Consider the following 112,043-nt stretch of genomic DNA (forward strand, 5'->3'; position numbering starts at 1 on the left):
TCTTCCAGTTCCTCGGCCTGCTCGTCGCTGACCGAGGCCATGATGATCAGGATGCAATCTGCGCCAAGCGCGCGCGCTTCGGCGACCTGGTAGGGATCATACATGAAATCCTTGCGCAGCACGGGCAGGTCGCAAGCCGCGCGGGCGGCAACCAAAAAATCCTTGGCCCCTTGAAAACTTGGCGTATCGGTCAAGACAGACAGGCAGGTGGCCCCGCCCTCGGCATAGGCTTGCGCCAGCGCCGCCGGGTCGAAATCCTCCCGGATCAACCCTTTGGATGGGCTGGCTTTTTTCACCTCGGCGATCAAACCGTACCCGTGGATCGTGGCATGGTGCAGCGCATCGGCAAAGGGGCGCACGGGGGGCGCTTCGCGTGCTTCGGCCTCCACCTCTGCAAGCGGTTTGGCGGCAATATCGGCGGCCACTTCTTCCAGCTTGTAGGCCTTGATCTTGTCGAGAATGGTTTCAGTCATGATGCCTCCGGCGGGTTGGCCCAATTTATGGCGCGGTCACCACGGGCCTGCAACCACGCATTGATACGGCTGAACGGGCGAGAGCCAAAAAAACCGCGTCGCGCGGAAAGGGGCGAAGGATGCGCGGTTTCGATCTTGAGATTGGCATCAGCATCAACCTGCATCGCCGCTTTATGCGCACCCGCCCCCCAAAGCAGATAGGCGCGGGGCTGGTCCGAGAGACGCTCAAGCACTTGCGCCGTCAGCGCCTGCCATCCCAGCTTGTCGTGGCCTTTGGCCTCCCCGGCGGGCACCGTGAGCACGGTGTTGAGCAGCAGGACGCCCTGATCAGCCCAGAACCCAAGGTCTGCAGTGGTCGGGTTTGCGCCGACATCCTCCTGCATCTCCTTGAAAATATTTCTTAATGAGCGGGGAAGTGGTCGTGTGCCCGCATCGGCGGAGAACGCCAGCCCATGGGCGTGTCCGGGCGTCGGATAGGGATCCTGTCCGAGGATGATGACCCGCGCGTCACCGGGTTGAACCTGCTCCAGGGCGCGGAACACCAGGGGCGCAGACGGCAGGATCTGGCGCGTGTCTGCGGCCAGCTGTTCCTGCAAGTACGGCCAGGCCTCCGTAAAAAAAGGCAGGCTACGCCATTGCCCCAACGCGCTGAGAGAGTAACCGCTCACGCGGCTTGCGTGATCTTCGCGACCGCGTCGATTTTGGCCCGTGCAGCACCGCTGTCGATGGACGCAGCGGCTTTCTCGACCCCTTCCTTGAGGTCGGCGACCGCATCGGCAACCAGCAGCGCCGCGGCGGCATTCAGCAAAACGGCATCGCGGTAGGCGGAGGTTTTTCCGCCCAGCAGCGCATTGAAATCGCTTGCATTTTCCTCTGGGGTCCCCCCGATGATCGCCTCGAACGGATGCACGGGCAGACCGGCATCTTCGGGGTGAACTTCCAGATCAGAGACCGTGCCGTCCGGCGCCAGCGCACTTATCCAGGATACCCCGGTGATGGTCAGCTCGTCCGTGCCGTCCGAGCCATGCACCAACCATGCCTTTTCTGACCCCAGCGTACCCAGGGTTTCGGCCATGGGGCGGATGAGGTCGCGGGAAAACGCGCCGGTCAGCTGACGTTTCACGCCCGCCGGGTTGGTCAGCGGGCCGAGAATATTGAAAATTGTGCGGGTCCCAAGCTCCGCCCGCGTAGGCATCACATGGGCAATGGCCGGGTGGTGCATCGGGGCCATCATGAAGCCGATCCCGGCCTCCTTCAGCGCCTTTTCGACCACATCCGGGCCTACCATCACGTTCAGACCCATTTGGGTCAACGCATCCGCCGCGCCGGATTTGGAACTGAGGTTGCGGTTGCCGTGTTTGGCGACAATGACACCGGCCCCGGCCACGACAAAGGCGGTTGCCGTGGAGATGTTCAGCGTCCCCTTGCCGTCCCCCCCGGTGCCGACAATGTCCATCGCCCCCTCGGGCGCGCGCACGGCGTTGCATTTGGCGCGCATCACGGCGGCGGCGGCGGCGTATTCATCCACGGTCTCGCCACGTGTGCGCAGCGCCATCAAAAGCCCACCGATCTGGCTGGGTGTGGCCTCGCCCTCAAACAGGATGGAAAACGCCGTCTCGGCCTGATCCTTGGTCAAGGGGCCGGTGGCTGCCGCGCCAATCAGCGGCTTGAGCGCGTCACTCATGCCGGCACCTTCATCTCGTCGATGAAATTCTGCAACAGCGCGTGACCATGCTCGGACCGGATTGATTCCGGATGGAACTGCACGCCATGGATCGGCAGATGCCGGTGTTGCAGCCCCATGATGGTGCCATCATCAAGCTCGGCCGTGATCTCCAGCGTGTCGGGCAGCGTCTCCCGATCCACGATCAGTGAATGATAGCGCGTGGCGGCAAAGGGGGAGGGCAGCCCGGCAAAAAGACCTTTGCCGGTGTGGGTGATCTGGCCAAGCTTGCCGTGCACGATGTCCCTGGCCTGGACAACCTTGCCTCCAAAAGCCTGCCCGATGGACTGGTGCCCGAGGCAAACGCCCATCAGGGGGATGCCGGTTTCTGCCGCTGCAAGGGTGAGGCTTAGGCAAATTCCTGCCTGATCCGGGTCACAGGGGCCGGGCGAGAGCAGAATGCCCTGCGGTTTCATGGCCATGGCCTGTTGCACGTCCAAAGCATCGTTGCGGTGGACCACAACATCCGCCCCAAGGCTGCCCAAATAATGCAAAAGGTTGTAGGTAAAACTGTCGTAGTTGTCGATCAGCAGCAGCATGTCCAAAACTTTGAATTCAGGGCTGGAGGCCGGGGGCTCTAGCGCGGTATATATCGCGCATACATGTTCAGGCTTGCAGCGCTGCGTCAAGGGGCGCAAAGGTGAGGAGCGGTCTGAACCGCACAGTGGGACCGGTCTTCGACGCAGCAGCGGAGCCGGGTGTGAGACGAAGAGGTGAGCGGAGCGTGGCACGAGGATTTCTGAGAGGCGCTTTATGGGGTGCGGCGGCCAGCCTGTGTGCGGCGGGCGTTGCATCTGTTGTTGTGGAAGGACCGACCGCGCCGGTGGTAAAGGCTTCTGCGCCCGTAACAGATGACGCGCCTCAACCGGCAACCACCGCTGCGAAGACGACCAGCGGCGATCGTGTGCCAGTGACTGGGCAGGAGGCCCCAAAAGCGCCGGCCCCCCAACCTGACACACTTGCCGCGGTGCGCGAGGACACGGTCCGATCCGCGGCTCAGCCGGAAACGGGGACAGCCGCGCTCTTGAGTGATCCGGGTGTGGACAGCAATCAAACCGGCATCAGTGCGGGCACGACGGAAACACCCGTTGTGCCCAATCCGCAAGCCCTGGGATTAAGAGCGCCGGTGGTTGATGCGGGGATCAATGTCTCCACGGACCCTGCACAGCCACCGGAGCCGGAAGTCACGCAGGAACTGGCTCTCAGCGAAGATCCGGCGCAGCCTGAGTCACCCTCTGTAAACGTGCAGCCTTCGGGTCTTGCGCCGGAGGGTGACGTGGCGCCCGAGGCAGATTTTGCAGACACGTCCATTTCGGTGGAACCTGTTCAACCGCCGCTCCCTGATGTTGCGTCCGAGACACAAGCATTCGAGCCTGAACCGGATGCGCCCACGCCAAGCGATACGCCTGCCACGGCAGAGGATGCGCCCGCGCCACAACCGGCGCAGACTGCGGTGACCGCGCCTTCACCTTCTGCCTCGGACGTGGAGGAGGATGTCGAGACTGCCGACATAGCACCTCAGCCGCTACCGCAGGATGCCGTCGACGCGCCGGAACTGGCTTCCGAAGATGTCTTGGCAGGCATCGGCACCCCGGTCGGGACTTTTGGCAATCTGGCACCGGACGTTCAGATCAACCGCCTGCCGACGCTGAACGATCCTGCGGCACAAGGCCCCGAAGAGATACTCTTACCGGAGGCGGAAGAGGAGGCGGCAACAGAGGTTACGATTTCTGACCGTCCCGTTGAGCGTTTCGCCGTGCCGCATGATAATCTGGATGGGAAGCCGGTAATGGCCATCGTGCTGATGGACGAAGGTGTCGATTTATCACGTGATACGATTGGGCTGCCCGCGTTGCGCAGCTTCCCCTATCCGATCAGCTTTGCAGTCGACAGCAGCCTGCCCGATGCGAAAGAACGGATGGCGGCCTATCGCGCCGAGGGGTTTGAAGTGCTGGCCACCGTGAACTTGCCGCAGGGCGCGAAGGCGGGTGATGCCGAGGTGTCGCTGGCTGTGGCCTTGGATGCGGTTCCCGAGGCTGTTGGTGTGTTGGAAGGTGTGGGCGAAGGGGTTCAGAGCTCCCGAGACGCCGCGCAGCAGGTAACCGAAATTCTGGCTGCAAGTGGCCATGGTTTTGTGACCCAAAACAAGGGCCTCAATACCGTACAGAAACTTGCTGCCAGGGCCGGAGTGCCATCCGCTGTGGTCTTCCGAGACTTTGACAGCAGCGATCAGACCCCAAGCGTGATCCGTCGTTTTCTGGATCAGGCAGCGTTTCGGGCAGGACGGGACGGCGCGGTGATCATGCTGGGACGTCTGCGGGAAGATACAATTTCGGCTCTGCTGCTGTGGGGGCTGCAGGATCGTGCAGAGCAGGTGGCGCTGGTGCCGGTTTCCGCAGCGCTGACCACGCAGCAATAGACTTCTTCAGGCGCGTTGAGCCGTTTTGTCGACGAAGTTTCGATACCAATCGGCAAAATCCTCTGCGGCCATGGGGTGCCCGATGGCGTAGCCCTGCACAACGTCGCATCCCAGCTCTTTGATCCGGGCGAAGAGCGCGTCGTTCTCAACACCCTCGGCCACCACGCGCATGTTGAGATTGCGGGACAGGGCCACAAGCGCGGAAATGATGCTTTCGGCGCGGACGTTCGGCACCGGTTCCACGATGGATCGATCAAGCTTGATCCCGTCAATGCGGAGCCGTGACAAGTTCGACATGGAAGCATAGCCGGTGCCAAAATCATCCAGAACCACGGAGAACCCCGCTTTTGTCAGGTTCTCGACGGTTTGGATGGCATCGTCATCGTCGCTTTCGATGAGCGTGTTTTCCAGGACTTCGATCGTTAGATCGCTAGGTGCCATGCCACGGGCGAGCACTTCCTGCAGCAGACGGTCTGGCAGGTTCGGGTCACGCAGAGTTGCGGGGGAGGCATTGATCGAGATGGTCGGCACGTCAATGCCGCGGGTGCGGAAATCTTCCAGAGCATCCAACCCTTTCTCCAGCATCATCAAATCGATTTGGCGGATCAGACCTGCTTCTTCCGCGGCGGCAATAAAGGTGGCTGGCGCGATCAGGCCGCGCTCTGGGTGCCGCCAGCGCGCAAGAACTTCACACCCGAACACCTGACCGCTGTCGGTACAGACCTGCGGCTGGAAATGCGGTTCGAAATGCTCCGCCTCAAGTGCATGTGTGATCTCTGCAAAGAGCGCCTGTCGATTGCTGATTTCTTCGCGCAGATCGCCGGAGAACGCACAAACCTGCCCCCTGCCGTCGCGTTTCGCCTTGTAAAGAGCGAGATCAGCCTCGATCAGCAATTGATCCGGCGTCGCCACCGATGAGGTTGCCAGCGTAAAGCCGATGCTGGCGCCGATTTCGCAGGGGGTGCCTTCAATTGACATGGGTTGGCTTATGGCCGTCACCAGACGGTCACCCAAGTGTTCGAGGTCATCCATCGACTTTGGTGCCTTGACGACAATAACGAATTCGTCACCGCCAATCCGGGCGACAAGATCGTCGGAGCGGGCATGCGCCAACAGTATTCGGGCTACTTCGATCAGAACGTCATCACCCGCCTTATGCCCCAGGCTGTCGTTGACGGCCTTGAAACGATCCAGGTCGATTTTCATGACGCTGACCGCAACGTCTCCGCTGGAACCTGTTTCGATCCCGGACAGATAGTCATAGAGCGCCCGGCGGTTCAGCAGGCCGGTGAGTGCATCGTGATTGGCCGCGTGGGTTAGGTTATTGCGTGCGGCGACCAGCTCCTTGTTGCGTTGACGGATGGATTCAAAAGAGGCGTTCAGCTGCTTTCCACGGCGTTCGAACCGCCGGATGGTGCGGCTCACGGAGACCTGTGCAGGCAGGAAAATGAATAACGCTTCCATCATGAGGATCACCAGCGCCGTTGCCAGTGCGATGGTTTCCAGCCGGTGCAGCCAGTGGGTCTGCGCTATGGATTGCGCTTCGTGCAGATTGGCCGCCCTGTTCAGGGCCGACAGCAGGTTTTGCTGACCCAGTGCCACCAACTGGTTCTGCATGTTCGTCTTTACCTCACCGCCGGCCTCAATGGTGTAGCGCGCGGTGGAGACAAATCGACGGGAAAAGTAGTCCAGAGGAAATTCAGGATCGTCAAAGTAGAGGCGCTGGAGTTCCGATGACAAATCCCTGCGCGTTGTGAGCCAGATGTTCGAATCCTCAAACAGCTTGATGGCGGACAGCAACCGCGCCTCCGTTTCCGCTGATGGGTTGCGTTCACTCTCGCGCATCAGGAAGAGGATGCGCTGGCTGAGCATGACCTGCCTTGTGCTGATCTGGCTTGCTTCGGCATCCGCTTCGGATTCGGAAATGGCGACGATGGAAGCGTAATGCGCGCCCGAGATCGTGATGCAGACGATGCACAGGCCCAAGGCGTATCGCTTCCACAAGGATTGTGGTCTCGTGATACAGACATGGCGGATAAATCCGCGTGTCAGCTTTTTGAGAATACCAGTCAACCCGGGCCCCAGACGTCGTTGCGCGATGCAAGGCGACCCCCCAACGGATCAAAAGCCCTGCCTGTCCTGACAAAGTGACCTGCGTGAGTTTCGATACTCTCAAGAAAACCGGGTTTGGGCGACGCGCGGCCCCGGTTTTTAGCCCGCAATTGAGACGGGTTTACTGAAAAATTGATGTAGTTTCCGGTGTCAGATGATCTCGTCTTCGTCGAAGAGCGGGTCTGTTTCGAGCTGGGAAGCAAGGTCTTCAACCGTGTCTTCCGCAACGCTGGGGCTGAGGGCGGCGAGGTGAAAGACCGCGTCTCCCTCATTCACCAGCGGCAGGATCGCGCGCCCGATCAGGATGCCGGGCGAGGGCGCGACCAGATCGGTTTCCAACCCGCCAAAGGGGTCCGAGATGGTCGCCAAAACGTCACCTGCGACAACGGTTTCACCCTCCGCGCGGAAGGTGCGCAAGAGGCCCCCGGCAGGGGCCCGTAACCACGTGGAGGATGTACAAACGTAGGGCTTTGCCTTTGCCTTTGCGATGCCCTTTGCTGCCAGCATCGACATGCTGCGCATCACACGCAGAATCCCGGCGACCCCGGCACGCACCGCCATTTCGTCAAAGCGCAGCCCTTCGCCGCCTTCATAGAGCAGAACCGGTGTGCCGCGCTCTGCCGCTTCCGCCCGCAACGACCCGTCGCGCAGGGGTGATGTGAGAACAACCGGTGCACCAAAGACCGTAGCCATGTCCCGCGTTCTTGCGTCGCCGGGTGACACACGGATTTGCGGCAGGTTCGTTCTGTGGATCGCGGCGGAGTGCAGATCGATCCCGACATCGCAGCGGGAAACGACCTCGTTCAGAAAGATATGTGCCAGACGGGAGCCGAGCGAGCCCGATGGGTGGCCGGGAAAGCAGCGGTTCAGATCACGCCGGTCGGGCAGGTAGCGGGAGCGGTTGAGAAAGCCAAAACTGTTGACCACGGGCACCACCAGCAGCGTTCCGCGCAGGGATTTGAGCTGCGGCGCGCGCAGCAGACGCCGCACGATCTCAACCCCGATCACCTCATCCCCATGCACAGCCGCCGAGATGAACATCACCGGTCCTGCGCGCTTGCCATGATGGACCTGCACGGAGAGGGTCACCGGCGTGTGATCGGGCAGGATGGAGACCGGCAGATGAACTGTTTCAATACTGCCGGGCCCTACGTGTTTGCCTGCAATTTCAAAGGGCTGGCGCGGCATGGATCAGCTGTTGCCCTGACCTGAAAAACGTGCGGCATCTGCGGCAGCGCGGCGGATGGCGTTGGATTTATGCACCGTTTCCTGGAACTCCGCCTCGGGGTCGCTGTCATAGACCACGCCGCCGCCGGCCTGGATGTAGAGCGTCTGATCCTGCACCACCGCCGTGCGCAGCGCGATGCACATGTCCATATCGCCGCCTGCGCTGAAATAGCCAACACCGCCGCCGTAGATCCCGCGTTTTTCCGGCTCCAGCTCGTCGATGATCTCCATCGCGCGGACCTTGGGCGCACCGGACACTGTGCCCGCAGGCATGCCCGCGAAAAACGCATCCAGCGCGTCCTTCTCGTCCTGCAGCTCGCCCACGACGTTGGAGACGATGTGCATCACGTGGCTGTAGCGTTCGACGATGAACTCTTCGGTCGGGCGCACGGTGCCGATCTTGGCCACGCGACCGACATCGTTGCGCCCCAGATCGAGCAGCATCAGATGCTCGGCCAGCTCCTTCTGATCGGCCAGCAGATCGGCCTCCAGCGCGTTGTCCTCTTCCGGCGTGGCACCGCGCGGGCGGGTGCCTGCGATCGGGCGGATCGTGACCTCATTGCCAAAGACGCGTACGAGGATTTCCGGGCTGGCCCCGATGACCTGAAAGCCGCCAAAGTTGAAATAGAACATGAAGGGCGAGGGGTTGGTGCGCCGCAACGAGCGATAGAGCGCAAAGGGGTCCTGCTTGAAATCCTGTGCCCAGCGTTGCGCTGGCACCACCTGAAAGATATCGCCTGCACGGATGTAATCCTTGGCGGTCTCGACGGCTTGCTTATAGCCCTCGTGGGTGAAGTTGCTGACCGGCGCGCCGGGGGCTTCCGCCTCACCCAGATCGCGGGTGGCCACGGGCATGGCGCGCTCCAGATCGCGCACCGCGTCCATCACCCGTTCAGCGGCCTGCGCATAGGCCGCGCGGGCGGATTGGCCCTCCGACACCCAGGCGGGGGAAACCACGGTAACCTCGCCTTTGACCCCGTCAAGCACGGCAACCACCGAAGGGCGCAGCATCACCGCATCGGGCAGGCCCAGCGGATCGGGATTGATATCCGGCAGATGCTCCACCAGCCGCACCATGTCATAGCCCAGATAGCCAAAGAGCCCGGCGGCAGCCTGTGGCAGGTCATCTGGCAGGTCGATGCGGCTTTCCGCGAGCAGGGCACGCAGGGTATCCATCGGGTTGCCGTCCTGCGGGGTGAAAGCCTCCGCGTCATAGCGCGCCGCACGGTTAATCTCGCTGGTCTCGCCCCGGCAGCGCCAGATCAGGTCAGGCTTCATGCCGATGATGGAATAGCGCCCGCGCACTTCGCCGCCGGTCACGGACTCCAGCACGAAAGCGTCCTTTTGTGCCCCCGTCAGCTTGAGCATCAGGGAGACGGGCGTATCGAGGTCTGCGGCCAGCCGCGTATAGACGATCTGATTACGGCCCTCCGCATAGGCCGCGTCGAAGGTTTCAAAGTCCGGGGTCAACGCCATGGGTCAGGGGAAATTCACGTGCACGGCCTGAAGCGCCTGCGGGTTGATCTGAGGATTTGCGCGCCGGGTCACGTCGGTGCCGAAAATCTCGAAGACATTCTGCGCCAGCGCCTGATCGGCCTGTTCGGCCAGCTGCGCGCGTATGGTTTCCGTGTCTTCGTCCTCTGAAGGCCCGGAAATCTCGTCGAGCCGGACCACGACAATTGCGCCATCATGCGGTTGCACGGAGATATCACCCACGGCCATATCGAAGACCTCTGACAGGAAACCGGGCGGGGTGCCGCCGACAAAATCGCTGCGCAGCAGGTTTTCTTCCCGCACCGCATCCAGACCAAGCTCCGCAAAGGGCGTGCCCTCGGTCAGTTGCGACATTTGCGCGTTGACCTGAGCCGCGAGGCGCGATTCCACCTCTGTAGCCTGCCAATGCGCCAGTACTTCCTCACGGACATCCTCAAAAGGGGCCGGACGCGGGGGCAATACCGCATCGAGCCGCAGGGCAAACAGCCCGCCGTCTTCCAGCTGGTCGATTTCCGGGAAATCCTCTTCGGTCACCGCCAGCGCCACGCGCCGGAACGCCTCATAGGCGGCGATATCCTCGGTGCTTTCGGTGCTCCAGTCGATCTTGTTCAGCACCATGTCCGTATCTGCGGCCAGTTCTTCTAACGTGAAACCGCCGGCCAGAAGGTCATCGAGGTTCTCCGTCTGCGCCTCCACCAAACGGCGGGCACGATCAGCGGCAACCTCGGGGCGCAAAACGGCCTGCGCGTCCTCGAACGAGGTGAACTGCGCCGGCAGCACCGCGTTCACCCGAAAAAGCGCCGGACCCAGCGAGCTGGGCAGGGGGCCGACCACGGCACCCACCTCGGCGGCAAACACGCCTTCACCCGCAGCGCCCAGATCCGCCAGGGTCACATCGCCCAGATCAATGTCGGCCAGCGCGAGCCCACGGTTGTCCACCAGCGTCTCAAAGTCGGTGCCGGTCTCCAGCGCTGCCGCCGCCGTGCTGGCGCTTTCGTCATCCAGATAGGCCAGACGTTCCACGAGACGGCGCTCAGGCTGATTGAATTCCTCGCTGCGCAGATCATAGGCCTCGCGCAGGTCGGCCTCTGCGATCTCCACCTCATCCACCATCGCATCCGGGCTCAGCAGCGCATAGGTGATCTGCTTGGTCTCCGGCAGGGTGAAATCAGCGATGTTCTCGTCGTAATGTGCTTGCAGGGTTGCATCCTCAGGGGTCTCGATCGGCGTTTCCAGATCAGCCTCAGAAAGCCGCGCCCAGGTAAAGCTGCGCTGCTCGCCCACGTAGTTGACCAGTGTATCGACAAAGGCATCCGGCATCACCACGCCGCTGAGGATCGCGCCCTGCATCAAGGTGCGCGCCACTTCTTCGCGCAGCTGGGTTTCGAACTGCGCCTCGGAAATGCCGCTCTGCTCCAGCGCAAACCGGTAGCCTTCACGGTCGAACTCGCCATCGATGCCGCGAAAGGCTCCGATCTCCAGAATGCGGTCGCGCAGGTTGCCATCCCCAATGGAAAGCCCGATCTGCGCGGCCTCATGATCCAGCGCGCGGGTGTCGATGATCCGCTGCAGCACCGCGCGGTCGAGCCCGATCTGTTGCGCCTGAGCAAAGAGCAGGACCTGTCCGGTCTGTTGCTGTACCGCCTGCATTTCCTGCTGCAGCTGGCGCGCGTAGTTGTCGACGGAGACGGGCATATCGCCCACGGTGCCGATCGTGCGGATGTTGCCGGTCAGGCTGGTGGCGCCAAAGCCGGCGAGCCCGAGGATGAGCAGACCCATCAGGATCCAGACGGCGGTTTTTGAAATGCTTGATGAGCCCTTGGCCATATCACCCCTTTGCGCTGGCGCGCCTGTCACGTTTTGCCGCTCTGTCTATGCGCAGCCGCCCCGGGGGGCAAGGGGCCTCACAGGCTCTTGTCCATCCCCGCCAGACGCGCAAAGAGTAGGCCGATCCCGTCCTCATCCAGATTGGCGAAAGCGATGCGCAATTGGCGTGCGCCGTCTGCGTCATCTTCGGGGTAAAACATCGTGCCGGGCAGGCACAGAATGCTCTGATCGCGCACCAGATGCCGTGCCAGATCGTCCGATTTCATTGCAAAGGGATGCTTCAGGTAGGCAAAATAAGCGCCCAGTCCGAGCAATTCCCACCCCTGTGCCGCGAGAACCGGGAAACCATCCGTGATCGCTGCCCGGCGCGCCAGGATTTCCGCGCGTTCACCAGCCAGCCATTGACCGAGGTTCTGCATGCCCCATAGGGCCGCGTGCTGCCCGATCTGCCCCGGGCAGATGGCCACGGTGTCGAGGAATTTCTCGACCTCGGCCAATCGGGCCTGCCCGGTTGCCATGGCACCCACGCGGTGGCCGGTCAGCCGGTAGGCCTTGGAAAAGGAATAGAGATGGATCAGTGTATCGGGCCACTCCGGATCTTCGAAGAGATCATGCGGCGCGCCCGATTGCGCATGAAAATCGCGGTAAGTCTCGTCGAGGATCAGCGCGATGCCGCGCCGCTGCGCGAGATCGTAAAAAGCGCGTATCAGCGCAGCAGGATACTCCACGCCACTGGGATTATTGGGCGACACCAGGGCAATTGCGCGGGTACGGGAGGTGATCAGCGCCTCTGCCCTCTCCGGATCGGGCAGCAGTGCTGCATCCGTCTTCAGCGGCACCGTCCGCACGCCGGACATGTCCAGCCACATCCTGTGATTGAAATACCACGGGGTCGGCAGAATAACCTCGTCGCCCTCGGCACAAAGCGTGGCGATGGCCGCGGCAAAAGCCTGGTTGCAGCCCGACGTGATGGCGATCTGATCCGTCGAGACCGCGCCCCCGTAAATCCGCCCCGTTTCCTGCGCCAGTGCGGCGCGCAGTTCCGGCAGTCCCAGCACCGGCCCATAGAGATGCGCATCGTCCCGCGTCAGCGCCACCTCCGCCATCACCTGCCGCAAGGCATCGGGCGGCGGATAGACAGGCGCGGCCTGACTGACATTGATCAACGGCCTGTCCGCAGGAAAGGCGACACCCTCCAGCCAGCGCCGGGCTTCCATCACAGGCGGGGCAAAAGTGGCGGCGGTACGTGTCGGGATCATGTGGCGGCTCCGGCTTCTTCTGGCTCAAAATATCCTCGCCGAAGGCAAGAAAACTCTTTTGGCGGGTTATTCCGTGCCGCGATAGGGTTCCACATATTGCAGTGCCATATCCCAAGGGAAGAAAATCCACGTATCCTGGCTCACCCCGGTGATGAAGGTATCGACCTGCGGCTCTCCCTTGGGCTTGGCATAGACGGTTGCAAAATGGGCCTGCGGATAGAGCGCACGCACCACTTCGAGCGTTTTGCCGCTGTCGACCAGATCGTCGAGGATCAGAATACCGGTGCCGTCGCCCATCAAGGCTTCATCCGGGGCCTTCAGCACCTCGGCCTCGGACTGCTGCTGGTGGTCGTAGGATTTGATCGAGATCGTGTCGACGGTGCGAATGTCCAGCTCGCGCGCCACGATCATGGCCGGTGCCATGCCGCCACGGGTGATCGCCACAATCGCGCGCCACGCACCATCATCGGGTCCGTGACCATCCAGCCGCCACGCCAAGGCACGGCTGTCACGGTGAATCTGGTCCCAGCTGATGTGAAAGCCCTTCTCATGGGGCAGGCGGCTTGGATCTTTGCTCATCTCAGTTCCTTTCAGTCAGCAGGCGCAGTCCCAGCGCGCCCAGCAATGTCGCGGCAATGCGGTCCAGAACGGGTTTCGCGCCGAGGTATCCCCGGCGCGCCGGGGCGCTGGAGAGTAGCAGGGCAACGATCCCGTAAAAGCAGACCTCCAGCACAAAGTGGTTCGCAACGATGATAGCGATCTCCGTCGCGGCCAGCCCCTGAGGAAAAACCACGACAATCACGGCGGCCGCAAACAGCATGGACTTGGGATTGCCCGCGTTGATCAGCAGGCCGGAGAGAAACGCGCGCCCGTGTGGACGGCTTGCTTCGCCAACGGGAGATTTCGCGTGCCGCCACGTCTGGACCGCGAGCCAGATCAGATAGAGCGCCCCGCCGACTTTCAGCACCGTGTAGGTCCAGGGGAAGAGGCGAAAGAGCCCTTCAAGCCCCAGAAGGGCGGCGAGCGTCCAGAGGGCTGCGGCAAATCCCAGGCCAATGCCGGTGGCAAACCCTGCGGCGCGCCCGGAGGCTACGCAGGTCTTTATGGCATAGAGCAGGGCGGCGCCCGGGCTGGCGAGCGCTGCGAGCAGCACGAGGTTGAAGGCGATCAGAGTTTCAAATGTCATGCGCTACCCCGCTGCGATACGTGCCCCGAAGAGGCCCAGCACGACGCCGAAACAGCGTTCAACACGCGCCTTGATCCGGGCATAGAGCTGTCGCGGTCCGCTGCGGGAAAAGACAAGGGCCAGACAGGCGTACCAGCCGGTTTCGACCACGAAGATCACCGCGAGGATCATGGCCCCCTCCAGCCACGTCATGCCCGGCGGGATGATACCGGTGAAGACGGCGGCGAAATAGGCGAGCGCTTTGGGATTTGCCAGATTGGTCCAGAGCCCCAGCGAAAAGGCCCTGACAGCGCTGCTTGGTGGGAGCTCACTTGCCTCGGGCATTGGCTCGGCGGCATGGCGCCAGAGTGAGATGCCAATCCAGATCAGGAACAATCCGCCTGCGATGCGCAGGCCCGTCTGCACCCAGGGCATCAGCTCAAACACCAGCGACAGCCCGGCGAGCGCCGCCACGGCCCACACAAGTACGGCACATGTCAGCCCGAGGTTCAGCAGCAAGGCGGGGCGCAGCCCCTCGCTTGCCGCCGTGCGGATCGTGAGCACCGCCGCGGGACCGGGGCTCACCGCGAGCATGAGTTGCAAGAGCGCCAGACCTGCGAGGGCGGTGAGGGTCATTCCTTGGCCATGTCCGGTGCATCCACCGCCTTCATGCCGACCACGTGATAGCCCGCATCCACATGCAGGTTCTCACCCGTCGTGCCGGAGCCGAGATCGGAGAGCAGGAAGAGCGCGGCCTTGCCGACATCCTCGGTGGTCACATTGCGACGCAGGGGCGAATTGTATTCGTTCCACTTCATAATGTAGCGGAAATCGCCGATGCCGCTGGCGGCCAGCGTCTTGATCGGCCCGGCAGAAATGGCGTTCACGCGGATACCGTCCTTGCCCAGATCCTCGGCCAGATATTGCACCGAGGCCTCGAGCGCGGCCTTGGCGACACCCATCACATTATAATGCGGCATGACTTTCTCTGCCCCGTAGTAGGTGAGCGTCAGGCAGGACCCGCCGTCGGTCATCATCTTCTCGGCGCGCTGCACCACGGCGGTGAAGGAATAGACCGAGATATCCATGGAGAGGGCGAAATTGCTGCGGCTGGTGTCGACATAGCGCCCGCGCAACTCGTTCTTGTCCGAAAATCCGATGGCATGCACGATGAAATCCAGTTTGCCCCACCGGTCCTTGAGCGCGTCAAAGAGCGCATCGATCGACGCCTCGTCGCCCACGTCGCAGGGCAGGACGATGTCGCTGCCCAATTGCGCGGCTAACGGATCGACGCGTTTCTTCAGCGCGTCCCCCTGGTAGGAGAATGCCAGCTCTGCGCCCGCATCGGCGCAGGCTTTCGCGATCCCCCAGGCGATGGATTTGTCATTGGCCAGGCCCATGATGAGCCCGCGCTTGCCCGCCAGAAGATCGTTTCCCATAAAGGTCCCTCGATTGTCATGTGGTGTTTTTGTCCTTTCCGTCCTTTAGGCGATTGCGGCAGGCCCATCAAGGTAGGTCGACGCACCCCCTTGACCTTTGCGCTGGTTCCGCCACTTGCTGCGGGAAAGATATGTGAGGATGCCATGGACAGCAGAAGCGGAAAATTCGCGGGCGACAACCCGTTTGATCTGGCCCAGAGCTGGCTGGACGAAGCCGGGAAAACCGAACCCAATGACCCCAACGCGATGGCGCTAAGTACGGTGGACAAAGACGGCCTGCCGAATGTGCGCATGGTCTTGCTGAAGGCGATCGAGCCAGACGCCTTTGTCTTTTACACCAACTACGAAAGTGCCAAGGCAGGCGAGCTTGACAGCGCGGGCAAGGCGGCTTTCGTGATGCACTGGAAAAGCCTGCGCCGCCAGCTGCGGGTGCGCGGGGCTGTCGAACGGGGCGACGCGGAAGAGGCGGATGCCTACTTCGCCACGCGGTCACTCAAGAGCAGGCTGGGGGCATGGGCCTCCAGACAATCCCGCCCGTTGTCCAGCCGTGCCGCGCTGATGGCCGAGGTGGCAAAAGTCACCGCGACCAAGGGCACAAACCCGCCACGCCCGCCGTTCTGGGGTGGGTTCCGGATCAAGCCGCTGGAGATCGAATTCTGGGCGGATGGAGAGTTTCGCCTGCACGACCGGTTCGTCTGGCGCCGTGCGTCTTTCGACGATAGCTGGTCGATCACGCGTCTCAATCCCTGACTGGTCGGAAAAAGCGCCAGTCTCAGTAATTCACTGTTTGTCAGCGCACATAATTGTGTGCATAGATCAGGGGTGTTTTGATTTTTCAGTCGTTTATGAGGCGGAATTCAACTGTGACTAGAATGACTTGGAAAATCACGGATGCGCGATGCTTGTGCGAAGGTCTTTTGCGATGTACGCGAAGAAATTCGTCTGAACTTTTTTGTTTCAACTTGAAAGAAGAAAGTTAATTCGCGCAAGACTATGTTAGAAGACCTTACGACGACTGAAAGAAGACGAGTGAGCGAGACCGAAGAAATATCTTCCCCGGTGACGGGGCTTGTTAAATGGTTTGATCCGGTAAAAGGGTTCGGCTTCGTTGTTTCTGACGCGGGTGGTCCGGATATTCTGTTGCACGTTAACGTTTTGCGGAACTTCGGGCAAAGCTCTGTTGCCGATGGCGCGCGGGTGGAGCTGGAAGTACAGCGCACGGAACGTGGTGTTCAGGCGACACAGGTCCTGGCTCTTTTACCACCGCAAGCAGGCGAGTCGGTGGGGCTCTCCGATATCGCGGCACTGGATCCGTCCATCGTGGCCGCTGCTCCCCTGGAGCCTGCGCGCGTCAAATGGTTCGACAAGGGCAAGGGATTTGGCTTTGCCAATGTCTTCGGACGTCGTGAGGATATTTTCCTGCATATGGAAGTGTTGCGACGGTCCGGTCTGTCCGATCTTGCCCCGGGCGAAGCGCTGGCGCTGCGCGTGATCGAGGGCAAGCGTGGCCACATGGCAGCCGAAGTCTTTGCCTGGGAAGCGGCGCTGGACACCTCCGAGGCATGATCATGCGCGCCGCGCTGCTGACGTGCGCCTTGGCGCAGGCGGGCGTGGCCGAGACATGCCGCACCGATACCGTTTATCTGAAGGGCGATTGGGGTGACGCGCGGTTTTCCGTAGAAGTCGCCGATGATGACCGGGAGCGGGCACAGGGGTTGATGCACCGGGAACATCTACCGGGATCGGCGGGCATGCTTTTTGTCTATGATCGTCCGCAGACCCTGTCGTTCTGGATGCGAAATACGCTCATTCCTTTGGATCTCATCTTCATCGACCAGACCGGGACGGTGCAAAACATTCATCATTCCGCGCAGCCTCTGGATGAGACTCCGATTCCCGGTGGCTCCGGCCTCACCCACGTGCTGGAGATAAACGGCGGGCTGGCGAAAGCGATGGGGATTACCGTCGGCACCGTGCTGCGGCACCCAACATTTTTGGCTACAGACGCCCGTTGGCCCTGTTAGGGGTTTTCAAACCCGCACGCCCCGTCTAAAGAGTGCTTCGTCGGAGCGTGGCGCAGCCTGGTAGCGCACCTGTTTTGGGTACAGGGGGTCGGAGGTTCGAATCCTCTCGCTCCGACCATTGAAACCTTTTTCTAAGATGCTGCGCGAACTGTGCAACGGGAAAGAAAAGGTACCTCTCCAAACACCTTATAGCTTCGACGCGGCGCAAGCATCGCCGGGTTCGCGCCTTGAAGCTCAATGTAGAGTGTATACCCGCAAGCTGCTTCCTCGCTCGGCCCCAGTTTCCACAATCCATTGTCCCGCACCGCGTCCAGGTGGAGAGGGTCTTCGCCCAGCGGTGAATCGCAGGGGTCGGGCAGGGGCCAGGGCGCACTCAACTGCAGCGCGGTGATGCGGGCCGACGGGCGTGGATCATCAGCGTTGAGCTCGATTGTTGCCGCAAAGCTCCGCCCGTCCGCACCTTCGGTGTGATGCTGACACGTGAGCGTCTGGGCGACACCGGCGGAGCCAAGCAGGCAGCCCATGATGATGGCAGACGGCAGGTATGTTCTGACAGCACGGATCATCGCGCATCCATCTCCTTTGGAAGAGTGCATTAGTCACCTATCAGGTGTCAGACCAGTGCGCCCAGTGCAAGATCGCCCGCGACGCCGCGATCAGACATTCAGCAGCGCCCTTGCTTTGCGCAGTCTCACGGCGACGGCACCTGTCGGGGCGGGGTCCGCTGCCGCGGCCAGCAGAGCCTGCGCGTCCGATTGGTACCGGGGATGCTGAACGGCAAGTTGTGCAGCGGCGTAGAGTGACCATGCGCGGATCAGTTTCTGTGTTGATGTGGCCTCGTGGGTGACAAAGCTCAGCACCGTATCGGCCACCGTTTGGGGGATCGGCAGGTGATCGACGCATTGAAGGATGTGCAACCGGGCAGCCCAATGGGTGAATTTTGGCAACATCGCGTAAACTGTGGCGCACATCTCGGGCAAGAACGCCGCTCCACCAATCTCGCATTGGTGTTTGATCAGCCATGTCGCGGCACTTTCAGTATCTGGTGCCTGGCAGGCTGCCACAAGCGCCGGGGTGAAGTCGGGTTCGGTGTGGTGCTGTTGATAAATCGCGCGGAGTGCTGTGGCGGATGCGCCATCCCAGTCACGCAGTGCGGCTGTGAGCATATCTTGGGGACACATCGACTATCCTCCTGAGCTGCGGATCATCTCTCGTCTTTACAGGGTCTGAAAATCAGAATCACGTCGAGATCGAACCGTCTGACCAGGATTGCCGTCAGAACAATGAGAGACCTTGCACGTACTACATATAGTTGATTTTTTCGATCACCTCTCCCGGCTTCGCTATATATGGGGAGGCTGGATTTGCAAAACGACCGCGCCGCGACACAAAAATGTAACACTTCGTGAGTAGGTAGAACGGCTGGTCAAACTTCTTGCGCTGGTCGCAGCAATTGAAACGTTAACGCGGGTCGTCTGTGGACAGTTTGAAGTCATGCATCAGTCTGGGCGACTAAGTCAGCCAATTTATTTGGAAAATAGAGTACAACAACAAGAAGCTCCAAAACCCTCCGGCTGGGGATATTAACCGGCTGTTAAGGTGTTGAATCGCGCAGGTGGCGGGGCAGACCAAAACATGGCTTCCGTCAAGTGAGGAAAGATCAAAAAAAACTAAAAATATCGTTGACCCGATAGGGCAAGATACGTCAGTTTGTGGAGGCCGACGATAACGCCACAACATGTAGTGGTTTAACGCTCAGGGGCGGATCGACGGGACAGGGGCTGACAGACGACACTTTTATCGATCTGATCCAAGGCCGGAGCGCTGAAACGGGCCGCTCCGGACAAGGAAAATGTGTCTTTGACCGATGGCACGGGGCTGGAGTAACGCGGCAATGACGGCGTTGGTCTGAAGATGGAATAGCTGGAAATGAGGCAGCGAAAAAATGAAAATCGAACGTAAATTCACCAAGGACGGACAAGACGCATACGCGGAGCTTGATTTCGTTACCACTGCATCCGAAATCCGCAATCCGGACGGCACAGTTGTTTTTCGTCTCGACGAGGTCGAGGTGCCCGGTTCGTGGAGCCAGGTGGCCAGCGACGTCATCGCGCAGAAGTATTTCCGCAAGGCGGGTGTCCCCTCGAAAACCCGTCGGGTGAAAGAAAAGGGCGTACCTGAATTCTTGTGGCGGTCGGTGCCCGCAGAGGGTGCGGAAATGGGCGGCGAGACCTCCTCCAAACAGGTGTTCGACCGTTTGGCAGGCGCCTGGGCCTACTGGGGTTGGAAAGGCGGCTACTTCTCCTCCGAGACCGACGCCAAAGCCTATTTTGACGAAATGCGCCACATGCTGGCCTCCCAGCGCGCCGCCCCCAACTCCCCGCAGTGGTTCAATACCGGCCTGCACTGGGCCTATGGCATCGACGGCCCGGCCCAGGGTCACCACTATGTCGATTACAAATCCGGCAAACTGACCAAATCCAAATCTTCCTACGAGCACCCACAGCCGCATGCCTGCTTCATCCAGTCTGTCTCGGACGACCTCGTAAACGACGGCGGCATCATGGACCTGTGGGTGCGGGAAGCGCGTCTGTTCAAATACGGCTCCGGTACGGGCACCAACTTCTCCAGCCTGCGGGCTGCGGGAGAGAGCCTGTCCGGCGGGGGCCGTTCATCCGGGCTGATGGGCTTCCTGAAAATCGGTGACCGTGCGGCGGGGGCCATCAAATCGGGTGGCACCACGCGCCGGGCCGCCAAGATGGTGATCGTTGATGCGGACCATCCCGATATCCAGGATTTCATCAACTGGAAGGTCATCGAAGAGCAGAAAGTGGCGAGCATCGTCGCGGGCTCCAAGATGCACGAGCAGAAGCTCAACGGTCTCTTTGAGGCGATCAAGACATGGGACGGTGCGGAAGCCGACGCCTATGATCCTGCCAAGAATGACGCGCTGAAAACAGCGATCCGCGCGGCGAAAAAGGTCTCCATCCCAGAGACTTACGTCAAGCGCGTGCTGGACTATGCCAAGCAGGGCCACACCTCGATTGAGTTCCCGACATACGATACCGACTGGGATAGCGAGGCGTACAATTCTGTCTCCGGCCAGAACTCCAACAACTCCATCCGCGTCACAAACGCCTTCCTGACCGCCGTTGAAAAGGACGCCGATTGGGAGCTGATCAACCGTGTGGACGGCAAGGTCACCGAGACTGTGAAAGCCCGCGAACTCTGGGAACAGATCGGCCACGCGGCCTGGGCTTGTGCTGATCCGGGCATCCAGTACCACGACACCGTGAACGACTGGCACACCTGCCCGGAAGATGGGGCGATCCGCGGATCGAACCCCTGCTCGGAATACATGTTCCTCGACGACACGGCCTGTAACCTTGCTTCGATGAACCTGCTGACCTTCCTCAAGGACGGCGAATTTCAGGTCGAAGACTATATGCACGCTACGCGGCTGTGGACCGTGACGCTCGAAATCTCTGTGATGATGGCGCAGTTCCCGTCGAAGGAGATCGCGCAGCGGTCTTACGACTTCCGCACACTGGGTCTGGGTTATGCGAACATCGGCGGTCTGCTGATGAACATGGGCTACTCCTATGACAGTGACGAGGGCCGCAGCCTTTGCGGGGCACTGACCGCGATCATGACCGGGGTGAGCTATGCCACCTCCGCCGAAATGGCGGGCGAGTTGGGCGCTTTCCCGGGCTATGCCAAGAACGCGCAGCACATGCTGCGGGTGATCCGTAACCACCGCAACGCGGCGAACGGCAAGGTCGGCGGCTACGAAGACCTCTCCGTCATGCCGGTGCCGCTCGACTACAAGAACTGCCCCGATGATCGGTTGATCGAGGTGGCGCGCGGCGCCTGGGATCAGGCGCTGGAGCTGGGCGAAAAGCACGGCTACCGCAACGCGCAGGTCTCCGTGATCGCACCCACCGGCACCATCGGGTTGGTCATGGACTGCGACACGACGGGGATCGAACCCGATTTCGCCCTGGTGAAATTCAAAAAGCTGGCCGGTGGTGGCTATTTCAAGATCATCAACCAGTCGGTGCCTGCTGCCCTTGAAAAGCTCGGGTATGGCTCCGCGCAGATCGAGGAGATCGTCTCCTACGCGGTCGGTCACGGCACCATCGGCAACGCGCCGGGCATCAATCACACGTCGCTTGCGGGCCACGGGTTTGGTGCCAATGAGTTGGCCAAGGTGGATGCGGCACTGGCCTCGGCCTTCGACATCCGGTTTGTCTTCAATCAGTGGACCCTCGGCGAAGAGTTCTGCACGCAAGTGCTTGGCATCCCTGCTGAAAAACTGAACGATCCGACCTTCGATCTGCTCAAGCACCTGGGCTTTAGCAAGAAGGATATCGAGGCGGCCAACGATCATGTCTGCGGGACCATGACGCTCGAAGGCGCGCCCTTCCTCAAGGATGAGCATCTGTCGATCTTCGATTGCGCCAACCCCTGCGGCAAGAAAGGCAAGCGGTTCCTCTCTGTGAACAGTCACATCACCATGATGGCGGCGGCACAGAGCTTCATCTCGGGCGCGATCTCCAAGACGATCAACATGCCGAATGACGCGACCATCGAGGACTGCCAGAAGGCCTATGAACTCAGCTGGTCACTGGGGGTGAAGGCCAACGCACTCTACCGCGATGGCTCGAAACTCTCGCAACCGCTGGCGGCAGCCTTGGTCGAGGATGACGACGACGCGCAGGAGGTGCTGGAAAGCGGCTCGCAGCAGGAAAAGGCGGTCGTGCTGGCCGAGAAGATCGTCGAAAAGGTCGTGGTCAAGGAGATCGTCAAATCCCACCGCGAGAAGATGCCGCAACGCCGCAAGGGCTATACCCAAAAGGCCATCGTTGGTGGGCACAAGGTCTATTTGCGCACCGGCGAGTACGAAGACGGCAACCTCGGCGAGATCTTCATTGACATGCACAAGGAAGGCGCGGGCTTCCGGGCGATGATGAACAACTTCGCCATCGCGGTCTCCGTGGGTCTGCAATACGGCGTGCCGCTGGAGGAGTTCGTGGACGCCTTCACCTTCACCAAATTCGAGCCCGCGGGCATGGTGCAGGGCAACGAGACCATCAAGAACGCGACCTCGATCCTCGACTACGTGTTCCGCGAACTGGCGGTCAGCTACCTCGACCGCACCGATCTGGCGCATGTTCAGCCGGAGGGGCACAGCTTCGACGATCTGGGCCGGGGTGAAGAAGAAGGGGTGAGCAATGTCTCGGAACTCTCTGAAACGGCGGCAACAAAGTCCCTTGAGGTGCTGAAGCAAATCAGCTCGACGGGCTATTTGCGCAAGCGTCTGCCGCAAGAATTGGTGGTTCTGCAGGGCGGTGCACAGGGCTTTGCCGACGAGGCGGTTGCTTTCGACGGGCTTGCCCCGGTCTCCGAGGGCAGCGTGGCGGTGGCCATGGCAACCACGGCGGTTAGCACCGGCACTGTCGAGATGGACGCACGCACCAAGGCCAAGATGCAGGGCTACGAAGGCGAAGCCTGCGGCGAATGCGGCAACTACACGCTGGTGCGCAACGGCACCTGCATGAAATGCAACACCTGCGGCGGCACGTCCGGGTGTAGCTGAGCCAAACGCGTCCCTGGGGGACGTGTAGGGGTGGCGGTTTTGCCCACGGGCAGGCCACACCCCGACGAGATTGAGGACGGGCAGGGTGGGACCTTGGCCTCTTCAATTGGGACAGAGTTGGACTCCGCAGGTTTCTGCGAAACCCGCTCTATCCAACCCGGCGGGTTTTCTATGAAAACCCGCGCGTACAAGGGGCGGGTGCGCTCGCCCCCGACGACGTTCAGGCCGCAGGCAGAAAAATACCGAGCGGTTAACATATTGAGCCTGAACGGCGAAACTCAACGGGGTGCTTCGGCGCCCCGTTTTTTCTTTTCGTCGACAGGTGTTCGATCTGATCGTTGCACGCCGCGGTGGCCCGGCGCACGCGTGCCAACCCGCGAGTTGGCTTTCCGTCATCTGCATCGGAATTTTCCCGCCGAGGTTGTGCGTCCACAACCGAACCAGAGAAATTATTTAAGAAAATCATTGCTCTCATGCTGTTTTCCAGCTGTTTTGCGACGCGCATAACTTGACAATCTGTCCACCAATGAGCAAGATTTCGCCATATTTAGGAAGGTGGGTTAAGATGACTTTTTTCAAGACGAGCGCCCTTTTGGTGGGCCTCATATTAAGCATGCCAATGGCGGCCTCCGCGGCAACCCTGATTGGCGATACTTTCAACTACCAGGTTGGCCTTGCATCAAATCCGAATCTCCAGAGCGGCTCGGCAGTTGCCGGGGCGGGTGTGGATTTTTCCGCTGATTTCGTCAGTGATCGTTTCATTGATGTGGATGTGTCTGAAGACACGATCACGTTCCAGTGGCGCGAGGCGGGCCTCATCGGCGCGAATTTCGAGGACTTCGAGGTGGCGGGCTGGTTCATCTCTTTGACGGGGCTGGACTTTGGCAACGGTATTGCCAGCGTTGGCGTCGTGGAAGAGGCTGGAACGTCCAGATTTCCGTTTGGCGGGAATGTCGTTGTAGCCCCGACACAAAGTTCGATCCTGCTCGGGCTCAACGGCGTCTGGGATGGCAACTCCTCTGTGACGGTATCTTTAACCGAGGTGGAGATCTCACCTGAGGTCGTTCCTCTGCCGGCGTCGGCACCGCTGTTGCTGGCGGGCTTCGGGGGTATCATGATGTTGCGGCGCAGGCGCAAAGCAGCAGCCTGACTTATCGCGACGACTGGATGTTTTGAGAAATCTAGGCGGGGCGTCCCTTTCTTGGGGCGCCCCGTTTTTTTGTGACTTAGTAAAGATCGGAAACCGGTGCTTTCTGAGTGATCCCCATTTCCGCGCGCAGCTTGGAACGGGCTCTGGCGAGACGCGACATCACGGTGCCAAGCGGCAAGCCCGTGCGTTCGGCCAGAATGGTGGGGCTGGTCTCCCCGGCAGCGATCATATGGATCAGCAAAGCCTGCGTTTCGGGCAGCTTCTCGACCGCCGCCGCGAGATCTGCGCAGGCCATGCGCGCGGGGGCCGTCGGGGGCACTGCGGCGCTTTCTTCCTCCAGCGGATCGGTTGGCTTGTCGGATCGCCAGCGTTGCCGGGCGAGATTGCGCAGGATGGTCATGGCGTAGCGGTCGAGATCGTCGACCTCTGCGCCCTTGCGCAGGGCTGCCCAGAGTTTCAGCGCGGTTTCCTGCGCCAGGTCGTCAGCGTCACTCTGGCTGTCGCTGAGGCGCCGGGCGCGCCCGGCAAGGCGGGGCAATAGGGCGTCCAGATCGGAAGGCATGTCGTGTGTCGGGTACATGTCGGGCTCCTTTTGATTGGGACCAACACCAGCATCGCAGGTCTGTTCCGGGGTGCCAGACGGGGGCTTTTTGCCGATCGCGGTTTTTGGGCCTTTTTCGGCGAGCCGCCGCCACCTGCCCATGCCTCAATCGGCGGGGAATGGCGCGATCCGCGAGTGCCGCACCGCAGCAGGGACGAAACAGCCGTTTTGCGCATCTACCCCACTGAGGCGCCGAGTTGTGCCTTGGACACTTATGTTCAAACCTTAATGGGAGTACCCAAATGAAACTGATCACCAAAACCACAGTTGCAACCATCGCTCTTCTGTCGGCCTCTGCGGCCTTCGCACAGCTGGCGGCGGATGCGAATGGCGATGGCGTTCTGACAATCGATGAGGTTCAGGCAGTATATCCTGACATCACCGCCGAGTCCTTCAGCACGATGGATCTCAATGCGGACGGCGCGCTGGACGAAGCCGAAGTGCAATCCGCGCAAGAAGCTGGCCTGATGCCAGCCTAACCAGCCAACAGGCCTGAGATGGACGCCTTTCGATTCTGATGGCAGGCGCTCAGGTCGAGATGCCCGGTTTCTCCCCCAAGAGCCGGGCATCTCCTTTTTCTATCCAGGCAGGTGGATGTTGAACCGCGCCCTTATCTGCGCATCCAAGGCGGGATCAAACCGTGCCGCGGCCCGTTGCCCCAATATGTCGTCTTTGCGTGCGGTGGCCTTTTCAATCAAATCGGGTTTTCCCAGTTCAACCCATTCCTTTGGCGACGTACGATCCCCGAAGGTCGGGTAGACGTGGTCCTGCTGCATGCGTCCCAGCGTTTGCTCCGTCCCGAGATAGTGGCCTGGCCCGCCCAGACAGACCTCCCGGATCTGATCGACAGCAAGGGTTTCGTCATTGACCTCTATCCCGCGCACGCAGCGCAACGCCTGACCGATCAGGTCATCGCCCAAAATCAGCGATTCATGGCAAAAGCCCAGCAATGAGGCATGCATGCCTGCCGCCTCATAGACCATGTTGAGCCCGGCAAGCCCGGCCATCACGTTCGAGCACATCTGCTCCCATCCGGCCTGCATATCGGGCAGCTTTGCATCGGCAATCCCTGCGGCAGCCCCGCCGGGCAGATCGTAGTACTTGTGCATTTGGGCGCAGCCTGCGGTCAAAAGTGCCTGTTCGCCGGACCCGCCGGTCATCGCACCCGTGCGCAGGTCGAGCCCAAAGGGCCAGGTGCCAAACACCGCCGGGTGGCCCGGTTTCACCGCGTTCACATAGACCAGCCCGGCGAGGCATTCTGCAACGGCCTGCACAATGGCCCCCGCTACCGTCGAGGGCGCCGTGGCCCCCGCCATGCCGGCAGAGAGCAGCAGCACCGGCATGCCCGCTCGGATACACTCCTCCATGACCTCACAGGATTCCGTGGCGAACTTCATCGGGGGAACGACGAAGCAGTTGGTATTGCTGACGAAAGGGCGCGCGCGCCAGGCCTCTTCGCCACCCGCGATCATATGCAGTAGCTCGATGCCGTGTTTCACGAAACCCGGCTCGGTGAAGGAGGTGCCGATGTGTTTCGTGGTGCCTGCACAGCAGGCGTAGATGGAATTCAGATCCATTTCGAGGTTGTCGGTGATGTCGCGGCAGACCATCGGGCGCTGGAGGAAGTGGATGTTGTCGAGCTGGTCGGCAATCCGCGCGGCGTCATGCAGGTCCTGCACACCGCATTCGCGGTAGCTGCTGCCATCCACCTCGACCAGATGTACAGCGGCACCTGCCGTACCGTAATGCACGCGGTGACCGGACAGCTCCAGATCATGCGCCGGGTCCCGGCCCATCAGGGTGACGGACCGGTTGGCGCGCGCAATCGTGTCCTCCACCAGTGCACGGGGAAAGCGGAGGCGACCGTCGTTTCCAAGGATGGCCCCCGCGCCGGTCAGATAAGCGATGCCGGACGACGGCGCATCGGCGAGGCCGATCTCTTCCAGCGCATTGAGGGCTGCGCCATGGATTTTGTCCATATCGGTGGCGGTAAAGGGTTTGTACTTGCCGCCGGACATGCCGGGCCGGATCGGGCGCAGGTGAGAGGCGAGGGGGGCGGCACGGGCAGCACGGCGCGCCGAGCGTCCGCCGCTGCGTGTTTGGGTTCTTTGTGTCATGTGGTCGTCCTGAAAAGAAAAAGAGGGTCGGCTTTGGCTTACGCCGCAGCTGGTCGCCCGCGCGCCGCACGGCCCCGCTCCGCACCGATGGTGCGGACCACGATGTTGATCTTGCTCAGATCATCCTGCATCGGGATTTCCTCTCCTCGGCCTAACCTGCGTTGCTGCTGCAGAACCGGTCAAGCCTGTTTGCGACCCGACGTCGTTTTTCGACTTTTTAAGAGCGACAGATGAACGCAGCAAATATCTGCCGATCTTGCCCGTCGAAATCAGGCGATTTGGGCCCGTTTCCGCCGCCTCACGTTTCGTTGATCGTCTGTGCATTGAACCAAACTGCAGCATCCACAGTTATGCCCAAGAGGATGCCGTAAAAGGCGTTCGCAACCCATGATAAGGACATGACAATGAAAAAGATTTTGAGTGCAGCAGCCGCGGTGACCGCAACAGCCCTGATGACCGTGCCCGCCTTCGCCGGGGCGCTGGATGAACCCGTCGTGACGCCCACTCCGACCGCGCCACCGCCTGCACCTGTCTATACAGGAGGTGACTGGACCGGTTTCTACGCCGGTGCGCAAATCGGTAATCTGGATGTGGATGGTGAAAACGGACTGGCCGGTGTCGGTGGCGATGACACCACTTACGGTTTGCACGCCGGTTACAACTATGACTTCGGCACCTGGGTTGTGGGTGGCGAACTCGACTATGACGATGCCAGCGTGGATCTGACACCCGGTGGTGCTTCCGTCGATTCCGTCTGGCGTGCCAAGCTGCGCGGTGGCTATGACTTCGGGCGCACGCTGGTCTATGCGACTGCCGGTTTTGCCGATCTGGACACATCCGTCGGCAGCGATACCGGCGAGTTCTATGGCGTTGGCGTTTCGTACAAAGCCACCGAACAATTCATCGTGTCAGGTGAATACCTGATGCATGACTTCAGCGACATCGGTGGTGCCGCTGGCGTGGATGCAGAGGCGGATACTTTCACAGTGCGCGCATCCTGGCAGTTCTGATCTGAGTTTCCTCCCCGGGAAGGGCCCGGTCGTCGCAAGACGCCGGGCCCATTTTCATGCGGCGCGCTTCTCTGCATGAGAGCAGAGCGTGTTCAAGGCCTGCTCAAAAGCCTGATCTTCAATGGTCATGGCGACGCGAACATGACCGGCTGCCGAGGTGCCGAAGCTTTCCCCCGGCATAACGGCGATGTGGTGGTTCTCCAACAAGTCGTAAGCAAAGGCTTCACCGGTCATGCCGGTCGCGCGGATGTCCAGCATCAGGTACATCGCCCCCTGCGCTGGCACGAGCCCGACGGTGTTTTGGCGCGCCAGCACCTGCTTAGCCAAGGCTCTGCGCCGCTGGAAAGGGGCTGCGATTTCCGCTTCAAATGCGGCGCCCTGCTTCAAGGCAAAACTGCTGGCATCCTGAATATAGCCCGGCACGCCGTAGGTGGTGTGGGTCGCGAGGGTAATCAGGTTCGCAATCACTGCCTCTGGCCCCACGATCCAGCCGCAGCGCGAGCCCGTCATGGCATGCGATTTGGACATGGAGCCCACGACCAGCGTGCGCTCCGCCATCTCCGGCAGGGCGCGGGGTGAGAGGTGGCGTCCTTCCCACACCTGCGTATCATACACCTCATCCGAGATAAGCCACAGGTCGTCTGACTGGCACGTTTCGGCGATCATGTTCAGGGTGGCGTCGGAATACACCACGCCGGTTGGGTTGTTCGGCGTGTTGATGAGCAAGGAGGTGGCGTTCCGCGACTGCGCGCGCAGGTCCTCCGCGCGCGGCTGAAACGCCTCCGCCGCGTGGGTTTTGATCGCTCGTGGTACAGCCCCCACACCGCGGAGTGTCCCTGGGTAGGTGGCGTAGTAGGGATCAATGTAGAGCGCGGTATCCCCGGGATCGCAGGCCGCCATGTGCGCGGCAAAGAGGGCGGCTTGCCCGCCGGGCGTGATCACGACGTTGTTTCGAGTGGTGGGGACGCCCGTGCGTTCCTGCACCCGTGCGGCCACCGTATCGCGTAGGGTGTCCGTTCCCGGCACCGCCGCATAGCCAGTGTGACCCGACATCGCGGCCTCATGCATCTTTTGCAGGATAGGTGCCGCGGTGCGGATGTCATGTTCGCCGATCGTCAGTTCCGTGACGGCAATGCCATCGGCAATCATGCGGCGGGCTTTCAGGAAAACGTCCCAGCCGTCTGAGCCGCCCCCGGTGAGGCCCGTTATGCGTGTGGATTGATGCATGGCTGTCTCCGTCCGTCTTTCGCGCAGGGGCGCAGAGGCGGCACGATTCGTCAATCGGCCTTGACCGGCGTATCTGGGTCGGGCTAGGGATGGAGTATGACCAGAACCACGCCCATTTGCTGTATTATTTGCTGAACTCCCCCAGCGGGCGGTTTTAGGTCGTTTTCAACCTGTCACAAGATTGCTAAGCCCGCGCCACACCCGCGCAAGGACTCCTGTCATGACGACATTGAAGCTCTACAATACGAAGACCCGGTCGAAAGAGGTCTTTCAGCCCATCGATCCAGAGAATGTGCGCATGTATGTCTGCGGGCCGACCGTTTATGATCGCGCGCATTTAGGCAATGCGCGGCCCGTGATTGTGTTTGACGTGCTCTTTCGGTTGCTGCGTCACATCTATGGTGCAAAGCACGTGACCTATGTGCGCAACTTCACGGATGTGGACGATAAGATCAACGCGCGGGCCGCTGAAAGTGGGCGGGCGATTGGCGAGATCACCGCCGAGACCACCCAGTGGTTCCTCGACGACATGGCGGAAGTCGGCGCGCTGGAGCCCACGGCCATGCCGCGTGCGACGCAGTATATCGCGCAGATGGTGGCGATGATCGAAGACCTCATTGCGAAAGGTCACGCCTATGAGGCCGAAGGCCATGTGCTCTTTGCGGTTGAGAGTTATGCTGAGTATGGCGCGCTGTCCGGTCGTTCCGTGGACGACATGATCGCCGGGGCGCGGGTCGAAGTGGCACCCTACAAGCGCAACCCGATGGATTTCGTGCTCTGGAAGCCCTCTTCTGAGGACCTGCCCGGCTGGGACAGCCCCTGGGGGAGAGGCCGACCGGGTTGGCATATCGAATGCTCCGCCATGGCGCGTGATCTGCTGGGAGAGCATTTCGACATCCACGGCGGTGGGATCGATTTGCAGTTCCCGCACCATGAAAACGAGATCGCCCAATCCCGCTGCGCGGGCCATGGGTTTGCAAACGTCTGGATGCACAACGAGATGCTGCAGGTCGAGGGTAAGAAGATGTCCAAATCCTTGGGTAATTTCTTCACCGTGCGCGATTTGCTGGACCAGGGCGTGCCGGGCGAGGTGATCCGGTTCGTGATGCTGTCGACGCACTACCGCAAGCCTATGGACTGGACGGAGAAGAAGCGGGAGGAAGCAGAGAAAACGTTGCGCAAGTGGCGTGGTCTCGTCACGGGCATCGAGCCCGCGTCGAGCCCTGCGCCCGAGGTGATTGCAGCGCTTAGTGACGACCTGAATGTGCCGGGCGCAATGGCAGAATTGCACCGTTTTGCGGCAGAAGGCGAAGCGGGACAACTTGCAGCTTCAGCTGCAGTATTGGGTTTGCTGGGTGACAACTTGTCTAACTGGCCAGCGGTCAGTGAAGTCAGCGAAGAGATCCGTGAAACAATAGGAGAACTTGTCTCGATTTGGTCCGACAAGCGTGAGAACAAACTTTGGGATGAAGCAGATGAAATTCGTAGCTGGCTGCTGAGTAAGGGCATTCGTTTGACCTCCCAGAAAGGTCGTGCAAGCGAGTGGCATCATGAGAATCCGGACATAAACAGCGATGACGAACGAGACCTAAGAGCGAATGACTTGCGCAGATTCAAGGAGAGCCTGAAATGACTGCGTCGCTCCGCGCCAAGGACAGCGCCCGAGTCTGGGGGGGCGTGAAGCGCCCTCCCGTGGGGAGGGTCGGGCGCTGCTCGGGTTTGCAGCCCGAACCGTTCTCTGCGCTGTCCACACACTCCGCCAACCACTCAGCCAAAGGTGGCCTGAAGCCCACCTTACCTGCCAGCCCACAGGTAGGGTGGGCCTTGGGCCACCTTCGCGAAAGGCTACTATGACCGAGCGCCTGTATCTTTACGACACCACCCTGCGCGACGGTCAGCAGACACAGGGCGTGCAGTTCTCAACCGAGGAAAAGCGCGCCATTGCCGAAGCTCTGGATGCGCTGGGCGTAGACTACATCGAAGGTGGCTGGCCCGGCGCGAACCCCACCGACAGCGCGTTTTTTGACGCCGCGCCAAAGACCCGCGCGCGCATGACTGCCTTTGGCATGACCAAACGCGCAGGGATGTCAGTTGAAAACGACGACGTGCTGGCGGCTGTTCTCAATGCGGGAACGCAAACCGTCTGCTTGGTGGGCAAGACACATGATTTTCACGTCAGTGCGGCCTTGGGGATTTCCAATTCCGAAAACACGGAAAACATCGCCCGCTCCATCGCGTACCTGACTTCCACCGGTCGGGAGGCGCTCTTTGACGCAGAGCATTTCTTTGACGGTTACCGCGCCAATCCCACCTATGCGCTGGAGGCTGTAAAGGCCGCCTATGACGCAGGCGCGCGCTGGGTTGTACTCTGTGACACCAACGGCGGGACCCTGCCGGAGGAGGTGGGGCGGATCACATCAGAGGTCATCGCCGCCGGTATTCCCGGCGATCATCTTGGCATTCACACCCATAATGACACGGAAAACGCGGTTGCCTGCACACTGGCCGCCGTCGATGCGGGAGCGCGACAGATCCAGGGCACACTCAACGGCCTTGGCGAGCGTTGTGGCAACGCCAACCTCACCGCGCTGATCCCGATCCTGCTGCTGAAAGAGCCCTACGCCAGCCGCTTCGAGATAGGCGTGACACGTGACGCGCTCGCAGGGCTTACTCGGATCAGCCGCATGCTGGACGAAATCCTCAACCGCGTGCCTTTCCGGCAAGCTGCTTTCGTCGGCTCCTCGGCCTTTGCACATAAGGCCGGGCTGCACGCCAGCGCCATCCTCAAAGACCCCACAACCTATGAACACATCGATCCGGCGGATGTCGGTAATGCCCGTATCATCCCGATGTCCAACCAGGCCGGGCAGTCGAACCTGCGGGAACGGCTCAGCGGCGCAGGGCTGGCGGTCAACAAAGGCGACCCGGCGCTCGGGCTGATCCTTGACCGGATCAAGGCGCGTGAGGCGGAAGGGTATTCCTACGATACTGCTCAGGCCAGTTTCGAGCTGCTGGCGCGTGACGCATTGGGACAGATGCCGGCGTTTTTCGAGGTCAAACGCTATCGCGTCACGGTGGAGCGGCGCAAAAACAAATACGACAAGATGATCAGCCTTTCCGAGGCAGTGGTCGTTGTGAAGGTCAATGGCGAGAAGAAACTCTCGGTCTCCGAATCCATGGACGAAAGCGGCTCCGACCGTGGACCCGTGAACGCGCTCGCCAAGGCGCTGGCGAAGGATCTCGGGCCGTATCAGAACATCATCGACGACATGCGCCTCGTCGACTTTAAGGTGCGCATCACTCAAGGGGGGACCGAGGCGGTCACCCGCGTGATCATCGACAGCGAAGACGGGCAGGGGCGGCGCTGGTCCACTGTGGGTGTGTCCCCGAACATAGTCGATGCGTCCTTCGAGGCGTTGCTGGATGCGATCCGCTGGAAAATCCTGCGGGACACGAGAGGATCGTCATGAGCGACGCCTATCGGGATGCCTTCTTTATGTTGCATCGTGATCTGCCGCGCGAAGGGCCCGGTGAGCCTGCAGATATCATCTGGGCGGCGGGTGTCGCGGGGACTCCAAGCTCTGCCCGCATCTGTGACGCGGCCTGCGGGCCTGGCGCGGATGTTGCGGCGCTGCGAAGGGTCGCCCCGGATGGAAAGGTGACCGCACTCGACAAGTACCCGCATTTTACGGCCCAGGCGCAGGCGCTGCATGGCGATGACCCGGTGGTGACCATCACCACCGGCGACATGGGTCAGATTACCGGCCCATTTGATCTGATCTGGTGTGCAGGCGCGCTCTACTTTCTCGGCATCACCGCGGGGCTAAAGACGTGGCGCGCTGCACTGGCGCCGGGCGGGGCCGTTGCCTTTTCCGAACCCTGTTGGTTTACCGATGCCCGGCCCCGAAAGGCAGTCGACCTCTGGGCGGACGAATATCCTGCAATGACCGATGTTGCCGGGATCGACGCGCAGGTGCAGGCGGCGGGATACACCACATTGGCCACCCGCAAGCTCTCCGCCGCGGCATGGGAAAACTACTACGGTCCAATGGACAAGCGGATCGCAGCACTCTCACCTGGCGACACATCGGAAATGCAGCAGGTACTCGCCGAAGCGCGTCGTGAGGCGGATGTCTGTCGCGCGCACCCGGAGAGCTTTGGCTACCTGCTGAGCGTGGTGCGCCCTGGTGGGATTTGACGCCGACTTGAACGCCTGCGCGGCGCTGGTTGAACAAGGCGACGCCGACCGGTTTTCGGCCACCATGGCAAGCCCGATCTCGGCACGTCACATCCTTTTTCCGCTCTATGCGTTCAACATCGAGGTGTCGCGCGCGCCCTGGGTGACGCAGGAGCCGATGATCGCCGAGATGCGCCTGCAATGGTGGCGCGATGCGCTGGAGGAAATCGCCGAAAGCCGCCCTGTGCGGCGGCACGAGGTGGTCACGCCGCTGGCGGGTTTTCTGACGCCGGATCAGGCCTGCGCGCTGGATCGGCTGGTCGACGCCCGCCGCTGGGATATCGGCGCGGCGCCCTTCGAGGACGAAGCGGAGATGTGGCGCTATCTTGAAGCCACGACAGGCACGCTCCTCTGGATCGCTGCACAAGCCTTGGGTGCAGCACCCGCCGAGGAAACCGCGTTCCGTAAAACCGCGCGCGCCGTGGCGCTGGCCAACTGGTTTCAGGCGTTGCCGGAGCTTGAAGCGCGGGGCAAACGCCCGATGCACGATGGGCGGCCCGAAACCTTGGCAGTTTTGGCCAAAGCTGCGTTGGCTGACCTCAAAATGCAATCCGCCCTCGGCAGCGCCTCACGTCTGGTTCTGCTCTCCGGTTGGCGCGCCCGCCACGTTCTGAAAATCACCGCGCGCCAGCCCGGGCGCGTCGCCCGCCGCGCCCTCGTCACCCCGGCGCTGCAGCGCAGCCTCAGCCTGATCCGGGCCCGTTTGACCAGACGCATCTGACTTCTTCTGGCTTCAAATATCCCGGGTGAGGCGCGGATAGCGCCGAGGGCAGAGCCCTCAAACCACCTGCGGCTTGGGCCGCATCACCAGCCAGATCAGAGCACAGCCTGCCAGCACCAGAAAGGGAATCATGGCGATGTTGACGGCTGCCCACCCCTCTTCGGCGGACCCGCCGGAGCAGTTCATCAACCCCCCCGAGGCGAGCGAGGCCAGTGTAACCCCGCCGAAGACCAGGAGATCATTTACCCCTTGCATGCGTCCGCGCTCATGCGGTTCATGTGCGCCCGCCAGCATCGTGGTGGCCCCGATGAAGCCGAAGTTCCAGCCCAGTCCGAGCAGGATGAGGGCGATGAAGAAATGCGCGAGCTCCACGCCGGACAGCGCCACGGCCCCGGCGGCACCGAGGATCAGCAGGCCGAGCCCCATGATCCGCTCTACCCCGAACCTGACGATCAGATGGCCGGTGAAAAACGACGGTGCGAACATCGCCAGCACATGGCCCGTGACCACGTTGGAGGCATCCGCCACCGCGAACCCACAGCCCACGACAGCCAGCGGCGTGGAGGTCATCACCAGGTTCATCAGCGCGTAAGACACCATGGCGCAGATCACGGCAACCGCGATGCGCGGCGTCTTCAACAATTCCATGACAGACCGTCCCCGCGGTGCCTCTGCCGAAGGTTTCAGCGGCTTGGGGATGTCGAGAAAAGCAAAGAGCAGCATGCCCAGCACGTTCAGCGCCATCGCCGCCATATAGACCGGGAAGAACCGCATGACCGTGGCATCGGGGTTTGCACTGGTCAGATAGCCAACCAGCTGCGGCCCGATGATGGCCGACAACAGCCCGCCCGCCATGACATAGGAAATTGCCTTGGGGCGAAAGCTGTCCGAGGCTGTATCAGCCGCCGCAAAGCGGAAAAAACCCTGGGAAGACATATAAATGCCGGTCAGATAGCTGCCGACCAGAAAGATCCAGAAGTTGTCCAGCGTCAGCGCATAGGCGCAGATGGCCGCACCGATCAGCCCGCCAACGGCGCCGACGAGAAAGCCCGCGCGCCGGCCAAAACGCTGCATCAGGCCCGAGAGCCAGGGTGCGGTGGTCATCGACCCGAAGACGATCATCGAAATGGGCAGTGTCGCAAGGCAGGCGTTGACCGCCATCTGCTGCCCCGCCAATCCGCCGATCACAAAAATCATTGTGATCTGGCTGCCCAGAAACGCCTGCGCCATGACCAGAACCATCACATTGCGCTTGGCGCGACTATCATCTGTTGCGTGCATGCGCCTTGGGTAATCTGCTTGCCGGGTCGGGGCAAGTCCCCTTGCCACCGGGGGCTTGTGGCCTAAAGTCGCGATATGAGAAATGCGGGTTCGATTCTGGTCATGGGGGGCGCGCGTGAGGCGCATGGCCTTGTATCCCGTCTTAAATCTCGTGGCCGCTCGGTTGTCGCCAGCCTGCCAGAGCCCGAACGGGTGTTTGAGCCCTTGCCGGTGCCGACGCGGGTGGGGGCTTTTGAGGACAACGCGAGTTTCGAGGCCTGGGTGGACACGAACAACGTGGTCTGTGTGCTTGATGCGAGCCATGCCTTTGACGCTGAGGTCTCGCGGCGCGCCGCGCTTGTCTCGACACGTCTGAATCTGCGGTATCTGCGGGTGTTGCGCGCGCCGTGGCGCGCCTCCGGGCAGGATTACTGGACGGACTACCGCACCGTGCGCAAGGCATCCGAAGACATCCAGTCGGGCGAGCGTGTGTTTAGCAATACCGGGCGGGCCTCCCTGCCGGAGTTCGAGACGTTTGCCGGGCAGGTGCTGTTTCTGCGCCAGACCCAAGCCCAGACAGCACCACCGCCCTATGACTTTGTGCGCTACGTCACCGGCACGCCGCCTTTCTCTCAGCACAGCGAAGAGGCGCTCTTTCAGACCCTGCGGATTTCACGCCTGATCTGCCGCAACGTGGGCGGATCGGCCAGCATCTCGAAACTGCTGGCCGCCCGGCGCCTGGGGCTTCGCGTGGCCATGGTTGCGCGGCCGGACCCGCCGACCGGCGTGCAGGTGGTTGAAACCGTGACCGAGGCGCTGGCCTGGGAAGCCGACGCATGAGCGTTGGGCGGATTATTGAAACCGACGCGGATGTGGCCGAAGGCGCGGCGTGGCTGGCCGATCAGGATGCCCGGCTGGCCCGCGCCCTGGCGGCAACCGGCCCGCTGCCACTGCGCCGCAGGCCGGATGGCTTTGCACAATTGTTGAGTGCCATCGTCAGCCAGCAGGTCTCCACAGCCTCGGCCCGTGCGCTCTGGGCGCGGCTGGAGGAGGCGGACGCGACAGAGCCTGCCACTGTTCAGGCCCTGAGCGCGGAGGCTTTGCGGTCTTTGGGGCTCAGCCGTCAGAAGGCGCGCTACGCGCATGCGCTTGCCGCGGCAGAGATCGACTTTGCTGCCCTCAGATCGGCACCTGATCAGGAGGTCATCCGGGTGCTGACCGGCGTCACCGGCATCGGTGTCTGGACCGCGGAAATCTACGCGATGTTCTCGCTGGGCCGTGCAGATGTCTTTGCGCCCGGCGATCTCGCCCTGCAGGAAGCGGCACGCCTTCTTTACGATCTGCCCGAGCGCCCCAAGGAACGGGACTTGCGCGAGAGGGCGGAAAGCTGGTCACCCTGGCGGTCGGTTGCAGCACGGCTGCTCTTTGCGTACTACCGGGTGGCCAAACAGAGGGACGGGATCACATGACACGGGTTTTGAATGCAGGCCGCCGCGCGCCGGTGTCGGGGGATACGCGGTCTGTCGTGGTGTTCCTGCATGGTTATGGGGCCAATGGTGCCGATCTTCTGGGGCTTGCGGACCCGCTGGCCGAACATCTGCCCGATACACTTTTTGTGGCCCCCGATGCGCCCGAAGCCTGTGCCGGCGCGCCCATGGGATTTCAGTGGTTTCCGATCCCGTGGATCGATGGCTCGTCGGAAGAAGAGAGCATGCGCGGCATGATGCAGGCCATCGACGATCTCAACGCCTTTCTGGATGCGCTGATGGTTGATGAGGACGTGCTGCCCGAGCAGGTGGTGCTCTTTGGCTTTTCCCAGGGCACGATGATGGCGCTGCATGTGGCCCCGCGCCGCGAAGACGCGGTAGCCGGTGTGGTCGGCTTTTCTGGTCGGTTGCTGAGCCCCGAAACCCTTGCCGATGAGGTGGTCGTGCGCCCGCCCGTGCTGCTGGTACATGGTGACGCCGATGATGTGGTGCCGCCGCAATCCCTGCCGCAGGCTGCCGAGGCCCTGCAGGAAGCAGGCTGGCAGGATGTCTACGCCCATATCATGAAAGGCACCGGCCACGGCATCGCGCCGGATGGTCTGTCCGTGGCGCTGGCCTTCATGCGCGACAAGCTGGGGCTCTGAGCGCAGGCGGACAGCGGATCAGATCACGGGTCGTCGATCTCAGTCGCCAGACCAGACCGGACCAGCACGGTTAGAAACTTGCGCGCGGCCCCTGCGTCCAGACCGCGGATCGTGTCTCTGGCGGTCAAGGTGGCCAGACCATGCACGGACGCCCAAAGCAGGGTCAACCGCACCGCGTCCGCGCCATTGTCATTTTTCACGCCCGCCACGCTGCGCAACATGGTCTGCAGTTCATCCTGCACCGTGAACAAACGGCCGTCATCCGGGGTCTGCACTGGGTAGCTGAAAAGCGCCCGCCATCGCTCCGGTTCGGCCCGTGCAAAATCGAAATAGGCTTCCGCCATGGCGGTGAGCTTTGTCTCCAGATTCGCATCGGTACTGGTCACAGCGGCGGCCAACGCCGCCTGCAAGAGGCGGGCAGAGCGCATGTTCACTTCGCGCACCACGCCGTCGATATGACCAAAAGCGTTGTAGAGCGCGCCCACCGAGCAGCCTGCGGCCTGCGCCAGCCCACGGGCAGAGAGCGCCTCATATCCCTTTTTCAAAAGCAGCTGTTCTGCAGCATCGCCACCTTTTCGTCGGATGTCGGCAAGGTTGCGATCGCGGCGTGACGTAACGTTCTCTTCTTCCATTGCGTGAACATCGTTCACAGAATCAGAATTGTCAAATATGAACACTGTTCATGAACTGCGTTCACGATCAAATCAGATAAAGGTGAGACGATGCCAAGATTTGCAATTCCGGGTGGCTTTGCCCGTCAGGTCCGACAAAAAGGCCTCGACTATCTGCGCCAGCATGGCAACGGTCGCTATGCATCGCCCGGCCAGTGGGGCATGGCTGGTGTCTGGACTATTGCCTTGAGCGTTTCGACAGCGCTGCTGCTCACATCGCAGGGTCCAATGACGTTTCTTTGGTGTGCTGCCTGTGGTCTCTTTGCCTTCTTCGTGCTCGCCACACTCTGCCATGATGCGGCGCATGGGTCGCTGTCCCGCCATGGCTTTGTCAACCGGCTTGCCCTGACCTTGGGCTTTGGCATGTTCGGCGTGTCGGGCGCGCTTTGGCGGTGGCGGCATATCCGGCTGCACCACGTTTTCCCCAATGTCGAAGGAACCGACATCGACGGCGAGGGATCACGGCTGATTCGGCTGGCACCTTACGGGGACTGGCACCCGTGGCATCGCGCCCAGGCCTTCTATGCACCGTTCCTTTACGCGTTGGTCATGGCGCATCTCGCTTGGGTCGAGGATTGGCAGAACCGCAAGATGGCGCGCCGCATGGCTGCGGAGCAGTTTGCAAATCCGATGGCGACGGCAGAGTTCCTTGCGGTCAAGGCCATCCATGCGCTGGTGGTTCTGGGTCTGCCATGGTGGATCTTGGCTCCACCGCTTTGGGCGCTGGGGCTGGGGTATTTGATTTACACCGGCGTTGCGTCGATCCTCTTTATTGTCATCGTGGCAGGATCGCACCTGAGTGAAGAGGCGGATTTTGTCTCTCCTGACGGTGACCGCATTCCCCACGATTGGGCCGAACACCAGCTGCGTACCTGTCTGGACTGGTCGCCCGAAAGCGGCGCGGCTGCAATGCTTTCTGGCGGATCCAACGCGCATACGGCACATCACCTCTTTCCACAGGTGGCCCACTGCCACAACGCCGCTCTGAGCAAGATTGTTTCTGAGGCTGCGGCAGATCACGGCCTGACCCACAACATCACCACTTTCGCAGGGCTGGTTTTCTCTCACCTCCGGCATCTGCATCACCTTGGCCGCCCACCTTCGGGCCGCCTCAACCCCTTGCTGAAGGAAAAACAGTCATGAAATCCTTGCCATCCCACATGCGTTTCATTGGCGTCATCATCGCACTTGCCCTGACCCTGACGGCCTGCACCGCCCCTTGGGGAGGGTGGGGTCCGCCCATCCCGGTTCAACCCAAACTCGCAGGCGCAAAGGGGTTGGATGTCTACGCAAGTCAGCCAGCGGAAATCCGACCGCGCCTGAGGGGCAGGCGTGCCACCCAGATTCTGGTCTGGTTGAATGGGAAGAGCTATTACGACGCGGACTGCCAGATTTCAAACGATGCTTTTGAGCTCCGCTTTCCCAGCTTCACTGTACTGGAGTTGCCTGATTATGGTAGGGCGTCCCCGCCAGCGACCGTGTCCTGCCGTGCGGGCGATCTCCGGGGGCAGACCGAACTCGCGGTGGTGAATATCTCATCGGAGATCCGTCAACGCCGTTCAGGTCAGAGCGCGCTGCCGGGCGCACCGATGGTCACGGTCAATATCCCGCTCGGACGCGATGACCGTCCCGGTGACATCTGGGGCTACCCGACTGCAGTATGGGTCAACCTCCGCTAGTCCTTGGCCGCCTTGCGATAGGTGCCCGGGCTTTGGCCCATGATCCGGTTGAATTCGGTGTAGAAGTTCGACCGGGTCAGAAAGCCGGCGGTCTCGCCCACGGCGCCCACGGGGTCCGATGTACTGTGCAACAACCATGCGGCTTCTGCGACGCGGAATTCGTTGATGAATTGCGAGACATTCTTGCCCCCGGTTCGGTTGATGGCCTCAGAAAGCGCCCGATCCGTCACGCCCAGCCGCCGCGCCAGACGGGTCAGCGATAGCTGCGGATCAACGAACAGGCGGCTTTCTTCCAGAAAGGCGCGGGCCTTTTCCGCGATCTCCGCATCCTGGCTGTTTTGCTGGCTCTGCGCGGGCAGTGCATCGCCGCCGCGGATTGTTGCCGCAACCGCCAAGCCCAGTATGGCAATCATCACAAGACTGGCCAGCGACAGGAGCCAGCCGACGTTGGCGCCCTCATTGCGGGCAAAATCGATGGCAATCAGCGTGTCCATCACACAGGTAATCACCAGCAGGCCGACCCCGAACAGGATCAAACGGCGCATGAACCCCACATGAGCCACCGCCAGCTGTGACAAGCGGTCCGGTCCACCCCGCCAGAGCCGCAACAGCAGCAGCGCGTAGATGGCGTAGCTGAGCCCGATCATCAGGTCGAGCGCCACCCGGATGTTCGGGACAGCGGCCACGACGGCTGTCGCCGCGGCAGCACAGCCGAGATGCAACAGGAGCGCCGTTTGCAGACGCGGCGCGCGGTCCGACAGGGCAAAGTACCCAAGATAGATCAGCGGCCCGATCCAGAACGGCAGCAGCCGCTGTACCACCAGCACCGCGTCGATCTGATAGGCAAATCGCAGAGCGACCAGTATCGTTTCGACCACGATCAGTCCCGCAAGCGCCGCGAAAAGCGTCTTGGCAGGCCCCGGTAACCAAGCCCGTGTCAGCACCATGACACCAAAAATCGCGGCCAATCCGGTCAGAAAAAGGGGGAGGGGGACGGAAATCACGGGGGCAGGCCTGTCCTCGATTGCGTGGCGCTGTCCTGAAAGCCGTTTCAGGACAGTCAAGGCATTGCCCGAAAACGGCTCTTTGCTCAAGTCAGGATCATCGCAACACCAATTCATGAGGTCTGACATGAACACCAATCTTCGCCAATTCTGCCTGTCGGCGGCCATTATTCTGGGATTTGCAGCGACGGCGGATGCCGCCGATTTCGCCCCCGCCGTCGCCGAATACCGCGCGGCGCATAAAGAAGCGGATCGCGTGCTGGAAGGGCATGTGTGGTACCCGTCGCTGTCGCAGGAGCCGGAACGGTTGCTCAAGGGCAGCGCCGTCTGGCGCAACATTTCCGGCCATCTGGATGCCCGCATCGCACCCGGTGTCTTTCCGGTGGTGATGATGTCACACGGCATGTACGGCAACTCGATGAACCAGGCGTGGCTGGCCAAGCGCCTGGCTGCCGACGGGATCATCGTCGTGCAGCCCAACCACCCCGGCACCACCAGCTTCGGGCGCGACCCCGATCAGGCGCGCCAGCTGTGGCTGCGCGCAACGGACCTTACCGTCAGTTTCGATGAGTTGCTGACCGACCCGCGGTTTGCTGACCACATGGACCCAACACGTGTCGCCGCCGCAGGCCATTCGCTGGGCGGCTACACGGTCATGGCGGCCGCCGGGGCCCGGCACGATGTGGCGCATTTCAATGAAGCCTGCGCGGATACCCCTGAGCGCCCGGATTGCGCCGCACTGGAGATGTGGAAGGTGGGGCACAACCCCGATGACCTTGAAGCGCTGCAAAGCGACCGGTCCGATCCGCGCCTACGCACCGTGATCCCGCTGGATCTGGGGGGGACACAGACCTTTGCGCCGGACAGCCTTGCCGAGATCGACATCCCCGTGCTGGTCCTCGGCTCCGGGCGTCAGGACATGCTGGACCAGACCATCGAATCCCGCGCCCTGGTGGCCAACCTGCAGGAAAACCTGGTCACCCATGTTGAGGTGGAAGATGCCGGGCACTTTGATTTCATGGGCGTCTGCGTCGAAGGCGGATACGAATTGCTCAAGCGTGAAGAGCCGGGAGACGAGATCGTCTGTGTCAAAGGGCAGGACGCCCGGATTGCCCAGCACGACCGCATCTATGATCTGATCATGACGCATCTGCGGGCCACTGGCGTTGTGGCTCAACACTAAGGACACAAGGTCCGGTTCCGCCGTTTCTGGGTTGTGCCGGACCTTGTGGATAACTGTCACTTAACCGTTACCGTGTTACCCTATGCATCCTGCGACATGTTGTGGTCAAACAGGGGCTTGCAAGACGCAAACCACGAGATATAGTCGGCCTATCGGCGGGACTGGCCCGCTGGACCGGACGCGGAACGGCAAAGGGTGCGTGTAATCATGGACGGCGATTTCAGAACGGATTTTACCCGCAACCCTGCGAGCCTGAGGCACCGACCCGCGCTGGTGCTGAATGCGGATTATCGCCCCTTGAGTTACTACCCGCTGTCGCTCTGGCCCTGGCAGGAGGCGGTCAAGGCGGCCTGGCTCGACCGGGTCGACATCGTCGCCGAATATGACGACATCGTCCGCAGCCCCAGTACGGAGATCAGAATTCCGTCAGTCGTCGTTCTGAAAGACTACGTAAAACCTCAAAAGCGCGTGGCCTTCACGCGCTTTAATTTATTTCTGAGGGATGAATTCCGCTGCCAGTACTGCGGTGCAAAGGGAGAATTAACCTTTGATCACGTGGTCCCGCGCGCCTCTGGCGGGGTGACCAGCTGGCAGAATGTGGTGGCGGCCTGTTCGCCCTGTAATCTGAAAAAGGGCTCCAAACCGCTGCACCGCACTGGCCTGTGCCTGCGTAAGCCGCCGCGCCAGCCAGGCGCGGAAGAGCTGCGGAACATGGGGCGCAAGTTCCCACCCAACCATCTCCATGACAGCTGGATGGATTTCCTTTATTGGGATGCGGAACTCGAAGCTTAGGTCTCTCCGGGCCGAAGCCGTCGTGGATCGGGCGCGTGATGTCCCCAATGTCGACCTAGCCGCATAGATTGGTGTACATCAACCGGAATCCACGCGATCGGTCGAGCGTGCGGCACATCTCATTGCCCGCCTGATCTGGCCGCAGATAGAGATCGAGAAAGGGCAGGGAGGTTTGTCGGATCACCCGCTGCCAGACGCGTTTGCCGGGCCCGTAGCGGTGCAGGTTCAGCCAGCCAACGGTGAAGTCCAGGTGCGAGATTTTCCGCGGGCTCAGAACGACGAGATCACTGTCCGCCGCCGCGATCATCGCGTGGCTCTCATGCCGTTGCCGCTGGTGAAAGAGCTTGCGCATCAGGCGCAGGAAGTCCCGATCCCTGCGGGCGCCATCACGGACATTCTGCGCGACCTGCCCTTTCACATCGAAATAGTATCGCATATGCGGGTTGCGAATGCGTTCGTCTCGTCTTGTCGGGTCAGTGCCGTCCATATTGATCGAAACCTTGCAGCGCGGTTCGCTGTCACAAAAATGCCGGGACGCGGCGCCGCCGAAAGAATGCCCCATCGCGCCAACGCGGGACAGATCGAACATCCCGGTCAGCCCGTGTGACCCGGCGCTTGTATTGATGTCTTCGAGCGATGCGAGAACGAGCTCGATGTCGGCTACCCAAAGCGCAAGATAGGCGCGGCTGCCGCTGAGCACTTCGGATACCAGATAGTGGTACCGGTCGAGCAAATCACCCTCCGGCACGGCTCCCAGGGGCAGCGCGGCGAGGGCATCCGCCGTTGCCTCGTCAAACGCCAGATCGGGGTTGCGCCGGTCTTCGGAGAGCTCACTTTCGAAATACGCCTGCAGATCGGGGTCCACCTTGGCCACGCGGCCTTCCTCAAGCGTCACGAGGCTCGCGGCAAAGCTGTGGCCGATGGAGACCACAACGTATCCCCGCTGCACCAAGGCCTCAAAGTAGGGCTCGTTCGCCTCTGCCGCATTCCCGTTTCCGTGCGAATAGAGAATGACCGGCAAGGGCCGCGCGGTATCCGGTTTGGCATTCTGATAGGTGTTGCTGCGGCGTTTGCGGTTTCGCAGTTTTGCCAGAATGTCGTGGTTCCCGGCCGGATCAATCGCAAAATCAATCGCCGCGCTGTGAAACCCATAGTGCTTGCGGCTACCGGCATCCAACGGGGCCTGTGCCGGATACCAGACACGCACCATCAGATCCCTGTCACGGCGCCCGTTGGCGCGGGTCAGTATCCGTTGCATTTTCGGGGTCAGATCATCAATCAGGTCCGGGCTGGACAGCACCAGCCGTTGAGAGCCGATAACGTCGGCCCGCGCCACAGCAGTGAGCCCGGCAAGAACGAGGAGCAGGGGGAGGACGTAAACAATTGGTCGTAATCGCACGGGGGAGCCTTTCATCAGGAGCACACATCAAGAGACCGGTCGATCCGGTGTCCAAAGGTGCAGATACTGATGGTGTGCGGGGCGTGTCGTCCGGTCCGGTGGGGGCGGACATCCATTCCGCCGAATGTCAGGCGTCGAGATCGATCCAGACGGGCACATGGTCCGACGGCTTGTCACGCCCGCGCACGTCCTTGTCGATCACACAATCGGTCAGCAGGTCGGCCGTTTGCGGGCAAAGCAGCAGGTGATCGATCCGGATACCATGATTTCGGTTCCACGCGCCAGCCTGATAGTCCCAGAAACTATAGTGTCCGGGCCCTTGCGTGCGGGCGCGAAACGCTTCCGTCAGGCCGAGGTTGATCAGTTCGCGAAAGGCGGCGCGGCTCTCCAGCCGGAACAGGGCGTCTTCCCGCCAGCCGTCAGGCGTGGCGGCGTCCTCGGCCTGTGGAATGATGTTGTAGTCGCCAGCCATCAGAAACGGCGTCTCTTCGGCGAGGAGCGCCTCTGCCCTCGCCTTGAGCCGCGCCATCCACGCCAGCTTGTAGTCATACTTAGGGCCCGGGACCGGGTTGCCGTTCGGTAAATAGAGCCCGCAGACCCGCAAGGCATGTGACGTGCCCATGATCGTCGCCTCGATCCAGCGGGCTTGCTCATCGCTGTCGTCCCCCGGCAGGCCGCGCGTGACGTCCTCCAGCGGGTGTTTCGAAAGAATCGCCACGCCGTTGAAGCTCTTCTGCCCATGGGTGGCCACATTGTACCCGCGTTCTTCAAAAAGTTCCGTGGGAAAAGCCTCGTCGACCGACTTGATTTCCTGAAGGACCACAACATCCGGTTGGGTATCATCCAGCCATTCGGGTAGTGCGTTGATCCGTGCCTTGATCCCATTGATGTTGAACGTGGCGATCTTCATGTCGGCCCTCCCGAGATTTGTGCAAGCTATCGCGCAATCAGACGGCCAGAGCAAGCGCCGCAGTGACGCCAAAACATGTGCCAGGCTGGAGGTGATTCCGGTGATTCCCGTTAACGGTTAACGGAAAACGGCAGTTATAAGTTAATATCCACATATTTATCCACTGTGGATAAAAAAAAATTAACCAAGATTACCAAACTGAGTTTCGCGTCACGGTCGGTCCGTAGGGCGTGACTCTAGTGTGGATAAGTAGTGGTTAACACATTCTTAACGTGAAAATTTATTGGAAACTCTCCTTAAACGGGCAAGCGTGAAAGGGCGAAAACTTCATTTGAAAGGGATATGCAATGAAGACGAATGTACTGTTGGCGACACCCGCAATCGAAGACACATTTACCGTTGAGACGGACCTGCACAGCGGCGCAGGCACAGCGCTTTTCACCACCAGCATGGGCCCCGCAAGCGGCGACATGATGCGCGGCGAGGCGACCGAGCTCTTCACCACCTCGATGGCGCCCGAAGCAGATACCATGTCCGGTGCGGAAACCGGTCAGTTCACGACCAGCATGGTCGCAGGCCGTGACGCACTGTCAGGGGATGCAACCGGTCTCTTCACGACCTCCATGTAACCCAAGGTCTTTTGGATCGGGCCAGACACCCATCTGGCCCGGCCACAAGCCTTGCGCGGCAGATCTATCAGACAAAGGAAGAACCCCCATGTCTAACGTCGTCTCTTTAGGTCTGCCGCGCAGATTGGATCTGGCAGAACGTCAGGGCCTCTTGATTGGAAATTTTGCCTGTAACAGGCGCAGTCCGGACGATGTGTTCTGGCTGAAGGAAAATGCCGAAGTTCTGAATGTGCTGGCGAGCAGCGGTGCGATGCTGCCAGAGAGCGCATTGGCACCTTATCGGCGTGTCTACGACGGCCTAGACGAGCGGCTTCGGTTTTTTCCTCAATACTACCGGTTCCTGCTGTCGATCTGTCTCGACCTCGAAGATCTGGGGTTCGGCAGTGGCAAGGGCACCGATCTCTGCCGTTGGGTTGCGAAAATGGGACTCGTCGAGGCAGAGCTCTCTGATCTGCAACGCGCCGAGGCGCAGCGACTGCTGAAAAGACGCGGCGTGGGCAGCGAAGATATGATGCTGAAAGAACGTTTGCATCGGTTTATCAACCGGTCCGAGACCTTCACGCTGCCGAACAAGAAAGCCGCCTACGAGCTGACCCATATCGTGTTCTACCTGTCGGACTACGGCTTGATCGATCCATATCTGGAGGACGCGGCGATTGCCAGCCTCGAGTTTGCAGGTCTGCTGGCCTATCTGGATCAGGATATTGATTTACTTGCGGAAATCTGCGTTGCCATGCGCTTTGCCGGGAAGCGGCCAAGCGCGATCTGGGAAGACTGGATTGCGCAGGACATGGGCGGCTTCGTGTTGAAAGCGGATGGACCGCAAGGCTCCGATGCCTATCACGAATATCTGGTAACCTGCTGGTGGGCGCAGTTTGCGGACCGTCCCAGCTTTCCCGGTGAGGCGCAGTCCACTGGTCTTTATGTCCAACGGCATTCGGCGCGCAAGGGGCCTTTACGGGCGATGTCGGAGTATATGTTCCACCTTGGACCGGCACGCAACAACGACTGGAGCCAGATGCGGGCCGCCATGACGGACGCGGTTGGTGAGGACGGAGAAGACATCCTCAGCGGCGCAGAACAATCCTCTGACCGATTTGATGCTTTCTTTGAAAGCTTTGCACGCGCTGATTCTTGAAAATATATCAAAAGCAAAGATATACGTGCCGACGTTAATCTACATCGAGAACGAAGTACCACACCCGCAGGAGCTTGAGGCATTGGGGTTTTCGATGATGAACCGCGCCCCGATCAACTCTTCGGAAAAATCGATGACTGCATCGCCGAGGAACGGCAACGACACCGCGTCAATAACCACCTTCTGGCCAGACCCCTCAAGCACCAGATCATCCGCACGGGGTTCATCGAGCGCGATTTCATACTGAAACCCGGAACATCCGCCGCCTTCGACAGCCACGCGCAAGGCCTTGCCGTCGGTGGCGGCACCGATTTCAGCCAGTCTGTCAAACGCGCGGTGCGTAACCTTGGGCGGGAGTTGCATCTGCGTGCTCCGTCAAGCGGTTTCATTAAGTCTTCGCGTGCAATATAGAAACTCTTGAGACAGGCGACAAGGACCAGCACGTCATGACGGCAGTATATGCCTCTGATCCCAACCACGCCCGGGGACGGCGTGTGCGGGAAGAGGAAAGCACGTTTCGGTCCTGCTTTCAGCGGGATCGGGACAGGATCATTCACGCCAGCGCCTTTCGCCGGCTCAAGCATAAAACACAGGTCTTCATCGAGCACGAAGGCGACTATTACCGCACGCGGCTGACCCATTCGATCGAGGTGGCGCAGGTGGCCCGCACGATCGCGGGGGCCCTTGGGTTAAATGGCGAGCTGACGGAGGCGGTGGCCCTTGCGCATGATCTGGGCCACACCCCCTTCGGGCATACCGGCGAGGACGCGCTTTCCGTGCTCATGGCACCCTACGGTGGGTTCGATCACAACGCGCAGGCGATCCGCATCGTCACCCATCTGGAGCGGCACTACGCGGATTTTGACGGTCTGAACCTGACATGGGAGACCCTGGAGGGCATTGCCAAGCACAATGGACCGGTCGTCGGTCCGGTGCCCTGGGCGCTGAAGGCGTACAACGATCAACACGATCTCGAACTCTATACCTATGCCAGTGCAGAGGCGCAGGTTGCGGCGATTGCCGACGATGTGGCCTACAACCATCACGATCTGCACGATGGTCTGCGGGCGGAGCTGTTTTCGACCGACGAACTGGCCGCGCTGCCGATCCTGAACGCCTGTTTCGAGGAAGTGGATGGCACCTATCCGGGGCTGAACTACTACCGCAGGCGGCACGAGGCCCTGCGCCGATTCTTCGGTATGCTGGTCGAGGATGTGATTGATTTCGCGCAGGAAAGACTGCGTGAACTGGAGCCCCAGTCGGTGGATGATGTCAGGGGTGCAGGACGTACCATCATCCGCTTTTCAGATGATGTCTTCTCCGATCTCAAGGTGATCCGGTCTTTCCTCTTTGACCGCATGTACCGGGCGCCCAGCGTCGTGACGATGCGCGCACAGGTCACGCAGGTGGTGGAGGAGCTCTTTCCCTACTTCTTGGCGCATCCCGATCAATTGCCAAAGCAGTGGCGCAAGGATGTGCAGGAGGTGTCCGATGAAATCGACCTGGCGCGCATCGTGTCGGACTATATTTCCGGCATGACGGACCGCTTTGCGCTGCAGGAACATGAGCGGCTGATTTCGGGCGGGTAAGCTTGCCTAAACCCTGCGGCTGCGCGGTGTCCGGTTGACCCGCGCCTTGGGCGTGATACACCGCGCCAATCTCTGCCGAAGGACGCTGACATGAACCTTTTTGCCGATATCCGCGCGCTTGTTTTGGAGTGCCTGCAGGACATGGGGGCCGCCGGGCAACTGCCTGAAGGTCTGACCATGGACAACGTGACGGTCGAGCCGCCGCGCGATGCGGCCCATGGGGATATGGCGACCAACGCCGCAATGGTGCTGGCAAAGCCCGCTGGTCAGAAACCGCGCGACATCGCCGAAGCGCTGGCCACCCGGTTGGCCGAGGATGACCGGATTGTCTCCGCGGAGGTTGCAGGGCCAGGGTTCCTGAACCTGCGGCTCGCTCCTGCGGTCTGGCAGTCTGTCGTTGCCGCCGCTCTAACGGCAGGCCCGGATTTTGGCCGCGCGCAGCTGGGGCAGGGTAAGCGTGTTAACGTGGAATATGTGTCGGCCAACCCCACTGGCCCCTTGCACGTGGGTCACACGCGCGGCGCCGTGTTTGGTGACGCGCTGGCATCCCTGCTGGATTTCGCGGGTTTCGACGTCACGCGGGAGTATTACATCAACGACGGCGGCGCACAGGTCGATGTGCTCGCGCGGTCCGTGTATCTGCGGTATTTGGAGGCGCATGGGCAGGAGGTGGCCTTCCCCGATGGCACCTATCCGGGTGACTATCTGATCGCCGTAGGCGAGGCGCTGAAGGACAAGGTGGGCGATGCCTATCTCGACAAGGGCGAGCAGTTCTGGCTTGAAGACATTCGCAACTTTGCTACTGACGCCATGATGGATTTGATCCGCGCGGACCTCAAGGCGCTTGGGGTTGAGATGGATGTGTTCTACTCCGAAAAATCGCTCTACGGCACAGGCCGGATCGAAGCGGCGATTGATGATCTGCGGGGCAAGGGCTTAATTTACGAGGGCGTACTCGAGCCACCAAAAGGTAAAAAGCCCGAAGATTGGGAGCCGCGCGAACAGACGCTTTTCGCTTCGACCGAACATGGGGATGACGTCGACCGCCCTGTGAAAAAATCGGATGGCAGCTGGACCTATTTTGCGCCTGATATCGCCTATCATTACGACAAGGTGGATCGGGGGTTTGACGCGCTGATAGATGTCTTTGGCGCCGACCACGGCGGCTATGTGAAGCGGATGAAGGCGGCGGTTTCCGCGCTCTCGGGGGGCACCGTGCCGCTTGACATCAAGCTCACGCAGCTGGTGAAGCTCTTCAAGAACGGCGAGCCCTTCAAGATGTCCAAGCGGGCAGGGACCTTTGTGACCCTGCGCGATGTCGTTGATCAGGTCGGCGCGGACGTCACGCGCTTTGTCATGCTCACACGCAAAAATGACGCGATGCTTGATTTCGATTTCGACAAGGTCATGGAGCAGAGCCGCGAGAACCCCGTGTTCTACGTGCAATACGCTCACGCCCGTGTGGCATCTGTGCTGCGCAAGGCGGGAGAGGTGGACATCCCCGTGGATGATGCAACCCTGCAGACCGCCGACCTGAACTTGCTGGATCATGAAGCGGAGCTAGGGTTGGCGGCCAAGCTGGCCGAATGGCCGCGTCTGGTGGAAACCGCCGCGCGCAGCAATGAGCCGCACCGGGTGGCTTTTTACCTCTACGAGCTGGCCGGAACCTTCCACGCGCTGTGGAACAAGGGCAACGAGGTTCCGTCCTTGCGCTTTGTGCAGGATGACCCAAAAGTCACAGCGGCGAAAATCGCCCTCGCAAAGGCCGTGAGCGTTGTAATTGCAGCCGGTCTTGGTATTCTTGGCGTTACACCGGCGCAGGAAATGCGGTAGCAAATCGCGACCTTCGCCCGAGCAGGCAATCATAGACAGACCGACGGGGCATCGTATCCCATCGGCAGCGAGGCGATGATGGCGGACGTTGAATTTTCCCATGGTATGGGCGCGTATGGGCGTGAGCGTGAGGCTGCGCGCGATGAAGAGCTGTCGCCCAACGCCCTGACAATGATGACAAATGTGGCTGGTGCCGTGGTGTCTCTGGCTTTGATCGCGGGTATCGGGGTCTGGGGCTACAAGCTGATGGTGCGCGATGTCTCCGGCATCCCGGTGGTGCGCGCGGCCGAAGGGGAGATGCGGGTGCGCCCGGACGATCCCGGCGGACAGGTGGCCCGGCATCAGGGCTTGGCAGTCAACGCAGTGGCCGCAGAGGGCGTTGCCGCCGGACCCGTGGATCAGGTGATGCTGGCCCCGCGGGACATTGATCTGGCGCAGGAAGATCAGCCGATTTCTGCCACGAATGTGTCCCCGGTGGCGCAGCCCGAACCGCTCGCCCCGGCGGCGGAGGTTGTCGGCGGTGCAAAACGCATCCCCGCACGTGTGGACAGCACGCTGGCGGAAAACCTGCAAAGCGGCGCAATTGATGCGGTTGTGGCCGAGTTGACAGCCGGTGTGACCCCGTTGGCAGAAGAGGCCGATACAGCGGCAGAAACCGTTGCTGCGGAGGATCTGGCGGAAGCCCCGGCCGCAGAGGCGCAGGAAACCACCCCTGAGGCCAGCCCGGCACAGCTTGTGAAACGTCCGCGCCTGCGACCGGGCGCGCCCGCAACACTGCAGACCGCCGCCTTTGTCGCAGAGACTCCGACGGCCGAGATTGACGCGGCGGCGATCCCGGCAGGCACGCGCCTGGCGCAGTTGGGTGCCTTCGACAGCGCCGATGTTGCCCGCACCGAATGGGCGCGTTTGGAAAGCCGCTTTGGCACCTATCTGCAGGACAAATCCCGCGTCGTGCAGCAGGCGCAATCGGGCGGACGCACCTTCTATCGCCTGCGGGCCATGGGGTTTGTCGACCTGGCAGATGCGCGCCGGTTCTGTTCCGCCTTCAAGGCCGAAGGGGTCGACTGCATTCCCGTCGTGTCCAAGTGAGCAGGTTCGGCGCCACTATCCTGGACGCCGATGGCTTGGCGTTGACGCCTGCCGAGACCAGCTTTTTCCGGCAAGCCAATCCCTTTGGCTTTATCCTCTTTGCCCGCAACATCGACACCCCGGATCAGGTGCGCCGTCTGTGCGACCAGATGCGCGATGCGGTCGGGCGGGATGCCCCCATCACCATCGATCAGGAAGGCGGGCGTGTGCAGCGCCTGCGCGCGCCGCACTGGGCAGAATGGCAGCCGCCCTTGGATTTCGTGACTGCAGCCGGCGCACATGCCGAAAAGGCCATGTACCTGCGCTATCGCCTGATCGCGGCGGAACTGAAAGTGCTGGGGATCGACAGCAACTGCGCGCCCATGGTCGATCTGGCGGGCAGCGAGACGCATGATTTCCTGCGCAACCGGTGCTACGGGTCGGACCCGGCCACCGTGGCGCGCTTGGGCCGTGCCGTGGCTGATGGCCTATTGGCGGGCGGTGTTCTGCCGGTGATCAAACACATGCCCGGCCATGGCCGCACCACGCTGGACAGTCACCATGATCTGCCACATGTCAGCGCCGCACCTGAAGAACTGGCGCAGCATGATTTTGCCCCCTTTGCGGCGCTCAGGGATTTGCCGATGGGGATGACCGCGCATCTTGTCTATGAGACGCTGGATGACCGCCCCGCGACCCTGTCACCCAAGGTCATGAAAGTGATCCGGGAAGAGATCGGGTTTGACAACCTCATCATGACCGATGACATCAGCATGAAGGCGCTGAGCGGCAGTCTGGAAGAGATCACAACCGGTGCCCTCTCTGCCGGATGTGATGTGGTCCTGCACTGCAATGCACCGCTTGCCGATCGCGAACGGGTGACCGGGGCGGCGGGCGAGATGAGCGAGGCCGGGCAAGTCAGGGCGGAACGGGCCCTTGGCTACCGGAAAGCCCCTGACGATATTGACATTGACGCCACACGCGCGCAGCTTGAGACGCTGTTGAGCGGGGCGTAAAATCGTTATGGTGCATGGCTGAAATACCCTTTGAGGAAGACAGGACATCGGTTGCGGATCGGCTCGCCGCCGAGGCGCTGATCGTCGATGTGGACGGCTTTGAGGGGCCACTCGATCTGTTGCTGACGCTCAGCCGCACGCAGAAGGTCGATCTGCGCAAGATCTCCGTTCTGGCGCTGGCCCGGCAATACCTCGCCTTTGTGGAACGCGCCAAGGCGCTGCGGCTGGAACTGGCAGCAGATTACCTGGTGATGGCGGCCTGGCTTGCCTTTCTGAAATCGCGTCTGTTGCTGCCACCGGACCCCACTGAAGAGGGTCCGTCGGGTGAGGAATTGGCCGCGCATCTGGCCTTTCAACTCGAACGTCTGCAGGCGATGCGCGATGCCGCCGCGCGGCTGATGGGGCGTGACCGACTGGGGCGCGATTTCTTCTGCCGGGGGCAGCCGCATGAGGTCACCCGCACCCGCAAGATCGAATATACCGCGACGCTGCTGGACCTGATGCAGGGCTATGCGCGTATCCGCACGCGGGATGAATTCCGCCCCTTCGTGATGGATCGCGAGGCGGTGTTCACCATGGAACAGGCGCTGGAGCGGATGCGCGGGCTGATGGGATTTGCAGGCGACTGGACGGATATCTCCAGCTACCTGCCCGAAGGCTGGGAGCTCGACCCGGTGCGCCGCCGGTCGGCCACGGCTTCGACCTTTGCGGCCTCGCTGGAGCTTGTTAAAGAGGGCCATCTGGAAATCCGCCAGTCAGAGACATTCGCGCCTATCCAGCTGCGCAAGAAGGACCGCCCATCGTGAGTGACGAAACACCGGCAGCACCCGAAGAAAGCCTGTTCGAAGCGCCGCCCATGGGCGAACAGGAGCGGATGGTGGAGGCCATTCTCTTTGCCTCCGCCGAACCGGTATCGCTGAAGGAACTGGGCGCACGCATGCCGCATGGGTCCGACCCGGCAGAGGCGCTGGTGCATCTGCGCAAGCGCTACGAGGGCAGGGGGGTGAACCTGTGCAAGATCGGGGATGCCTGGGCGATGCGCACGGCACCCGATCTGGGCTTCCTGATGCAGCGCGAAACCGTCGAGACCCGCAAGCTCAGCCGCGCCGCCATCGAAACGCTGGCGATCATCGCCTATCACCAGCCCGTCACCCGCGCGGAGATCGAGGAAATTCGCGGGGTCTCCGTCAGCCGCGGCACCGTCGATCAACTGTTGGAGATGGAGTGGATACGCTTTGGACGTCGCAAGATGACGCCCGGACGGCCCGTGACTTTCGTGGTCACCGAAGGGTTTTTGGATCACTTCGGGCTGGAGAATGCCCGCGATTTGCCGGGCCTCAAGGAGCTGCGCGCGGCGGGTCTGCTGGAAAATCGCCCCCCGCCGGGCCTTGGATTGCCCGGTCCCGAAGAAGATGCGGAAGAGGAAAGCGCCGAGGGGCAGAGCGAGCTTTTCGAGGACTGACGCCTCTTGTCCTGAAAATTGCCGTAATTGGTGCTATAGTGACGGTGAGGCAATGCATCACAGGGCAGCACGATGGACAGACTTATCAGCATGATCCTGCGCCAGATCACCCGGCGGTTGGTCAACAAGGGCATCAATGCGGGTATCAACAAGGCCGCCTCCCTGCGTCCGCGCAAGGATGATGGGGGCAACACCCCTGCGTCCCCGCAAAGCAAAGAGAGCGCCCAACGAACAAAACAAGCGATGAAGATGCTGCGCCGCACCACGCGGATGTAAAGCGCCTCAGGTTGCGCGAAAATGCTTGCTGAGTTTCAGGCCCTGGCCTTGATAATTTGACGCGATGCCCGCGCCGTACAGCTGTGTCGGCACCTCTGCCATGCGCTCATAGACAAGGCGGCCCACGACCTGCCCGTGCTCCAGCACGAAAGGTGCCTCGTGACAGCGTACTTCGAGCACGCCGCGCGATCCGGAACCGCCCGATGCATCGTGGCCAAAGCCGGGATCGAAAAAGCCCGCGTAATGCACGCGGAACTCGCCTACCATTGCGAGAAACGGTGCCATTTCGGCGGCGTACTCGGGTGGAATAGTGACCGCCTCGCGGCTGACCAGAATGTAGAATGCACCGGGGTCGAGGATGATCTGCCCGTTGTCGCTGTGCACTTCCTCCCAGTAGTCGCGCGGCGGGTAGTGGTCGATCAGGTCGAGGTCGATCACACCAGTATGGGGCTTCGCGCGGTAACCCACCAGGGTCGTTTCCGTCAGGCGCAGATCGACGGAGAATCCAAGCCCGTCGTCGATTACCGCCGTGCCGTCGACGAGCGGTGTTTCGGCATGCAGCGCCCGCAGGGCATCATCATCCAGCACCGCCTGCCCATCGCCAAATCGGATCTGGTTCAAGCGCATGCCCGGACGCACCAGAACGGAAAACGACCGCGGGCAGATCTCGGCATAGAGCGGGCCGTGGTACCCCGGCGCAATCCGGTCAAATTCTGTACCGCCATCGGTGATGGTGCGGGTCAGCAGATCCAGCCTACCGGTCGAGCTTTTGGCATTGGCCACCGCCTGAATATCTTCGGGCAGGGCCAGCGATTCCATCAGCGGCACGACGTAGACACAGCCCTTTTCCAATACCGCCCCGTCGCTGAGATCCACGCGGTGCATCTCAAACTCCTTCAGGCGGTCGGAAACCCGTTCGCCGTGGCCTGCAAGAAAGGAGGCGCGCACCCGGTAAGCCGTTGTGCCCAAACGCAGATCAAGGCTGGCGGGTTGAATCTGTGCGGCGTTGATCTCGCGTGTTGCGGCGATCTGGGTGTCGGCGATCATCTGAGTGATCATCTGGTTGGGCAGCACGCCGCTCATGCTCTGTCTCCTGAATGTGCAAAGGCCCGCGCGAGGGGCGCGCGGGCACTTGGCAAATGTCGGATAGTGGTCGGGCTAGCAGGACTCGAACCTGCGACCTTCCGTCCCCCAGACGGACGCGCTACCAGGCTGCGCCATAGCCCGACATGAGGCGCTTCATACCCGATCTGGGGGCCGAGGCAAGAGCGAATTGGCATCTGTCAGTCTTTGCGGAGGTCTTTGCGCGCGCTTGCCATGCTGGCACGCAGCCGGATCAATTGCGCCAGAAGCGGCTTGGCGGCCTGCTGTTGATCCGGGGCCAGGGTCTTTGTCCGTGCGAGCGCCGAGAGCGCGGCGGGGTGCGCCGACATATCGGCCTCGTCGGGCAGAGGGCCAAGCTCGATGATCCGTGGTTTTGGCTCCGCTGGTTCTTCGGTATCCGCTGCGGCCTCGATGTGGATTTCGTCCGGTGTGCTCTCTTCAGCGTCGGAGCTGTCCGGTAGGTCATCGCTATTTTGGACCGAGTCTTCCGGGGTTTCGTCTGGCGGCGGCGCCAGAGGGCGGCGGATAAAGCTGGGCAGGCTGTCAGAGGCAGGCGTCTCTTCTGCGGCCACCTCTGCCGGGCTCTCCGCGTCCGGTTCCGGCGCGTCTTCTGCGCTTAAAGATGCTTCTTCGAGCGCCGCATCTTCAGGGGCACTTGCGTCGATGGGCGTCCCAGCCTCTTCGGCGTCCGGCGCGGGTGTTTCTTCTGCCGGGTCGGGCTCCTCAAACAGAGCCGGTTCCGGTTCGTCCGCAGGCACGTCGGCCGTCTCTTCTGTCGCCGGTTCTTCTTCCACCTCTGGAAGATCCAGCACCGCTTCTGAAACCGCGTCGAGCGGGTCTGGTTCGGGATCCGGGACTTCCGGGTCGGCCTCCAAAACCTCTGGTTTAGGTGCCTTTTCTGCTTCGGGTTCTGGTACCGCTTCGGGCTCAGGCTCCGGTGAAGGCTCTTGCGCAGGCTCTGCGTTCTGTGTTGCGTCTTCCGGTTCGGGCTCGGCTATCTCCTCAGCCTCAGCCTCAGCCTCAGCCTCAGCCTCAGCCTCGGGCGCGGCTGGCTCAGGCGCCTCGGCTGCGGGTTCCGGCAGGTCGATCGGCTCGGGCGAAGCCTCCTCAGCCATATCCACTGAGTCACCGACGTCTTCTGCTGTTTCAACCGGCTCAGGTGCCGCGGCCGCTTCGAGGGGCGGGTCTTCCGGTGCAGCTTGTGCAGGCTGATCGGAGCTGCCTTCGATCACCGCCATGGTCAGATCATCAAGAGCCTGCGACTGGTCCGCCACATGGCTCATGCCCTGTTCACGCAGGATCTTCTGCACACCCTTGATGGTCAGCCCATCGTTGTGCAGCAGCTTCTTGATGCCCCCCAGCAGCAGCATATCGGCAGGTCGGTAATACCGTCGCCCGCCCGCGCGCTTGATCGGTTTCACCTGCGTGAACTTGCTCTCCCAGAACCGCAACACATGCGCCTGCACGCCCAGCCAGTCGGCAACCTCCGAGATCGTGCGAAAAGCATCAGGTGATTTGGACATCAGATCAGGACTTGTTCCCGTCGGCCACGCGATCCTTCATCAGATGTGAGGGGCGGAATGTCAGCACGCGGCGCGGGTTGATCGGCACCTCTTCGCCGGTCTTGGGATTGCGCCCGACACGCGCGGATTTGTCCCGCACCGAGAAGGTCCCAAAGGAGGAAATCTTGACCTGCTCGCCGCGCACCAGCGCGTCCGACAGATGCTCGAGTACGGATTCCACGAGTTGCGCGCTTTCGTTGCGCGACAATCCCACCTCGCGGAACACAGCTTCGCTCAGATCCATGCGTGTCAAAGTCTTTTCGGCCATGTTGTCCCCCGTTGAGTTTTCAGCAACCATAGGGGACGGGGATTTTCAGAGTCAATATCAATGGCTTGCGTGATGCCGTTTGAGCGACAAATACCGCGCTACCAGCGCAGCACCACCGCCCCCCAGGCCAATCCGCCGCCAATGGCCTCGGTCACGATCAGATCGCCATCCTTGATTTGCCCGCGCGCGCGCCCGACCGAGAGCGCGAGGGGAATCGATGCAGCCGAGGTATTGCCGTGATCCTGCACCGTCACCACCACGTTTTCCATCGGCAGGCCCAGCTTTTTCGCGGTGCCCTGGATGATGCGGATGTTGGCCTGATGCGGCACGATCCAGTCCACATCCTCTGCCGTGACGCCTGCGCGCGCCATCGCCTTGTTCGCGGTGGCGGCCAGCTTTTCCACCGCGTGGCGGAAGACCTGATTGCCCTGCATGCGCAGATAGCCGGTGGTGCCGGTCGAGACGCCGCCGTCGACATAGAGCAGGTCCTTGTGCCGTCCGTCCGAGTTGAGATCGGTCGACAGGATGCCGCGATCCTCGGACGTGCCCGCACTGTCCTGCGCTTCCAGCACCAGCGCGCCCGCGCCATCGCCAAAGAGCACGCAGGTGGACCGGTCCGTCCAATCCATGATGCGGCTGAAGGTCTCCGCCCCGATGACCAGCACCCGTTTGGCCTGGCCGGAGAGGATCAGCGCATTGGCGTTGCTGAGCGCATAGATGAACCCGGCGCAGACCGCCTGCACGTCAAAGGCAAAGCCGTTTTCCATGCCCAGCTCGGCCTGCACCATGGTGGCCGCGGAGGGAAAGGTCAGATCTGCGGTTGAGGTGGCCACGATAATGGCATCGACGTCCTTGGGCTCCAGCCCCGCATCGCGCAGGGCGGCACGCGCCGCCGCCGTCGCCATGGTCGAGGTCGTTTCCCCGTCGCCCGCAAAATGCCGCCGTTCAATGCCCGAGCGCGACTTGATCCATTCGTCATTGGTGTCGAGCGTCGCCTCGAACTCCTTGTTCGGCACAACACGTTCCGGCAGGTAATGGCCGACACCTTTGACAACAGCTCGCAGGCTCATGTTTCGCTTTCCTCCGCGGGCAGGGCGGCGACCCGTGCTGCCAGTTTATCCGTGAATTTGATATCGGCCAGTTGTGCGGCCAGCTTGATAGCGGCCGAGACGCCGGTGGCATCTGCCGACCCATGGGATTTCACCACGGTACCATTGAGCCCCAGGAACACGCCACCGTTGACGCGCCTGGGGTCGATCTTCTTTTTCAGGCGGCGCAGCGACGTATAGGCCAGCACGGAGGCCAGACGTGACAGCGGCGAGAACTTGAACGCCTCGCGCAGCCGGTCGCCGATCAGGTTGGCGGTGCCTTCGCCGGTCTTGATGGCGACGTTCCCGGTGAACCCGTCCGTGACGATGACGTCGCAGATATCGCCGGAGATGTCGCCGCCTTCCACGAACCCCACGAATTCGAAGCCTGCGGTGTCGCGTTGATCGCGAATCAAATCATAGGCCTCTTTCAGCTCGGTGCGGCCTTTGTGTTCCTCGGTCCCGACGTTCAGAAGACCCACGCGCGGGCGGGGCAGATCGAGCCCGTTGCGCGCATAGGACATGCCCATCAGCGCATAGCGGAGCAGATCATCGGCATCTGCTTTGACGTCGGCGCCCACATCCAGCATGACGTTGAAGCCTTGCGGATTGGACGAGGGGTAGAGCACGGCAATTGCGGGTCGGTTCACGCCCGGCAGTTTGCGCAGGCGGATCATCGAGAGCGCCATCAGCGCGCCGGTATTGCCACAGGACACCGCAACCGTCGCCGTGCCTTCGCGCACCGCCTCGATGGCGGACCACATGGAGGTTTCCTTGCCGTTGCGTACGATGTGGCTGGGCTTGTCATCCATGCTGACCACGCCGCTGGCATCGCGCACTTCGACACGGCCTTCGAGGGCACGTTTACGTGCGACAAGGCCGGAAAGCTCTGCTTCCGGCCCGTGCAGGATAAACTGGATGTCGGGGTTCTTGCGGGCGGAGGCATCACAGCCCGCAACAACAGCGGCGGGACCTTCGTCCCCGCCCATCGCATCTACGGATATGATGATGCGTCTGGCCTTCGCGGATGCCTGATCGGTCTGCGCCGTCATAGTGCGACTGCCCCCAAAACCTTCTGCCCTTATTGTTTAAGGGAAAGGTTTAGGCCGCGTCGTCTTCCAGATCAATCTCTTCTGTGAGCGCAACCACTTCTTTGTCGTCATAGTGACCGCAGGCGGCACAGACGTGGTGCGGGCGCTTCAGCTCGCCGCAGTTGGTGCATTCGTTCGGGTTTGCCGCAACCAGGGAATCATGCGCGCGACGGTTGTTGCGGCGCGATTTGGAGACTTTGTTCTGTTGAACAGCCATTGTCTTGGGCCTTTTGTCATTCGGGGCCGGGCGCGCAAACGGGCGCGGGGCCGGGTTTCAATTCAGTTCCCAGTCTTCGGGTGTGACGTGCGTTTAGGCCCAAGCCCGGCACTTGTCCAACCCTATTTGGGTGAGCGGCGCAAAATACTGCGATTGCGCGGTGGTGCAAGCGGTTTTTTTACCTGTTTTGCAAGGTCTGCGCCGTGGCTGGCAGATTGCCGTTGATATGCGCTTTGACGAACCCGGCAAAGAGTTTCGGGTCTTCGCCCGCCCAGCCATGCCCAAGACCCTCTGCCGTGGCGGAGACGCTGCCGGGAAAGCACTCTTTGAAGACGTCCAGACCGTCTACGATGAGCGCGTGTTCCCGCGACCCGGCCACGAAAGCCAGACGGGTTCCCGGTTGTGGGGGCGTTTTGGAGAGGTTGAAATCGACAACTTCATTGGTGGCGCGTCGAAAGGCGGCAGGACGGGTCCGGGCGGCTGCAGCCACAAACCCATCAACATCCGCATTTGCCCCCATCATGCGGGCGGTGCGCCGGGCCATGAAGGGGCGCGGCGCCAGCGGCGCCATGACGGTCGACATGAGCTTCATCATCCCTTTGTTCGGCATATCACCGGGGTGGATACCGCTGAACAGGGCCGAGGCGCAAAGCTGGGGATGCTGCATCACCATCTGCACCCCCACATAGGACCCCAGCGACAGGCCCACGAGATGCACCTCCGCGCCAGCCGCCAGCCGCTCGATCTCCTCGGCAGCCTGATCGGCGCTATCCTGCAGCGACACCCACGGGACATCGCGGCTTTGCCCATGGCCGGGCAAATCGATCAGCAGAATGCGGTAGTCCGGCAATGCGGCGGCCACGTCCCGCCACATCCATGAACTGATGCCAACGGCATGCAGAAAGGCAATGATCGGCGCATCCTGGGGACCTTGAAGGGATGTGTGCAGCACGGGCGCTTTCCTTTTGGGGATCAAGGCGAAACCGGCGTGTGGGGTCTGCGCCGGTGCAGGGCGGGTCAGTCCTTGGACGTCTTGTCCAATTGCGCCTTGAGACCCGCCAGCCCGGCGAAGGGGCGGGCGTCTTCATCGCGCATCGGCGTCACACCCGGCTCAGCGTAGACGGTTTCGCCCAGTTCGGCGCCGTCACTGCGCGGATAGAGCGGCAGCGCCAGAACCAGCGCCTCAATCATCACCTGCTCGGGGTCGATCCACTGGCCCAGCGGCTCCGTGGTGTCATCCTCGGGCATCTCGACCTCCGGGGCGTCGATTTCTTCGTATTGCGCCAGATACATCCGTTCCACCGGCACATCGATCCGTGTCGTGACAGGCTCCAGCGTGACGCTGCAGGGCTGCACGACGGTTGCGCCAAGCGTGCCCTTCAGCCGCCAGTCGGCCCCGCCCTGGGCCGCGACCTCGCCGGAGAAGGACAGTTTGCGCAGGCCCAGCAGATCCAGTTCTGTGGCGATGGCCTTTAGTGCCGCGGCATCGGGGCGCAGAGAAAAGGAGGTGCTGCTGTTCTGATTGAGGTCCGCGACGCGCAATGCGCCGGCGCTCGGAGAGGATTGCTTGGCCATGAGATACTTTCGTTTCTTGAACCATGGGCGGTGCATGGTGTAAGCGAGATAAAAGCCGCGACGCACAAGGGCAAGAGGGCAGGTTAAATGGGTATCACGAAGACGGTTATCGGGGCCATGCCCAAAGCCACGCGCTGGGGTGCGGTGGCGCTTGTCTGCCTGAGCCTGTCCGCCTGTGCCGCGCGCTATCGCGATCACGGCTACATCCCGCCGCCCGAAGATCTTGAGCAAATTGTTGTTGGTATCGACACGCGGGCCAGCGTCGAAGAGACGCTTGGCTCGGCCTCTTCCAGATCCGTCGTGGACGAGGGTAGTATTTTCTTCGTACGCAGCCGTATCCGGACATTTGCCATGCTGGCCCCCGAGGTGGTGGAACGCGAAGTGCTGGCCATCAGCTTTGACGGCAACGATGTCGTCTCCAACGTCGAAACCTTCGGGTTGGAGCGGGGACAGGTGGTGCCGTTGACTCGCCGGGTGACAAGCTCCGGGGTGCGGGACGTGACCTTCCTGCGTCAGCTTCTGGGCAACCTGGGCCGGTTTACACCGGGTAACCTCGGCATCGACAACTAGAATTTGTCATGCGCGCTTTAAAAATGCTGTGCTAGAAGCCTGGTATCAGAATGCCGTGCCGGAGGCCGCAATGATATCGCTGACAAAAGGCCGCTACACCGCACGGGTGGCATCATCGATCGGGGACATCGAAGCCGCCCAGACCCTCAGAGCCCGGTGTTTCGGCCTGTCAGTGGATCGCGATTCGGATGCTTTTGACGCCTGCTGCGCACATATTCTGATTGAAGACGGGGACAACCGGGCGTTGGTGTGTACCTTCCGTATGCAGGAACTGACCGGCGCGGATGTCTCCGCCAGCTACGCCGCGCAGTATTATGAGCTCTCCGCGCTGGAAGCCTTCGAGGGACGCATGGTCGAAATGGGTCGGTTCTGCATTGACCCGGATGTGCGCGATCCCGACATCCTGCGCGTCGCCTGGGCGGCGATGACGGCCTATGTGGACGATCACGATGTGCAGTTGCTCTTTGGCTGCTCGTCTTTTGCGGGGACGGAAACGGCGGCCTATCTGGATGCCTTTGCCATGCTCAAGGCGCGCCACCTTGCGCCCAAACGCTGGTTGCCGCGGGTGAAGGCGCCGGACGTCTTCCGCTTTGCCGCGCGGTTGCGGCGCAAACCCGATCTGAAAAAGGCGATGGCGCACATGCCGCCCTTGTTGCGGACCTACCTGCTGATGGGGGGCTGGGTCAGCGATCACGCGGTGGTGGACCGTCAGATGAACACGCTGCATGTCTTCACCGGGGTGGAGATTGGCGCGATCCCGGCGGCCCGCAAGCGGCTGCTGCGGGCGCTCGCCTGAGGTTTTGCGCGCCACGTGGCGAAATTTTCCGCATCGGGAAACCGGATACGTTGACCTCACCCCGGATGCGGCATAGCTGCGGGGCATGGTACGTGTCCCTCTTTTGCAGTTGAATGATATCTCCCTGACCTTCGGCGGCGATCCCGTCTTTGAGGGTCTCGACCTCGTGGTACAGCCGGGCGACCGGATGGCGTTGGTGGGGCGCAACGGGTCCGGGAAATCGACGCTGATGAAGGTGATGTCCGGGCTGGTGGAGCCCGACAGGGGGGAGGTCACGCCGGGGCCGGGTGTGTCCGTGGGATATATGGAGCAGGAGCCTGATCTGTCGGGGTTCGACACCTTGGGGGCCTTTGCCGCCCACGGGTTGGAGCCCTCCGAGATGTATCTGGTCGAACGCGCGGGCGAGGGGTTGAAGTTCGATCCCGCCCGCCCGGTCGAAACGGCCAGCGGCGGGGAGCGACGCCGGGCGGCGCTGGCGCGTCTGATGGCGCGCGAACCGGATCTGATGCTGCTGGATGAGCCCACCAACCATCTGGATATCGAGGCCATCGCCTGGCTGGAAAATGAACTCAAGCAAAGCCGCAAGGGCTATGTGATCATCAGCCACGACCGCGCGTTCCTGCGCGCGCTGACCCGCGCCACGCTCTGGGTTGACCGGGGGGCCGTGCGGCGGCAGGAAAAGGGTTTTGCCGATTTCGAGGAATGGCGCGATACGGTCTGGGATGAGGAAGACACCCAGCGGCACAAGTTGAACCGCAAGATCAAGGCCGAAGCGCGGTGGGCCGTCGAAGGCATTTCCGCCCGGCGCAAACGCAATCAGGGGCGTGTGCGGGCGCTGCAGGACCTGCGCGCCGAACGGGCGGCCCAGATCAAAAGGCAGGGCACGGCGGCCATGGCGCTGGATGCAGGCCCCAAATCCGGTCGCAAGGTCATTGAGGCCACGGATATCAGCAAGTCCTTTGGTGACAAGGCGATTCTCAAGCCCTTCTCAATCACCGTGCAGCGGGGTGATCGCATCGCGCTGGTGGGGCCGAACGGCGTGGGCAAAACCACCCTGCTGAACATGCTGATCGGCAAGGAAGCGCCGGATGCGGGTACGATCAAGCTGGGCACCAATCTGGAACTGGCGCTCTTCGATCAGGCGCGCGCGCAGCTGGATCCGGAGATGAGCCTCTGGGACAGTCTGACCGGCGACCCGGAGATGCGCGTCTCGGGCAAGGCCGATCAGGTGATGGTGCGGGGGCAGCCGAAACATGTGGTGGGCTACCTCAAGGAGTTTCTCTTCGACGAGGCACAGGCCCGTGCGCCGGTACGGGCCCTGTCAGGGGGCGAAAAGGCCCGGCTGCTGCTGGCGCGGATCATGGCGCGGCCCAGCAACCTACTGGTGCTCGACGAACCGACCAATGATCTGGACGTGGAAACGCTCGATTTAATGCAGGAACTGCTGGGCACCTATGATGGCACCGTCCTGCTGGTCAGCCACGACCGCGACTTTCTCGACCGCGTGGCAGCAACGACGATTGCCATGGAAGGTGATGGCAAGGCGACAATCTACGCCGGCGGGTGGAGCGATTATCTGCGCCAGCGGGGTCAGGATGATTTCGCCGGCAGCGTTGTGAAACCCAAATCGAGCACGTCGTCGGAGAAGCCCAAACCCGCTGCAAAATCCGGGCTCAGCTTTACCGAAAAGCACCGGCTGGAGGCCTTGCCTGCAGAGATTGAGCGGTTGGAAGCCGAGATCGCCAAGCTCGAAGAGCTGTTGGGGAATCCGGCGCTTTTCACCGACCACCCAGTGAAATTCCAGAAGGCAACCGATGCGCTGGTCGAACGGCATGAAAAGCTTAGTGCCGCAGAAGAGGAATGGCTGATGCTTGAGGAAAAGGCGAGCGCCTAGCGCATCCGCAGGGCACCATCGATGCGGATCACCTCGCCGTTGAGGTAGCCCGCCTGCACGATGAACCCGGCCAGGGCGGCGAATTCCGCCGGGTCCCCCAGGCGTGGGGGGCAGGGCACATCGGCGGCCAATCCGGCCTGCACCTCTTCACCCAGCCCGGCCAGCATCGGCGTCATGAAAATGCCCGGCGCGATGGTCATCACCCGAATGCCCAGCTTGGAGAGGTCCCGCGCCATGGGCAGGCAGAGCCCGACAACTCCGCCCTTGGAGGCGGCATACGCGGTCTGTCCCTTTTGCCCGTCATAGGCGGCGATAGAGGCGGTGTTGATGATCACGCCCCGCGCCCCATCCGGTGCCGGATCGTTTTCCTGTATCGCTTCTGCGGCCAGCCGCGCCACGTTGAAGGTGCCGACCAGATTGATGTCGATGGTGCGCTGGAAGAGCGGCAGGGGGTGCGGACCGTCGCGCCCGACCGTTTTTGCGGCATCCGCGATCCCGGCGCAATTCACCGCCGTGGTGATCCGGCCCATTTTCTCCTTGGCGAAGGCGATTGCCGCCTGCACCGATGCCTCACCCGTCACATCCGTTTGGACAAAATGCCCGCCGATCTCTGACGCCACGGCCTCGCCGCGCGCCGCATCCCGGTCAAAGAGTGTGACGGCGGCCCCCTGTGCCGCAAAATGCCGGGCGGTGGCTTCCCCCAGACCAGAAGCCCCTCCGGTCACAACGGCGGCTGTGTTGCTCAGCGGCATGGTGCTTCCCTCATGATTTGAACGTATGTTCAGTTAACCATGCGGCACGCAGCCTGTCTAGCCGCTCTGCATCAGCCTGCGGTCCAGTCGCGCAAGCGGGCGGAGTAGGGAAGTGAGGGGTGGCCACCATAGCCAGGTGCCGCCAAGCCGGTGCGGCAGCGCCCCAGTGCCCAGTTTGAACCGCGCCAGCCCCGCGTTCTCTTCGGTGTCGAAGGTGCCGAGTTCCAGCTGCTGCACGCCCTTGGATCTGGCCCATCGGATGGCCGACCACAACAGCAGCGTATGGGCGGAGGTAAGGCGACCAGACGCTCGCGTATGGCCAATGTGGTAGGTTGCCCCGGTGCCATGTCGCAGGATCAGCAGCGCCGCCACCGGTTCGCGCCCCCAGAACGCGGTAAAGAGTTTGGCTTGGCCCGGGTTGGCCCGCCCATAGGCCAGGGTCAGCGCCAGCGGCCAGCTGCGATAACCCCGCTGGTGCCGCTGGACCAGATCGGCCTGCAGCATCCAGTGACCCGGATCGTCGGGCATGTTCTGGCGGGTGACACGCAGTTTCTGAGATTGTGCGTGGCGCAGCCGGTTGCGCCATTTCTGGTGCAGCCCGGCAAACAACGTCGTTTCATCCGGTGTCACATCCAGCCGGGCAATGGTGCTGGGGCTGACCAGGGGCAGAGCACCGATCCGGTTGAGCGGCATCGGGCGTTCCGGGGCCAGCAATACCGGCCCCCTGACCTTCATGCCGCGCGCCAAGTCTCGCAATGTCTCGGGCGTTTCGGCACCGGGGCGGGTGATCATGTGAACCGGCAGAGGGCCGATTTTCCGGTGCAGCGCCAGCGTGCCATCCTCCAGCCGCAGAGGCGGTGTTCCGAGCGCGTTCAGCGCCCGCGCAAAGGCATCACTTTGCTGTAAAGGGGAGGGGTCGGAGGCAGGGGCGGCATCAAACATGACCTGCATTAACTGTCCGGAAACCTAAATCCGGGTTAATGGCACCATGAAAAAAACGGTCCAAGGCATTGCTGCCCCCGCCCCGCGCATGACAAAAACCACGGCTTTCCTGATCGCAACCGGGCTCTCCATCCCGGTCTTCGCCATCCTGACCCTGATCGATTGGCTCTGGCTTTAAGCCAGTTGCACCAAGGCGTGCCGCTTCTTGCCCGCGCTCAGCTTGATCGGGCTGGAAAGTGCGCCCGCATCGATCATCAGACCCGCATTGGTCAGCGGCTGATCGTCCAGCCGCGCGCCGTTCTCGGCAATCAGACGTTTGGCCTCCTTGCCTGATCCTGCCAGACCTGACTTCACGATCAGCTGCACGATCGAAATACCATCCCCCACATCGGAGGCGCTGAGCGTCAGGGTGGGCAGGTCGTCGCCGACACCACCTTTTTCAAAGACTTCGCGCGCCGTGGCCTCGGCCGCTGCCGCCGCATCTGTCCCGTGCAAAAGTGTCGTCACCTCATTGGCAAGACGCACTTTGGCCGCGTTGATTTCCGACCCTTCGAGCGCGCCGAGACGGTCGCATTCCGCGACCGGTAACTCGGTGTAGAGCTTGAGAAAACGTCCCACATCGGCATCCGTGGTGTTGCGCCAGAACTGCCAGAATTCATAAGGCGACAGCATATCGCCATTCAGCCAGACGGCACCGCTTTGCGATTTGCCCATCTTCTTGCCATCGGACGTGGTGAGCAGGGGCGAGGTCAGGCCGTAAACTTCGCCCTCGATCACCCGGCGCGTCAGGTCGATCCCGTTGACGATATTGCCCCATTGATCCGACCCCCCCATCTGCAGAATGCAGCCATAACGACGGTGCAGCTCCATGAAGTCATAGGCCTGCAGGATCATGTAGTTGAATTCCAGGAAGGACAGCGATTGCTCCCGGTCAAGCCGGGATTTCACGCTCTCGAAGGACAGCATCCGGTTGATCGAGAAATGCCGCCCGATGTCGCGCAGGAAATCGAGGTAGTTCAGATCATCCAGCCATTCGGCATTGTTGATCATCATCGCATCCGTCGGGCCGTCGCCGTAAGTCAGGTAAGCGGAAAACACCCGCTTGATCCCCGCGATATTGTCATCGATGGACTGCGCGTCAAGCAACGGGCGCTCATCAGCGCGAAAGGATGGATCGCCCACCTTGGTGGTGCCGCCCCCCATCAGCGTGATCGGCTTGCCACCGGTTTTCTGCAACCAGCGCAGCATCATGATCTGGATCAGTGAGCCCACGTGCAGCGACTTGGCCGTGGCATCAAAACCGATGTACCCCGGTTGCCCACCTTTCAGCAGCGCGTCGTCCAGCCCCTGATAATCGGTGCAGTCGGCCAGAAAGCCACGCTCCATCATCACAGCGACGAAATCGGATTTGGGATGGTAGGTCATCTTGCTTGCTCTCGGCTGGAATTGCGCCCACTCTATAGGCGGTGAGCAGGCAAAGGAAAAGGCTTTGAAAAGGCCCATAGAGAAAACCGGAGACATGACCGCTCTGGGCGCGATGAGCGGCACATCGCTTGATGGGGTGGATGCCGCCGTGGTGATCACCGACGGCCACCGGATCAACGGGTTCGGCGCGACCTCGTATCGCGCCTATGGCAAAGACGAACAGACCGTGCTGCGGGCGGGGCTCGGCCATTGGTCCGGATCTGCGGTCGACGCCGCGACGGACGTTGTCGAGCAGGCGCATTTGGCGCTTCTGGAAAGCTTTGATGCGATCGATCTGGTCGGTTTTCACGGCCAGACCTTGGCCCATGCCCCGCGCACCCGTGGCACTTTGCAGGTCGGCGATGGCGCGTGGCTGGCACAGGCGCTCGACACCCCGGTGGTCTGGGATTTTCGCAGCGCGGATGTCGATCTCGGGGGCGAAGGTGCGCCGCTGGCGCCGTTTTTTCACTTCGCCTGCGCGCACCACATCGGGGCCACGGAACCGCTTGCTTTTCTGAACCTCGGCGGGGTGGGCAACCTCACCTATGTGGACCCCGCATTGGATCGCCCGGAAGACCCCGGTGCATTGCTGGCCTTTGACACCGGCCCGGCAAATGCCCCTCTGAACGATCTGCTGCAACACCGTTTGGGTCTTGCCTATGACGAGGGCGGCAAGATCGCGCGGCGCGGAACCGTGGAGCAGGGCGCGTTGGAGTTGTTCCTGGCCGAACCCTATTTTGCCCGTATCCCGCCCAAGTCACTAGACAGGAATGATTTTTCCGAAATGGTCGCGCTGGTCGGAGAGTTGTGCGATGCCGATGCTGCCGCAACTCTGACCGCGATGTGCGCGGCAGGGGTGGCCGAAGGGGTGCGGCATTGCCCACAACCTCCCGCGCGTATTCTCGTGACCGGGGGCGGGCGGCACAATCCGGTGCTGATGCAGATGCTGGCCGTTTCGCTCGACTGCCCTGTTGGGCCTGTCGAAGACGTCGGGCTGGACGGCGATATGCTGGAGGCTCAGGCCTTTGCCTATCTGGCGGTGCGGGTGGCGCGCGGGCTGCCAACCTCTTGTCCCGGCACGACCGGGGTACGGGCTGCCGTGGGGGGCGGTACGTTGAGTTGGCCGCAAGCCACGGATATCGCGGTCTAATCTCTCGGAATGTCGAAGCCGGGAGCGGCGAGCGTGAACCCTTCGAACTGGAACCCCGGCGAGACGGTGCAGCTGACCAGTGTGAAATCGCCCGTGCTGCGCGCGGCCTGCCAGTGGTTTTCGGGCACGATGATCTGTGGCGCGCCCTTGGTCAGATCCGGGGTCAGCAGGTGATCGTGCGCGGGGCCGCTATCCGTTTCACTCAAGGACAGCACCAGCGGCGCGCCCGCATGGTAGAGCCAGATTTCCGTGGCATCGACCCGGTGCCAATGGCTTGCCTCACCCGCCGCCAGCAGGAAATAAATGCAGGTGCCGCTGGGCCGCCCGTCATTCTCCGCCACCCATGTCTGGCGAAAATGCCCGCCCTCGGGGTGTGGCATAAGCTCCAGATGCGCGATGATCTCTTGTGCTGTCATGGCGCAAGGCTAGTCTGACGAAAACGGAAGGCCAAGGGGGCAGGGGCATGAAAGTCATCGTGATCGGCGCGGGGATCATCGGCGTGTTGACCGCCCTGCGTCTGGCGCAGGCGGGGGCACAGGTGACCATCATTGAGGCGGGACAGCCCGCGGCGGCGGCCTCTGGTGCCTCATTCGGCTGGATCAACGCCAGTTTCCATGTGGATTCCGATCACTTCAATTTGCGGCTGGCCGGCATAGAGGCCCATAGGCGACTTTCGTCAGAGCTTGCCTCGGACGCGGTGCGATGGCCCGGTTGCCTGTGCTGGGAGGAAGAGGGCGAGGCCTTCGACGCACAGCATCAGGCGCTGACGGATCTGGGATACAGGTTGCGCATCATTGATCGCGCTGCATTTTCCGAGCTGGAGCCTTCGGTGGCCGCTCCTGAACGCGCGCTGCATTTCATGGACGAGGGCGTTGTCGATCTGGGCCAGCTTGCAGCGCACGCGTTGCGGGCCGGGGCGGAGCTGGGCCTGCGTCTGACCACGGGCGTGCGGGCTACGGGTTTCGAGGTGCAGGCCGGCGCGCTGCGTGGCGTCCGTCTGCCAGGCGGTGTGATGGCGGCGGACCGTTGTGTCATTGCGGCAGGCGTTGCCACACAGGGGTTGCTGGAAGAGGTGGGCGTTGCCCTGCCCATGCTGGACCGGCCCGGCCTGATCTTACGTTCGGAACCTTTGCCCAGCCTGTTGCGGCATGTCCTCGTGAGCCCGGGGCAGGAGGTGCGGCAATTGCCGCAAGGTGGCTTGCTGGCCCCGACTGCTGCTGGCCACCAGGCGGACGCCACGGATAACGTGCGGGAGACGCCGGATAAACTGGCCGATCAGGCAATGGCGCGGGTGGCGAAATTATTGAATCGCCCGCTCAGATGGGAAGAGGTCACCCTCGCCGCGCGGCCTGTGCCGCAGGACGGCCTGCCGGTGATGGGGGCCTGCGGGCCGGACGGGCTCTATGTCAGCACCATGCATTCGGGCGCCACGCTTGGCCCGCTGGCGGCGGAACTGGTGGCAACAGAGGTGCTGGAGCGTGGGTTGACCAACACGCAATCGGCGCTGGTGGCCCCCTACAGGCCGCAGCGGTTTACAGGGTGAGCTCGTAAAAAGCCAAATGCTCTTCAGTGCCGGGTGGCACCTCTGAATAAGGTCCCCGGTTGCGAAACCCCAGCTTTTCATAAAGCGCGCGGGCCGGTGCGAATTCCTTGTTGGTATCCAGCAGCACGCGCGCATACCCATCCGCACGGGCCTGATCGACCAGCGCCTGTGAGAGCAAATACCCGGCACCTGTACCCCGCGCGGCAGGCGACATGTAGACGCGTTTGATCTCGGCATCCGTGTCGCTAAGGGGCTGGATCATCCCGCATCCAACCGCCGCGCCATCCCGTTCGGCCAAAAGGATCGCGCCGCGCGGACGCGCGTGTTTGACGGGCAGCGCTGCCATCAATTCTTCATAGGCCTCTGCTGGATAGAAGGTTTCCGTCAGGACCCGCATCTCATCGCTGAAGCTGGCCAGGTAGTCGCGATAGTCCCAGCACAGGCGTTGTACCTCCGGCAGGTCGCGCGGCAGATCCGCCGCGCGTACCGTCACCGCAGCCATCAGCGCAGGATAGCGCGCCCGGCATATTCCGCCGTTTCGCCAAGCGCTTCCTCAATGCGGATCAACTGGTTGTATTTGGCGAGCCGGTCAGAGCGGGCCAGCGAGCCGGTCTTGATCTGTCCGCAGTTGGTGGCCACGGCGAGATCGGCGATGGTCGCGTCTTCGGTCTCGCCCGAGCGGTGCGACATCACATTGGTGAAACCCGCACGATGCGCCATGTCGACCGCCCGCAGGGTCTCGGTCAGGCTGCCGATCTGGTTCACCTTCACCAGCATGGAATTGGCCGATCCGCGTTCGATCCCCGTGGCAAGGCGCGCGGGGTTGGTCACAAAGAGATCGTCGCCCACCAGCTGCACCTTATCCCCCAGCGCATCCGTCAGCGCTTTCCAGCCGTCCCAGTCGTCTTCCGACATGCCGTCTTCGATGGAGATGATCGGGTAGTCCTTCACCAGCGCCGCAAGGTAGTCGACGTTTTCCTGCGAACTCAGCGTCTTGCTTTCGCCCGCCAGCACGTATTTGCCGTCCTTGTAGTACTCCGTCGCGGCGCAATCCATGGCCAGGTAGATGTCATCGCCGGGTTTGTATCCGGCTTTCTCGATGGATTTCAGAATGAAATCAAGCGCGTCTCGTGTGGAGTTGATGTTGGGGGCAAAGCCACCTTCATCCCCGATGCCTGTAGAGAGGCCTGCGGCGGAAAGCTCTTTTTTCAGCGTGTGGAAGACTTCGGCGCCCATGCGCACGGCATCGCGGATGTTGTCCGCCGCCACGGGCATGATCATGAATTCCTGGATGTCGATGGGGTTGTCCGCGTGCTCGCCCCCGTTGATGATGTTCATCATCGGCACCGGCAGGACGCGCGCCGAGGTGCCGCCCACATAGCGATAGAGCGGCTGGGTACAGAAGTCGGCAGCCGCCTTGGCAGTGGCAAGCGACACGCCGAGGATGGCATTGGCACCCAGGCGAGATTTATTCTCTGTCCCGTCCAGCTCGATCATCACGCCGTCAATCTCGACCTGTTCGGTGGCGTCGATGCCCACCAGCGCTTCGGCGATCTCGCCGTTCACGGCGGCACAGGCTTCCAGCACACCCTTGCCCATATAGCGTGCCTTGTCCCCGTCGCGTCGTTCGACCGCCTCGTAGGCACCGGTAGATGCACCGGACGGGACGGCTGCGCGGCCCATGGTGCCGTCTTCGAGGATCACGTCAACTTCAACCGTGGGGTTGCCTCGGCTGTCAAGGATTTCGCGGGCGTGGATGTCGATGATGGTGCTCATGTGAGGCTCCTCTGGTCAAAGGTTAACTGCCTCATAGCGGGCCGGGCTACGGTTGGGAACCCTTAGGCGCTGTTAGCGCGAACATTCCTTTCACGCCAAAGCGTGTATAGCCCCGATCCGACGATGATTGCAGCGCCCATAAGTGTCAGGAAATCAGGACTTTCATCAAAGACGGACATCCCGATGACGAGGGCAAAGAGAATGCGTGAATACCGGAATGGGGTCACGAAACTGACCTCTCCGATGCGCATGGCCGCGACGATACCGTAATAGGCCACGATGCCGATCAGCAGGGCGATTGTCAGATAAATCCAGTTGATCGGAGACAGGGGAACAAGGCTTGTCCCATTGATCCACATCAGCAGGGCCGCCGTCGGAATCAGGACCAGGAAGGCCAGGAAACTGAGCTGCATCGTCGAGGTTTCTTTGGGAACGCGGCATGTGGCCAGATCGCGGATACCCAGACCGATGACCCCCTGAACGGCAAAAAGTGACAGCCAACTGAAGCCTTCCATGCCGGGCCGGATAATCATGAGCACCCCGATGAACCCCACGAGGATGGCGGACCAGCGCCGCCAGCCCACGGCTTCTCCCAGAAACAGGGCGGCGCCGAGGGTCACGAAAAGCGGTGTGGCTTGCAAAATGGCCGACGCGGAGGACAGTGGGGTGAGGGCAATGGCAGTGACAAATCCAATTGTCCCGACAAGCTCACCGAAGGCACGCAGGGCGATGGCAGGCGTCAGCATTGCGCGGGTGAAAAGCGGCTGGCGCTGGACAATCAGGATGGCGCTTACCAGCACGGTGCTGCCAAGCCCAAGCATCCCGATGATCTGGCCGACGGGCAGAGCCGACGCCATGAGCTTGATCAGCATGTCCTCGATGGCAAAGCCGAACATGGCCACCACCATGAAGGTCGCGCCGCGTAAATTGTCCATCGGGTGTCCTTCGTTGGCTCGTGGGCCTCCTCTCAGAAACCTGGCCGAAGGTCAATCTATGGGACAGGTCACGCACGACCGAAATGGTCAGACCCGCGCGCAACGGCGCGGATCCGGGCTGCGCGAGAAGTAGGTGAATGCACCTTGAACCCCCTGCATCAAGGCTTATGCGGTATCGGTTTCGCATCGGTGCAGGTCGGTCTTTGCCACATTAACAGGGCGAACACCGGTCATTTAAAATCGGGTTAAGGGCTGCTCAACTGACCGGGTGACCTTTCGCGGCAATTGCACGCATGCCAGCTTTTGGGGAGAGTATTGGCAAGCGGTCGCTTATCGTGCCAGATTGCCTGCCAGCCTTGATGTAATCCACTAGACGCATGACCATAGCGAAATTTCCGGAAGGGAGCAGGCGGCATGATTGCCTACGTCACCGTCGGTGCCGATGACATCGCCCGCGCGAAACGATTTTACTCAGCGTTCCTGCCAGCCCTTGACTACACGCTGACGGAAGGTCCCGAGGGCCTAAGCTACGTGCTGCCCGTTAAGCTGGGCCAGTCTGTTATTCTGCCGGATTTCTACGTTAAACCAACTTTCGATGGACGTCCGGCCTCAGCTGGGAACGGGTCCATGGTGGCATTTGAGGCCCGCAGTCAACAGCAGGTTCGTGACCTGCACTCTGCAGCACTTGCCGCCGGCGGCTTTGACGAAGGTCAGCCCGGCTTCCGCACATTGTATGGCCCTCATTTCTATGTTGGCTACCTTCGCGACCCTCAGGGCAACAAGATCGCATTGTTCTCCAGCGATCCGGACGAACCCGGAAGAGATGGATAACGTTTGTTACGTTGGCGACGGAAATGCATTGTTCACATGCCGACATATGGGCCTTGCCGCAGGGGGTCGTTTCCGGAGTGTGACGTGACTGCCCTGTTTTGGACCACCACAATTCTTGTTTGACGCCAAAGCAATTGCTGATTGTTTTTCCTTTCTCGTCACAAAAGCCATACGCCGGGTTGCAGAAGATCGTCAAAACGGTCTCTACAGACACCCTCGCTGCGCCGGTCGGGCATGGTCGCTTTGGAAGGCACAGCCCGTCGGAGCATCGCGTGCAAGTTGGTATGGTCCAACCTCTCGCTCGATCCACCGACCGTACCGTCAGCTACATAGTCCGAATTTTGCTCAAACCCTATAAATCTCAGAGCTGGCCTTAAGTGCTTCGTAAGTCTTCTGCGGCACCCTGATTGGGGGTGTTAGGAGTGAAAGGCCGTGGTAGTTCAATCGCAAAGTCAGATGATAACAGCGTCTCTTCTGTTGGCGCAGACTAACGCCGCTCGGGCGGAGGTGCAGGCGCAGAAGGATGACAGTACTGGCTCTGTCGCCGATCTGCGCCGCGAACGGGTGCAGGCCCGACAGGATTATCTTGCCGACGCCAAGGACCGATACGACGCGCGCGAGATCATCACCAATGCCAATGTAGAAGATGACGTGAATCTTGTCGCCGAACGGTACCGCCAAAAAGCGCAGGAATTGATGAAGGCGCTGGTCAAGCTCTCGCAAGAAGGAGTTTCGGCCCCAGCAGGCGCCCTGCAAGACGCTGCGGAGCCGGACGGATACATCGCCATAGCCGATTTTGTTCTGGCAAACATCAATACCATCCGCCCGCAAGACGCCCGCCTGCGACTTGAAACTGAATACGTCGAATACGCGACCGGTTCGGGTAACGACGCGGTTTCAGTTCGTGACGACACAGTCAGCGCAATGCGAACCGGTGACGGCAGCGATGCTGTCAGCATCACCGCAGACAAGGTTTACAGTGTGCATACAGATGCCGACCGATCCACCGTGGCTCATATCTCAGGCGAGGGATTTGGCGGCGGTTTTGGCGCGCAGCACACCTACAGCAACGCCGACAGTATCTCGATCAGCGCCCGCGATGTGCAGGATGTCAGGACAGGTGGCGGAGCAGACGCCATCGCTATCCAGTCTCGGTTGATTTACAGCGTGCATGCCGGATCCGGCGATGACGCCATCGCGCTGAGCGGAGGCCTGGTTGAGTACGTCGAAGCTGGCGCGGGCAATGACAGCGTCAACGTCAAGGCCGTGCTGGCGTCCGGCATAAACGGCGGCGACGGCAATGATACAATCTCCGTGGACGTCGAACAGGGCGACCGACCGCTCAGCACTACCTACATTCCGCGCTTGGATGGCGCTGCCGGGGGGTTGTCTTTCTCATCCATTACCAACGCCGATGTAGAGGGCGGTGCTGGCAATGACACGATGTATATCCGGGCTGACAGGCATATCTCCGTCGATGCAGGAGTAGGTGATGATCGGCTGTATCTCGACAGCGGGACCGTTGCACTCAAATACCGCAACGGCGATGGGCAGGATGTCATTTCACTAGGGGATGGTGTGTCGGTTCTGGTTGATCTGGACAGTTCTGCACGGTTCACCGTCAGGGACACCGAAGCGGGGCTGACCGTCAGCTTCGAAGATGGCGGGTCGTTGACCTTTGAGGGCTTAGAAGACGCCGCCAATCTGATCCTGAGGAACGGTGAGGGTGCGCATATTCTAAAACAAGATGGTGCGTTCGATACACCCAGCCTGACGGTCGCGGCACCCCGCAGTATTGATCTGCGCGTTTAGCGGGGCGACTGCCTCATCGCTCCCAGTGTTGTTCGATGCACGAAACCTGCACCCAATCTGAAAAGCCCTGGCGAAAATGCGTCCGACGTCACCACAGTGTATCCCGTCGGGACTTTTGAGACAGAACGGTAGGTTTATTTAGCGAGAGTTTCCGGTTCATCGAAATCCGTGAAGAGATACGAGATGACAACGAAGACAGGGCCGCATGAACGGCCGGTTTTTCCGCTGTGCGGCGACATATAGTTTCTCGCCCATGCAGCATCTGTGACGCCGCGGGCCATGCAGCAAAAATTTGCTGGGTCTCCTGTGTGGCTTCTTACCGCCTTTTGATATGTCCTGCATGGCGGTCCGGTATATCCACTGAGTTTTTTTGAACCAAATTTCGAAGTCATGGAATTTCAAGAATGTGTGGAACGGTGCCGATGACTAACGCGACAGACCCCGGTTATCTGTATGAGTTTGCGTGTTGGTGTCGCGTAATGCTGGCCCGGACCTCAAGCACTTCCATCCCACCTTAGATGGTCAAGGAGCCGGATCGTGCGTGGCACCAAGATCAAAGACACGACAAGCATCATCAAACCAGCAAGGACCAGAGGACGGAAGGCCAGAGGCCAGCCTCCCACAATACCGTCAAGTATCAACCGCAGAGCCGTGATTGTCGGCCAAGCAAGCGCCCATATGATCAGGATCCCGCGCATGTCATGAGTCCAACGCGGCGGCGTTCTCTTCGAGGTGGGCAATAGTGGTTGTGCCGGGGATCACCAGAATGTTTGGCGACCGCGCCAGAAGGCCGCGTAACGCCTCTTTGGGATCAATGGCAGCGCCTTGCTTCATCGGATGTGCCCCCAAAGGACCGTGCGAAACGAAGGCAATCCCTTGATTGTCCAGCCAGTCGATAGTCGCCTCCATTTCCTCGTCCCGTGCATCGGTAGGCGAATAACGGTTCTGGACAGCCGCAATAGGAGCAACTTGCATCGCTTCTTCGATCTGTGCGCGGGAAACGTTGGACACGCCGATCATAGCGATCTTTCCCGCCTTCCGAGCGTCTTCGAGGGCCGTGATACTTTCGGTCACAGATGTATGACCATCCGGTGCATGAAGATAGTAGAGGTCGATTTGATCGACGCCGAGGTTGGACAGGCTTTCATCGACGTGACGCGCCATCGTCGCTGCAGACGTGTCCCGTGTGATACCGTCACGGGTTTTTTCAACACCACCCTTGGATGCGATGAACATATCACCGTAGCTGCCGTTTTCATCACGCAGCGCATCGGCAATGATTTTCTCGTTGTCATGCGGACCATAGGCACGGGCTGTGTCTATATGGTTGATGCCCAACTCACGCGCCCGGCGCAGCAGAGCAACGCCGCCTTTCCAGTCTGCGTATGGACCGAAATTCCCGGGCTGGCCCGTCAGGCGCATGGCACCATAGCCGTTGCGGTTCACCGTGCGGCCGTTCAGGAAGGTGAAGGTTGATTGAATGTCATTGGTCATGTCGTGGTTCCTTTTGTTTGCGTCGACATGAACATACCCACCAACTGGCAAGACGGTAGTGGCATGACAGGTAGAATTGTCATACGATACACGTATGAACACTCGTTTTGACCGCCTCTTCCTGCTTGAGACCTTCGTCCGGATCGCAGAGCGGCAATCTCTCTCCGCGGCAGCGCGGGATCTGGGGACGTCGCAACCTTCTGTGTCTCGGCGGCTTGCCGCGTTGGAGAACCGTTTGGGCGTAGTGCTGGTGCGGCGCACCACACATGATGTGACGTTGACGCCAGACGGCTTGGCGCTGCTGTCCGATGCTCGACGCATGATTGGCGAATGGGAGGCGATTGAGGATCGTCATGGCGAAGATGAGGAGCTGAAGGGCACTATTCGTGTGATCGCTCCAGTTGCGCTTGGACAAAATCTTCTTGTCAGAGCAGCCATACAGTTCATGAAGGATCATCCGAAGGTCACGATTGACTGGCGTCTGCGCGATGATGCAATCCGCTTTGCCGAGGAAGGGTGTGATTGCTGGCTTAAAGTCGGGCCAGTCCCGGACGAAACGCTTGTGGTGCGTGAATTGGCCCGTGTCGAACGTCTCGTGGTCGGGACGCCGGACTGCCTGGCGCAACATGCAGGAAGTGACCTACACGCAATGCCCTGGCTGACACTTGGCCCTTTCGAGGGAAATCGGATCGAGTTGTTCAATGAGGCCCAAGAATTGCAGGCTTTTTCTGTCACACCCAAGCTGGCAAGCGACAATATCTTCGCCATCTATGAAGCGGCAATGCAGGGCGTTGGCGTCGCCATCATGCCGCGCTGGTTCGTGGCGTCCGACCTCGAAATCGGCAATCTGGTTGACGCGGCACCCGATCTGCGCGCGGCCCGTTTGCCGGTAAATCTCGCGCTTGTCTCCGGCACGAAACGTCCTGCCCGAGTCGAGGAATTCTGCAAGTCGGTGCAAGATTGGTGTAGTGACCATCTCCACTAGACAAGCTTGAAAGCGGCCATCGGCGTTGATCGCAGCATTCGGTAGAATGTGGCTCGAACCTGACGTGACGTGCGATCACTCCTTCTTCAGCGGAACGCCGTACAGCTCCAGACGGTGCCCGCGCAACTCGTAACCGAGTTTGCGTGCAATCCGCTCCTGCAGGGCCTCGATTTCTGCATCCACGAATTCAATTACCTCGCCCGAATTCATGTCGATCAGATGGTCGTGGTGATCCCGCTCGGCGTCCTCATAGCGGGCACGGCCGTCGCCAAATTCCAGCTTGTCCAGAATGCCAGCTTCCTCGAACAGCTTGACCGTCCGGTAGACCGTGGCAATGGAAATACCCGCATCGATAGCCGAGGCGCGGGCATAGAGCTCTTCCACATCCGGGTGGTCGTCGCTGTCCTCCAACACTTTGGCAATGACACGGCGTTGTCCGGTCATGCGCAGGCCCTTGGCCTCGCAGCGGTGGATGATGGTGTTGCCCATGTCTGTGCCCTTGATCGCTGGAGGCCACATTTAGCGGCATTTTTGTCCTGCTTCCAGACGCCTTTTCACGCTTGTGTTGACTTCCCCGGCGCAAACCCCCATGTGCACTACAAGCGAAGCCTTCTGCCGCGTGAGCAGTTGTGAGCGCCCCGGAAATCACGCCGGTCAACGCGCTCATCCAGAAAGGCCCGCCGATGTTCCCAAAATCACGCGTGGGTCCAAACGCTGCGGACAGGTGTGGGCATATGGCCGACACGTGCGATCCGTGTTGCGTGTCCCAAGCGGTGTCCAAGGTGGCACGGCCAAAGAATGTGGCGCCCCGTTGCGGTGCGCCGGAAAGATATGAATGAGCGATTTTGATATGATGGACCTGCCGACCAAACTGGTGGCACGTCTGAAAACGATGGGTCTGAACGACCCGACCCCAATCCAGAAACAGGCCATCCCGCACGCGCTGAACGGGCGCGACGTGATGGGGCTGGCGCAGACCGGCACCGGCAAGACGGCGGCCTTTGGCGTGCCTCTGGTGGCGCAGATGCTGGAGCTGGACGGGCGGCCCGCGCCGAAATCCGTGCGTGGTCTGGTGCTGGCCCCGACGCGTGAACTAGCAACGCAGATCAGCGTGAACCTGCGGGCCTTTGCCGAGAATACACCGATCAAGGTGGCGATGGTCGTTGGCGGCCAGTCGATCAACAACCAGATCAAGCGGCTGGAACGCGGGGTGGACCTGCTGGTGGCGACACCGGGCCGGTTGCTGGACCTTATGGACCGGCGCGCGGTGCGGCTGGACGAAGCGACGTTTCTGGTGCTCGACGAAGCGGATCAGATGCTCGACATGGGCTTCATCCATGATCTGCGCAAGATCGCGAATGTGATCCCGAAAGAGCGCCAGACCATGCTGTTCTCGGCCACCATGCCTAAACAGATGAACGAATTGGCGCAAAGCTATCTGCGCAGCCCCATTCGCGTGGAAGTCTCGCCTCCGGGCAAGGCCGCGGATAAGGTCACGCAGGAAGTGCACTTCATCGCCAAGGCCGAAAAGGCCGGGCTGCTGATCGAGATGCTGGACAAGCACCGCGACGAGCGCGCGCTGGTCTTTGGCCGGACGAAACATGGCTCCGAAAAGCTGATGAAGACGCTGGTGAAGGCGGGGTATGCCGCGGGCTCGATCCACGGCAACAAAAGCCAGGGCCAGCGCGACCGCGCGATTGCCGCCTTCAAATCCGGTGAGATCAAGGTGCTGGTGGCCACGGATGTGGCGGCACGCGGCCTCGATATTCCGGATGTAAAACACGTCTACAACTACGATCTGCCGAATGTGCCGGACAACTACGTGCACCGGATTGGCCGCACCGCACGGGCAGGCAAGGATGGCGCGGCCATTGCGTTCTGCGCGCCTGACGAGATGGGTGAATTGAAAGCCATTCAGAAGACCATGGGCCTTTCGATCCCCGTGGGCTCCGGACGGCCCTGGGAAGCCATGGATATCCCCGAAGGCACCAAGCCCAAGGGCCGTGGACGGGGACGCGGGCGCGGCGGCAGACCACAGGGCGCGGACAAATCCGCATCGGGTCAGCCGCAGGGCGCCAAACCCGCAGGCGGGCGTCGCAGACGGCGGCGCGGTGGCAAGCCGGGCGGCCGTCCCGGCGCTGGTGGAGACGGGCAGAGGGTCGCCTGATCCTGCCGTTCTGATTTGAACGAGACCTGCGCCCCTCTGCGGGCGCGGGCGCGCGTCGGGTGATTGACATTGCCCGGCAGAGCACCCCATCTGGCGCCATGGACCGCAAAACTCACATGGATGCCTTCGGGGCAGCCGCCCTCATCACCTTTGCCCTGCATCTTGCGTTCAACCAAGTGGTCATCAAGGTCACCAACGGCGGGTTCAACCCGGTGTTTGCCGCAGGGCTGCGATCCGCCGGGGCGGTAATTGTCCTGCTGCTGTGGATGCGGATGCGCGGGATCAGCCTGACCGTCCCGCGCGAGGCTGTGCCTGCCGGTATCCTGTCGGGTTGCCTCTTTGCCCTTGAATTCACGTGCCTTTTCACCGCGCTGGATTTCACTACCGTCAGCCGCGCCTCAGTGATTTTCTATTCCATGCCGGTCTGGCTTGCCATCGCCAGCCACTTTCTGATCCCGACTGACAAGCTGACCGGGCTGCGGGGGATAGGCCTTTTGCTGGCGATGAGCGGCGTTGCGCTGGCCCTGCTGGACCGCAGCGATGCCTCCGCCAGCCTGACGGGGGATCTGCTGGCGCTGACTTCCGCCATCTGCTGGGCGGGCATCGCGCTCTGCGTCAAGATCACGCCGCTGAGCACGGTGCCGCCCGCGCAGCAATTGATGTTCCAGGTGATCGTCTCCGCGCCGCTGTTGCTGCTGGCCTCGCTGGCCTTTGGCGATCTTATCCGCGACCTGCAGCCGATCCACATCGCGGGATTGCTCTTCCAGATCATCGCGGTTGCGAGCCTCGGGTTTCTGGCGTGGTTCTGGCTGATGTCGATTTATCCTGCGTCTTCGGTCGCCTCCTTCAGCTTCCTGTCACCGGTCTTTGCGGTGATCCTCGGCTGGCTGTTGCTGAGCGAGGACGTGGGGCCGCAGGTCTGGGTGGCGCTGGCGCTGGTGGCGCTGGGGATTTACCTGATCAACCGGCGCCCCAAGGTGGTCTGAGCGTCAGGTCCCGCAGAAGGTCGCGGGCACGCGCTGTGCCTTGGTGGGCGGGCGCATCAGGTCGAGGTCTTCGGTGTCAAAGGGGTTGGCGAGCGCGGTCAGAAGCCGCTCAAAGGGCGCGAAATCCCCGGCAACCGCGGCGGCAATCATCTCTTCCATGCGGTGGTTGCGCGGGATGATCCGCGGAGAGGCCGCCTGCATCACCGCCTGCGCGTCTTCCTCGCCCTGCAGCCGTATTTGCCACTCCGCTTCCCAGGCGTCGAAGGCCTCACGCTCCAGGAACTGATCCCGTGCGTCACCGCGTCCCAGCGCGTCGAAGGTATTGGTGAAATCGGCTCCCTGCGCCTGCATCAGCGTCAAGAGATTCTGGATCAACCCGGCGTCGTCCTTGACTGGCGCGGCGAGGCCGATCTTGGCCCCGAACCGTGTGAGCCACGCTGCTTCGATCTGGGCGGGCATCGCGTGCACGATCTCTGTCGCTTCGCCCAGAGCAGTGGCGGGATCGTCCAACTGCTGCAGCAACGCCGTGGCGAATTGCGCCATGTTCCAGACGATGATGCGCGGCTGGTTGGAATAGGCATAGCGGCCCATCTGGTCGATGGAGCTGAAGACCGTATCCGCATGATAATCATCGATAAAAGCGCAAGGCCCATAGTCGATCGTTTCGCCTGAAATCGCGCAGTTGTCGGTGTTCATCACGCCGTGGATGAACCCCACCGACATCCAGGCTGCCACAAGCTCGACCTGTGCCGCGCAGACCGCGCGCAAAAGGTCCATCGGGCCCTTGGCGTTCGGATAGTGCCGCGCGATTGCGTAGTCCGTCAGCCGCGCCAGTTCCGTCTTTTGACCGCGGTGCGCAAAGACCTGAAAGGTGCCGACGCGCAGATGGCTCCGCGCAACCCGTGTCAGAACAGCACCGGGCAGCACGGTTTCGCGGATCACCTCCTCGCCCGTGAGCGTAGCGGCAAGGGCACGTGTCGTGGGGATGCCCAAGGCGTGCATCGCCTCTGAGATCACATATTCCCGCAGAACCGGGCCCAGCCACGCGCGCCCGTCGCCCATGCGGGAATAGGGCGTGGGGCCGGAGCCTTTGAGCTGGATATCGCGGCGGATGTCATCGGTGCCGACCACTTCACCCAGCAGCAGCGCCCGTCCGTCGCCCAGCTGCGGGTTGAAGGTGCCGAACTGATGGCCCGCATAGAGCTGGGCAATCGGGGCCGCCCCGTCGGGCACCTGCTGGCCGGAAAAGATAGCGGCAAGCTCGCTCTCTGACGCCTCCGGCAGGCGGAGCATCTTTGCCAGCGCGTCGTTATAGGCGATCAGCTTTGGTGTCTTGACCGGGGTCGGGTCCAGCCGCGTGTAAAAGGCGTCCGGCAGGGCGGCATAGCTGTTGTCGAAGGGGACGGAAAAGCTCATGGGTTTAACATATGTCGCGCAGGCCGCTTCGCAACGGTGTCAGAAACGGCGCGTCATCAGCATGTAGTCCGGGCGCGGGGTGAAACCGGCGCGGGCATAGAGACGTTGGGTGCTTTCGGCGGTGCGGTCCACTTCCAGATGCAGCGCCTTTAACCCGGCACCGGCCAGCGCGCGGGGCAGGCTTTGTAGGGTTTCCGAGGCGATACCACGGCCGCGAACGCCGGGGCGCACGTAGATTTCATCGACAAACCCGTCCAGACCGCCGAACTCCAAGGACCAGCCGAAGGTCACGACCACATAGCCGATGGGCGCACGGGGCGGGCCGATCAGATAGGCCGCGCCATGGGGCGAGCCGGCAAGCAGCGGTGCGATCCCGGCCTGCCGCGCCTCGGCGTTCAGCGTAATGCCGTGTTCCTGATGAAACGCGGCGACCAGCGCGTCGAGGCGATCTGCGTGCGCCGCTGTGGCGAGCGTCAGCGCGGCGCTCATAGCCGCGACAGCCGCTCGGTCAGCAGGGTGAAAAACCCGTCTGCATCGATGTCCTTGATAAAGAGCGCGTTGGCGGGCCTGTCTGTGACGCCCCACCAGTCGGCAACGGTCATGCCCATGGTCAGTTCCGAATGTGTTTCAATTTCCACGTTGACGTGACGCCCTTTGAAGAGGGTGGGATCGATCAGATAGGCCGTCACGCAAGGATCATGCAGCGGCGCGCCCTCGGAGCCATATTTCTCCTTGTCGAAACGTTCGAAGAAATCCGTCATCTCGGACACGGCTTTGCCCACGGGCGTGCCCAGAGCGCGGAACGCTTCGTTTCGGGGCGGAGTAACCAGCGCCTTATGGGTGACATCCAGCGACATGACCACAATAGAAATACCGGATTTAAACACGATATCAGCCGCTTGCGGGTCGACATAAATGTTGAATTCTGCTGTGGGCGTGATGTTGCCGACCTCGAAGTAGGCGCCGCCCATCAGCACGATTTCATCCACCGCCTCGGCGATTTCCGGCGCCCTTTGCAGCGCGGTCGCGATGTTGGTGAGCGGGCCCAGCGGGCACAGAGTGATCGACTTGGGGGCAGCGGCCCGCAGTGTTTCGATGATGAAATCGACCGCATGCTGGTCCTGGAGCTGCATGTAAGGGTCGGGTAAAGTCGGCCCGTTCAGGCCCGTCTCTCCATGCACATGTTCTGCGGTGACCAATTCGCGACCCAGAGGGCGGTCGCATCCGGCAAAGACCGGCACATCGGTATGGCCTGCCAGCTCACAGATCATCAGCGCATTTTTCGACGTAAGCGCCAGCGGCACATTGCCAGCCACGCAGGTGATGCCCAGGACGTCGATTTCCTTGGGGCTGGCCAGCGCCAGCAGAATGGCTACGGCATCATCCTGCCCGGGATCGGTATCGATGATGATTTTGCGGGGGGACATGCATGCTCCTGTCCAGAAATTTGCGCGACACTCGCAAGTCGCACCGATTTTGTCCAGACGGTCAATTTCGCCTAAGCAGGCGAGCGCGCGCACAAGTGGGTGAAGAGGGCGCTATGCAGTGTTTGACTGGCGTTCGGCCCGTTTTACGTCTTCCCAGAGCGCATCCATCTCTGCCAGATCGCTTTCCGACGGGGTTTTGCCGACCTGTGCCAGCCGTTTTTCCACTGCTTCGAAGCGGCGCGTGAACTTGGCATTGGCCGCGCGCAGGGCCGCTTCGGGATCAAGGCCCAAATGCCGCCCGAGGTTTGCCATGACAAAGAGCAGATCGCCGTATTCTTCCTCCACCTCCCGCTGGGTCAGGCTGTCCTTCGCCTCGACCAGTTCGGCGGATTCTTCGGTCAGCTTGTCCAGCACCTGAGTGGTCGAAGGCCAGTCAAATCCGACGCGGGCCGCGCGCTTTTGCAGCTTCAGCGCGCGCAGCAGCGCGGGCAGGCCAATGGCCACCCCGTCCAGCGTCCCGCCCTGCGCCTTTCCGGCCCGCTCTGCCGCCTTGATCGCCTCCCAATCCGCAGTCTGTTGGTCGGCGGATTTATCCCGGCTTTCATTGCCGAAAACATGTGGATGCCGCGCCACCATCTTGTCGGAAATCGCGGTCACCACGGACTGAAAAGAGAAATGCCCGGCCTCTTCGCCCATGGCCGTGTGGTAAACCGTCTGCAGTAGCAGATCGCCCAGCTCCCCCTCCAGTTCCGCGAAATCGCGCCGCTGGATCGCATCGGCAACTTCGTAAGCCTCTTCAATGGTGTAGGGGGCGATGGTGTCGAAATCCTGTTCGATATCCCACGGGCAGCCCGTTTCCGGATCGCGCAGGCGGCGCATGATCTCCAGCAGGCGCTCAATTCCCGCATTCCGGTCGTGGATCAAGTCTTCAGCCATTGCAGCGCGCCCATCTGTCGTGTCACATGCACCTGACAAATAATTCGACAAGGAGTCCACCCCATGCCCGTGGTAAACCGGATCGCTGATCTGAGTGATGAGATGACGGCCTGGCGGCGGCATCTGCACTCCATTCCGGAACTGGGGCTGGAGTGCCATCAGACCGCCGCGTTTGTCGCCGAACGCCTGCGCGAATTCGGTGTCGACGCGATCCACGAAGGCATCGCAAAAACGGGCATTGTCGCGATCATCGAGGGGCAGGGCGAAGGGCCGACCATCGGGCTGCGCGCGGATATGGATGCGCTGCCGATCACCGAGGAGACAGGCGTCGATTATGCTTCCACACATCCCGGCAAGATGCACGCTTGCGGCCATGACGGTCACACGGCGATGCTGCTGGGGGCGGCGAAATACCTGGCTGAGACGCGCAATTTCGCTGGCCGGGTTGCGCTGATTTTCCAACCGGCAGAAGAGTTTGGCGGCGGTGGCGAGGTCATGGTGCAGGAAGGCATCATGGAGAAATTCGACGTGAGCCAGGTCTATGCGATCCACAATTCGCCCGGCCGCGATTTTGGCAGTTTCAACACCACACGCGGGCCGATCATGGCCGCAGCCGACACGTTTCACATCCACATCACCGGGGTCGGCGGGCACGCGGCGCGGCCACATGATTGCGTTGATCCGGTCGTGGCGGCCTGTTCAATCGTGCAGGCATTGCAGAGCATCGTCAGCCGCAACCGCCATCCGATGCAGTCGTTGGTGATTTCCACGACGCAAATCCACACCGGTACAACCGATAACGTGATCCCGGAAACCGCCTATATCAACGGTACGGTGCGCACCTTCGACAAGGAGGTGCAGGCCATGGTGGTGCGCCGCATGGAAGAGATCGTGGCGGGGCAGGCGGCCTCTTTCGGGCTGGAGGCGCGGCTGGAGTTCGAATTCGGTTACCCGCCCACGATCAACGACGCCGCCAAGGCCGGGTTCGCGGCGGAGGTGGCCGAGGAAATCGCAGGTGCTGCAGCGGTGGATGATGCGATTATGCCGGTCATGGGGGCGGAGGATTTCTCCTACATGCTCGACGCGCGTCCCGGTGCCTATCTGATGCTGGGACAGGGGGAGGGCGCGGGCGTGCACCACCCCAAGTACAATTTCAATGACGAGATCGCACCGATTGGGGCCTCCTTCTTTGCCCGTCTCGTGGAGCGCGCCCAACCCGTGGCCGGGGCCTGAGCGGTGGCGCTGGAAGACGCCAAAACCCAGATGGATCACGCCTTTACCCGCGATGATCCCAGGGGCCCGAGTTTCGAACTGACCTTTGGCGGGGCGCTGTCCTTCCTGCGCAGGCGCTACACAAAGGACCTGACCGGCGTCGATATCGCCGTGACGGGCGTGCCGTTCGATCAGGCGGTCACCAATCGACCCGGCACGCGGCTGGGGCCCCGCGCGATCCGGGAGGCCAGCGCGTTGCAGGCCCCCGATGCGCCCTATGGCTGGCCCTTTGACGTGCTGAGCGAGCGGGTGATTGTCGATTACGGCGATCTGGCCTTTGACTATGCCAATATCCCCGCCTTCCCCGATGCGCTGACCGCCCATATCCGGGGCATATTGGACACCGGGGCAGCCAGCGTGGTGCTGGGTGGCGATCACTACATCAGTTTTCCAATCCTCAAGGCCTATGCCGAAAAATACGGGCCGATCAGCCTGCTGCAGTTCGACGCACACACAGACACCTGGGCCGATGACGACATGGGCCGCGTCGATCACGGCACCATGTTCTATAAAGCGGTGAAATCCGGGATCGTCGACCCCGCAACCTCCGTGCAGGTGGGCATTCGCACGACAAATGCGGATACGCTCGGCGTGAACATCATCGATGCACGTGAGGTTCACGAGAAGGGGCCGGGCGCGACGGTGGCAAGGATCAAGGACATCCTCGGCGACCGGCCCTGCTATCTGACCTTCGACATCGACGCACTCGACCCGGCCTATGCGCCGGGCACCGGCACGCCGGTCTGGGGCGGGCTGACCAGCGCACAGGCGGCATCCATGCTGCGCGATTTGGCGGGCGTCAACATTCGGGGCGGCGATGTTGTTGAGGTTTCGCCCCCCTTTGATACAACCGGCGCGACAGCCATTGCGGGGGCGCATGTGGCAACAGAAATTCTAAGCCTGCTGGGCTGGCGGATGCGTGAAGAGAGTTGAGCATGAGCAGTAAGAACCAACCGATCAGCGGTAATGACCTTGCGCGGTTTTCCGGACCGGGCAGTTTCATGCGACTGCCTTTTGTCAATGATCTCAAAGGGCTGGATGTGGCCTTTCTGGGCATTCCGATCGACATCGGCACGTCCTGGCGGTCAGGCACGCGGTTTGGCCCCAAGGAGGTGCGCGCCCAGAGCGCGATGATCCGCCCCTATCACATGGGCACGGGCGCCGCGCCCTTTGACAGCCTGCAGGTGGCCGATATCGGCGATCTGGCGATCAATACGTTTTCGCTCGCCGACAGTCTGAAGATCATTCAGGAGAGTTATGACGCGATCCTGAATTATGACGCGATGCCGATGGCCATTGGCGGCGATCATTCGATGACCCTGCCGATCCTGCGCGCCATGCACAAACGTCACGGGCCGGTGGCGCTGGTGCATGTGGATGCCCATGCGGATGTGAATGACGAGATGTTCGGCGAGCGCGAAACCCACGGCACGGTTTTCAAACGCGCCTATGAAGAGGGGCTGATCCTGCCGGAAAAAACCTATCAGATCGGGCTGCGCGGCACCGGCTACACGGCGGCTGATTTCACGCAGGCGCAGGGCTGGGGATTCCAGCAGTTCCCGGCGCAGGAGTTGTGGCACCGCAGCCTCTCGACCCTGGGTGGGGAGGTGCGCCGCGACATCGGGCCCGAGCAGCCCACCTATGTGAGTTTCGACATCGACAGTCTTGACCCGGCTTTTGCGCCGGGCACCGGCACGCCAGAGATCGGCGGGCTGACGACGGCGCAGGCGATGGAGCTTATCCGGGCGCTGAAGGGGTTGAACATCGTGGGCTGCGATCTGGTCGAGGTGTCGCCGCCCTATGATACAACCGGCAACACCGCGCTGACCGGCGCTAACATCCTTTTTGAGCTGTTGTGCGTGCTGCCGGGCGTCGCCTATCGCTGAGAGGGCGGGACGCTCCGCGGGGGATATTTGTGGCCAAGAGAAGGCGAATGCGTATGGGAGCGTTGGTGGTTGCGCTGCTTCTTTTGTTTGGTTTGGGCTATGTGCGGCTGGCGCCGATCAATCCCGCCCGTTGGCATCAGCCGGTACCCCATGCGCAGAGCAATGATTTTGCCAGCGGTGCTGTGCGGGTGATCCCGGGCGATGCAGAGGTAATGCAGCAGGTCGATGCGGTGCTGCGCGCACTGCCGCGCACCGGAGTTTTGGCCGGATCGGTGGCGGCGGGACGGATCACCTATGTTACACGATCGGCCGTGTTTGGATTTCCAGATATGACAACTGTCGAGCTGCGGGACGGCCAGATCCGCCTGTTCGCCCGCCTGCGGTTCGGCGCGTCAGATCTGGGCGTCAACCGGGAACGACTGGAGCGGGTGATCGCCGCCTTGCAGAGAGGATGACAGGCACCCCTGTTGCACCTCGCGCCACATCGGCACGTTCAGTGACATCTGGCACTGCGCCATGAACATGCGCCCATCCACCTGCAGGCAAATGGTCTGCCCAAGCTCTACCCGCGCGCCGGATTTGTCGGTGCAATAGCACTCGACGGTCTTGCCGCTGGGGCTGGTGACATCGGCAATACCCGGCAGGGCCGCCCAGATCAGAAGCAGGGTCAGTCGTTTCATGGCGAAAACAATAGCATGGTGCCTGCTCTTGACCAACGGCTTTCAATGTCGGAGAGACGCAGAATGATCCCTGTGCAGCAATTGGAACAGATAACGGCGCGTTTCGAGTATCTCGAGGCGGCAATGTCGGCGGGCGACGCCTCGGCGGACATCGCAGCACTGGCCAAGGAGTATTCCGATCTGCGCCCGGTGGTGGAGCAGATTGCGGCCTATCGTCAGTTGCTGGGTGATCTGGACGAGGCGCAGGAGATGCTGTCGGACCCGGATATGGCAGCGCTTGCGGAGGAGGAGCTACCCCGGCTGAAGGCCGCTTTGCCCGCCGCCGAAGCCGCCCTGCAGCTGGCGCTTTTGCCCAAGGACAAGGCGGATGCCAAACCGGCAATGCTGGAGATCAGGCCCGGTACGGGCGGAGATGAGGCGGCGCTCTTTGCCGGGGACCTGCTGCGCATGTACCAGCGTTATGCCGAGAGCAACGGCTGGCAGTTCGAGATCATCGAACTGCAGGAGACTGAGCTGGGCGGCATCAAGGAAGTGGTGGCCCATGTCAAAGGGCAGAACGTCTTTGCCCGGCTGAAATTTGAGAGCGGCGTGCACCGCGTGCAGCGTGTGCCCAGCACCGAAAGTGGCGGCCGCATTCACACCTCGGCGGCCACGGTGGCCGTGCTGCCGGAGGCCGAAGACGTGGACATCCAGATCGAGGCCAACGATCTGCGCATCGATACGATGCGGTCCTCCGGCGCGGGGGGGCAGCATGTCAACACCACCGATTCCGCCGTGCGGATTACGCATTTGCCAACCGGCCTGGTGGTCACAAGTTCCGAAAAGTCACAACACCGCAACCGCGAGATCGCGATGCAGGTGCTGCGCGCCCGGCTCTATGATCTGGAGCGCGCGCGCGTGGATGGCGAACGCTCCGCAGACCGGGCGGCGCAGGTCGGCTCGGGGGATCGCTCGGAACGCATCCGCACCTATAACTTCCCGCAGGGGCGTATGACGGATCACCGGATCAACATGACGCTCTACCGGCTGGATGCCGTGATGCAGGGGGATCTCGACGAGATCGTCGATGCGTTGACCGCGGACGCGCAGGCGCGGCAGATGGCGGAGATGGGGCAGTGACCGCCGCGGAAGCCATGGTAGCCGCCATGGCGCGGCTGCGGGCCGCGGGTGTGCCGGATCCGGCGCGGGATGCGCGTGTGCTGTTGGCCCATGCGGCGAAGGTCGATGCGGCACGCGTCACGCTGATCGCGCCCGAGGACATCGCACCCGAGATCGCCGAACGCTACGACAATCTGGTCGCCCTGCGGGCCGTGCGGGTGCCGGTCTCGCAGCTGATCGGCGCGCGCGAATTCTACGGGCGCGCCTTCGAGATCAGCCGCGACGTGCTGGACCCACGCCCGGAGACCGAAACGCTGATCGAGGTCGCCCTGTCAGAGCCTTTCGCGCGCATACTTGATCTGGGAACCGGATCAGGCTGCATTCTGGTAACGCTTCTGGCGGAACGCCCGGAAGCGGAAGGGGTCGGCGTCGATCTGAGCGAAGCCGCCTGTCTGCACGCCAGCGCGAATGCCGCGCGGCATGCGGTTGCCGATCGTGCCACGGTCCTGAAATCAGATTGGTTCGAGGCTGTCGAAGGGCGATACGACCTCATCGTCTCCAATCCGCCCTACCTGACAGCGGAAGAGATGTTGCAGGTTCAGCCCGAATTGCGCGACCACGAACCGCGCCTCGCGCTGACCGATGAACACGATGGCCTGTCGGCGTATCGCGTCATTGCCGCACAAGCACAAGGGTACCTGAATGCGCGCGGTCGCGTTCTGGTTGAGACCGGCTGGCAGCAGGGGGCGGCGGTGGCCGCGATCTTTGAGGCGCAGGGCTGGGGCGAAGTGGCGATTCTCCCCGATCTGGGCGGGCAGGACCGTGTGGTTTCTGCCGCTAAACCGGGATAAATTGCGCTGAAAATGCAGGAAAAATCCGCAAATCTGGTTAAAATCGATCATTACCCCTTGCGGCAGGGCGACCTGCGTGTTTATTCAGAGGTGTTGCAGCGGTGGATGCCCAACACTGGCGGTCCCGCGCGGCGTTATGCCCAACATATCGACACCCCGGACTAAAACCGCGTAACGCGCATCCGGTCACACGATCCACAGCACGAAGGCTGAGCGAACTTCATGAAATCATCGAGATCCCGGTCCCGCTCGAAGAGCAACCGCAACCGGTCCCAAGGCAATCAAGGCGGCAATGTCGTCAACCGCGTGTTCGACAGTTCGGGCCCGGAAGGAAAGGTGCGCGGCACGCCGCAGCAGATCATCGAAAAGTATAATCAGCTGACGCGGGATGCACAGCTGAGCAATGACCGCGTGGCAGCCGAGAATTTCCAGCAACACGCTGAGCATTACACCCGCATGCTCGCGGAAGCGCAGCGCGAGATCGAAGCGCGCCGCGAAGAGCAGGAACGTCAGAACCGCGAGCGTCAGGCCGAGCGTGACCGTGAACGCGCCGAGCGTCAGGAGCGCGAAGCCAGTCAAGCGGTCGAACAGACAGCGCAGCAGCAACCAAATGCCGACGCTCAGGGGGGGGAAAGCAATCTGGTGGAAACACCGGAGAGCCAGCCCAAGCCCAAGCGGTCACCGCGCCGCAAACCGCGGCCCAAGCCAGAGGCGTCGAACGGCGATCAGCCCGGCGGGGATGACGCGCCAAAAGCGGCAGAATGAGAGATTGAAATGACCCCGCCACCGGCGGGGTTTTTCATGTCTGCGCCATGCTGCGAGCCAGCGCGCAGAACCCTTCGAGCGGGATTTGCTCGGCCCGGTCCGTGGGTTTCAGCCCGGCGGCAATCAGACGGTCCTCGATATCGGGCGCAAGGCCTTTCAGCGCGGCGCGCAGCATCTTGCGGCGCTGGTTGAAGGCGGCGGCGACCACGCGGCTCAGAACGGCGGCATCGGCCTCGAACCGGGGCTCGGGCAATGCCTGCATATGCACAACGCTGCTGGAGACCTTGGGCGGCGGCGTGAAGGCCTCTGGTGGCAGTTGCAGCACGATGCGCGCGTCGGCGCGCCACTGCGCGAGGATGGCAAGACGCCCGTAGGTCTTGCTGCCCGGCTGCGCCACGATCCGCTCCGCCACTTCGCGCTGGAACATCAGCGTCAGGCTCAGCCAGAAGGGAGGCCAGTCCTGCGGTGTCAGCCAGCGCACCAGAAGCTCCGTCCCGACGTTGTAGGGCAGGTTGGCCGCGACACGGATGGGCGGGCGCAAATGCGCCAGCGGGTCAATGTCCAACGCATCGCCTTCCAGCACCGTCAACTGACCGGGATACGCAGCGGCAATCTCCGCCAAGGCGGGCAGACAGCGTACGTCTTTCTCAATCGCCAGCACGTGGCGCGCCCCTTCAGACAGCAGCCCACGGGTCAGCCCGCCCGGCCCGGGCCCGATCTCCAGCACATCGCAGCCCGTCAGGTCGCCCGCTTGCCGGGCAATCTTGGCGGTCAGATTCAGATCCAGCAGGAAATTCTGCCCCATCGATTTGCGCGCCTGCAGATCATGGGTACGGATCACCTCGCGCAGCGGTGGCAGGTTGTCGATGGTCCCCATTTTCATTGTTCCTCAAATATGCCCGCCGGAGGCCTCACAGGTGGGCCATCCGGGCGGCCAGCTTCACGGCTTCGATCATGCTAGCGGGCGTCGCCACACCCTTGCCCGCGATGTCAAAGGCCGTGCCGTGGTCCGGTGAGGTCCGGATGAACGGCAAGCCAAGCGTGACATTCACCCCCTTGTCGAAATCCAGTGTCTTGATCGGGATCAGCGCCTGATCATGATACATTGCAATCGCCGCATCATAACGGCGCCGCGCAGCAGCATGGAACATCGTGTCGGCGGGCAGGGGGCCGCGCAGGTCAAATCCTGCCTCTCGCATCTCGCCGATCAGGGCGGCGATCCAATCCGTTTCCTGCCTGCCCATGGCGCCGCCTTCGCCCGCATGGGGGTTCAGACCCGCAATCGCGATGCGGGGCGCGGCGATGCCGAATTGCTGGCGCAGCGCGTGGTCCGTGATCTCAATGGTCTCGCGCAGCAAGTCAGGCGTCAATATTCGGGGCACCTCTTCAAGTGCTATGTGGATGGTTGCGGGGACCACGCGCAGCGCGTCGGAGGCGAGCATCATAACCGCCCGCGTCGTACCCCCGGAGAGGGCAGCGAGGTATTCGGTATGACCGGGATAGGCGAAATCAGCGCCTTCGATCAGCGCCTTTTTGTGGATCGGTGCTGTACACAGCGCGCTGGCGTCACCTGATTGAACCAGCTCAACACAGGCCGCGATGACATCGATCACCCCTTGGGCATTTGCAGGATCCGGCGTTCCCGGTGTAGCGGGGTTAGGGAACCCGTGGTGCAAAACTGGCAGGGCCTTTGTGCAAATCCCGGCAGCCTCTTCTGGTAAGTCAATAACCTGATAGCGGGTACCGGCGGGCAGATGGCGCGGGTCGCCCATCCAGACCATTGGGACCTGTGCGCCAATCGCAGCCCAGGCCGCCGCGGCGATTTCCGGGCCAATCCCGGCTGGTTCCCCGCAACTGATGATTACGGGTGCCGTGTCGGCTGTCATGGGGTCACGATACGGGCGTCAGCGCGCAGCTGATCCAGAAATCCTTCGGCATAGGCGCTGATCCGGCTGGACCGCAGGGCACCGGCCACGTCTTCCCGCGCCACATCTTCGTTCACCGCAGAGGTACGGCCACACATCATCAGAAAGACAAGGGTCTCGCCGTTGGCTCGTGTCAGCGTTGTCGATACCTCGCCGGGATCGAGTTTGCTGAGCTCTATGGCGATATCCTGCGGTATTTCAGAGGGAGGCTTGCTGCCGCGTTCGAGTACCTCTTCTGGCTGGCCCTGGGCCACGCCATAGAGATCGTCACAGACGTCTACCCGCGCGCGGACTTTCTCGGCGGCCGCCAGACCGGCTGGCGTGCGCCCGCCTGGAATATAGTATGCTGCATATTCAATCGCGGCATACTCTCGTGCAGGTGTTCCGGTTTCCTCGATATCGCGCAGCTGGAAAAGCGCCACGGCGTTGGGAATGCTCAGCGGCTCGGTGACTTCCCCCGGCGCCAGTGACAACAGGATCGGACGCAGCACCGGTGGCAGGTTATTCAACTCCTGCCATGGCAGGCGCCCGCCCGCATCCCGCGAGGCCGTTGCCGAAAACTCACGCGCATAGTTCGAAAACTCCTCGGTAGAAGTGCTCGCTGCGATCTCCTGGGCGATCTCGTCAACATCGGCCTTCCTTTCAGGCGGGGCCGGAATGATGATTTCAGAAACCAGAACACGAACACCGGAGGTGCCCCCGGCGGCGCCCAAGGCGCGATCAATTTCCGCTTCGGTGATCTGGACACGCGCGCCGAACCGCGCACCAATCAGTTCGCGCCAAGCGACGCCGACTTCCACAAAATCGCGGAAAGTCTCTTCTGCTACACCACCCTCAATGAGGGCGGCGAGGAACTGATCCTTGGTCATGTTTGCGCGCCCAGCAAACTCCTCGATCCCCGTGTCGATCTCTTCGTCCGTCAGCTCCAGCCCGACAGCAGCGATCGCCTGAGCCTGCAAACGCTCATTTATCAGCGTGTCAACGACATCCTGACGCCCCGAACCCGGCGCGTTGAGCAAGCGCAGAAAGGTCGTGCGCTGGTCAACCTCATATTCGGTCACGACAGTGTCATTGACGAAAACCACCGGATCAAACAGACCCTGTGCTGCAAGAGGTTGTGCGACGGCCATTGCGACCACGAAGGCGAAAATGGATTTCATACTGCTCATTGCGTTCATTGTTCTTGTTACCCGCATGTTCTGGTGTAGGTTTCCGTGCCTTTTTTCGCCGAAAATCCCCTTAGCCCGATGCTTAAGCCCAAAGTCGTCGAGGGTTCAAGGCTTGCCGATGTCGAGTAGCTGCGTTCGACGGAGAATGCCACCGCCACACATTCGTTCTCGTAGACAAAGCCAACTCCGGCGGTCGAGGCGCGATCAATCGCGATATCGTAACGCCAGTCGGCGGTTGCGGTCCAGTATTTGTCGACCCTGTAGGACCCATCAAGCGCAATTTCTGCGATGTTCTCGGGCCGGTCTTCCGCAAGGTCCCGGGTGAGCCACAGATAGCTGCCGCCAAGGCGTGATCGGTCATTGCTGAAATCGCCGCGCACTTCTGCCTTGGTAAAATCGAATTCAGCGTCGAAGAGCGAGCGTGCGGTCAACGACCAGCCGTCCGCTGATTTCATCTGGCCAGCCACAAGGTAGTTCGAAGAGACACCGGTCAGACCGGAGGACTCTGTAAAATCGGGTTCTGCATCGTCGCGCAGGATCTGCCCAACTGTCAGGGACGTATCGAGCCCGTTGGGGTCAAACCGCGCCCAATTTACGCCCAAGGCCGCGGTGCGTCCGCGCTCGCGGCGGTCGGATTCGGGAAAGCGTGAGAGTGAAAGCAGGTTGCCGCCGTCAAATTCGACCCGTGTGCTTTCTTCGTTCGGAATGTCGGGCCGGTCACCGCCCACCCAGCCCAGTTGGACAACGGGTTCCAGAAACTGGGTGACGCCGTTTTCATCGCTGCGCGCCATCGGGTAGCGAAAGGCAATCGCGCCGCGTGGTGTCAATTCCGTCTGCGTTTGTGGCGTGGCGCTGTCCTGGGTGATGTTGAAGAGATCGGCTACGGCACCAAGGGTGACTTCGGCGCGGATACCGCTGGCCAACGTCCAGCCGCGCAGCCAGTCAGCCTCGGTGCTGAAACGCGACACGTCCCGACCGACAATATCCACATCTGAATAACGGTAGTGGCTATGTGCAGTTGCTCCGAACCGCAATTCCCCACCAATGGCGCCGGGGAAGTAGCGCGCCTCGTAAATTGCATCCCCGACAATGGTTGGAATGTTGGCGTTGATATCCGCATCCCGCAGCGATTTGAAGGCAATCACACTGCCGGAAAGAAACTCGTCCCGCCGCGCCCGGCTGATCGTGATGGCACTGTCCAGACGGTCTTTGCCGGAATAGCCGTAGTCCTTGAGATAAGCATCATCGGTGGTGACTTCGATGTCGAATTCCAGTTTGAAATCATTCCGAAGATCGAAAGCCCCGTCGCCGAAAACATACCCCCGCGTCTCGCCCGGCCGCTCGTCATCACGGCTGATCGCACCGTTGAACTCGATCCGCCCGTTCACAAAGGCCTGCCGGTATCGCAATTCCAGCGTGCGGGTCCGCGAAGAGATGTAAGGCGTTACGGTGATGTCCCTGTCTTCGGCGATGTTGATGAAATAGGGAATTTTGATCCCGGTGCCCAGTTGCGATGTTGTGCGCAGCGAGGGGATCAAGAACCCCGTGGCGCGGTCCAGTGTCGGATCGGGCAAGCGCAGCCGTGGGATGTAGAGGATCGGCGTGTTGCGAATGAGAAATTGCGCCCCATCAAAATACAGCTGTCTTTCTTCCTTGTCATGGATGACCCGCTTTGCCCGGATCTGCCAGAGCGGCGGTGTGCCATCTTCACAAACTTTACAGGAGGTTACAGCAGTTTTGTAAAGTTGACTGTAGCGCCCATTGACCCTTTGTATCTGTACGGCGGCCAGTTGTAGCTGCTGGTTCAGCACCATGCGTGCGCCGGTCAGCAACCCCGTTTGCAGATTGGCATCCAATTCGGCCGCCGACGCCAAAACCCGGATGTCGTCGCCCTCCTGCATGGTGATCGGTCCGGAAATTGTCAGTGCGCCGGTTGCCCGGTCATAGCGGATTTCGGAAGCGGTGATGCGGGTTGTGCCCTGGAAGGCCTCGACATTGCCGCGCGCGATCAACGCGCTGTCATTTTCGATAAAGAGTTCGTCGGCGATCAGCACGGCGGGGGGGGCAGATGTCTCCTGCGCCCAGCTCAGCAATGGCCAGAGCAGCATGAAGAAAATGAGAACGACACGCGTCACGGCTCAGCCATCCTCCGCGTGCAGTAAAAGGCCAAGGGCGAAGAGAACGGCGGCAACAGGTGGCGCCCAGGCCGCAAGATAAATTGGAATCTGCCCGTTTTCGCCCAGAATTTGCGCGAAGCTGCGAATGAAATACAAACCAAACCCCAAAAGCACTGCCGCCAGCACCGAAATGCCGGTTCCCCCAAATCGGGTATGCCGCATGGTGAAAGCGCTCGCAACAAGAACCATCGACATCAGGAACAGCGGGCGGGCAAGTTCCGATTGAAACCACACGCGGTGCTGTCGCGAGGAAAAGCCCGCCTGATCCAGCTGTGTTATGAATTCAGGCAGTTTCCAGATGGAGATCGAACTCGGGCGGCCAAAGCTTTCCCGGATACGTTCCAGGGTCAGGGTCGACGGGATAAAGAATTCGTCGTGCGCCTCGGCGTTTGCCTCGGCGTTCACGCCGGGTTGCAGCGGCCAGAGTTTCACATTGCGCAAATCCCATCCGCCGTCCCCCAAGGCAGCACTTTCCGCTGCTACCCGTTTGATCGGCCCGCCGCCTGGCGCGTAGGAGAGGAAAGTCACGTCATAAAGGATCGAGGCATCTGCGTTCGAGCGCCACGCTCTGATGACGGTTTGTCCCTGATCGCCGCCTTGACGCAACCACAGGCCTTCTCCTGAAATCGACAGGGTGGAGGCCCCGCCCGTGCGGTAGCTTTCGGAGAGTTCGCTGTAGCGTTTGCTGGTAGCGGCGACGATGGGGTTCAGCATGGTGACGGCCAAGCCGCCGATGATCAGGGCAACAACCGATGGCGCGATCAGGGCGCGCAGCGCTGACCGACCTGCAGCGCGCGTGGCCACCAGTTCCGATGATCGGGCGAGGCCGACAAAGAGCGCGATGGTTGCCAGAATAATAATCAGGGGCAGGATTTCGTTGACCGTTTCGGGTGTCTTCAAAAGCGTGAGCCCGATGATGCGCCCGAAACTGACGCCAAGATCGCTGAAACCGCGCGCCTGATCTACAAGGTCGACAAGAGCCACGAGCGAAAAGAGCACCAGTGCGAGGAGAAGAAAGCTCATTGCAAAGCGGCGGGCGAAATAGATGTGCAGGATCATGCCGGTTGTTCCTGTTCAGGCTGCCGCCTGCGGCGCAGTCGTTTTGGCCGCGCCACGTACCACATCATACCGACGCACAAGAGCGCGCCGACAATGACGGGCAGGTAGAGCAAAGGCCAAAGCCTCGCATCATCGCGCACCGGGTTTTGCATGGTGGATCTTGCCCCGTCGATCAACAGCAGCAGACCAAATGCAATTGCCACCTCGCGCCAGACACCGAACCGGGAATAGCCGCCGACCAACAGGGTTGTGAAGCCTATCATCGCAGCGACGATGCAGAAAACAGGCTCGGCGAACCGGGCATGAAATTCTTCGGCAAATTCGCCCGGCCGTTGGTTGGTTTGCTCGGCCAGTGTATCCCAAGGCGTGAAAAGCTGCGGCGTCAGCATGTTTCGGGCAAGCAGGTTCTGGGTTCTGTTGTTTCGCGTCAAGGCGCTGATGTCGAAAGAGAAATCTCGGAAGTTAGCCGTCGCAAGGCGGTTGGTTTGCGTGCTCAGGCGTTGTGCCATCCCGTCCACCATGATCAGTGTCGTGATGTTCTGATTACGGATCAGATAGGCTTCGGCCGCGGTATAGATCACGCCTTCATCCGGTTTGCGCCGATCCGACAGGAACACATCGCGCAGCACGCCGTCTTCGGCGATCTCGCGGGCATAGAAGGTAACCGCCGGGGAGGGGTGCAGGAAAGCTCCCTCGGTGAGCAAGCGCGAGGTGGCGTTTTGTGAGATTTCAGCTTCGCGTTCGCTGAGTTGCTGCAGTGCCAGGGGCAGCAGGAAATGGTTCAGCACGGAGGCCATGAAAAACACGATCACGCCGAAGACGAACACCGGTCGCGCCAGGCGGAAGGGGCCGGTGCCCGTCGCCTGCATCACCGTCAGCTCACTTTCGTTGTTCATCCGGTTGGTCACATAGACCGATGCAGCGAAGGCGGAGATCGGCAGCACCGTGGTGATCAGTTTGGGCAGGCCAAGGGCGGTAAACTCCAGAAAGACCAGCGCCGACTGGCCGTCGCTGATCAGCCGGTCAAACAGGATCACCGCCTGATTGATCCAGAAAACGGCCACCAGGACCAGAGAGAAGAAGCCAAACAACAGCAGCAGTTGCGACAGCACATATCTGTCGATCTTGCTCACCGCTCTCCCCTTCGTACCAACTGACGTTTCTTGCGCGACGATAGACCAATCGGCGGGCGTGTAAAACTGCAATCTGGTCTTTGGCGGACGGGCGCGCTAGGTCGTGGGGGCACCTCATTCAGGAAAGGCTTCATCATGACCACGCCCACCGCCGTCAGCTTCAGCAAAACCGACATCGACCGCCTGTCAGATCATGCCGGTCGGATCGGATTGATCGTCGATGCCACGGGGCGTCTGGACGTGGCCGGACGGCGTGTGAACCGGTTGAACAAGGGGGCGTTGAAACGCGCGCTTGAGGCGCGGGTGGAAAAAGGTCTCAAAGAGGGCGACAGCCTGACGCTGGCCTATCCGGCGGGGATGGCGGCGGAGGCGGTGGACGTGATCTGCCTGCCGCGCGGCGCCTCCGAGACGGCAGCGCGTGATGCAGGCGCGCTTTTCGGGCAGAAACGCGGCAAGGCGGATGTGCTGCTGGCCGTTGGGTCGGCGCGCCGGGCGGTGCATGTGGTGCAGGGAGCCGTATTGCGGGACTACCAGTTCCGCGATCACAAGACCTCTGATGATGCGGCCGAAGGGACCATTGAGGTGATGTGCAACGATCCCGAGGCAGTCGAGGCCGCGGCAGCGCCATTGCTGGCGACGGCGGAGGGCACCTTCATGACCCGCGATCTGGTCAATGAGCCTGCCAATATCCTGACCACGACAGAGTTCGCCGACCGGTTGGCAGAGATGACGGCGCTCGGCCTCAAGGTCGAAGTGCTGGAAGAAGACAAGCTGGAAGAACTGGGCATGCGCACCTTGCTCGCGGTCGGGCAGGGCTCTGCCAGCCCCTCAAAGGTGGTTGTCATGCAGTGGAATGGCGGCGACGACGAGGACGCCCCGCTGGCCCTGATAGGTAAGGGTGTTGTCTTTGATACCGGCGGCATCAGCCTGAAACCGGCGGCGGGCATGGAAGACATGACCATGGACATGGGCGGAGCCGGCACGGTTGCAGGCGTGATGCGGGCGCTGGCGCTGCGCAAGGCCCCGGCGAATGTCGTGGGGCTGGTCGGTCTGGTGGAGAACATGCCGTCCGGTACCGCGATCCGACCCGGCGATGTGGTCAAATCGATGAAGGGCGACACGGTTGAGATCCTCAACACCGATGCCGAGGGACGATTGGTTCTCTGTGATGTCATGTGGTACGCGCAGGAGCGGTTCGAGCCTGCCGGAATGATTGATCTCGCCACGCTGACGGGGGCGATCATCATCGGTCTGGGGCATGAAAATGCCGGTGTGTTTTCAAATGATGACACGCTGTGCAACGCGTTTCTGAAAGCGGCGGAAGCGGAGGCGGAAGGGGCGTGGCGCATGCCCTTGGGGCAGGCCTATGACGACATGCTGAAATCGCCGATTGCGGATATGAAGAACATCGGCGGGCGTCCGGCGGGCTCGATCACGGCGGCGCAGTATTTGCAGCGGTTTGTCAAAGAGGGCATGCCCTGGATTCATCTGGACATCGCCGGTGTCGCCTCGTTGAAAACGGCGACAAAGCTTGCGCCCAAAGGGGCCACGGGCTGGGGTGTGCGCGCGCTGGATCGTCTGGTTGCGGATATGTTCGAGAAAGGTTGAGCGCTTGGGCACCGCACTCTTCTACCACCTGACCCGCCGCCCGATGGAGGAAACCCTGGCCATGCTGCTTGGCAAGGCCGTGGCGGCGGAGATGCGCGTGGTGGTGCGGGGCACCGACCTGGGGCGTCTGAGGTGGCTGGATGAAAAGCTCTGGCTGGGTGCGGACGACGGATTCTTGCCGCATGGGCTGGCCGGTGGGGCGCATGATGCGGATCAGCCGGTTTTGCTGACCACGGCCCAGGAGACCGTGAATGGTGCGCGCTGTCTGATGAGCATTGATGGCGCGCCCGTGGAGGCCGAAGAGGTGGCGGCGATGGAGCGGGTCTGTGTCCTTTTTGACGGAAATGATCCGGCAGCGCTGGAGCAAGCGCGGGGCCAGTGGAAATCTCTCAAGGACGCCGTTGCCTCTGCGCAATACTGGTCAGAAGAAAGCGGGCGGTGGGAGAAGAAGGCGGAGACCTGAGCAGCGGTGGCCTAGAAGCCCACCTTACCTGCTGGTGTCACCGGGTCAGCGTTAACTCACCGCCGGTGATCTCGATCTTGCCCCAACGCTGCAGGTAGGTCATGCCCAGCAGGCTTTGTGACATCTCGCCGCCGTTCACCACGGCGGTGATGTTTTCATCCGTGGCGGGGCCGATGGTGACGCTGTCCAGACGCACGGGTGCTGTGCGCACCTCGCCATTGGCGGTCATCGCGCGGCTGGTGAAGTTCAGGCTGTCGGGGGCGAGGCCCGCTGCGGCGGCATCCTCGCGGGTCAGCACAAGGGTGGTGGCGCCGGTGTCGAGCACGAACTCGACGGGTGCGCCATTGACCTCTGCCGCGATGTAGTAGTGGCCATCGGGGCTGCGGGGGACGACGATTTTACCCTGATCGGCAAAGACGGTCTGTTGCGGGCGCACGGTTTGGCGGATGTCTTCCCACAGGCCAAAGGCGGCGATAGCGCCGAGGAAGATCAGCCCCCAGACCGCCGCCTGTTGCAGGAGCTTGTTCGTCGACAGCCGGTTTTGCGCAAAGAACCATGCGCAGACCATCAGCCCAAGAAGGGCGAGATAGATCAATCTGCCGGTATCAAAGCTGTCCATGAGGTGCTCCTGTCGCCTGTTGTCCTCAATATAGGGGCTGGAGCTCAGAAATCAGCCTGCTGTCGGGCCGAAGCCAAAAGCGCTGAGCCCGTCGAGGACGAATTGCACGGAGAGCGCAGCGAGCAACATACCCAGGAGCCGGGTCACCACCGTCACGCCGGTTTTGCCAAGCGCGCGTTCGATCATGCCGCTGGCCAGAAAGAAGCCCATGACGATGAGCATGACGATCCCGGTTGCGCCGAGTACCAGAGCCGCGCCTTCGACGCCGGGGCGCTGACCCATCAGCAGGATCACCGAGGCGATGGCACCCGGTCCGGCGATCAGCGGGATGGCCAGCGGGAAAACCGATGGGTCATCGCGATCCTCTTCCTGCTTGTCTTCCCGCCGCTTGGTACGACGTTCAAAGAGCATGTCGAGGGCGGTCAGAAAGAGCAGAATGCCCCCTGCCACGCGGAAGGCGGGCATGGAGATGCCGATGAAGGACAGCAGAGCCTCGCCGAAAGCCGCGAAGGCCAGCAGGATCAGGATGCCGATCAGGGTTGCGCGCAACGCGATGCGCCGCCGGGCGGCGGTGGTCATGCCTTGGGTCAGCGCCACGAACAACGGGGCCAGACCAATCGGGTCGATGACGACGAACATGGTCACGAAGGCGGTGATGAAGAAAGCGGTATCCATTGTCATAAATGAATTGGGGCTTTGCCCCAAACCCCAGGATATTTCAGGCCAGAAGAAGCGGTGGTCATGCGGCCTGGGCCCTTTCGAGCTTTTCAAGCGCTGTCATCCAGAGGGTTTCGGCGCGGTCCAGCGCCTCCATCACTTCGGCGTATTTGCGGTTCCAGACTTCGAGTTCGCCTGCCTTGGCGTCTTCGTAGAGCGCGGGGTCGGCCAGTTTCTTGGCCAGCTTGTCGCGCATCTCGTTGAGCTTTTCGACGCGGGCTTCGGATTTGCGGGTCTCTGATTTCAGGGCGAGGATTTCGTCGCGGCTGGCGCGTTTTGCCTTGGGTGCCTCGATTGGTTTTTTCGTCGATTTACTGGTGGGCTTGACCGGGGTCAGCAGCATCTTGCGGTAGGCTTCCAGATCATCCTCGTAGGGTTTCACCGTGCCGTCCGAGACCAGCCAGAGCCGGTCTGCCACCATCGACAGCAGGTGCATGTCGTGACTGACGAGGATCACCGCGCCGGAATAGGCGGTCAGCGCCTCCACCAGCGCCTCGCGCGATTCAATGTCGAGGTGGTTGGTGGGCTCATCGAGGATCAGCAGATGCGGGGCGTCCAGCGTGGCGAGCAGCAGGGAGAGCCGCGCCTTTTGCCCCCCCGAGAGCCTGCCGACCTCGGTTTCTGCCTGATCCGGGCCCAGCCCAAACCCGGCCATCTGCGCGCGCAGTTTGGAATGCAACACGCCGGGGCGGGCGGAAATCATGTGCTGCAGCGGCGTTTCGTTGATGTGCAGCTCATCCACTTGATGTTGCGCGAAAAATCCGATGCGCAGCTTGTTCGATTGTACCGATTTGCCGGACATCAGCGTCAGGCGATTTGACAGAAGCTTGGAGAGCGTGGATTTGCCCTGGCCGTTCTTGCCCAAGAGCGCGATGCGGTCGTCCTGATCGATGCGCAGGTTTAACCGGCTGAGCACCGGCGTGTCGGTGTAGCCGACCGAGCCGCCCTCGATGGAGATGATGGGTGGTGAGAGTTCTTCGGGTTCCGGGAAGGTGAAGACACGCTTGGCCACCTGTTCGGGGCTGGCGATCATATCCATCTTCTCGATCATTTTCAGGCGGGACTGGGCCTGTTTCGCCTTGGAGGCCTTTGCCTTGAACCGATCGACGAAGGCCTGCATGTGGTCGCGGCGGGCCTGTTGTTTCTTGGCCATGGCAGCTTGGAGCGCGCGCTGCTCGGCACGTTGGCGGGCAAATTGATCGTAGGGGCCCTGATAGAAGGTGAGTTTACGCTCTTCGAGGTGCAGGATGGCGCCCACGGCGCGGTTCAACAGCCCGCGATCGTGGCTGATGATGATCACTGTGTGTGGGTATTTCGCCAGATAAGCTTCGAGCCAGAGCGCGCCTTCTAGATCGAGGTAGTTGGTTGGCTCGTCCAGCAGCAGCAGGTCCGGTTGGGCAAAGAGCACGGCGGCAAGGGCCACGCGCATGCGCCAGCCACCGGAAAAATCCGAACAGGGCATCTGTTGGTCCGCGGCGTCAAAGCCAAGGCCCTTGAGGATGCTGGCGGCGCGCGCCTCGGCGGACCAGGCGTCGATATCGGCAAGCCGTGTCTGGATATCGGCGATGCGGCCCGGATCTGTCGCGGTCTCCGCTTCGCTCAGCAGGGCGGCGCGTTCGGTATCCGCCGCCAGTACCGTGTCGATGAGCGAGGTTGCCGAGGACGGAACCTCCTGCGCCACACCACCGATCCTGGCCCGGCTTGGAAGCGAGATATCGCCGCCATCCAGCCCAAGTTCTCCACGAATGATCTTGAAGAGCGTGGTCTTGCCCGCGCCGTTGCGTCCCACCAGACCGACCTTGTGGCCCTCCGGGATAACGGCGCTCGCGCCTTCAAAAAGCGGGCGGCCTTCGACGGCATAGGTGATGTCGGAAATACGTAACATGGGCGCGGTGTGCCGCATCCTCTGGTCCGCGTCAATCGCCGCTTTTCATGGCTGATTGCCCGTGTTAGGTGGGCCGCGAAATTCAAGCGCGTCAGGGCATGGGCCTTGCGCGAAACATCACGGAGACTACTCATGGCCCTTGAGCGCACATTCTCGATCATCAAACCCGATGCCACCCGCCGCAACCTGACCGGCAAGATCAACGCCAAATTCGAAGACGCCGGCCTGCGGATCGTTGCGCAAAAGCGTATCCACATGACCAAGGCGCAGGCAGGCGTGTTCTACGCGGTGCATGCGGAGCGCCCGTTCTATGACGAGTTGTGCGAATTCATGGCCTCCGCGCCGGTTGTCGTGCAGGTGCTGGAAGGCGAAGGCGCCATTGCGAAGAACCGCGAAGTGATGGGGGCGACCAACCCTGCGGACGCAGCTCCCGGTACGATCCGCGCGGAGTTCGCCGAAAGCGTTGGCGAGAACTCGGTACACGGGTCGGATGCGCCTGAGACCGCCGCCGTTGAAATCGCGTATTTCTTCTCCGGTCTGGAACTGGTCGGCTAATCGCCACAGCAGGATGATTTTTGAAAGGGCCTTCCGCTGGGAGGCCCTTTTTGCATGCTTCAGCCCGGCCGGACGCCGATCTGATCCATCATTTGCTCAAATGCATCGAGGCCCGCGTCGAAGGAAGACGCCTTGATCGCGTCGAACCGTTTGCGCAGGGCCTTCTTCTCTTCGCCCTTGCAGTCGTTCCACGGGCGGTTCTGCAAGGCCATCACCAATACGTAATATCCGATGAAATGCGGCCTCAGGCCGGTTTTGATCATGCGCCCGTAGGCTTCGTCGGCGCCGAGATCGCGCAGGTCCTCGGCGGAATGAATGCCCGCAGCCTTGCAGGAAGCCTCATAGGCCGGGCCAAGATTGCGGATGGAGGACACAGGGGTGGGCATGGCACCAGATTATGCCGTCACCGGGGTGTTTGTCACTTGGGAAAATGCTCTCAGAGGCTCGCGTAATCCGTAATGGGAGGCGGCGGGGGCGGTGGTTTCTTGGCGCCTTCGGACGTTGGTGCCGGGGCAGGTTTCTGTGGTTCCTTGGTCATTTGTTCGGTCCTTTCGCATGAAGCGGAGGGGCCGCCTCGACACAAAGGGATACCGGGCTTTTCTGCCGGTCGCAGGGCATCGAAATGACCAGATCGTGGCTTTTAAGCGCGGGTTTTCGCGAAAATATTCAGACTTTGGCAATAAAAATGCGCCGCTTTACCGAGCGGTGCCCAGAGAAAGACAAACAGCCGCCAATGCAGAACAATTGACCAGTCAGGAACGGGGTAGGGTGAGCGGTTTCGCCCGGTACTCCGGTTCCAGATAGACTTGGCTCGGCTGGGCATGACCGATGCCGGCGTTAAAGATAAAGCGTTTGAGCAGTTCGGTCTGAAACTCGAATTCGCGCGCCCGCTCGGCGAAGCCCTGTGGCAGGCGTTCGTTTGCGTCCACTTGGGCGTATTCCATGTCCCGGCACATATTCAAAAGCGGCAGGCAGATGTCTGCCAGCACATTGGTGGCCAGCCGTTCCGCGTGATTGGAATAGGGTTCCTGAAAACCAATGTCAGGATGAAAAGCGTTGTTGAGCGTGCCCATGAATTCCTTGAACCGGACGATGGCGTTGCGCATCCCGTCCTTGATTTCCATGACCAGAACATGCGCGCCCGACAGGACAAGCCCCGGTACCTCGACAAGAAAATCGGGCAGAGACAGCACATGTGCCCCATCCGGGATGGTGGACATGCACTTGCGCACCGAATGCGCCAGTTTTGCCACGAGAACCCGGTCCAGTTCACTTGTCTCTTGAAAAGAAACCCGATTGCGAAACCCACGCCCCAGCACTTCACAGGACCGAACCGTGATGCTCTTGTCCTCCTTCACCGTCAGGTTCAGTGTCAGCACACGGTCGGACAAATCCGAGGGCAACGGCACAACTCTATTGGGATCTGTCATCTTTTCTATCCATAAACTACAATCAATTGGTCCAAGGTGCCTTAAACTCGGTAGGCAAGGGTAAACGCACAGTACGGTACCTGTTGCGCCTCGGGTAGAGAAATATTACGCAACCCCCTATCTTAGGGTTGAATATATCACAGCAGAGTCACTAGGATTGCAACTATGGGTTGCCAAATTCAGGTTGTGCGCGGGTCAAGTCTGCGCGCACAACCTGTGATGGTTTCTGCGGCGGGGAGTAGAGAGCGTGGACGGGGCAGATACAGAAGAGCTAACAATTATCGGTATCGGCTCCTCGGCCGGCGGGCTGGAGGCAATTCGCGAACTTGTCGCCACTCTGCCGACGGATCTGCAGGTGGCCTACGTGGTCGTGCAGCATATGTCGCCGCACCATAAAAGCCTGATGACCGAGCTGGTCGCCCGTCAGACAAGTCTTGTCGTGCGGGATGTGGTCAACGGATCGCTGCCCGAGCCGAACGTCATCTACGTGACCCCGCCCAAAACGGATGTGGTCTACGAAAAGGGCAAGCTCAATCTGGTGGATCCAAGCCATGAAGTGGCCTCGCCCAAACCTTCGGTGGATCGATTCCTGCTCAGCCTCGCCGATGAGCATGGCGAAAAGTCCATGGCGATCATCCTGTCCGGTACGGGTACCGATGGCGCTTATGGGGTGCAGGCAATCCGCGAGGCCGGTGGCATCACCATTGCCCAGGACACCGAAAGTGCCAAGTACGACGGCATGCCCATGGCCGCCATGCAGACGGGATGCGTTGATTTGGTGCTGCGTCCTTTTGAAATTGGCACCCATCTGCAAAAAATCCTGACCTCGCCACGCGATTTCGATGCGTTCCGCCAGGAGGCCTCGGAAAAAAGCCCGTCATCGGATCTGCTGCAGATCCTGCTGGCCCGCACGCGCGTTGATTTCCGCGAGTACAAGCAGACTACGATCAACCGCCGGATTGAGCGGCGCATGATTGCGCTGGGGATCGAAAGCCACGAGGAATACACCCAGTTCTGCCGGGTGAACCCGAACGCAGTGGATGCGCTTTTCAAGGATCTGCTGATTTCGGTCACCCGGTTTTTCAGGGACAAAAGCGAATTCGAGGCCCTTAAGGAGCTGTTACCAGCGCTCCTGAAGAAAAAGACCAATACGCCCTTCCGGGTGTGGATTGCGGGCTGTGCCACAGGCGAAGAGGCTTATTCCATTGCCATTCTGCTCTGCGAAGCTTTGGGCGGCGCGAAGGTTCAGCTCAAGGATCACGTCCAGATTTTCGCCACGGATATCGACAAGGATGCCCTGGAAGTTGCGCGCAAGGGCATCTACGGCATGGCGGCGCTGAACGATATTCCCAAGGAACTGTCGGACCAGTACTTCATCCAGCAAAACGATGGCATCCGGGTCATCGACTCGCTGCGCTCGGCGATCCTGTTTTCCGACCACAATGTGTGCCAGGACCCACCCTTTCAGAAAGTCGACCTGCTGTGCTGCCGTAACCTGCTGATTTATTTTGGAAATGCACTTCAACACAAAGTCATGTCGCGGTTCCATTATGCGCTGACCGAAACCTCCTTGATGTTTCTTGGCACGGCAGAGACCGTGGCAGGCTCTGACGAACTCTTTATTCAGGACAGCCAGTCCGCACATATCTACCGCCGGCGGTCCATCCGGCGCTCCGAGCACACGCCGTTCTCCAACACGCGTAACATGCCCCAGTCGCGCAAGATCGCGCCTGCCACGGCTGCGGTGCCGACGCCGGGTCACTCTACCGACCGGCAGATGTTTGAAGCCCTTGCCCTGGCCCTTGGCAAGAACTCGGTGCTGGTCACGGATGAATACTCTATCGTGCGCATCTACGGGAACGTCAGTTCGTTCATTGAAATGAACGAAAGCAGCAACCTGAAAATGCACATCGACCTGCTGCGGCGGCCCTTCCGAGAAGAGGCCCGCAGCCTTGTGACGTTGGCCCTGAAAAATGGCGAGCATCGAACCGGTGTCCGCCATCTTCTGGCTGATGACGATGACGCCGAGATCCGGCTGGATGTCTATCCGATCATCGCGCGCGATATCAATGAACGCGCAGCACTGATTGTTTTCAGTGAGATTCAGGTGGATCGCGCCAAAGGGTTCGATACCGACGTCAAGTCGGGGGACGAGGCATTTGAAAGTGACCGCATCCGGCTCCTTGAAGATGAAGTGGCCACGACCCGCGAAGCGCTGCAGCAGACCATCGAAGAACTGGAAACCTCCAATGAAGAGCTGCAATCGCTGAACGAGGAGTTGCAATCGACCAATGAGGAATTGCAGGCCACAAACGAAGAGTTGGAGACGTCCAATGAAGAGTTGCAATCGACCAACGAAGAACTGATCACCGTCAACGAGGAGTTGCAGGTCACGGCGGCGGAACTCAGCGGCCGGACGGGCGAGCTGATGTCTGTGCTCGAAACCGCGCCGCTGGCGATCATGGTTCTGGATACGGCGCTGCAAATTTCGCAGGCAACCAATGCGGCGGCAGAGATGTTTGGCCTGTCTCGCCCGGTCTCCAACCCGCATGTGAGCCAATGTGTGCTGCCGGAAAACTGCCCGTCCCTGGCACCGATCTGCAATGAAACGCTTAAGCTGGGGGAGCCGATTTCGCGCGAGTTCACCTCCAGGGGGTCCCGTTTTAAGCTCACCTGTTCGCCATTCTTCGACATGCGCGGACAGATGAAAGGCTCCACCATGGTGGTGTCAGAATTCCCCGGATTGGCGCAAGAACTGGACCTGATCCTCGATCACGCGGAAATCTTCATGCTGAATCGGGCGACCGACGGAACAATTCTGCGGATCAGTCAGAAATCAGCGAGTATTTTGGGCACCACGCGGGAGGAGGCGGAAGGCCAGAATTTCTTCAAACTGGCGACTAAGAAAACCGCCGATGCCGTCAAGGAGCGTGACAACGCGCTGATGAACAGCGCGTCGGGGAGCGAAAGCCATGTGCACGAGGTCGTTTCCAAGGACGACGGTCAAAAATACTGGATGAGCACCGAGAACTTCATCTTCGCGGATCCGTCATTGCCCAACTCTTCGATCTATTCGGTCGGGACGGATATCACGGATGTGGTGGATGCCCGGGACAAGGCAGAGGAAGCACTGACGCATCTGCAACTGCTGCAGGATCTTGCCAAGGTCGGCTTCTGGGCGCTGGACGTCGATACCAAGCAACTGCACTGGTCGTCGGAAGTCTATCGCATCCACGGAATGGATCCGTCAAAACCGTCGCCCACTCTGGACGAAGCGCTCGAGTATTATCACCCTGATGATCGCAAGTCGGTGATAAAGGAGGTGGATCGCGTGGCCAAAAAGGGCGGGGATTTCCATTTCGCGCACAGGCTGATCAACAGTGATGGCGACACCGTGCACGTGGAATCCTTCGGGCTTGCCCGCGCCGATGCCTCTGGCGAGATCACCAAAATCATTGGCGTGTTCCGGGATCTGCCTCCGGACAGCTGAGAACCACACCCGGACTTCCACACAACCAAGAGCCGCAGCAGGGTTCGGGGGTTTCGCCTTGACCCCCTGTTCCAACCTGCGCATGTATAAAGAAAAATCAGATGGGAGATCCGATATGACGCTCAAGACAACCGCAAGTGCGCTGGCCCTTTTCGCCATGACCGGCGTGGCCGCCGCCGACTGCACGCAAGTGACCTTTTCCGACGTCGGCTGGACCGACATCACCGCCACGACGGCCGCCACAACCGTGCTCCTCGACGCGCTTGGCTATGAGACGGATATCAAGGTTCTTTCCGTTCCGGTGACTTATACTTCCATGGCGCAGGGCGACGTCGACGTCTTTCTCGGCAACTGGATGCCCACGATGGAAGCGGATATCGCGCCCTACCGCGAGGCAGGCACCGTAGATACCGTTCGTGAGAACCTTGCAGGCGCCAAATACACGCTGGCCGTTAACAAGGCGGCCACGGATATGGGCATCAAGGACTTTGCCGATATCGCCAAGCACGCCGATGCGCTGGACGGCCAGATCTACGGTATTGAGCCCGGCAATGACGGCAACCGTCTGATCCAGTCCATGATCGACGCCGATGCCTTTGGCCTGAAGGAATTCGAGGTCAAGGAAAGCTCTGAACAGGGCATGCTGGCGCAGGTCGAGCGGCTGTCCAAGAAGGACGAGCCGATCGTTTTTCTCGGCTGGGAACCGCATCCGATGAACGCGAATTTCGACATGGGTTATCTGACCGGGGGCGATGATTTCTTCGGCCCCAATCTGGGCGGCGCCTCGGTCTATACCAACACCCGCGCGGGCTATGCGGGCGAATGCCCCAATGTGGGCGCGCTGCTCAACAACCTTGAATTCACGCTGGCCATGGAGAACGAGATCATGGGCGCGATTCTGAACGACGGCGAAGAGCCTTCTGATGCCGCCGCAGCGTGGCTGACGGCCAACCCGGATGCCTTTGTCGCCTGGCTGGACGGTGTGACGACAGTGGATGGCGGGGACAGCGTCGCTGCGGTGAAATCGGCCCTCGGCCTGTGATCAAGACGCCCCGCACGGCACATCGTGTGGGGCGATGACTTTTCCGGGGAAAGGTGCGTGTTTTGCTGGACTGGCTGACCGAGACGAAAATACCTGTTGGCAAGGGTGCAGCGGCGTTCTTTGACTGGTTGCAGACCAATGGCGAGTGGTTCTTTGACGGGCTCGCCGTTGCGATGGAATGGATGATCGATGCGATCCTCTGGGTGCTGCAGACGCCCCATCCCTTCATCATCATCTTGGCGTTTGTGGCGCTGACCTGGGTGCTGCAACGCAGCTGGAAGGTTTGCCTCTTTGTGGCCCTGGGCTTTCTGTTCATCCTCAACCAGGACTACTGGGAAGAGATGACCGAGAGCATCACGCTGGTCCTGTCGGCCTGCGTGGTCTGCATGGCTGTCGGCGTGCCCATCGGCATTGCGGCCGCACACAGGCCGCGCCTGTTTCAGGCGATGCGCCCTGTACTGGACCTGATGCAGACGCTGCCGACCTTCGTCTACCTTATTCCAGCCATTGTGTTTTTTGGGATCGGCATGGTGCCGGGCCTGATCGCCACGGTGATCTTCGTGGTGCCCGCCCCCATACGTCTGACCCATCTTGGCATCAGCACGACACCAAAACCCCTGCTGGAAGCCGCGGATGCCTTTGGGGCCACCCCGATGCAGAAACTGTGGAAGGTGGAGCTGCCCTATGCCTTGCCGCAGATCATGGCCGGGCTGAACCAGACGATTATGCTGTCGTTGTCGATGGTAGTGATTGCGGCGCTCGTCGGCGCGGATGGTCTTGGGGTGCCGGTTGTGCGGGCGTTGAACCAGGTCAATACGTCGCTTGGATTTGAAAGCGGATTTATCATTGTGGTTGTGGCCATCATGCTGGACCGGATGCTGCGGGTGGATCGCAAATGACAACGGCTGTTGAATTCGACAACGTCTCCATCGTGTTTGGCGACACGCCGGAAAAGGCATTGCCGGACATGGACGCGGGCAAATCGCGCGCCGAGATCCAGCAGGCGACCAATCAGGTGCTGGGCGTGCACAATTGTTCGCTCAGCGTGCCTGCCGGGGAAATTCTTGTCCTCATGGGGCTGTCCGGATCGGGAAAATCCACCCTGCTGCGGGCGGTGAACGGGCTCAACCCGGTGGTCCGGGGCGCGGTTCGGGTGCACGACGGCGACTGGTCCTGCGATGTTACCCATAGCTCCGCGCAGGATTTGCGGCGGGTCCGGCGCGAATGCGTGTCCATGGTCTTCCAGCAGTTCGGGCTGCTGCCCTGGCGCACGGTGCGCGAAAACGTGGGCCTCGGGCTGGAGCTGGCGGATGTGTCCAAGAAGGACCGTCTGGCCCGTGCCGACCGGCAGTTGGACCTCGTGGGGCTCTCCGATTGGGCAGACCGCAAGGTCGGCGAGCTCTCCGGAGGGATGCAGCAGCGGGTGGGGCTCGCGCGCGCCTTTGCAACCGACGCGCCCATTCTGTTGATGGACGAGCCGTTCTCCGCGCTCGATCCGTTGATCCGTACCCGGCTGCAGGACGAATTGCTGGACCTGCAGCGCGATCTGCAGCGCACGATCATCTTTGTCAGCC

The 112,043-nt window shown here is 61.4% G+C and carries 110 protein-coding genes and 2 tRNA genes (2 of these 112 running past the window's edge); 54 read left to right on the plus strand and 58 right to left on the minus strand.

The annotated features are described in order from the left end of the window. The 4 genes in view from trpC to Q1A07_RS15880 are tightly spaced (each overlapping or abutting the next) and all read right to left on the minus strand, a layout consistent with a single transcriptional unit that may run on beyond the window. A protein-coding gene (gene trpC, locus Q1A07_RS15865; protein WP_299783011.1) for an indole-3-glycerol phosphate synthase TrpC crosses the window boundary here: on the minus strand, positions 1–473 show its 5' portion. The gene continues 340 nt to the left of window position 1, outside the view; only the first 473 of its 813 coding nucleotides appear in the window; the start codon lies at positions 471–473; its stop codon lies beyond the left edge, outside the window. Beyond that, positions 470–1,141 carry a uracil-DNA glycosylase gene (locus tag Q1A07_RS15870; RefSeq protein ID WP_299783012.1) on the minus strand — a complete coding sequence of 224 codons (672 nt, stop codon included), beginning with the start codon at positions 1,139–1,141 and terminating at the stop codon, positions 470–472. Before Q1A07_RS15870 ends, trpC begins: the two co-directional genes overlap by 4 nt. Then, a complete protein-coding gene (trpD, locus tag Q1A07_RS15875; protein ID WP_299783013.1) occupies positions 1,138–2,157 on the minus strand; it encodes an anthranilate phosphoribosyltransferase in 1,020 nt (339 codons plus the stop codon). Before trpD ends, Q1A07_RS15870 begins: the two co-directional genes overlap by 4 nt. Next, positions 2,154–2,735, minus strand: a complete 582-nt coding sequence (locus Q1A07_RS15880; RefSeq protein ID WP_299783014.1) for an aminodeoxychorismate/anthranilate synthase component II — start codon at positions 2,733–2,735, stop codon at positions 2,154–2,156. Before Q1A07_RS15880 ends, trpD begins: the two co-directional genes overlap by 4 nt. 428 nt (positions 2,736–3,163) lie before the next feature. Here Q1A07_RS15880 and Q1A07_RS15885 point away from each other — a divergent pair, with 428 nt between their 5' ends. Further along, on the plus strand, positions 3,164–4,615 hold the full coding sequence (locus Q1A07_RS15885) for a divergent polysaccharide deacetylase family protein (protein WP_299783015.1): 1,452 nt from the start codon (positions 3,164–3,166) through the stop codon (positions 4,613–4,615). Between the two features lie 6 nt (positions 4,616–4,621). On the opposite strand, the gene Q1A07_RS15890 is transcribed toward Q1A07_RS15885, so the two are convergent. From Q1A07_RS15890 to fabI, 9 genes are all read right to left on the minus strand, one after another. Continuing rightward, positions 4,622–6,688 (minus strand): EAL domain-containing protein, encoded by a 2,067-nt coding sequence (locus tag Q1A07_RS15890; RefSeq protein ID WP_299783016.1) that lies wholly within the window; start codon positions 6,686–6,688, stop codon positions 4,622–4,624. A gap of 189 nt (positions 6,689–6,877) precedes the next feature. After that, positions 6,878–7,915, minus strand: a complete 1,038-nt coding sequence (locus tag Q1A07_RS15895) for a succinylglutamate desuccinylase/aspartoacylase family protein (protein ID WP_299783017.1) — start codon at positions 7,913–7,915, stop codon at positions 6,878–6,880. A 3-nt stretch (positions 7,916–7,918) separates the two neighbouring features. Beyond that, complete coding sequence (trpE, locus tag Q1A07_RS15900) at positions 7,919–9,430, minus strand: anthranilate synthase component I (protein WP_299783018.1); 1,512 nt, start codon at positions 9,428–9,430, stop codon at positions 7,919–7,921. A 3-nt stretch (positions 9,431–9,433) separates the two neighbouring features. Continuing rightward, positions 9,434–11,275, minus strand: coding sequence for a peptidyl-prolyl cis-trans isomerase (locus Q1A07_RS15905; RefSeq protein ID WP_299783019.1), 1,842 nt, complete (start codon positions 11,273–11,275; stop codon positions 9,434–9,436). A gap of 77 nt (positions 11,276–11,352) precedes the next feature. Beyond that, positions 11,353–12,534 carry an aminotransferase gene (locus tag Q1A07_RS15910; RefSeq protein ID WP_299783020.1) on the minus strand — a complete coding sequence of 394 codons (1,182 nt, stop codon included), beginning with the start codon at positions 12,532–12,534 and terminating at the stop codon, positions 11,353–11,355. Between the two features lie 66 nt (positions 12,535–12,600). Beyond that, positions 12,601–13,113, minus strand: a complete 513-nt coding sequence (gene gpt / locus Q1A07_RS15915; RefSeq protein ID WP_299783021.1) for a xanthine phosphoribosyltransferase — start codon at positions 13,111–13,113, stop codon at positions 12,601–12,603. Between the two features lies 1 nt (position 13,114). Continuing rightward, a complete protein-coding gene (locus tag Q1A07_RS15920; RefSeq protein WP_299783022.1) occupies positions 13,115–13,720 on the minus strand; it encodes a LysE family translocator in 606 nt (201 codons plus the stop codon). Between the two features lie 3 nt (positions 13,721–13,723). Further along, the gene (locus Q1A07_RS15925; RefSeq protein ID WP_299783023.1) at positions 13,724–14,335 is read right to left on the minus strand and encodes a LysE family transporter; all 612 of its coding nucleotides are present in this window, start codon (positions 14,333–14,335) and stop codon (positions 13,724–13,726) included. Continuing rightward, entirely contained in the window at positions 14,332–15,138 is an 807-nt protein-coding gene (gene fabI, locus Q1A07_RS15930) for an enoyl-ACP reductase FabI (protein WP_299783024.1), read from the minus strand. Before fabI ends, Q1A07_RS15925 begins: the two co-directional genes overlap by 4 nt. A gap of 144 nt (positions 15,139–15,282) precedes the next feature. Between fabI and pdxH the strand changes: the two genes are divergently transcribed. The 4 genes from pdxH (at position 15,283) to Q1A07_RS15950 (ending at position 17,280) form a co-directional block, all read left to right on the plus strand. Continuing rightward, entirely contained in the window at positions 15,283–15,888 is a 606-nt protein-coding gene (gene pdxH / locus Q1A07_RS15935) for a pyridoxamine 5'-phosphate oxidase (RefSeq protein WP_299783025.1), read from the plus strand. A gap of 279 nt (positions 15,889–16,167) precedes the next feature. Continuing rightward, positions 16,168–16,704: a cold-shock protein gene (locus Q1A07_RS15940; RefSeq protein ID WP_299783026.1), complete on the plus strand. Its 537-nt coding sequence runs from the start codon at positions 16,168–16,170 to the stop codon at positions 16,702–16,704. 2 nt (positions 16,705–16,706) lie between these two features. Then, the gene (locus Q1A07_RS15945; protein WP_299783553.1) at positions 16,707–17,162 is read left to right on the plus strand and encodes a DUF192 domain-containing protein; all 456 of its coding nucleotides are present in this window, start codon (positions 16,707–16,709) and stop codon (positions 17,160–17,162) included. A gap of 41 nt (positions 17,163–17,203) precedes the next feature. Further along, positions 17,204–17,280, plus strand: a tRNA-Pro gene (locus Q1A07_RS15950). A gap of 13 nt (positions 17,281–17,293) precedes the next feature. Here the strand turns inward: Q1A07_RS15950 and Q1A07_RS15955 are convergent. Together Q1A07_RS15955 and Q1A07_RS15960 are read right to left on the minus strand one after the other, a co-directional pair. Further along, positions 17,294–17,728 carry a hypothetical protein gene (locus Q1A07_RS15955; protein WP_299783027.1) on the minus strand — a complete coding sequence of 145 codons (435 nt, stop codon included), beginning with the start codon at positions 17,726–17,728 and terminating at the stop codon, positions 17,294–17,296. A 90-nt stretch (positions 17,729–17,818) separates the two neighbouring features. Continuing rightward, positions 17,819–18,343 (minus strand): hypothetical protein, encoded by a 525-nt coding sequence (locus Q1A07_RS15960; protein ID WP_299783028.1) that lies wholly within the window; start codon positions 18,341–18,343, stop codon positions 17,819–17,821. Positions 18,344–19,107: 764 nt separating this feature from the next. On the opposite strand from Q1A07_RS15960, the gene Q1A07_RS15965 reads away from it, so the two are divergent. After that, positions 19,108–22,761 (plus strand): vitamin B12-dependent ribonucleotide reductase, encoded by a 3,654-nt coding sequence (locus Q1A07_RS15965; RefSeq protein WP_299783029.1) that lies wholly within the window; start codon positions 19,108–19,110, stop codon positions 22,759–22,761. Positions 22,762–23,287: 526 nt separating this feature from the next. Beyond that, positions 23,288–23,911 carry a VPLPA-CTERM sorting domain-containing protein gene (locus tag Q1A07_RS15970; RefSeq protein ID WP_299783030.1) on the plus strand — a complete coding sequence of 208 codons (624 nt, stop codon included), beginning with the start codon at positions 23,288–23,290 and terminating at the stop codon, positions 23,909–23,911. Positions 23,912–23,987: 76 nt separating this feature from the next. Here the strand turns inward: Q1A07_RS15970 and Q1A07_RS15975 are convergent, their stop codons facing one another. After that, positions 23,988–24,491 carry an RNA polymerase sigma factor gene (locus tag Q1A07_RS15975; RefSeq protein ID WP_299783031.1) on the minus strand — a complete coding sequence of 168 codons (504 nt, stop codon included), beginning with the start codon at positions 24,489–24,491 and terminating at the stop codon, positions 23,988–23,990. Between the two features lie 263 nt (positions 24,492–24,754). Between Q1A07_RS15975 and Q1A07_RS15980 the strand changes: the two genes are divergently transcribed. Continuing rightward, positions 24,755–24,991, plus strand: a complete 237-nt coding sequence (locus tag Q1A07_RS15980; protein ID WP_195820442.1) for a hypothetical protein — start codon at positions 24,755–24,757, stop codon at positions 24,989–24,991. Between the two features lie 99 nt (positions 24,992–25,090). Here Q1A07_RS15980 and Q1A07_RS15985 read toward each other — a convergent pair whose 3' ends face one another. Continuing rightward, positions 25,091–26,629, minus strand: coding sequence for a trimethylamine methyltransferase family protein (locus Q1A07_RS15985; RefSeq protein WP_299783032.1), 1,539 nt, complete (start codon positions 26,627–26,629; stop codon positions 25,091–25,093). Positions 26,630–27,033: 404 nt separating this feature from the next. Here Q1A07_RS15985 and Q1A07_RS15990 point away from each other — a divergent pair, with 404 nt between their 5' ends. After that, positions 27,034–27,639: an outer membrane beta-barrel protein gene (locus Q1A07_RS15990; RefSeq protein WP_299783033.1), complete on the plus strand. Its 606-nt coding sequence runs from the start codon at positions 27,034–27,036 to the stop codon at positions 27,637–27,639. A 54-nt stretch (positions 27,640–27,693) separates the two neighbouring features. Here the strand turns inward: Q1A07_RS15990 and Q1A07_RS15995 are convergent, their stop codons facing one another. Then, positions 27,694–28,866, minus strand: a complete 1,173-nt coding sequence (locus Q1A07_RS15995; RefSeq protein WP_299783034.1) for a pyridoxal phosphate-dependent aminotransferase — start codon at positions 28,864–28,866, stop codon at positions 27,694–27,696. A gap of 220 nt (positions 28,867–29,086) precedes the next feature. Here Q1A07_RS15995 and cysS point away from each other — a divergent pair, with 220 nt between their 5' ends. The 4 genes from cysS to Q1A07_RS16015 all read left to right on the plus strand — a co-directional run bounded on the left by cysS (position 29,087) and on the right by Q1A07_RS16015 (position 33,824). Further along, positions 29,087–30,499, plus strand: coding sequence for a cysteine--tRNA ligase (gene cysS / locus Q1A07_RS16000; protein WP_299783035.1), 1,413 nt, complete (start codon positions 29,087–29,089; stop codon positions 30,497–30,499). 217 nt (positions 30,500–30,716) lie between these two features. Beyond that, a complete protein-coding gene (gene cimA / locus Q1A07_RS16005) occupies positions 30,717–32,336 on the plus strand; it encodes a citramalate synthase (protein WP_299783036.1) in 1,620 nt (539 codons plus the stop codon). Further along, entirely contained in the window at positions 32,333–33,064 is a 732-nt protein-coding gene (locus Q1A07_RS16010; RefSeq protein WP_299783037.1) for a trans-aconitate 2-methyltransferase, read from the plus strand. The genes cimA and Q1A07_RS16010 overlap by 4 nt, the downstream gene beginning before the upstream one ends. Next, complete coding sequence (locus tag Q1A07_RS16015; protein WP_299783038.1) at positions 33,054–33,824, plus strand: squalene/phytoene synthase family protein; 771 nt, start codon at positions 33,054–33,056, stop codon at positions 33,822–33,824. Before Q1A07_RS16010 ends, Q1A07_RS16015 begins: the two co-directional genes overlap by 11 nt. 57 nt (positions 33,825–33,881) lie before the next feature. On the opposite strand, the gene Q1A07_RS16020 is transcribed toward Q1A07_RS16015, so the two are convergent. Beyond that, positions 33,882–35,105, minus strand: a complete 1,224-nt coding sequence (locus tag Q1A07_RS16020; protein ID WP_299783039.1) for an MFS transporter — start codon at positions 35,103–35,105, stop codon at positions 33,882–33,884. Between the two features lie 75 nt (positions 35,106–35,180). Between Q1A07_RS16020 and Q1A07_RS16025 the strand changes: the two genes are divergently transcribed. The 3 genes from Q1A07_RS16025 to Q1A07_RS16035 are packed head-to-tail and all read left to right on the plus strand — an operon-like array spanning position 35,181 to position 37,215. Beyond that, a complete protein-coding gene (locus Q1A07_RS16025) occupies positions 35,181–35,924 on the plus strand; it encodes a precorrin-6A/cobalt-precorrin-6A reductase (RefSeq protein WP_299783040.1) in 744 nt (247 codons plus the stop codon). Further along, a complete protein-coding gene (locus Q1A07_RS16030; RefSeq protein ID WP_299783041.1) occupies positions 35,921–36,553 on the plus strand; it encodes a DNA-3-methyladenine glycosylase 2 family protein in 633 nt (210 codons plus the stop codon). The genes Q1A07_RS16025 and Q1A07_RS16030 overlap by 4 nt, the downstream gene beginning before the upstream one ends. Beyond that, entirely contained in the window at positions 36,550–37,215 is a 666-nt protein-coding gene (locus tag Q1A07_RS16035) for an alpha/beta fold hydrolase (RefSeq protein WP_299783042.1), read from the plus strand. Before Q1A07_RS16030 ends, Q1A07_RS16035 begins: the two co-directional genes overlap by 4 nt. A gap of 23 nt (positions 37,216–37,238) precedes the next feature. Here the strand turns inward: Q1A07_RS16035 and Q1A07_RS16040 are convergent, their stop codons facing one another. Continuing rightward, positions 37,239–37,847 carry a TetR/AcrR family transcriptional regulator gene (locus Q1A07_RS16040; RefSeq protein WP_299783043.1) on the minus strand — a complete coding sequence of 203 codons (609 nt, stop codon included), beginning with the start codon at positions 37,845–37,847 and terminating at the stop codon, positions 37,239–37,241. A gap of 90 nt (positions 37,848–37,937) precedes the next feature. Between Q1A07_RS16040 and Q1A07_RS16045 the strand changes: the two genes are divergently transcribed. Further along, positions 37,938–39,029, plus strand: coding sequence for a fatty acid desaturase (locus Q1A07_RS16045; RefSeq protein ID WP_299783044.1), 1,092 nt, complete (start codon positions 37,938–37,940; stop codon positions 39,027–39,029). Beyond that, complete coding sequence (locus tag Q1A07_RS16050) at positions 39,026–39,565, plus strand: hypothetical protein (protein ID WP_299783045.1); 540 nt, start codon at positions 39,026–39,028, stop codon at positions 39,563–39,565. The genes Q1A07_RS16045 and Q1A07_RS16050 overlap by 4 nt, the downstream gene beginning before the upstream one ends. On the opposite strand, the gene Q1A07_RS16055 is transcribed toward Q1A07_RS16050, so the two are convergent. Next, complete coding sequence (locus tag Q1A07_RS16055; protein ID WP_299783046.1) at positions 39,562–40,698, minus strand: AraC family transcriptional regulator; 1,137 nt, start codon at positions 40,696–40,698, stop codon at positions 39,562–39,564. The two genes, Q1A07_RS16050 and Q1A07_RS16055, sit on opposite strands and share 4 nt — an antisense overlap. Between Q1A07_RS16055 and Q1A07_RS16060 the strand changes: the two genes are divergently transcribed. After that, positions 40,697–41,752: an alpha/beta fold hydrolase gene (locus tag Q1A07_RS16060; protein WP_299783047.1), complete on the plus strand. Its 1,056-nt coding sequence runs from the start codon at positions 40,697–40,699 to the stop codon at positions 41,750–41,752. The genes Q1A07_RS16055 and Q1A07_RS16060 overlap by 2 nt on opposite strands. A 207-nt stretch (positions 41,753–41,959) precedes the next feature. Next, complete coding sequence (locus Q1A07_RS16065) at positions 41,960–42,544, plus strand: HNH endonuclease (protein ID WP_299783048.1); 585 nt, start codon at positions 41,960–41,962, stop codon at positions 42,542–42,544. Positions 42,545–42,599: 55 nt separating this feature from the next. Here the strand turns inward: Q1A07_RS16065 and Q1A07_RS16070 are convergent, their stop codons facing one another. Both Q1A07_RS16070 and xth read right to left on the minus strand, forming a co-directional pair. Next, a complete protein-coding gene (locus Q1A07_RS16070; protein WP_299783049.1) occupies positions 42,600–43,880 on the minus strand; it encodes a hypothetical protein in 1,281 nt (426 codons plus the stop codon). A 190-nt stretch (positions 43,881–44,070) separates the two neighbouring features. Continuing rightward, entirely contained in the window at positions 44,071–44,853 is a 783-nt protein-coding gene (gene xth, locus Q1A07_RS16075) for an exodeoxyribonuclease III (RefSeq protein WP_299783050.1), read from the minus strand. Positions 44,854–45,200: 347 nt separating this feature from the next. On the opposite strand from xth, the gene Q1A07_RS16080 reads away from it, so the two are divergent. Then, positions 45,201–45,482, plus strand: a complete 282-nt coding sequence (locus Q1A07_RS16080) for a DUF6749 domain-containing protein (protein WP_299783051.1) — start codon at positions 45,201–45,203, stop codon at positions 45,480–45,482. Between the two features lie 88 nt (positions 45,483–45,570). Then, complete coding sequence (locus Q1A07_RS16085; RefSeq protein WP_299783052.1) at positions 45,571–46,620, plus strand: hypothetical protein; 1,050 nt, start codon at positions 45,571–45,573, stop codon at positions 46,618–46,620. Positions 46,621–46,659: 39 nt separating this feature from the next. On the opposite strand, the gene Q1A07_RS16090 is transcribed toward Q1A07_RS16085, so the two are convergent. Continuing rightward, on the minus strand, positions 46,660–46,983 hold the full coding sequence (locus Q1A07_RS16090) for an iron-sulfur cluster assembly accessory protein (RefSeq protein WP_299783053.1): 324 nt from the start codon (positions 46,981–46,983) through the stop codon (positions 46,660–46,662). 83 nt (positions 46,984–47,066) lie between these two features. Here Q1A07_RS16090 and Q1A07_RS16095 point away from each other — a divergent pair, with 83 nt between their 5' ends. From Q1A07_RS16095 to Q1A07_RS16125, 7 genes are all read left to right on the plus strand, one after another. Then, the gene (locus Q1A07_RS16095; RefSeq protein WP_299783054.1) at positions 47,067–48,209 is read left to right on the plus strand and encodes a deoxyguanosinetriphosphate triphosphohydrolase; all 1,143 of its coding nucleotides are present in this window, start codon (positions 47,067–47,069) and stop codon (positions 48,207–48,209) included. 90 nt (positions 48,210–48,299) lie between these two features. Beyond that, positions 48,300–50,042 (plus strand): arginine--tRNA ligase, encoded by a 1,743-nt coding sequence (argS, locus tag Q1A07_RS16100; protein WP_299783055.1) that lies wholly within the window; start codon positions 48,300–48,302, stop codon positions 50,040–50,042. Between the two features lie 78 nt (positions 50,043–50,120). After that, positions 50,121–51,131, plus strand: a complete 1,011-nt coding sequence (locus tag Q1A07_RS16105; RefSeq protein WP_299783056.1) for an SPOR domain-containing protein — start codon at positions 50,121–50,123, stop codon at positions 51,129–51,131. Next, positions 51,128–52,126: a beta-N-acetylhexosaminidase gene (gene nagZ / locus Q1A07_RS16110; RefSeq protein WP_299783057.1), complete on the plus strand. Its 999-nt coding sequence runs from the start codon at positions 51,128–51,130 to the stop codon at positions 52,124–52,126. Before Q1A07_RS16105 ends, nagZ begins: the two co-directional genes overlap by 4 nt. A 14-nt stretch (positions 52,127–52,140) precedes the next feature. Next, positions 52,141–52,932, plus strand: a complete 792-nt coding sequence (locus Q1A07_RS16115; RefSeq protein WP_299783058.1) for a ScpA family protein — start codon at positions 52,141–52,143, stop codon at positions 52,930–52,932. 50 nt (positions 52,933–52,982) lie between these two features. After that, complete coding sequence (gene scpB / locus Q1A07_RS16120) at positions 52,983–53,588, plus strand: SMC-Scp complex subunit ScpB (protein WP_299783554.1); 606 nt, start codon at positions 52,983–52,985, stop codon at positions 53,586–53,588. Positions 53,589–53,660: 72 nt separating this feature from the next. Next, entirely contained in the window at positions 53,661–53,864 is a 204-nt protein-coding gene (locus tag Q1A07_RS16125) for a hypothetical protein (RefSeq protein WP_299783059.1), read from the plus strand. Between the two features lie 6 nt (positions 53,865–53,870). Here the strand turns inward: Q1A07_RS16125 and Q1A07_RS16130 are convergent, their stop codons facing one another. The 9 genes from Q1A07_RS16130 to Q1A07_RS16170 all read right to left on the minus strand — a co-directional run bounded on the left by Q1A07_RS16130 (position 53,871) and on the right by Q1A07_RS16170 (position 60,769). After that, positions 53,871–54,947, minus strand: a complete 1,077-nt coding sequence (locus Q1A07_RS16130) for a 2'-deoxycytidine 5'-triphosphate deaminase (protein WP_299783060.1) — start codon at positions 54,945–54,947, stop codon at positions 53,871–53,873. A 67-nt stretch (positions 54,948–55,014) separates the two neighbouring features. Then, positions 55,015–55,091: transfer RNA gene (locus Q1A07_RS16135), tRNA-Pro, on the minus strand. 56 nt (positions 55,092–55,147) lie between these two features. Continuing rightward, positions 55,148–56,491, minus strand: a complete 1,344-nt coding sequence (locus Q1A07_RS16140; protein WP_299783061.1) for a MerR family transcriptional regulator — start codon at positions 56,489–56,491, stop codon at positions 55,148–55,150. A 4-nt stretch (positions 56,492–56,495) separates the two neighbouring features. Next, positions 56,496–56,798 (minus strand): integration host factor subunit alpha, encoded by a 303-nt coding sequence (gene ihfA / locus Q1A07_RS16145; protein WP_195820414.1) that lies wholly within the window; start codon positions 56,796–56,798, stop codon positions 56,496–56,498. 98 nt (positions 56,799–56,896) lie between these two features. Further along, a complete protein-coding gene (locus Q1A07_RS16150; protein WP_299783062.1) occupies positions 56,897–57,868 on the minus strand; it encodes a beta-ketoacyl-ACP synthase III in 972 nt (323 codons plus the stop codon). After that, positions 57,865–58,938, minus strand: a complete 1,074-nt coding sequence (gene plsX / locus Q1A07_RS16155) for a phosphate acyltransferase PlsX (RefSeq protein ID WP_299783063.1) — start codon at positions 58,936–58,938, stop codon at positions 57,865–57,867. The genes Q1A07_RS16150 and plsX overlap by 4 nt, the downstream gene beginning before the upstream one ends. 49 nt (positions 58,939–58,987) lie before the next feature. Further along, positions 58,988–59,194: a 50S ribosomal protein L32 gene (gene rpmF, locus Q1A07_RS16160; protein ID WP_195820411.1), complete on the minus strand. Its 207-nt coding sequence runs from the start codon at positions 59,192–59,194 to the stop codon at positions 58,988–58,990. 178 nt (positions 59,195–59,372) lie between these two features. Further along, positions 59,373–60,146, minus strand: coding sequence for an alpha/beta fold hydrolase (locus tag Q1A07_RS16165; RefSeq protein ID WP_299783064.1), 774 nt, complete (start codon positions 60,144–60,146; stop codon positions 59,373–59,375). A 65-nt stretch (positions 60,147–60,211) separates the two neighbouring features. Beyond that, positions 60,212–60,769, minus strand: a complete 558-nt coding sequence (locus tag Q1A07_RS16170) for a DUF177 domain-containing protein (protein ID WP_299783065.1) — start codon at positions 60,767–60,769, stop codon at positions 60,212–60,214. 87 nt (positions 60,770–60,856) lie between these two features. On the opposite strand from Q1A07_RS16170, the gene bamE reads away from it, so the two are divergent. The 3 genes from bamE (at position 60,857) to Q1A07_RS16185 (ending at position 64,029) form a co-directional block, all read left to right on the plus strand. Beyond that, the gene (bamE, locus tag Q1A07_RS16175; protein ID WP_299783066.1) at positions 60,857–61,339 is read left to right on the plus strand and encodes an outer membrane protein assembly factor BamE; all 483 of its coding nucleotides are present in this window, start codon (positions 60,857–60,859) and stop codon (positions 61,337–61,339) included. Between the two features lie 70 nt (positions 61,340–61,409). Continuing rightward, positions 61,410–62,135 carry a GNAT family N-acyltransferase gene (locus Q1A07_RS16180; protein ID WP_299783067.1) on the plus strand — a complete coding sequence of 242 codons (726 nt, stop codon included), beginning with the start codon at positions 61,410–61,412 and terminating at the stop codon, positions 62,133–62,135. Positions 62,136–62,220: 85 nt separating this feature from the next. Then, positions 62,221–64,029, plus strand: a complete 1,809-nt coding sequence (locus tag Q1A07_RS16185; RefSeq protein WP_299783068.1) for an ATP-binding cassette domain-containing protein — start codon at positions 62,221–62,223, stop codon at positions 64,027–64,029. On the opposite strand, the gene Q1A07_RS16190 is transcribed toward Q1A07_RS16185, so the two are convergent. Beyond that, complete coding sequence (locus Q1A07_RS16190; RefSeq protein WP_299783069.1) at positions 64,026–64,781, minus strand: SDR family NAD(P)-dependent oxidoreductase; 756 nt, start codon at positions 64,779–64,781, stop codon at positions 64,026–64,028. The two genes, Q1A07_RS16185 and Q1A07_RS16190, sit on opposite strands and share 4 nt — an antisense overlap. A 57-nt stretch (positions 64,782–64,838) precedes the next feature. Next, entirely contained in the window at positions 64,839–65,732 is an 894-nt protein-coding gene (locus Q1A07_RS16195) for a GNAT family N-acetyltransferase (protein WP_299783070.1), read from the minus strand. Between the two features lie 37 nt (positions 65,733–65,769). On the opposite strand from Q1A07_RS16195, the gene Q1A07_RS16200 reads away from it, so the two are divergent. Beyond that, positions 65,770–65,901 (plus strand): hypothetical protein, encoded by a 132-nt coding sequence (locus tag Q1A07_RS16200; RefSeq protein ID WP_299783071.1) that lies wholly within the window; start codon positions 65,770–65,772, stop codon positions 65,899–65,901. Here Q1A07_RS16200 and tyrS read toward each other — a convergent pair. Then, on the minus strand, positions 65,898–67,148 hold the full coding sequence (gene tyrS / locus Q1A07_RS16205; protein ID WP_299783072.1) for a tyrosine--tRNA ligase: 1,251 nt from the start codon (positions 67,146–67,148) through the stop codon (positions 65,898–65,900). The two genes, Q1A07_RS16200 and tyrS, sit on opposite strands and share 4 nt — an antisense overlap. A 94-nt stretch (positions 67,149–67,242) precedes the next feature. Here tyrS and Q1A07_RS16210 point away from each other — a divergent pair, with 94 nt between their 5' ends. Then, positions 67,243–68,337 carry an anhydro-N-acetylmuramic acid kinase gene (locus Q1A07_RS16210; protein ID WP_299783073.1) on the plus strand — a complete coding sequence of 365 codons (1,095 nt, stop codon included), beginning with the start codon at positions 67,243–67,245 and terminating at the stop codon, positions 68,335–68,337. Here Q1A07_RS16210 and Q1A07_RS16215 read toward each other — a convergent pair. Then, entirely contained in the window at positions 68,334–68,753 is a 420-nt protein-coding gene (locus Q1A07_RS16215) for a cupin domain-containing protein (protein WP_299783074.1), read from the minus strand. The genes Q1A07_RS16210 and Q1A07_RS16215 overlap by 4 nt on opposite strands. 47 nt (positions 68,754–68,800) lie before the next feature. On the opposite strand from Q1A07_RS16215, the gene Q1A07_RS16220 reads away from it, so the two are divergent. Next, complete coding sequence (locus Q1A07_RS16220) at positions 68,801–69,880, plus strand: FAD-dependent oxidoreductase (protein ID WP_299783075.1); 1,080 nt, start codon at positions 68,801–68,803, stop codon at positions 69,878–69,880. Here the strand turns inward: Q1A07_RS16220 and Q1A07_RS16225 are convergent. The 3 genes from Q1A07_RS16225 to Q1A07_RS16235 all read right to left on the minus strand — a co-directional run bounded on the left by Q1A07_RS16225 (position 69,870) and on the right by Q1A07_RS16235 (position 72,591). Then, positions 69,870–70,382 (minus strand): GNAT family N-acetyltransferase, encoded by a 513-nt coding sequence (locus Q1A07_RS16225; protein ID WP_299783076.1) that lies wholly within the window; start codon positions 70,380–70,382, stop codon positions 69,870–69,872. The genes Q1A07_RS16220 and Q1A07_RS16225 overlap by 11 nt on opposite strands. Beyond that, a complete protein-coding gene (eno, locus tag Q1A07_RS16230; RefSeq protein ID WP_299783077.1) occupies positions 70,382–71,656 on the minus strand; it encodes a phosphopyruvate hydratase in 1,275 nt (424 codons plus the stop codon). Before eno ends, Q1A07_RS16225 begins: the two co-directional genes overlap by 1 nt. 62 nt (positions 71,657–71,718) lie before the next feature. Further along, complete coding sequence (locus Q1A07_RS16235) at positions 71,719–72,591, minus strand: DMT family transporter (RefSeq protein ID WP_299783078.1); 873 nt, start codon at positions 72,589–72,591, stop codon at positions 71,719–71,721. Positions 72,592–73,005: 414 nt separating this feature from the next. Between Q1A07_RS16235 and Q1A07_RS16240 the strand changes: the two genes are divergently transcribed. Together Q1A07_RS16240 and Q1A07_RS16245 are read left to right on the plus strand one after the other, a co-directional pair. Next, positions 73,006–73,422, plus strand: a complete 417-nt coding sequence (locus Q1A07_RS16240) for a VOC family protein (protein ID WP_299783079.1) — start codon at positions 73,006–73,008, stop codon at positions 73,420–73,422. Between the two features lie 477 nt (positions 73,423–73,899). Further along, a complete protein-coding gene (locus Q1A07_RS16245; RefSeq protein WP_299783080.1) occupies positions 73,900–75,234 on the plus strand; it encodes a hypothetical protein in 1,335 nt (444 codons plus the stop codon). A 699-nt stretch (positions 75,235–75,933) separates the two neighbouring features. Here Q1A07_RS16245 and Q1A07_RS16250 read toward each other — a convergent pair. Beyond that, on the minus strand, positions 75,934–76,728 hold the full coding sequence (locus Q1A07_RS16250; RefSeq protein ID WP_299783081.1) for an aldo/keto reductase: 795 nt from the start codon (positions 76,726–76,728) through the stop codon (positions 75,934–75,936). 94 nt (positions 76,729–76,822) lie between these two features. Between Q1A07_RS16250 and Q1A07_RS16255 the strand changes: the two genes are divergently transcribed. Next, positions 76,823–77,713: a LysR family transcriptional regulator gene (locus Q1A07_RS16255; protein ID WP_299783082.1), complete on the plus strand. Its 891-nt coding sequence runs from the start codon at positions 76,823–76,825 to the stop codon at positions 77,711–77,713. A gap of 75 nt (positions 77,714–77,788) precedes the next feature. On the opposite strand, the gene Q1A07_RS16260 is transcribed toward Q1A07_RS16255, so the two are convergent. Then, complete coding sequence (locus tag Q1A07_RS16260; RefSeq protein WP_299783083.1) at positions 77,789–78,202, minus strand: Fur family transcriptional regulator; 414 nt, start codon at positions 78,200–78,202, stop codon at positions 77,789–77,791. 346 nt (positions 78,203–78,548) lie between these two features. Here Q1A07_RS16260 and Q1A07_RS16265 point away from each other — a divergent pair, with 346 nt between their 5' ends. Further along, positions 78,549–79,880 carry a DEAD/DEAH box helicase gene (locus Q1A07_RS16265; protein ID WP_299783084.1) on the plus strand — a complete coding sequence of 444 codons (1,332 nt, stop codon included), beginning with the start codon at positions 78,549–78,551 and terminating at the stop codon, positions 79,878–79,880. 98 nt (positions 79,881–79,978) lie between these two features. Next, positions 79,979–80,866, plus strand: coding sequence for a DMT family transporter (locus Q1A07_RS16270; protein WP_299783085.1), 888 nt, complete (start codon positions 79,979–79,981; stop codon positions 80,864–80,866). Positions 80,867–80,869: 3 nt separating this feature from the next. Here the strand turns inward: Q1A07_RS16270 and Q1A07_RS16275 are convergent, their stop codons facing one another. The 4 genes from Q1A07_RS16275 to mazG form a co-directional block, all read right to left on the minus strand. Next, the gene (locus Q1A07_RS16275) at positions 80,870–82,282 is read right to left on the minus strand and encodes a YdiU family protein (RefSeq protein ID WP_299783086.1); all 1,413 of its coding nucleotides are present in this window, start codon (positions 82,280–82,282) and stop codon (positions 80,870–80,872) included. A 39-nt stretch (positions 82,283–82,321) separates the two neighbouring features. Further along, positions 82,322–82,771, minus strand: coding sequence for an N-acetyltransferase (locus Q1A07_RS16280; RefSeq protein ID WP_299783087.1), 450 nt, complete (start codon positions 82,769–82,771; stop codon positions 82,322–82,324). Next, positions 82,768–83,709, minus strand: coding sequence for a nucleoside hydrolase (locus Q1A07_RS16285; RefSeq protein ID WP_299783088.1), 942 nt, complete (start codon positions 83,707–83,709; stop codon positions 82,768–82,770). Before Q1A07_RS16285 ends, Q1A07_RS16280 begins: the two co-directional genes overlap by 4 nt. 111 nt (positions 83,710–83,820) lie before the next feature. Continuing rightward, the gene (mazG, locus tag Q1A07_RS16290) at positions 83,821–84,645 is read right to left on the minus strand and encodes a nucleoside triphosphate pyrophosphohydrolase (protein WP_299783089.1); all 825 of its coding nucleotides are present in this window, start codon (positions 84,643–84,645) and stop codon (positions 83,821–83,823) included. 63 nt (positions 84,646–84,708) lie between these two features. On the opposite strand from mazG, the gene Q1A07_RS16295 reads away from it, so the two are divergent. From Q1A07_RS16295 to Q1A07_RS16310, 4 genes are all read left to right on the plus strand, one after another. Next, complete coding sequence (locus Q1A07_RS16295; protein WP_299783090.1) at positions 84,709–85,878, plus strand: M20 aminoacylase family protein; 1,170 nt, start codon at positions 84,709–84,711, stop codon at positions 85,876–85,878. A 3-nt stretch (positions 85,879–85,881) separates the two neighbouring features. Beyond that, entirely contained in the window at positions 85,882–86,850 is a 969-nt protein-coding gene (speB, locus tag Q1A07_RS16300; RefSeq protein ID WP_299783091.1) for an agmatinase, read from the plus strand. A gap of 2 nt (positions 86,851–86,852) precedes the next feature. Next, positions 86,853–87,803: an agmatinase gene (speB, locus tag Q1A07_RS16305; protein WP_299783092.1), complete on the plus strand. Its 951-nt coding sequence runs from the start codon at positions 86,853–86,855 to the stop codon at positions 87,801–87,803. Between the two features lie 65 nt (positions 87,804–87,868). Beyond that, the gene (locus Q1A07_RS16310) at positions 87,869–88,258 is read left to right on the plus strand and encodes a DUF1499 domain-containing protein (RefSeq protein WP_299783093.1); all 390 of its coding nucleotides are present in this window, start codon (positions 87,869–87,871) and stop codon (positions 88,256–88,258) included. Here the strand turns inward: Q1A07_RS16310 and Q1A07_RS16315 are convergent. After that, the gene (locus tag Q1A07_RS16315) at positions 88,196–88,483 is read right to left on the minus strand and encodes a hypothetical protein (protein ID WP_299783094.1); all 288 of its coding nucleotides are present in this window, start codon (positions 88,481–88,483) and stop codon (positions 88,196–88,198) included. The two genes, Q1A07_RS16310 and Q1A07_RS16315, sit on opposite strands and share 63 nt — an antisense overlap. 63 nt (positions 88,484–88,546) lie before the next feature. Between Q1A07_RS16315 and prfA the strand changes: the two genes are divergently transcribed. From prfA to Q1A07_RS16330, 3 genes are all read left to right on the plus strand, one after another. Next, positions 88,547–89,602, plus strand: coding sequence for a peptide chain release factor 1 (gene prfA / locus Q1A07_RS16320; protein ID WP_299783095.1), 1,056 nt, complete (start codon positions 88,547–88,549; stop codon positions 89,600–89,602). 14 nt (positions 89,603–89,616) lie between these two features. Next, positions 89,617–90,432, plus strand: coding sequence for a peptide chain release factor N(5)-glutamine methyltransferase (gene prmC, locus Q1A07_RS16325; RefSeq protein ID WP_299783555.1), 816 nt, complete (start codon positions 89,617–89,619; stop codon positions 90,430–90,432). A gap of 222 nt (positions 90,433–90,654) precedes the next feature. Continuing rightward, positions 90,655–91,197, plus strand: coding sequence for a DUF4167 domain-containing protein (locus Q1A07_RS16330; RefSeq protein WP_299783096.1), 543 nt, complete (start codon positions 90,655–90,657; stop codon positions 91,195–91,197). Positions 91,198–91,231: 34 nt separating this feature from the next. Here Q1A07_RS16330 and rsmA read toward each other — a convergent pair whose 3' ends face one another. Genes rsmA through lptF form a run of 6 tightly spaced genes read right to left on the minus strand, consistent with a single transcriptional unit; the run spans position 91,232 to position 98,660 of the window. After that, positions 91,232–92,074 (minus strand): 16S rRNA (adenine(1518)-N(6)/adenine(1519)-N(6))-dimethyltransferase RsmA, encoded by an 843-nt coding sequence (rsmA, locus tag Q1A07_RS16335; RefSeq protein ID WP_299783097.1) that lies wholly within the window; start codon positions 92,072–92,074, stop codon positions 91,232–91,234. Positions 92,075–92,108: 34 nt separating this feature from the next. Continuing rightward, on the minus strand, positions 92,109–93,083 hold the full coding sequence (gene pdxA, locus Q1A07_RS16340; protein WP_299783098.1) for a 4-hydroxythreonine-4-phosphate dehydrogenase PdxA: 975 nt from the start codon (positions 93,081–93,083) through the stop codon (positions 92,109–92,111). After that, positions 93,080–94,282 carry a peptidylprolyl isomerase gene (locus Q1A07_RS16345; RefSeq protein WP_299783099.1) on the minus strand — a complete coding sequence of 401 codons (1,203 nt, stop codon included), beginning with the start codon at positions 94,280–94,282 and terminating at the stop codon, positions 93,080–93,082. Before Q1A07_RS16345 ends, pdxA begins: the two co-directional genes overlap by 4 nt. Positions 94,283–94,308: 26 nt before the next feature. After that, on the minus strand, positions 94,309–96,426 hold the full coding sequence (gene lptD, locus Q1A07_RS16350; RefSeq protein ID WP_366944106.1) for an LPS assembly protein LptD: 2,118 nt from the start codon (positions 96,424–96,426) through the stop codon (positions 94,309–94,311). Between the two features lie 3 nt (positions 96,427–96,429). Then, a complete protein-coding gene (lptG, locus tag Q1A07_RS16355) occupies positions 96,430–97,527 on the minus strand; it encodes an LPS export ABC transporter permease LptG (RefSeq protein ID WP_299783100.1) in 1,098 nt (365 codons plus the stop codon). Further along, positions 97,524–98,660, minus strand: coding sequence for an LPS export ABC transporter permease LptF (gene lptF / locus Q1A07_RS16360; protein ID WP_299783101.1), 1,137 nt, complete (start codon positions 98,658–98,660; stop codon positions 97,524–97,526). The genes lptG and lptF overlap by 4 nt, the downstream gene beginning before the upstream one ends. A gap of 135 nt (positions 98,661–98,795) precedes the next feature. Here lptF and Q1A07_RS16365 point away from each other — a divergent pair, with 135 nt between their 5' ends. Together Q1A07_RS16365 and Q1A07_RS16370 are read left to right on the plus strand one after the other, a co-directional pair. Then, a complete protein-coding gene (locus tag Q1A07_RS16365; RefSeq protein ID WP_299783102.1) occupies positions 98,796–100,268 on the plus strand; it encodes a leucyl aminopeptidase in 1,473 nt (490 codons plus the stop codon). A gap of 4 nt (positions 100,269–100,272) precedes the next feature. Continuing rightward, positions 100,273–100,731, plus strand: a complete 459-nt coding sequence (locus Q1A07_RS16370; protein ID WP_299783103.1) for a DNA polymerase III subunit chi — start codon at positions 100,273–100,275, stop codon at positions 100,729–100,731. Positions 100,732–100,768: 37 nt separating this feature from the next. Here Q1A07_RS16370 and Q1A07_RS16375 read toward each other — a convergent pair whose 3' ends face one another. The 3 genes from Q1A07_RS16375 to Q1A07_RS16385 are packed head-to-tail and all read right to left on the minus strand — an operon-like array spanning position 100,769 to position 103,952. Then, positions 100,769–101,350, minus strand: coding sequence for a TIGR02281 family clan AA aspartic protease (locus Q1A07_RS16375; protein ID WP_299783104.1), 582 nt, complete (start codon positions 101,348–101,350; stop codon positions 100,769–100,771). A 51-nt stretch (positions 101,351–101,401) separates the two neighbouring features. Continuing rightward, positions 101,402–102,031, minus strand: a complete 630-nt coding sequence (locus Q1A07_RS16380; protein ID WP_299783105.1) for a MarC family protein — start codon at positions 102,029–102,031, stop codon at positions 101,402–101,404. Positions 102,032–102,089: 58 nt separating this feature from the next. Then, entirely contained in the window at positions 102,090–103,952 is a 1,863-nt protein-coding gene (locus tag Q1A07_RS16385) for an ABC-F family ATP-binding cassette domain-containing protein (protein WP_299783106.1), read from the minus strand. A 132-nt stretch (positions 103,953–104,084) separates the two neighbouring features. On the opposite strand from Q1A07_RS16385, the gene ndk reads away from it, so the two are divergent. Then, positions 104,085–104,507, plus strand: a complete 423-nt coding sequence (gene ndk, locus Q1A07_RS16390) for a nucleoside-diphosphate kinase (protein WP_195820374.1) — start codon at positions 104,085–104,087, stop codon at positions 104,505–104,507. A gap of 59 nt (positions 104,508–104,566) precedes the next feature. On the opposite strand, the gene Q1A07_RS16395 is transcribed toward ndk, so the two are convergent. Next, a complete protein-coding gene (locus Q1A07_RS16395; protein WP_299783107.1) occupies positions 104,567–104,893 on the minus strand; it encodes a TfoX/Sxy family protein in 327 nt (108 codons plus the stop codon). Positions 104,894–105,259: 366 nt separating this feature from the next. After that, positions 105,260–105,937, minus strand: a complete 678-nt coding sequence (locus Q1A07_RS16400) for a hypothetical protein (RefSeq protein WP_299783108.1) — start codon at positions 105,935–105,937, stop codon at positions 105,260–105,262. Between the two features lie 247 nt (positions 105,938–106,184). On the opposite strand from Q1A07_RS16400, the gene Q1A07_RS16405 reads away from it, so the two are divergent. The 4 genes from Q1A07_RS16405 to choV form a co-directional block, all read left to right on the plus strand. Continuing rightward, positions 106,185–109,427, plus strand: a complete 3,243-nt coding sequence (locus Q1A07_RS16405) for a chemotaxis protein CheB (RefSeq protein ID WP_299783109.1) — start codon at positions 106,185–106,187, stop codon at positions 109,425–109,427. A gap of 115 nt (positions 109,428–109,542) precedes the next feature. Next, positions 109,543–110,469, plus strand: a complete 927-nt coding sequence (locus Q1A07_RS16410; RefSeq protein ID WP_299783110.1) for a choline ABC transporter substrate-binding protein — start codon at positions 109,543–109,545, stop codon at positions 110,467–110,469. Between the two features lie 65 nt (positions 110,470–110,534). Then, entirely contained in the window at positions 110,535–111,368 is an 834-nt protein-coding gene (gene choW, locus Q1A07_RS16415) for a choline ABC transporter permease subunit (protein WP_299783557.1), read from the plus strand. Then, positions 111,365–112,043, plus strand: partial view of a choline ABC transporter ATP-binding protein gene (gene choV, locus Q1A07_RS16420; RefSeq protein ID WP_299783111.1) — the 5' portion only. It continues 353 nt past the right edge of the window; the window shows 679 of its 1,032 coding nt (coding positions 1–679); the start codon lies at positions 111,365–111,367; the stop codon falls past the right edge of the window. The genes choW and choV overlap by 4 nt, the downstream gene beginning before the upstream one ends.

Origin of the sequence: uncultured Roseobacter sp. (genome assembly GCF_947492555.1) — a bacterium.
Lineage (GTDB): Bacteria > Pseudomonadota > Alphaproteobacteria > Rhodobacterales > Rhodobacteraceae > Roseobacter.

Bases quoted from the DNA above. Each gene is read 5' to 3' on its own strand.
- trpD (WP_299783013.1), bottom strand. From the start codon at position 2,157: ATGAGTGACGCGCTCAAGCCGCTGATTGGCGCGGCAGCCACCGGCCCC.
- Q1A07_RS15880 (WP_299783014.1), bottom strand. From the start codon at position 2,735: ATGCTGCTGCTGATCGACAACTACGACAGTTTTACCTACAACCTTTTG.
- Q1A07_RS15895 (WP_299783017.1), bottom strand. From the start codon at position 7,915: ATGCCGCGCCAGCCCTTTGAAATTGCAGGCAAACACGTAGGGCCCGGC.
- trpE (WP_299783018.1), bottom strand. From the start codon at position 9,430: ATGGCGTTGACCCCGGACTTTGAAACCTTCGACGCGGCCTATGCGGAG.
- Q1A07_RS15905 (WP_299783019.1), bottom strand. From the start codon at position 11,275: ATGGCCAAGGGCTCATCAAGCATTTCAAAAACCGCCGTCTGGATCCTG.
- Q1A07_RS15910 (WP_299783020.1), bottom strand. From the start codon at position 12,534: ATGATCCCGACACGTACCGCCGCCACTTTTGCCCCGCCTGTGATGGAA.
- gpt (WP_299783021.1), bottom strand. From the start codon at position 13,113: ATGAGCAAAGATCCAAGCCGCCTGCCCCATGAGAAGGGCTTTCACATC.
- Q1A07_RS15920 (WP_299783022.1), bottom strand. From the start codon at position 13,720: ATGACATTTGAAACTCTGATCGCCTTCAACCTCGTGCTGCTCGCAGCG.
- Q1A07_RS15925 (WP_299783023.1), bottom strand. From the start codon at position 14,335: ATGACCCTCACCGCCCTCGCAGGTCTGGCGCTCTTGCAACTCATGCTC.
- fabI (WP_299783024.1), bottom strand. From the start codon at position 15,138: ATGGGAAACGATCTTCTGGCGGGCAAGCGCGGGCTCATCATGGGCCTG.
- pdxH (WP_299783025.1), top strand. From the start codon at position 15,283: ATGGACAGCAGAAGCGGAAAATTCGCGGGCGACAACCCGTTTGATCTG.
- Q1A07_RS15945 (WP_299783553.1), top strand. From the start codon at position 16,707: ATGCGCGCCGCGCTGCTGACGTGCGCCTTGGCGCAGGCGGGCGTGGCC.
- Q1A07_RS15955 (WP_299783027.1), bottom strand. From the start codon at position 17,728: ATGATCCGTGCTGTCAGAACATACCTGCCGTCTGCCATCATCATGGGC.
- Q1A07_RS15960 (WP_299783028.1), bottom strand. From the start codon at position 18,343: ATGTGTCCCCAAGATATGCTCACAGCCGCACTGCGTGACTGGGATGGC.
- Q1A07_RS15965 (WP_299783029.1), top strand. From the start codon at position 19,108: ATGAAAATCGAACGTAAATTCACCAAGGACGGACAAGACGCATACGCG.
- Q1A07_RS15970 (WP_299783030.1), top strand. From the start codon at position 23,288: ATGAGCAAGATTTCGCCATATTTAGGAAGGTGGGTTAAGATGACTTTT.
- Q1A07_RS15975 (WP_299783031.1), bottom strand. From the start codon at position 24,491: ATGTACCCGACACACGACATGCCTTCCGATCTGGACGCCCTATTGCCC.
- Q1A07_RS15980 (WP_195820442.1), top strand. From the start codon at position 24,755: ATGAAACTGATCACCAAAACCACAGTTGCAACCATCGCTCTTCTGTCG.
- Q1A07_RS15985 (WP_299783032.1), bottom strand. From the start codon at position 26,629: ATGACACAAAGAACCCAAACACGCAGCGGCGGACGCTCGGCGCGCCGT.
- Q1A07_RS15990 (WP_299783033.1), top strand. From the start codon at position 27,034: ATGAAAAAGATTTTGAGTGCAGCAGCCGCGGTGACCGCAACAGCCCTG.
- Q1A07_RS15995 (WP_299783034.1), bottom strand. From the start codon at position 28,866: ATGCATCAATCCACACGCATAACGGGCCTCACCGGGGGCGGCTCAGAC.
- cysS (WP_299783035.1), top strand. From the start codon at position 29,087: ATGACGACATTGAAGCTCTACAATACGAAGACCCGGTCGAAAGAGGTC.
- cimA (WP_299783036.1), top strand. From the start codon at position 30,717: ATGACCGAGCGCCTGTATCTTTACGACACCACCCTGCGCGACGGTCAG.
- Q1A07_RS16010 (WP_299783037.1), top strand. From the start codon at position 32,333: ATGAGCGACGCCTATCGGGATGCCTTCTTTATGTTGCATCGTGATCTG.
- Q1A07_RS16020 (WP_299783039.1), bottom strand. From the start codon at position 35,105: ATGCACGCAACAGATGATAGTCGCGCCAAGCGCAATGTGATGGTTCTG.
- Q1A07_RS16025 (WP_299783040.1), top strand. From the start codon at position 35,181: ATGAGAAATGCGGGTTCGATTCTGGTCATGGGGGGCGCGCGTGAGGCG.
- Q1A07_RS16030 (WP_299783041.1), top strand. From the start codon at position 35,921: ATGAGCGTTGGGCGGATTATTGAAACCGACGCGGATGTGGCCGAAGGC.
- Q1A07_RS16035 (WP_299783042.1), top strand. From the start codon at position 36,550: ATGACACGGGTTTTGAATGCAGGCCGCCGCGCGCCGGTGTCGGGGGAT.
- Q1A07_RS16040 (WP_299783043.1), bottom strand. From the start codon at position 37,847: ATGGAAGAAGAGAACGTTACGTCACGCCGCGATCGCAACCTTGCCGAC.
- Q1A07_RS16045 (WP_299783044.1), top strand. From the start codon at position 37,938: ATGCCAAGATTTGCAATTCCGGGTGGCTTTGCCCGTCAGGTCCGACAA.
- Q1A07_RS16050 (WP_299783045.1), top strand. From the start codon at position 39,026: ATGAAATCCTTGCCATCCCACATGCGTTTCATTGGCGTCATCATCGCA.
- Q1A07_RS16060 (WP_299783047.1), top strand. From the start codon at position 40,697: ATGAACACCAATCTTCGCCAATTCTGCCTGTCGGCGGCCATTATTCTG.
- Q1A07_RS16055 (WP_299783046.1), bottom strand. From the start codon at position 40,698: ATGTCAGACCTCATGAATTGGTGTTGCGATGATCCTGACTTGAGCAAA.
- Q1A07_RS16065 (WP_299783048.1), top strand. From the start codon at position 41,960: ATGGACGGCGATTTCAGAACGGATTTTACCCGCAACCCTGCGAGCCTG.
- xth (WP_299783050.1), bottom strand. From the start codon at position 44,853: ATGAAGATCGCCACGTTCAACATCAATGGGATCAAGGCACGGATCAAC.
- Q1A07_RS16080 (WP_299783051.1), top strand. From the start codon at position 45,201: ATGAAGACGAATGTACTGTTGGCGACACCCGCAATCGAAGACACATTT.
- Q1A07_RS16085 (WP_299783052.1), top strand. From the start codon at position 45,571: ATGTCTAACGTCGTCTCTTTAGGTCTGCCGCGCAGATTGGATCTGGCA.
- Q1A07_RS16090 (WP_299783053.1), bottom strand. From the start codon at position 46,983: ATGCAACTCCCGCCCAAGGTTACGCACCGCGCGTTTGACAGACTGGCT.
- Q1A07_RS16095 (WP_299783054.1), top strand. From the start codon at position 47,067: ATGACGGCAGTATATGCCTCTGATCCCAACCACGCCCGGGGACGGCGT.
- argS (WP_299783055.1), top strand. From the start codon at position 48,300: ATGAACCTTTTTGCCGATATCCGCGCGCTTGTTTTGGAGTGCCTGCAG.
- Q1A07_RS16105 (WP_299783056.1), top strand. From the start codon at position 50,121: ATGGCGGACGTTGAATTTTCCCATGGTATGGGCGCGTATGGGCGTGAG.
- Q1A07_RS16115 (WP_299783058.1), top strand. From the start codon at position 52,141: ATGGCTGAAATACCCTTTGAGGAAGACAGGACATCGGTTGCGGATCGG.
- scpB (WP_299783554.1), top strand. From the start codon at position 52,983: ATGGGCGAACAGGAGCGGATGGTGGAGGCCATTCTCTTTGCCTCCGCC.
- Q1A07_RS16125 (WP_299783059.1), top strand. From the start codon at position 53,661: ATGGACAGACTTATCAGCATGATCCTGCGCCAGATCACCCGGCGGTTG.
- Q1A07_RS16130 (WP_299783060.1), bottom strand. From the start codon at position 54,947: ATGAGCGGCGTGCTGCCCAACCAGATGATCACTCAGATGATCGCCGAC.
- Q1A07_RS16140 (WP_299783061.1), bottom strand. From the start codon at position 56,491: ATGTCCAAATCACCTGATGCTTTTCGCACGATCTCGGAGGTTGCCGAC.
- ihfA (WP_195820414.1), bottom strand. From the start codon at position 56,798: ATGGCCGAAAAGACTTTGACACGCATGGATCTGAGCGAAGCTGTGTTC.
- Q1A07_RS16150 (WP_299783062.1), bottom strand. From the start codon at position 57,868: ATGAGCCTGCGAGCTGTTGTCAAAGGTGTCGGCCATTACCTGCCGGAA.
- plsX (WP_299783063.1), bottom strand. From the start codon at position 58,938: ATGACGGCGCAGACCGATCAGGCATCCGCGAAGGCCAGACGCATCATC.
- rpmF (WP_195820411.1), bottom strand. From the start codon at position 59,194: ATGGCTGTTCAACAGAACAAAGTCTCCAAATCGCGCCGCAACAACCGT.
- Q1A07_RS16170 (WP_299783065.1), bottom strand. From the start codon at position 60,769: ATGGCCAAGCAATCCTCTCCGAGCGCCGGCGCATTGCGCGTCGCGGAC.
- bamE (WP_299783066.1), top strand. From the start codon at position 60,857: ATGGGTATCACGAAGACGGTTATCGGGGCCATGCCCAAAGCCACGCGC.
- Q1A07_RS16180 (WP_299783067.1), top strand. From the start codon at position 61,410: ATGATATCGCTGACAAAAGGCCGCTACACCGCACGGGTGGCATCATCG.
- Q1A07_RS16185 (WP_299783068.1), top strand. From the start codon at position 62,221: ATGGTACGTGTCCCTCTTTTGCAGTTGAATGATATCTCCCTGACCTTC.
- Q1A07_RS16190 (WP_299783069.1), bottom strand. From the start codon at position 64,781: ATGCCGCTGAGCAACACAGCCGCCGTTGTGACCGGAGGGGCTTCTGGT.
- Q1A07_RS16195 (WP_299783070.1), bottom strand. From the start codon at position 65,732: ATGCAGGTCATGTTTGATGCCGCCCCTGCCTCCGACCCCTCCCCTTTA.
- Q1A07_RS16200 (WP_299783071.1), top strand. From the start codon at position 65,770: ATGAAAAAAACGGTCCAAGGCATTGCTGCCCCCGCCCCGCGCATGACA.
- tyrS (WP_299783072.1), bottom strand. From the start codon at position 67,148: ATGACCTACCATCCCAAATCCGATTTCGTCGCTGTGATGATGGAGCGT.
- Q1A07_RS16210 (WP_299783073.1), top strand. From the start codon at position 67,243: ATGACCGCTCTGGGCGCGATGAGCGGCACATCGCTTGATGGGGTGGAT.
- Q1A07_RS16215 (WP_299783074.1), bottom strand. From the start codon at position 68,753: ATGACAGCACAAGAGATCATCGCGCATCTGGAGCTTATGCCACACCCC.
- Q1A07_RS16220 (WP_299783075.1), top strand. From the start codon at position 68,801: ATGAAAGTCATCGTGATCGGCGCGGGGATCATCGGCGTGTTGACCGCC.
- Q1A07_RS16225 (WP_299783076.1), bottom strand. From the start codon at position 70,382: ATGGCTGCGGTGACGGTACGCGCGGCGGATCTGCCGCGCGACCTGCCG.
- eno (WP_299783077.1), bottom strand. From the start codon at position 71,656: ATGAGCACCATCATCGACATCCACGCCCGCGAAATCCTTGACAGCCGA.
- Q1A07_RS16235 (WP_299783078.1), bottom strand. From the start codon at position 72,591: ATGGACAATTTACGCGGCGCGACCTTCATGGTGGTGGCCATGTTCGGC.
- Q1A07_RS16240 (WP_299783079.1), top strand. From the start codon at position 73,006: ATGATTGCCTACGTCACCGTCGGTGCCGATGACATCGCCCGCGCGAAA.
- Q1A07_RS16250 (WP_299783081.1), bottom strand. From the start codon at position 76,728: ATGACCAATGACATTCAATCAACCTTCACCTTCCTGAACGGCCGCACG.
- Q1A07_RS16255 (WP_299783082.1), top strand. From the start codon at position 76,823: ATGAACACTCGTTTTGACCGCCTCTTCCTGCTTGAGACCTTCGTCCGG.
- Q1A07_RS16260 (WP_299783083.1), bottom strand. From the start codon at position 78,202: ATGGGCAACACCATCATCCACCGCTGCGAGGCCAAGGGCCTGCGCATG.
- Q1A07_RS16265 (WP_299783084.1), top strand. From the start codon at position 78,549: ATGAGCGATTTTGATATGATGGACCTGCCGACCAAACTGGTGGCACGT.
- Q1A07_RS16270 (WP_299783085.1), top strand. From the start codon at position 79,979: ATGGACCGCAAAACTCACATGGATGCCTTCGGGGCAGCCGCCCTCATC.
- Q1A07_RS16275 (WP_299783086.1), bottom strand. From the start codon at position 82,282: ATGAGCTTTTCCGTCCCCTTCGACAACAGCTATGCCGCCCTGCCGGAC.
- Q1A07_RS16280 (WP_299783087.1), bottom strand. From the start codon at position 82,771: ATGAGCGCCGCGCTGACGCTCGCCACAGCGGCGCACGCAGATCGCCTC.
- Q1A07_RS16285 (WP_299783088.1), bottom strand. From the start codon at position 83,709: ATGTCCCCCCGCAAAATCATCATCGATACCGATCCCGGGCAGGATGAT.
- mazG (WP_299783089.1), bottom strand. From the start codon at position 84,645: ATGGCTGAAGACTTGATCCACGACCGGAATGCGGGAATTGAGCGCCTG.
- Q1A07_RS16295 (WP_299783090.1), top strand. From the start codon at position 84,709: ATGCCCGTGGTAAACCGGATCGCTGATCTGAGTGATGAGATGACGGCC.
- speB (WP_299783092.1), top strand. From the start codon at position 86,853: ATGAGCAGTAAGAACCAACCGATCAGCGGTAATGACCTTGCGCGGTTT.
- Q1A07_RS16315 (WP_299783094.1), bottom strand. From the start codon at position 88,483: ATGAAACGACTGACCCTGCTTCTGATCTGGGCGGCCCTGCCGGGTATT.
- prfA (WP_299783095.1), top strand. From the start codon at position 88,547: ATGATCCCTGTGCAGCAATTGGAACAGATAACGGCGCGTTTCGAGTAT.
- prmC (WP_299783555.1), top strand. From the start codon at position 89,617: ATGGTAGCCGCCATGGCGCGGCTGCGGGCCGCGGGTGTGCCGGATCCG.
- Q1A07_RS16330 (WP_299783096.1), top strand. From the start codon at position 90,655: ATGAAATCATCGAGATCCCGGTCCCGCTCGAAGAGCAACCGCAACCGG.
- rsmA (WP_299783097.1), bottom strand. From the start codon at position 92,074: ATGGGGACCATCGACAACCTGCCACCGCTGCGCGAGGTGATCCGTACC.
- pdxA (WP_299783098.1), bottom strand. From the start codon at position 93,083: ATGACAGCCGACACGGCACCCGTAATCATCAGTTGCGGGGAACCAGCC.
- Q1A07_RS16345 (WP_299783099.1), bottom strand. From the start codon at position 94,282: ATGAAATCCATTTTCGCCTTCGTGGTCGCAATGGCCGTCGCACAACCT.
- lptG (WP_299783100.1), bottom strand. From the start codon at position 97,527: ATGATCCTGCACATCTATTTCGCCCGCCGCTTTGCAATGAGCTTTCTT.
- Q1A07_RS16365 (WP_299783102.1), top strand. From the start codon at position 98,796: ATGACCACGCCCACCGCCGTCAGCTTCAGCAAAACCGACATCGACCGC.
- Q1A07_RS16375 (WP_299783104.1), bottom strand. From the start codon at position 101,350: ATGGACAGCTTTGATACCGGCAGATTGATCTATCTCGCCCTTCTTGGG.
- Q1A07_RS16380 (WP_299783105.1), bottom strand. From the start codon at position 102,031: ATGACAATGGATACCGCTTTCTTCATCACCGCCTTCGTGACCATGTTC.
- Q1A07_RS16385 (WP_299783106.1), bottom strand. From the start codon at position 103,952: ATGTTACGTATTTCCGACATCACCTATGCCGTCGAAGGCCGCCCGCTT.
- ndk (WP_195820374.1), top strand. From the start codon at position 104,085: ATGGCCCTTGAGCGCACATTCTCGATCATCAAACCCGATGCCACCCGC.
- Q1A07_RS16395 (WP_299783107.1), bottom strand. From the start codon at position 104,893: ATGCCCACCCCTGTGTCCTCCATCCGCAATCTTGGCCCGGCCTATGAG.
- Q1A07_RS16400 (WP_299783108.1), bottom strand. From the start codon at position 105,937: ATGACAGATCCCAATAGAGTTGTGCCGTTGCCCTCGGATTTGTCCGAC.
- Q1A07_RS16410 (WP_299783110.1), top strand. From the start codon at position 109,543: ATGACGCTCAAGACAACCGCAAGTGCGCTGGCCCTTTTCGCCATGACC.